The sequence below is a fragment of the Acidimicrobiales bacterium genome (assembly GCA_040219085.1).
Classification (GTDB): domain Bacteria; phylum Actinomycetota; class Acidimicrobiia; order Acidimicrobiales; family JAVJTC01; genus JAVJTC01.
Map to the genome: position 1 here is coordinate 1 of JAVJTC010000040.1, position 115,343 is coordinate 115,343.

Genomic DNA, 115,343 nt, shown 5'->3' on the forward strand with positions numbered 1-115,343 from the left:
GAGGCGGATCATCGCGTCGGGGTGGCCGGTGTCGATGTAGACGCCGCGTTTGCGGTCCTGTTCCGCGGCGCGGTCTTCGGGGTCTTCGCCGTGGCGGCACCAGTTGCGCACCAGCTGCCGCAGCCGGGCGACGGGGACCCGTCGCGCCCACGCGACCAGATGATCCTCGTCGCGGCGCGCCCGCACGGGGTCGGCCTCGCATGCGAACCACAGCGCCGCGATGTGGCCGGTGGTGATCGCCCCCGCGTCGAGCGCCGCAATCGCCGCGGGCAGGATCTGCGCGACCCGCGCCGCGCGGCGCTGCCGGTTCGCTTCATCGCGATCCGAGCCGGCCGCGTCGCCGGCGCCGCCCGCAGGCGGCGCAGGAGGCACCGAACCGCCGTCATCCTCGCTGTCGTCACCGCCGCCGGCGCCGGGGCCGGGTGGCGCAGTGTGCGACGCGATCGCAGCCGCCGTGCGCGCAGACGCCGCCGCCACCACACGACGGTGGCTCTCGAGGTCCTTCGACAGCACCGTCAACTCGTCGAGGCCAAGGCACGCCACATCCAAGCTGCGCAGCCGCACAGCCGCCGCGTCGAGCGCCCCACGGACCTCCCCGAGGCCAGTGTCACGGTCCCTCTCGGAACCGGCTGCGAACATGTGTTCGACCATGAACACACACTAACCAACCCGTGTGACAGTCGACTCTCAGTCTTCGCGTTGGCCTGACGCGGTCGGCAGTTCGGGCGGGGGAAGTGGTCGGTTCGACACCTGGTACACGGCAAGCCGCTCGGCGTCGCACTCGACACACAGGTGCACGAGTCGCACGCTCTGCATCGACAACTGGGTCCCTCGGGACTTCTCCACGATCGCCTCGAATGCAGGCCGCACGTCGGTCGACCGGCACGTCGCACACGAAGGACTGGTGTCGCGGTCCCAGACGGTTGCGCACGCCCCGCAGGTGATGGTGATGACGTCACCCTCGCGGTCGCCGCGGAGGTCGTCGTCCTCCCCGCACCGTGGACATGCGATCCCTGTCACCGGATCAACGATACCGAGCGGGTAGCTTCGGGTCCGTGGGAGGACAGATCCGACCCGTCGCGATCGATCACGTGGTTCTCGTGGTCGAGGACGCGCAGGCATCGCTCGACTGGTACGTCGACGTCATCGGCTGTGCCCCCGAGCGTGTGGACGAATGGCGCGCGGGCGAAACCCCGTTCCCGTCCGTGCGGATCAGCGACACCGCCGTCATCGACCTCGTCGAAGGCGAACGGACCGGCCAGAACGTGGACCACCTCGCGATCGTCGTCGATCCCACAGTGGACCTCGACGAAGCAGCCGGCCGGATCGAGGGGGCATCGGGTCCGAGAGACCTCTGGGGCGCCCGCGGCTACGGCCGGGCCTGGTACGTGCGGGACCCTGACGGGAACGGTGTCGAGTTGAAGCAGTACCCATCGTGATCGTCGGGGGTGTGGCGGCAACGGCGAGCGCCGTGCGGGAAGGTCGGACGACGGCCCGCGAAGTCGTGGCCGGCACCCTCGAGCGGATCGCCGAGCTCGATGAGCCGATCGGGGCCTTCGTGATGGTCGACCCGGCGCAGGCCCTCGCAGACGCCGAGGCCGTGGATCTTCGCCATGACCGGTTCGCACTGCGACTCGCCGGCGTACCTATCGCCGTCAAGGACCTCCACGACGTCGCTGGCTACCCGACGACCTACGGCTCCACCCTGTTCGCCGACGCCGAGCCCACACCCTTCGACTCGCCGATCGTCGCACGGCTGCGCGCGTGCGGTGCGGTCGTCGTCGGCAAGACGAACACGCCCGCGTTCGGCTGGCAGCCCGACACCGACGGCCTGTTGCACGGTCGTACCGCCAACCCCTGGGATCTCTCGCGGTCGGCCGGGGGTTCGTCCGGGGGGTCCGCTGCTGCGGTGGCGGGTTCGATGGTTTCTCTCGCGACGGGTTCCGACGCCGGTGGCTCCATCAGGATCCCCGCATCGTTGTGCGGCGTCGCCGGCTTCGTCCCGACGGCGGGGCGCAGCGATGTCACCCTCGGCCCCGGTGACGGCTCGATGGTGCGAGACGGACCGATCGGTGCGCTCGTGGCCGATGTGGCGCTCGCCACGGCGGCGATCGTCGACCCGGGCCTGCGGGGCGGGATGTCGCCCCCGAAGGCGATCGGGTGGTCGGCCAGTCCCGACGGTGGGCCGGTCGATCCCCAGATCGCGGAGGTGGCCGAGAAGGCCGCCCGGATCTGCGCGGAGCGCATGGGCGCCGACTTCGTCGACCTGGGAACCGAGTGGGAGGACCCGATCGACCTGTGGTTGCCCCTGGCCATCGTGCCGATGATCGAGATCCGGCCTCCCGGCGAGGTGGAGGGTGTCGAGGTCGAACCGGGCCTCGCCGGTCTCCTCGACCGGTTCGAGTCCATGACCGGGGCCGAGTACGCGCACGTCGAGCGGGCTGCCCGGGCCTTCGGCGACCGTCTGCGGCGCATTTTTCGCCGGGTGGACCTGGTCGTGACGCCGGTGACCGCCGGGCGGGCGCCCGGCGTGGACGGATTGGGGAGGATCGGTGACGACAGGACCCGGTCGTGGGTCCGTTTCACGTACCCGTGGAACCTCACCGGCTGCCCGGTGGGGACGGTTCCCGCCGGTGTCGACGACGAGGGGATGCCGATCGGGCTTCAGATAGCGGGGCCCCGCTTCGGCGACGAGGTGGTGCTCACAGCGATGGCGAAGGCCGAAGCCGGTGTCGGGCGGATCTTGCCGCCGAGGCCTCTCGCTGCGAACGACGGTGTCTGAGCCCGAACGGGTCCGGTCCGACGCGGCCGGGGCTGGTCGGCGTCGGCCGATCCTGTCTGTGCTCGACCTCTCGCCGGTCGGTGCCGGATCGACGGCCGGCGACGCACTGGCCGCGTCGACAGAACTCGCCCGGCTGGTCGAGCGCCTCGGCTACCACCGCCTCTGGGTGGCCGAGCATCACAACATGCCCGGGATCGCATCGTCGTCGCCGCCGGTGCTCGTCGCCCACCTCGCTGCGTCCACCGAGACGATCAGGGTTGGTGCCGGGGGAGTGATGTTGCCCAACCATCCCGCGCTCGTCGTCGCCGAGCAGTTCGGCATGCTCGAGGCGCTGCATCCGGGGCGGATCGATCTCGGCATCGGCCGTGCCCCCGGGACAGACGCTCACACCGCCGCGGCGCTGCGACGCACCGAGGAAGGGCTCGGCGCCGAGGAGTTCCCTCAGCAACTCGCGGACCTGTTCGCGTACTTCGAGGGGCGCCACGGCCACATCACCGCCGTGCCGGCACCGGGATTCGGGCCGGCGATCTGGCTGCTCGGGTCCAGCGACTACTCGGCGCAGGTGGCGGGCAGGCTCGGGCTGCCGTTCTCGTTCGCCCACCACTTCGCGTCGCAGAACACCGACGCCGCGCTCGCCGTGTACCGGCGTGCTTTCGAGCCCTCGCCGGAGCGGGATGCGCCATACTCGTCGATCGGCGTGGGAGTGGTGTGTGCCGACGACGCCGAGCGGGCCCGGTGGCTCGCCGGTCCGTCCGCGCTCGCCTTCCTGAAGTTGCGGATGGGCCGGCCGTCGGTGCTGCCGACTCCCGAGGAGGCCGCCGCCTACGGGTACTCCGACGCCGAGAGGGCCTTCGTCGAGGACCGGATCTCGACCATGGTCGTCGGTGATCCCGACCAGGTGCGCGCCGGCCTCGAGGAGTTGGCTGCCCGCACCGGTGTGGACGAACTCATGGTGACGACGATGGTCCACGGGGCCGAGGACCGGCTGCGTTCCTACGAGTTGCTGGCGGAGGTCTGGGAGAGGGCGCCTGTCGCCGAATCCCCGCTAGCCTGACCCGTCCCGGGCGATTAGCTCAGATGGCTAGAGCGCTGCCTTCACACGGCAGAGGTCGAGGGTTCGAGTCCCCCATCGCCCACGGCGTTGCGCTTGCTACAGCGTTTCCCCTGGTGGTGGTGCTGTTCGGGTTCCGGAGCGCGACGATCAGGATCGCGCCCCGCGAGGAGTGGCCGGCGAGCCATCGAACGAGGCTGTCGGACCCCACTGGTAACGTGTCGGTCATGTCCGATCGTCCCGTACTCAGTGCCGCCGAGATGGAAGCCCTCAGCCCAGACGAGCGCGCACGGCTGGTGCGGGAAGGGGAGCTCGCCGACCTGGACGACCTCGATCCCGACTTTCGCGCTCGGGTCACTGCAAATGCCCGGCATCTCCTCGAGGGCCGAGGCTTGCTCGACACCGAATCGCGTTGAGTCGACGCCGCGAGGTTCGAGTCACCCACGCGTTCTTCGAGCAACTCGATGCGCAACTCGGCCCGGAACGTGGTCCGCAGGGGATGCCATCGCGGACCGATTCCTTGTCCTGGAGCTTCCAACGATCGTCGAACGTTTCGCCCTCGACTTCGAAGCGCTCTCCGAGATGATCGAGGGTGTTCCTGCAAGTCGGATGCTCGTGGTTGCTGGCGTTCTGGTCCGAGCCGCGGTCGTCTACGGGATCGAGTTGGCCGACGGCACTGTCGAACTCATCGGGATCGACCTGGACTTGTGAGGGGGCTCGGGGGTGGGATTCGGGTCGCAAGTTGCAGGACCGTCCTCGACGAGTATCCGCAGGTCACGAAGGACATCGAGCAGATGAACGACCTCGTGCAGATCCGAACCAGGGTGTGAAAGCCGTCCCTCACGGCCCACGGCGTTGCGCTTGATACAACGGTTCCCCTGGTAGAGGCGCCAGTCGGGTTTCCGCTCGCTTGTCCGTTCGTGGGCCGCTTCCCTCAGGTGTCGAAGTGCCCGTCTCGCCCTTGGCGCAGAGCAGCGCTCATTGCACGTCGGCTGGGTAGTCAGGCGAAGCCAATCGGCTCGTCGGAGAACTCGAGGGTGAACTGGCGGAAGTGTGTCTCGTCGTCGGGGTAGTACCAGTACTGGAGAGCGCGCGGAAGACCTCTGCAATCACACTGGAATCAAACTAGCGAAGTAGCCGGAGGTCCCTGGCGAACTACGGCCCGTACCGCACGAGGCTGCGCCGAACGGTCTCGGGACGAACGCCGAAGTGCTCGCCGAGTCTGGCGTACGACCAGCCTCGGGCTCGCAGTCGGCGAGCTTCGTCGAGGCGTCGGGCGAGCTTGCCGGTCCTGGGCTCGACGCCTGCTCGAGCGAGGTGGCCCATGACCGTCGTGCGGTGGATGCCGTACCGGCTGGCGAGCTCTTTGATCGTGCTGCCGGTCCTGCGTTCCTCGACGAGCCGAGCTACTTCAGCCTTGCTGATCCGCTTCTGACGCTGCCGTGTCGGCCGCTCGCCGCGCGTCGCCTGGTCCGACGGATCGGGTCCTGACCTCAGGCGATCGAGCTTCGATGCTTCGTCTCGTCTTTCACCCGGTTCTGTGGCGGAAGATCAGCGATGACAGGCGAGGGCCGACGCCGAGGAGGGGACACGGCAACTCGGCTGGGCGGGTGCGGGTAGGGACTTCCTCGGCCACTGAAGAGGCACCGGCCCGAAACGCGGGATTGGCTAGGCTGAGGTCATGAGGCGTGACGCGGACGATGCAGGTGTCGACGCCGCCGCTACGAGCCGGGTCCGTGAGATCCTCTCGCAGCTCGAGGAATCGGACTTCGAACGGCTCGACCCGCCGCCCGAGCTCTGGGAGCGGATCGACGCGGCGGTACGTGCGGACGCAGCAAGGGCACGCAGAGAACCGCCGTCGCGAGACTCTTCCGCGAGCGAAGTCGTCGAGTACTGGATAGACGCGAACGACGTCGTGGTCGATGTCGGACACAGTTGGGCCGAGTCGACCCGCGACAACGACGCCCCCGAGCTGGCGATCCCGGCGTCAGACCGCACCCTGTGGACCTACTTCGACAACAGTGAGGTCCGAGAACTGTGGCGGCTTCTCGTCGAGCGCGTTCGGCGGTTCGAGAAGCGAGCTGAGGTTCCGCTGCGATGCGATGCTCCTGATGCCCGGCGATGGTTCGACATGACTGTCACGCCGGAGTCCGACGGCAGGGTGCACTTCCGGTGCGCTCTGACCTTCGAGGAAGCACGCCCGCCTGTTTCGTTGCTCGACCTGAAGTCGGAACGAGACGACGGTCTCGAGCCCGTTCCGCTGTGCGGTTGGTGTGGGCGAGCCCAGCATGATTCCCGCTGGCTGGACATCGAGGAGGCCGTTCAAGCCGGCCGCCTGCTGGAGCGAGCGTCGATGCCGCCGCTCTCCCACGGGATCTGCGCGTCCTGTCGCGATGAGATGTCAGCGGAGCTGCTCGTGCCCGGCGGGGTCGCCGAATCCACGACCTGACCCGGGTGACCAACAGGGTCGTGGTGGCCGTGGGGGGCTTGAATCCCCGACCTCTTCTTCGAGCGTGTCACCTGCAGCCCACCTTGGCTGTGACGGCAATCGCCACAGCGTTGGCGCTGTCAGCCGGCAGAGGGGCGTCGTCGGTGTGGGTCGCGCTGGCCATCGGCTCGGGACAGCTGACTGTGGGCTGGAGCAACGACTATCTCGATCGCAATCGAGACCGCCGAGCCGGCAGGATCGACAAGCCGATCGTGGCGGGCGAGATCACGGCGGGCGTCGTCCTCCGGGCGGCGACGATCGCCATGGTGTTGTGCGTTCCCCTGTCGTTTGCTTCGGGAGCTTCAGCGGGGGGAGTTCATCTCAGTGCGGTGGTGGCCGCGTTGGCGTACAACGCGGGCTTGAAGTCCACGGTGCTGAGCGCTGTTCCCTACGCCTATGCCTTCGGGGCGCTTCCGGCGTTCGTATCCCTCGGGCTCGCAGGCTCACCTGCTCCGCCTGTGTGGGTGGTGTCGGCGGGTGCGTCGATGGGGGTGGGTGCGCACTTCGTGAACACGCTTCCCGATCGCGTCGGTGACGAGCAGACCGGGGTTCGGGGGCTGCCGCAGCGGCTTCCGGCGACGTTCTCGCTCGTCGTCGGGGTCGCGTTCCTGACAGCGGCTGCGCTGTTGGTGGCGGTGGCTCCCGCGGGGACACCCGGCGCGACCAGCGTGGGTTTCGCCACCGCTGCACTCGGTAGCTCGGCTGGCGTGGTCGGAGCGGTTCTCGCCGGGAGGCATCGTCTGGCGTGGACGCTCACGATCGCAGTGGCAGCGCTCACGGTGAGCGGGTTCATCGCCTCCGGCAGCACACTGTGATCCTGCAACGAACGCGCCATCGACTCGGGGCGGTCCAGATCGGGCCGGCACCCGCGGGCGTGGCGGCTTCGACGGCTTCTTCCTCGGGCGTGGGCCGAGCCAGGTCGTGCCGTGAGCATCCCGGACGACTGCGGATCGGCCACACTGTCGCGGACCACGAGGAGAACCGACATGACGACCCCTGACCAGCCCGGGACGCTCCGCCACCACCTCGAGCATCTCGCTGCCGACGCCGACGACGTGGTAGCGATGCTCACCCGCCGACACGCGGAGGGAGGCGACATCCACCCCGAGCCTCTCGCAAAGGCCGAGCGACTTCAGACGAGCCTTCGAGAGGTGATCGACGCCCTCACTCACCACGAGCACCTCGCCATGGGTGCCGACGACGTGTGGGCGATGCTCACCCGCAAGCACAGCGAAACCGAGATCTTCCCGGACGACTCCACCGACGCCGGGTGACACGAACGGGTGCCTCTGGGCCCGGCTGTCGCTCTTGATGCAGGTTCGGTCGTGTCGTACGGGGCGCTCGCGAGAGAGGTGCGGCGGCAGCGGTGACTATCCCGATGTCTCCTGAAGAGAGGCCGGTGCGGGCTCGGACCGGCTAGCGGGCGGGTTCGGTGCTCCCCGGTAGTTCGGTGCTCCCCGGTAGTACAGCCACAGCGTCGGCACCGCGAAGGCGACGTAAGCGACGACGCGGACCCGTTCGGGGTGTGCGCTCCAGCCGAAGAGACCTTCCATGAAGTCGTGCACCCAGCCACCGGCGACCGGACCGTTCGTGATGTTCCACACGGTGTTGCTGTACCAGGCGCCTTCGAACTCGAAGTACTCACGGAACTCATGGACGCCCTTGGCGAAGAGTCCGGCTGCGAACACGATCAGCAGGAGACCCGTCCAGTTGAAGAATCTCCGGAGGTCGACGCGATCGCTACCGATGTAGAAGAGGTAGCCGAGGGCCGCTGCGATCCCGAGACCGATGATGCCGCCGACGACCACAGCGGTGCCCGACGCACTGGAGGTCTGCGCTCCGAGGAGGAACAGCACCGTCTCGAAGCCCTCGCGGGCGACCGCAACGAACGCGACGAACGCCAGCGCGAACCCGGATTTGTCGATGGCGGCGTCGATTCTGGCGTGAAGTTCGGAGCTGATGCCGCGGGCGTGTCCACGCATCCAGAAGATCATCCAGGTGAGCACTGCGGCCGCGGTGAACGCGAGAGCGCCCTCGATGAACTGTTCCCACTTTCCCTCGAACTCTCCGATGACGCGATCGAAAAGGACCCCGGTTGCGACACAGAGCACCGCGGCCGTGGCGCTTCCGGCCCAGACCGGACCGAGCCGGTTGCCGCGGCCGGTCTTGCACAGGTAGGCGACGACGATGGCCAGGACCAGGGCGATCTCGAGGCCCTCGCGGAGGGTGATCAGCAGACTCGAACCCATGGGCGGATGTTAGTCATGCCTAACACGTCTGGTCAACCAGCCCGACCACGCGCCCCGCCGAGTTCCGCCCGGACCACCGACGCCGACATCCGTCCACGGTGCATCCAGAAGCAACATCGCAGCGCTTCAGGGGGAATGCCCGGAACCGCTAAGGTTCGGGCGATATCGACGACTGTCGGCCACGGCTCCTGACATCGGCGCCGTGTTGAATCAGCATCGCTTCACGCGGGCTGCACAGGGGGCTACACGGTGACAACAGCGGAACGGGAACGTACCGGGCCAGACGGACCAGCACGGTGGGGTCTCGGCCGATGAAGGTCTACGAGGCGATCTGCAACGCCCTGCGGGAGACCGGCGCCGGCCACATGTTCGGCCTGATGGGAGACGGCAACCTCCGCTTCATCAACTACTGGGTGAACGGTCTCGAGATGCCGTACTACGGCTCGCGGCACGAGTCCGCCGGCATCGCCATGGCCGACGGCTACACGCGGATCTCCGACTCGTTCGCGGTCGCGACGACCACGCAGGGCCCGGGAATGACCAACGCGCTCACGGCGCTCGTCGCTGCACGGAAGTCCCAGACACCCATCGTGTTCGCCGTGGGGGACGTGTCCTCACACCAGCAGGGATGGCCACAGGACGTCGACCACCGGGCGTTCTTCGAGGCCGCCGGCGTTCCGCTCGTCGAGTTCTCCGACGTCAGCCGGGTCTTCTCGGAGACGGTGAACGCGGTGCGGACGGCGATCAGCGAACGCACCCCGATCGGCATCAACATGCCGGTCGACTACCAGGAACTGGAATGGGATCCGTGGAACGACGACACGGACGCCACCATCGAGGGGCGGTCACTGGACTTCACGGGTGACCTGGAAGCGGCCGCCGAAGCGTTGGCCCGGGCGAAGCGACCGATCATCATCGCCGGACGCGGCGCCGTGGAGGCCGGCTGCGAGGCCGACCTGGTGGAGTTGGGGGACCGCATCGGGTCGCTGTACGCCACCACGCTCAAGGGCAAGGGACTCTTCCAGAACCACCCGTTCGCGCTCGGGATCTGCGGGGGCCTGGGTACGAACATGGCGATGTCGGTGACCGGCCTGGCAGACGCCGTTCTCATCGTCGGCGCCGGCATGAACGACTTCACGACCGTGCGTCAGACGTTGCTGCGGTCCGATGCGGATGTCGTGAGGTGCGACATCAGCGGCGCGGTCTCGACCGCCAACATCGGCAAGGAGTACCTGCTGACAGGGAATGCGGCGGGGAGCGTCGCCGCGCTGCTCGAGCAGATCAAGGCCATGGACGTGTCATCGACCGGCTTCCGCACGCCCGAGCGCGCCGAGGAACTCGCCACCTTCCGACCCGAGAGCGAGATCGTGTTCGTCCACGAGGACGGCCTCATCGATCCTCGCGAACTCGTGATCATGCTGAACGACCTGCTCCCGGCTCAGCGCAACGTCGTCACCGACGCCGGAAGGTTCTTCGGTGACCCGGTCGGCTACATGGAGATCCCCGACGCCAACGCATTCGTGGACGGCATCTCGTTCGGCTCGATCGGCCTCGGACTCGGCCTTTCGATGGGCGTGTCCGCGGCTCGTCCCGAGCGCCCGACTGTGCTGTTCATCGGTGACGGGGGCCTGTTCATGAGCCTCGGTGAGATCGAGTCGGCCCTCCGCCTCGACGCCCCCTTGTTGATCGTCGTGATGAACGACTCCGCCTACGGCTCGGAATTGCAGATCTCACGGGTGTGGGAACTGCCCGACGACCTGTCTGTGTTCCCCGAGCGTGACTTCGCAGCCATCGCCGAGGGCATCGGCGTCCGATCCGCCAGCGCACGCAGCCTCGACGAGGTTCGTGCCGCGCTGGAAGGTGTGGACCTCATGGATGGGCCGTTCCTGCTCGACTGCACGATCAACCCGAACGTCACGGCGCGCTGGCTCGACGACGCCTTCGAACGCGGCTGACCCGGCGAGGGGGGCGTATCCGGGTCAGCTCCGGGGCTCGACGCTGAACCGCTTGGCGTGCGCGACCTGGACGGACTCGATGTCTTCGGCGAGCAGGTCAGCGGACATCGACGCGCCTTTCGCGATGAGCCGAGCCTGCTCGACCAGCGGGCCGCAGCGGTCACTGAGCCCCGCCGAGTGCAAGGCTTCGCTGATGAGGTGGAGTGCTTCGAGAAGGTAGATGCACACCGTGGGTTGGGCGACGGCTGCGCGCCGGGTCTCGTCGAACGCCAGGCGGACGAGGTCGTCGTGGGTGGGCTGCTGAGCGACGACGATCCGGGCGCCGTCGACGCCATCGCGCACGAAGGGCGGCGGGTCGCGGTGGAGGAGCTCGGTGAGCACGGCGGCGATGTGGAAGATGGCGTCCTGCGCGGTGGTCGGGTCGTGGATGCCCGGTGAGAGCGCCTTGAGAGCGACGTCTGCGAGCTGGCGAAGCCCGTAGGAGACGTCGTGTTGCATCGTCCTCGTCGGGCCCAACACGAGGGCCTCGCGAACCGCCCGCTCGACTTCGTCGGGTTCGGACGGCCGGGGCCACATGCTCGCGAGTGCCGTCCCTTCGATGGCATAGCGGCCCGGGTAGGTCTCGAGCCGCAGATCCGTGTCGTTCGGCAGAGCGCGTAACACGGCGTCCAAGTCGATGTCCTGCACCCAGCCACTGCTGTGGAAGTTGATCTCGAGACCTGCTCCGGCGGGAGCCTCCTCGAGCTGCGGTCGTGGGTGTCCGGGTTCGGCGGGCGACCACTCCCGGCGGATCTGGTCGACAGCGTCTCGCCGCACGCGTTCGAGGATTTCGCTCACGTCCATCGTGTGGGCGCTGTGGTTGATGAACGCGACGATGGCGAGGATCGTGGCGATGCCGAGGACCACCGCCACCGCCACCGACAGGTTGGGGATGACGGGCTCGCCGCTTTCTTCGAATGGTGAGCGGACCGATCGCAACACGATCACGCAGTAGGTGAAGGTTCCCAGGACGAGGCCCATGACCCGCCGGTTGAACGGGTCGCGGAACAAGGTGTGCATGACGCGGGGCGAGTACTGACTCGAGGCCTGTTGGATGATGAGAAGTGACACCGAGAACGCGATGCCTGCGAACGCGATGGTCGCTCCTGCGATCGTGCTGAGCACCGCTCGCGCGCTGTCGACGGTCGAGGTCATCCCGAGCGGCAGATCTCTGGAGGGATCGAGCCGCCGGTCGACGGCGAGCCCGGTCAACCCGGCGACAATGGCGACGACGATTCCGAGCATCGGAACGAAGAAGAGGCTCGAGCGGAGCCGCTCCGTCCACTCACTCAGGCGAAGGCGCACGAGTTCATTTCCGCTCCTGGGTCCTGAGCTGAGGCAGTGGGGTGAAGATCTCGTCGTTGGAGCCACGACGTGTGGGCACGACGGACTTGGAGATCATGACCGCGACCAGCTGAAATTCTCACCGTAATCGACCCCGGCCTCGAGAGCCTGGTTCGGTCCGGGTTCCTGGCAGCCACCGTCCGACCTCCGCTCAGCGGGCGGGGATCCAGCGGCTGATGCGGGCCTGGTCGTGTTTGAATCCGTGTTCGACTCCCCAGAGCACGGCGTCGACTCTGTTGGTGGCGCCGATCTTGCGGTAGCCGGAGCGGATGTAGGTCTTGATCGAGTTGGGCGACAGGTACAGGAGCTCGGCGATCTGCGCGTTGGACTTGCCCTGGGTGATGAGTGCGAGGATCTCGGCTTCACGTTCGGAGAGGCCCTCGGTGCGTCCGGGCCAGTTGAGTCCGACTGAGAGCCGGTTGCGTCAGGGCGGGGGACTGGTGACCGTCTCGCCACGATGTACGGCTTCGAGTGCGGCTACGAGTTCACTGGCCGGGAGGGTCTTGGAGAGGTACCCGTTGACGCCGCTCGCGAACGCCGAGGCGACGAGGGCGGGATGGAAGTTCCAGGTGTAGATGACGACGCGCCGGGCGCGTGGGTTGGCCACGAGCGCGTCGATGTCGCCGTGATCGGGGTGTGGTTGGGCGAACGAGTCGTACAGGACGATGTCGACGACGTCGTCGTAGTAGTCGGTCAGAGCAAGGGAGATCGGACCTGTTCTCTCGCATCATCGCAGTAGTCACCTTACGGTGCCCGGCGATCGAACTATTCACCCCTAAGGGTGTATTCAGTGGGTACCTGTGGATGGTCTGATCACTGGGATCCCGGAACCTCCCGGATCTGCAGTGAACAGAAGGCTCCGATGGCAACTCCCTCTGGATTCTCGCCGTGATCCTCGTCGTCTCCGGGGTGGTCGCGATCTTCCACAAGCAGCTCGCCTACGGGGCCGTGCTGATCATCGTCGGGCTACTCGTCGGTCCCGGCGGCGTGGCCGGGGCACCCGTGGCCAGGTGATGCGGCTCGCGACGAAGACGGGGATCTCGCGGTCGGTCTTCGCCTGGTAGTCCGCGTAGTCCGGGTACGCCGCAACGGACCGTTCCCACCAGAGCGACCGTTCGTCGCCAGTGACGCGCCGGACCTCGTAAGGGAGTGGCTCCGGGCCGTCCTGAATGGTCACCCGGCCGTCCGCCACGAGGTTGTGGTACCAGCCCGGATTCTCCGGGGTGCCGCCCTTCGACGCCACGATTGCGTACTCGCCGCCGTGCTCGACGCGCATGACCGGGACCTTGCGGACCTTGCCGCTCCTGTGGCCGATCATCGTCATGACGACGATCGGCAGGCCGGTGTCGCGCAACGTGTTCGCCCGTGTTCCCCCGGACGCCTCGTACTCCGCGACCTGCTCGCGTACCCAGTCCCACGTGCTCGGTTCGTACTCGTTGCTCTCAGACACGTCGGCGACACTACCGAACCCGACCCAGCGCCGTCGGAGGTGGGGTGTGGCCCTCCGATGGAGGATCCGCCAGGCCGATGTAGCGTCGGCAACGACACGCCGGCGAAGGGGAGGCCCGATGGACATCCGGGAACTGGGGTACATCGGAGTCGCCGTCGCCGATCTCGACGCGTGGCGGACCTACGCCTACCTGTTGGGGACCATGATCGTCGAGGCGGACGAGGCCGGCTTCGACATCAGGATCGACGAGCGACCGCTGCGGGTCGCGGTGAGGACGGCGCACGATGCAGAGGGCCTGGCCTTTGCGGCTTGGCGGGTGCCCGATGCCGCCGCGCTCGAACAGGCCGGGGCCGAACTCGCTGACGCAGGCCATCCGGTGCGGGAGTCGACCATCGAGGAACGCGCTGCGCGCAGGGTTCGAGGGATGATCCACACGACAGACCCCGGCGGGTTCCGGGTGGAGCTGTTCTGGGGGCCGATCATCGACCATCGACCGTTCACCTCTGCGGCCGCGGTCAGTGGGTTCGTGACAGGTGACCTGGGTCTGGGTCACATCGTGTTGGGCACGACGAATCTCGACGATTCCGTCGACTTCTACACCGGGGTCCTCGGCTTCAGGGTCAGCGACTACTGGCGGCCCGGTGCCGACGACGTGGTGTTCGCCCGGTGCAACCCGCGGCACCACAGCATCGCCCTGGTGGGTGCCCCGGAGTCGGCGCTCTACCACTTCATGATCGAAGCCCGAACGCTCGATGACGTCGGGTCCACCCTCGAACGGCACGTCTCCGCCGGAGTCCCGGTCTCCATGGGGCTCGGCAGACACACGAACGACCGCATGGTGTCCTTCTACAGCCGGTCCCCGTCGGGGTTCGACGTCGAGTTCGGCTGCGGCGGGGTCCGGGTCGACGAGGCCTCATGGACCGTGACCGAGGTCACGAAACCGAGCATCTGGGGTCATCGACGCCCTGGAAACGGGTAACGGCGCGTCAGGCGACGGCGATCGCGGCGACCGCCGACGCCGTCAGGCCCTTCGTGGACGGTGACCGGGCCACACTCGGCGCGGCGACATGGGGGGTGAGCGCCGTGAACCCGTGATCGGGGGCGTCGCTCTGCGACCATGAGCCTGTGGATGCGGACCGACGCGACATCACGGAGCGACTGGCGGCTCTGACGGCTGCGGCCGTTCCCCGCCCGGACATCGACGCCGAGGTGTACGTCCGCCGCCGTCTCGACGAGGACGCGATCGGCGCCGATCTCATCGCAGCGTGCCGTCCCCCGGGTGACGCTGCGGATCTCGTGGCGGCGTGGGCGGCGGCGGAACCCGGGACCGACGAAGCGGCCCGGTTCGTCGCCGTGCGTGCTCTCGGTTGGGAGATCCTGCTCGCCGATCCGGCACTCGGCGGTGACCACCGACGGCGGGGCTGGGAGATGATCGGTCACGCCGGTCGACCCAAGAACAGTCCCCGGTCGTGATCGTCGACGACCACACACAGGTCTGCGTCGTCGGGCTGGGAGCGGCCGGAGGGGTTATCGCCTCGGGCCTGGCGGAGCTCGGTGTCGGCGTGGTCGGGATCGAGTCCGGTCCCGACGTCACGCGTGGTCCTGGCGGGGTGCGCCACGGGAACCGCCGCTTCGACGACGACGAGGTGGCTCACATCGTCGACCGGCGCCTCCTTCACACCGAGCCCGAGCGCCTCGTCCTCGACGGCCGGGACCTCGGACCCGCGCCGTGGCTCGCCCGCAACCGGGGCGTGGGCGGACCATTCGCATGGACCGGCTTCGCCTACCGGTTCCGCCCATCCGACTTCCGTGTCGCGTCCACCGACGGCGTGCCCGCGGACTCGAGCGTTGCCGACTGGCCGGTCGGCTACGCAGAGCTCGAACCCTGGTACTCGGCTGCCGAGAGGCTCATGGGTGTCGCCGGACACGCGGGCGAGAACCCGTTCGAGGCACCGCGGTCCGGCCCGTATCCGGCTCCTGCCAATCCGGTGGGCGAGGGGTCGCGGCGTCTCGCGGACGCGGCGCGTCGCCTCGGCCACCACCCGTATCGACCACCGGCGGCCATCGTCACCTCACCGCGTGGCGGCCGGGGGTCCTGCGACCGCTGCGGCGCCTGCACCTTCTACGGCTGTCATCGCGATGCGAAGTTCGCGTCCCTGCTCGCCGGCCTCGGCGAGGCCCGCGCCGACGGTCGCGTGCTCGTGCGAGCCGGGTGCGTCGCGACCGAGATCGTCTGTGATCGCAACGGGCGACCGTCCGCGGTGCGCTACGTGGACGCCGCCGGGAGGGGGCGCGAACAGCCGGCCGACGTCATCGTGCTCGCCAACAACGCGCCCTATGTCGCCCACCTGCTGCTCGCGAGTCGATCCCCGACCCATCCCTGCGGGATCGGCAACGACAGCGATCAGCTCGGTCGCCATGTGACGTTCCACACGGGGGCTTTCGCGTACGGCATCTACGACGACCCGATCGACGCCCACCTGGGTCCCGCCCAGCACGTCGGCGTCGACGACCTCAACGAGAACCGCCCATGGCTGGCCGGAGCGGGCTTCCGACGCGGTGGGGTCCTCCACGGCGGCATGCCGGCGGCCTTCACCGGGGGAGCTCTCGCCTTCGCCCGCGGGCTCGACGTCACCATCCCGCTTCCTGAGGGGGTCCCGCGCCACGGTCGGGGACTCGTGGACTTCGCCGCACGCGCATACCGCCGTCATCAGGCGGTGTACGTCCTGGGTGAGGACCTGCCACGGTCGCAGAACCGGGTGGGTCTCGACCCCACGTTGACCGACTCGTTCGGCCGCCCGGCCCTGCGGATCGACTACACGCCCCATCCCGAGGACCGGGCGCAACACGACTCGCTTCTCGACGCAGCGGTGCGCCTGCTCACGGAGTCGGGTGCCCGCACCGTCGTCCGGGCCCCGTCAACGGTGCCGGGCGGCATCTTCGCCGGCCACGCGCACGGAACCACCCGGATGGGGGACGACCCCGCCACCTCGGTCGCCGACTCGACGGGCCTGGTCCACGGCACAGAGAACCTGTTCGTCGCCGGCGCCGGGACGTTCGTGACCTCGGCCGGCGTCAATCCCGCGCTGACGATCGTCGCTCTGGCGCTGCGGGCCGTTCCCGTGATCGCCGGCCGCGCCGGCGCCGCGTGAGTGTGCGCTCGGCGTCAGTTCTCGTCGACGACGAGCGGGTTGGCGGGGTCCGCCGCCCACTCCTGCATCGAGGCCGTGTAGACGGCGACGTCGTCGAAGCCGAGACGTGTCAGCACGAACGCACTGGCCGCTGCGGCGATACCGCCGCCGCAGTAGGTGATCGTCCGTGCGGACCTGTCGGAAGGGTGCAGGGCCTCGAGCTCGTCGAGGGGACGGAACCGACCGGACTCGTCGAGTAGGTCTCGCACCGGGGTGTTGAGCGCGCCCGGCACGTGTCCGGTGCGCTCGTACATCGTCTGCTCGCCCCGGAAGTGCGCGGCGGGCATGGCATCGAGGATGCACACCTGATCGTCAGCGATGGCGGCGAGCACGTCGTCGCGGGTTGCGACGAGCTCGGGCCGGGGAGAGGCGGTCAGTTTCCGGGGACTCGACGGGGCGGGCTCTGTCGAAAGCGGCCGCCCTTGTGCCGTCCAGGCCCGCAGGCCGCCGTCGAGGATCGCCGCCCGGTCGAAGCCGACCCAGCGCAGCATCCACCACACGCGCGCCGCCCATGCCGCGATCGAACCGTCGTAGACCACGACGCGCGAATCGTCTCCGACGCCAAGGACTCCCATCGCATCGCAGAAGCGTTCCGGCGACGGAAGCGCGTAGTTGAGTGGGCTCGTCGGGTCCGACAGATCCGAGGTGAGGTCGGCGAAGCCGGCCGTGGGGATGTGGCCGGCGTCGTAGTCGGCGCGGCCACTCGCGAATCGGAGACCCTCGGGCCCGCTCGGCAGTTGGACCACGCTGCAGTCCAGGACGACGAGGTCGGGGTCGCCGAGGTGGTCCTCGAGCCATTGCGTGGTGACGAGTGGTTCCATCGCCCAGACCGTATACGTGGGGGGCGTGGCCCGAACGCGGCGGTGTGCCTTCGGACCCGGCGCCCCGGTCCGGCCCGACACACGGTGGGTGGGTGGTTGCTAGGTTGTTTGACGGAGCCGTGTGGTGGGTACCAGAACCTGTACGCAATGAAGGGAACCCGATGAAACGCCTACTCGCTCTGCTCACCGTGGTCGCCATGCTCGCGGTGTTCGTCGTCGCCAGCTCCAACGCCGGCGCCACCGACAGGTCCGTCTTCCTCACCCGACTGAGCGGCATGCAGGAGGTACCCGTCGTCGACACCGACGCCGGAGGCTTCGCCCTCTTCAGCGTGAACGACGAGGCCGAGACCATCCGGTACACGATCTGGGGAGACGACATCTTCGGTGTGACCGAGGCCCATCTCCACGTTGGCGACTTCGGCATGAACGGTGGCGTCGCCGCCTTCCTGTTCAACTTCAATGGTGACGGGGTCGACCCGGGCAACGGGATCGGCACCGTGAGCGGAGAGTTCTACGCATCCGGCACCGTGACCTATGGCGACGTGGCCAAGTTCGGCGCCTTCGCCGACGTCGGGGAGTTGATCGACGCCGTCCGGTCCGGCGACATCTACGTCAACGTCCACACGGTGGACAACCCGGGTGGCGAGATCCGCGGTCAGATCTTCTGACCGTCCGGAGAACCCAGGTGACCGCCTGACCGAACGCACGAGGGCCCGGCTCCATCGAGCCGGGCCCTCGGCGCGTCGTGGGGTGGAACCGCTCAGGTGATGTCGAAGCGGTCGAGGTTCATGACCTTGTCCCATGCGGCCACGAAGTCGTGCACGAACATCTTCTCCGCATCGGAGCTCCCGTAGACCTCGGCGATCGCCCGCAGTTCGGAATTGGAGCCGAACACCAGGTCGACCCGGGTGCCCGTCCAGCGGACATCGCCCGACTCGCGGCTGCGCCCCTCGAACACGTCCTCGGTCTCCGACGTCGGCGACCACTGCGTCGCCATGTCGAGCAGGTTCACGAAGAAGTCGTTGCTGAGGGTGCCGGGACGGTCGGTGAACACCCCGTGCGCGGAATCTCCGACGTTGGCGTCGAGGACCCGCATTCCGCCGACGAGCGCCGTCATCTCCGGTGCGGACAGGGTCAACATGGCTGCCTTGTCCAACAGCAGGTGCTCTGCGGCCAGGTCGTGGCCCTTGCGGAGCTGGTTGCGGAACCCGTCCGCGGTCGGTTCCAGGACGGCGAAGGAGTCGACGTCGGTCTGATCCTGGGAGGCGTCGGCGCGCCCGGGGGTGAAGGGAACCGTGACGTCATGACCGGCCCTCTCCGCTGCCGCCTCGATGCCGGCGCACCCACCCAGCACGATGAGGTCGGCGAGCGAGACCGCCTTCGAGCCGCTCTGGGCCTCGTTGAAGTCCCGTTGGATCCCTTCGAGGGTGTCGAGCACGCTCGCGACGCCGGAGGTCACGTTCACCTCCCATTCGGCCTGAGGTGACAGGCGGATGCGTGCTCCGTTGGCGCCACCGCGCTTGTCCGTGTCGCGGTAGGTCGAGGCGGATGCCCAGGCCGTCGAGACCAGCTGTGAGGTGGTGAGGCCGGAGTCGAGGATCGTCGCCTTCAGCGCGGCGACGTCGGCGTCGTCGACCAGATCATGGGTCACCGCCGGGATCGGGTCCTGCCAGAGCAGTTCCTCGTCGGGTACCCACGGGCCGAGGTAGCGGGCGACCGGCCCCATGTCACGGTGCAGGAGCTTGTACCAGGCCCGGGCGAAGGCATCCGCAAGTTCGTCGGGGTTCTCGTAGAAGCGCTTCGAGATCTCCTTGTAGACGGGGTCGGTGATCAGCGCGATGTCCGTCGTGGCCATCATCGGCGCGTGGCGCCTGGACGGATCGTGGGCGTCGGGCACCGTGCCCTGTGCCTCGGGGTTCTTCGGCGTCCACTGATTGGCACCCGCGGGGCTCTTCGTCAGTTCCCACTCGTAGCCGAAGAGGTTCTCGAAGTAGCCGTTGTCCCAGGTGACCGGGTCGCTGGTCCACGCGCCCTCGAGCCCGCTCGTGTAGGTGTCGACCCCCTTGCCGGATCCGTAGCTGTTCTTCCAGCCGAGTCCCTGCTCGGCGAGGGGCGCTCCCTCCGGTTCGGGCCCGATGTGTTCCTCGCCCACGGCCCCGTGGGTCTTGCCGAACGTGTGGCCGCCCGCGATGAGGGCGACGGTTTCCTCGTCGTTCATCGCCATTCGTGCGAACGTCTCACGGATGTCGCGCGCCGAGGCCATCGGATCGGGGTTCCCGTTGGGCCCCTCCGGGTTGACGTAGATGAGGCCCATCTGCACGGCGCCCAGCGGCTCCGCCAGTTCCCGGTCGCCGCTGTAGCGCTCGTCGCCGAGCCAGGTGCGCTCCGGCCCCCAGTAGACGTCCTCTTCGGGGGCCCAGATGTCTTCGCGGCCACCGCCGAAGCCGAAGGTCTTCAGGCCCATCGTCTCCAGGGCCCGGTTCCCGACGAAGATGATCAGGTCCGCCCAGGAGATCTTGCGGCCGTACTTCGCCTTGATCGGCCACAGCAGGCGCCGTGCCTTGTCGAGGCTCGCGTTGTCTGGCCAGCTGTTGAGGGGAGCGAAGCGCTGTGCGCCGGTTCCGCCCCCGCCGCGTCCGTCCGCTATCCGGTACGTGCCGGCCGCGTGCCAGGTCAGGCGGATGAAGAACGGGCCGTAGTGGCCGTAGTCCGCGGGCCACCAGTCCTGAGAGTCGGTCATCAGCGCGTCGACATCTGCGGCGAGTGCTTCGAAGTCGAGGCTCGCGAACTCTGCCGCATAGTCGAAGGATTCACCCATCGGGTCCGCCGACGGTGGGTTCTGGCGCAGGATCCTCAGGTTCAGCTGTTCGGGCCACCAGTGCTGGTTGGCCGTGCCCCCCACGGCCATCTGGGGGGCTTGCATCACGGGGCACTTGCCTGGTGCGCTGTTCTCCGACACGGCGGTCCTCTTCTCGTCTGCTGTCCGATGGGCGTCTTGTGGACGCCCAATACTACCCGTCAAAACTTAGACAATGTCGATAACTGTGTTCGATATATCGTCCGGATCGGCGGAGCCGGATGCACGTGGTCACCCGGAGATCGCTTCGCGGCGGCGCCGGGTGGCGCGTACCGCAACCACCGGCGCCGCGACCAGGAAGGTCGCCGGTAGGCGGGCGAGCACTCTCCATACGGCGTCGCGCCCGACGTGGCGCCTCTCGGTGCCCGTGCCCGCGCCCGGCTCCATCAGCGTGACCGGCCCGTCTGTGGCCGGAACGATCTCGAAACGGGCGAACCAGTCCAGGGACCGGATCAGGCGCCGCGTCAGCGGACCCGGCGGGACCATCAGCGTTCGGGTCCGGGACCGGGGCGTGACCCAGATGGACAGCGCGGCGATGGCCGCCCAGGAGAAGACCTGCACGTCCGCGCCGAACTGGATCGCGAGGTGGAACCAGATTGCGACCCAGATCGTGACGATCCGCGTCCGTGTGTTCAACAGGCCGAGCCCGATGAACAACTCGGTGAGGACGACGACCTTCGACGCCCACCACTGGAACCCGCCGTCGGAGAGCACGTCGAGCAGCCATCCCGGGGCACCACCGTCGAGGGCGAGTTGGCGGTTGTCGATCGCCCGCAGTTGCAGGACCCGGCCGCTCCACCAGTCGCCGTCGATGGTCTTGGAGACCGCCGAGGCGACATAGACGCAGACGACCTCGAAGCGCAGTAGCCACAGGGGCCACAGTGGCGCCGGGCCCGCTTCGGTGTGCCCCCGCCTACGTGCGATCAGCGCGTCCACCGACAGGTGGGAGCCAGGTCGGAGCAGACCCACGCCGACCAGCAGGATCAACAGGAACGCCCTGTTGTGGGCGAAGAACGTGGTGGAGAGGAAGAGGTTGTATCCGACGATCCCGGCCACCACCGCCGTGCTCAGCCGTGACATGAACCCGATCGACATCGTGACGCACCCGACGACGGCGGTGATGAGGAGCACCCGGTACAGGGTCGGACCGGCCTCGGGGTACCACGAGGCGTAGGCGTCGTAGAAGCGGTCCGAGTAGACGAACCCGTCGCGGAGGTCTTCGAGGAAGGTCCGCAGGTGCAGCACGGTGATGGGGCCGAGGGCGATACGCAGTACGGCGATCGCCCGCACGCTCCCCACGGCGTCGATCGCGCGGTCGGCTCTGCGCGAGAGCTCGAGAAGGGGGGTCATTGTCACGGGAGCGGTCTCTCCTGGGACCTCAGCACCCTCGTGAACGGGCCGCGGCCGTTGTCGCGGTAGGTGACGTCTGCCTGGATGACGCGCGTCGTGGTGTCGTCGGGCGTGTTCTGTGCGACCCAGTCGAGCGCCGCCTGGAGGTACGCGAGTTGGCTCCTGAGCCCGGAGTTCGCATGTCGCCAGCGATCAGGGTTGCCGATGCCCTTGGCGGCGACGAGGTCCGCCCAGCGGTACTCCCAATCCTCGTCGACGGGCACCACCGTGCCGTCGGCCTCGACGCGGGTGATCTCCGCCGTCCAACGGCTCGACTCCGGGAACATCTGCCACCCGAACTGGCGGTGGTCGTTGCCGTAGGCCGCCACGATCGCCACCAACTGCGCGAGGACGACGGCGACGATGATGGCGCGCCGGGCGACGCGTCGCCCGGCGGCCGGATGGTCTCCCGGGTTCACGCGTCCGTCATGGCGGCGGCGATGTCCATCGGGATCCCGGTCTCGCGTTCGGAGACCTCCCACAGAGTGGCGATGGCGGCGTCGTTGCCGCGTCGCATGATCGGCCGGCGAACCGGTACGCCGCGGGTGACGAAGCGAGGCGCGTACATCTCGCCGCCGCGAGCATGCGGGTCGGTGGCCGCTCGCAACTGTGGCAGGGCACCCTGGGCGGGGGACATGCCGGCGGTGGCGGCGAGCCACTTCCAGAAGCGGGCGGAGCGTCCCGCGCCGCCCTCCTCGACGGTCTTCACCTGCAGGTTCGTATGGGACAGGCCCGGGTGGGCGATGAGGCTCGAGGCCGGAGCGCCGTGGACCTCGAACTCCCGCTGCAGTCCGAGGCCGAAGTGGTAGTTGGCGAGCTTCGCCCTGCTGTACGCGGCCCAGGGGTCATAGGTGCCCTCCATGTTCACGTTGTCGGGGTCGACCGGGCGGCCGTTGTGGTGCGCCACGCTGGTCACGGTCACGACGCGGCCCGCGCGGGCCGCGAGCAGGGATGGGAGGAGCCCGGCGGTGAACACCCAGTGGCCGAGGTGGTTGACCCCGAACTGCATCTCGTGGCCGTCGGCTGTGCGGCGTTCAGGCATCGCCATGAGGCCGGCGTTGTTGACCAGGATGTCGACGGTCGGGTGGGCGGCGGTGATCGTCGAAGCGGCGGACCCGGTGCTCTCGAAGGATCCGAGGTCGAGCTCGACGATCTCCAGGGACGCCTCGGGATGGGTGGCGGCGATCTCGTCGCGCGCCGACCGGGCCTTGGACTGATCGCGCGCGGCCAGGACCACGTGCGCTCCGGCTCCGGCGAGCGCCCGTGCGGTCTCGAGCCCGAGGCCGCCGTTCGCGCCCGTGACAACGGCGGTGCGGTCGGTCAGGTCGGTGATGTCGTCGGTGGTCCAGGGCACGGGGCCTCCTCGGGGCGGGTCAATTCTCGTCTCTCCGGTCGTCGACCCAGTTTGCGTCACCCCGGCGAATTCCGTGGCCCGACCTACGAGATCACCACGCTCGCGTGCTTCAATGGTGGACACGCGCACGAGAGCGCACGTCAGCCAGAATCCAGGGGGACACCGTGACAGGCGACGAGCACGAGACCGACAAGAGCTTCGCACACCTGTTGGACACCTCAGGTGTGCTCGACGACCTGATCTTCGTCAGCGTCGATGACCACATCATCGAGCCGCCCGACATGTTCGACGGTCGCCTTCCGGCGAAGTACCAGGACCTCGCGCCGAAGGTCATCACCCGCGACGACGGCGCCCAGGCCTGGGTCTACGACGGAACCGAGATCTACTCGATGGGCCTCAACGCGGTGGTCGGTCGTCCACCCGAGGAGTGGGGCCTCGAGCCCGACCGCCTCGAGGACATGCGCAAGGGCTGCTGGGACGTCCACGCCCGGGTCGACGACATGAACGTCGCCGGTGTGCTCGGATCGATCGGCTTCCCGAGCTACGCGCAGTTCTGCGGTCAGCGTTTCTACCGCACCAAGGACAAGGACCTCGGCCTCGCCGTCCTGCAGGCCTACAACGACTGGCACATCGAGGACTGGTGTGGGCAGTACCCGGACCGGTTCATCCCCCTCGGCATCCTGCCCCTGTGGGATGCGGAGCTCATGGCCGCCGAGGTGCGCAGGCTCGACGCGAAGGGCTGTCACGCCGTCACGTTCTCCGAGGATCCCTACAAGCTCGGACTGCCGCCTCTGCACGACAAGAGCTGGTACCCGTTCTGGCGCCAGTGCGAGGAACTCGACACCGTCGTGTGCCTGCACCTCGGGTCGTCCTCGAGCCTTCCGGCCACCACCCCCGGTTCGGTAATCGAGACCTCCCAGACCCTTGCTCCGCTGAGCCTGCTCAGCACCGCCACCGAGATCGTGTGGAGCCCGTTTCTGCGGGACTTCCCGAACCTCAAGATCGCGCTCTCCGAGGGCGGCATCGGCTGGATCCCGTACTTCCTCGAGCGGGTGGACTACGTGTACCGCCACCACCATCACTGGACGGGAACGGACTTCGGCGACAAGTTGCCGAGCGACGTCTTCAAGGAGCACGTGATCTCGTGCTTCATCGAGGATCGCCCCGGTCTGCGTCTCAAGGACGAGATCGGCGTCGACATGATCTGCTGGGAGATGGACTACCCCCACTCCGACAGCTCATGGCCCGCGGCGCCCGAGAGCTTCGCTCCCTCGCTGCAGTACCTGACGCCTGAGGAGATCGACAAGATCACCTACCAGAACGCGCTGAAGCACTTCCGTTGGGACCCGTTCAAGCACCGCCGTAAGGAGGACTGCACGGTCAAGGCCCTGCGGGCCGAGACCAGCGAGGTCGACCTCCTGTACAAGTCCGCCGAGCGGCTGCGGAACAAGGGTGTCATGCACCCGACGGCCGAGGACCTCACCTCGCAGTTCGTCTCGAAGTAGTAGCGGCTCGCCTCCCGCCCGCTCAGCGGCCCGCCCCGGTCGGGGTCTGGTCGCCGGGCGGGGGTGGAGTCGCCTCGGCCGCTTCGTGCCGGGCCGCCTCGGCGTCGAGGTCGGCGAAGGCGACGTCGTCGATCGCCGACCCGTCGGATTCGCCGGGTGGTGACCAGTCCCCGCGCAGGATGAACCATCCGGCGGCCATGGCGAGAGCGAGAGCTGCCCCGAGGCCGAGCGTCAGGCGGGACCTGTCGTAGTCGGCGCCGGGGGCGTCGCCGAGCGCGAGCAGGACCGGTGGCGCCCAGACGTCGGGGCGCTCAGAGCTTACGACGAGTCGACAGTCGGTGCGTCGTCCGCAGGCGACGCGATCCCGGCCCACCTCGTCCACGTCGAGCGTGAACCCTGCGGCAGCCGATCCGTCGCCGCCGATGGTCAACGGGACCACCGGACCCGGAGCGCCGCAACGCACTCCGCTGGTCGAAGGGGCGGCACACACGGTCACCGACAGCGTGGCCCCGGGAGGAAACCGACTGGCCGTCACCGTCACCTCGTCTCCCGGCCGCAGGCCGTCCGCGGGCGTGACCTCGATCCGGCCCGGCGGCGGCGCCTCCTCGAAGAAGACGGCGTCGATGACGGTTGTCGTCGACGCCGCTTCGATCTCGATCGTGCAGCGCACAGACGGGCTGCCACACGTCCGGTCACCGCTGGGGGTCGACCCCGCATCGAATCGCACCAGATACTGAAACTCGGCTGCGCCTTCACCGTCGAAGCGCACCGGTAGTTCGTCGTGGCAGGAACGGGTGCCGTCCTCGACGCACAGCTGGATGACCCCTGTCGTGTCGGGCTCGAACGCCGTCGCCGTGAGGGTCAGGACCGTCCTGGCCGCGAGCCCGTCGACCACCAGCGGCTCGCTGCGTTGGTCATCGGGTACGAAGGCGACGTCGAGTCGCACGGTCGCCGGGTCGTCGTCGCGGTTGTCGAGAGCGCGTGCCGAGGCGCCCGTGCCGGCGATCACGGTGAGGAGGACGACAGCGAAGGCGGCGGGTCTCATCGTGGACGGGTCAGGCGCCGGGGGTGTCGGCGTCGTCGAGGCGGCGGTTCAGGGTGAAGATCCGGCCCATGATCGGCAGCGTGAGGACGTTGAGTCCGTGGAGAAGACCGACGATCAACAAGATGCCGGCCACCCGGATGCTCGTGACCTGGAGTTGGTTGGCGTTGACGGTGTTCTCCCAGTCCGATCCGGGTTCGAACCGCACCGTGAAGAGGATGTACGCGAAGAAGATGAGGTAGTACGCGACGTCCATGAGCACGATGAAGCTCTTGCCCGTCCGCGGATTCGCGCGGAAGACGTCCGCCGCGTAGGCCTTGCCGAACCGCCGGATGAATGGCCCCAGCCACAGCGCGAGGCCCACCATGGCCACGAACCAGATGAGTTCCAGAATCCACCAGTCCATGATGAGATCTCCTTCTTGTCGGTCGATGGTTGCGGCGACGACCGCCGCTGTCGCAGTCAGGCCCGAGAGGGCGATGGCCAGGGCGCGTCGGCGCCGCTCCCGTAGGCGCCGGTCGTCGTCGATGCTCAACAGCACCCGCTCGAAGAGATCACCGCTGTCGGCGACCGCCCGGGTCCCTGCGAAGATCGCGTCATGGACCCGGTCACCGAGGCTCATGGCGTCACTCCGACATCCGACGGAGCAAGGGCCCGTTCGAGCGCCCTCATCGCCCGGGTGAGGTGCGTCTTCACGGAGTTGCGCGAGATACCGAACGTCTCGGCGATCTCGTCGATGCCGAACTCGTCGTAGTAGCGCAGGATCATGCAGTCGCGTTGACGCGCCGGTAGTGCGCGCAGGGCCTCGACCACGTATGCGTGCTCCTCGGAGAGCACGACCTCGTCTTCGACGGACGCGGTCCGGTCGTCGAGCGGGAGGCGGTGCCGAAGAGATACGAGTCCGCGCCGGTTGTGGTCGCGTGCGAGGTTCAGCACGATCGACCGCAGATAGGCACCCGCCTTTCGGTGATCGTCGATGCGGTGAGCCGAGCGTGCGAGCCGTATGAAGGCCTCCTGGACGAGATCTTCGGCCGCATTGCGATCGTCCACGAACAACCGGACCATGCGGACCAGTCCCGAGCCGTGTTCTCGGTACATCGCCTCGACGAAGGCGTCGACGTCCAGCGAGGCCCGGACCGGGGTGGCTCCGGCCGCTGTCGTGATGCGCGCGACCTCGGCAGCGGCCAGGAGCCCTCTCAGGGCGGCCACTTCCGAGCTCATCGCGGTCATCTCACCCGGTTGTTCTCATGTGCGGAGTCTTCCACGGCGACGCCCGGTCGGGTCGGGAGAGGTCGGTCCGGCTCCGTGAGCCGGGCACACCGCTCCTCTCTACGACAGACGTCTCGTCGGTGTCCGCGGGTGACACGAATCGGAAGAACGTGGTCCGGGACGTCGGCGTGAGTGGGCGCTTGGGGTCGCTGTCACCCGGCGCACGCAGGTGATCGTCAGTGAGGGTGACGGACGAGGAGGGTGTGGTGCACAACGTGATCGAGATCGAGGACCTCGCAAAGTCGTATCGACGTCGTCGAGGCGGTTCGACGGTGGCGGTGGACCGGCTCGATCTCGTGGTTCCAGCCGGTGGTGTCTTCGGCTTCCTCGGCCCGAACGGCTCTGGAAAGACCACGACGATCCGCTGCCTGCTCGGACTCGTGCGACCGACCGGTGGGACGATGCGACTGCTGGGTCGTCCGGTACCGGGCGGATTGAGGGACGCGATCGGGCGAACAGGTGCGATCGTCGAAACCCCGGCGCTGTTCCCGACGGTCAGCGCCCGCGAGAACCTCCGTCATCTCGGGTCCATCGACGGCATCGGGCGACGCCGCGTCGAGGAGGTGCTCGAGACGGTCGGGCTCACCGCACGCGCCGACGACCTCGTGAGGAAGTACTCGCTCGGCATGCGTCAACGACTTGCGCTCGCCGCGGCGATCCTGAAGGAGCCGGAGCTGTTGATCCTCGACGAACCCGCCAACGGGCTGGATCCGGCCGGGATGCGAGAGGTCCGTGACATCCTCCGGAGGTTCGCCGCTGAGGGCCGCACGGTGTTCGTCTCGAGCCACATCCTGGCGGAGATCGAGCAGACCTGTGACCGGGTGGCGATCGTCGCCCGCGGCCGGTGCGTGGCCCAGGGAACGGTCGCCGAGGTGATGGCCTCGGCGGGGAGGGGCTCGGCGATGTTGGTCCGGGTCGACGACTGTGAGGCGGGCGTGGGCGTCGTCCGGCGGGCAGGTTTCACCGCAGAGCGGGTCGACGGCATGGTCCGTGTCGCTATCGACCCGTCCCGTGCGGCGGAACTGACGAGGTTGCTCGCACACCATGGCCAGTGGGTCTGCGAGTTGCGGCCCGACATCGGCGGCCTCGAGGATGTCTTCCTCACTCTCACCGGTGAACCCGACGAGCCTGCGCGAACGCGGTCGTCCGCTACACAGGTGCCGGCGGCATGACGCTCCTTGCGATGCACATTCGACGTGCGGCGGGGCGCAGAGCGGTTCGGGCCCTCGTCGCCCTGGCCCTGTGCGGATGTGCCCTTGCGGGCGTCGTCGCGTGGGTCTCCTCGAGCGGGAAGTCCGTCCTGGAGCTTCGACTCGCCGAGGAGGGATCTCCGGCGGTGATGACGGACTGGTGGATCGCGGAGTCCCACGAGGGGTACCTCGCGTTGGCGATGTTCTTCCTCCTGCTCGGTGCCCTCGTCGCCGGGGCGACCGTGGCGGGGGCCGAGTGGCGCCACAACACCGTCACGACGCTTCTCACCTGGGAGCCCCGGCGCCTCCGGCTCCACGGATCACTCAGCGCCGCTGCTGCCATTCTCGGCTTCGTCATCTCGCTCGTGTTGCAGGTGGTCTTCCTGGCGGCCTTCCTCCCTGCGGTGATCGCGCATGGAACGAGCGAGGGCACCGATGGCTCCTTCTGGGCCGGGCTGGTCGTGGCCATGACCCGTACGTCCGCCGTCACGGCTGCGGCGGCGGTTCTCGCCGTCGCGCTCGCGACCCTCGCGCGCAACACCGCCTTCGCCGTGATCGCCGTGTTCGCGTGGATGGCTGTGATCGAGAACGTCGTCCGGAGTGTCGAGCCCCCGCTCGGCAGGTGGCTATGGGGAGAAAACCTCGTGACGGTGCTGACGTGGAGTCGAATCGACGACAACGACGCCGGGACACCCCCCCTCTTGGCCCTCGCCGTCCTCTCCACCTACTGCGCTGCGATCGTCGTTGCCGGTGCCGTCACGTTCAGCCGCCGAGACGTCGCCGGCAGTTGAATGTCGAACTCCCCTGAAGTCCCCATCCCCTCGCCCCGGGCGCAGCACTCCGCTTCGTGAGGTCGAGCGGATCGATGGTTCGCTCAGCGGGCGGCGCGCACCGGAAGCGTCGGGGTGAAACGTGACGGCCCTCTCACCTTCAGGGGCGGGAGGGCTCCGACGTTCTCGAGTGATCCGAACCGTCCGATGAGCGCCCGGCTGGCGGTCTTGGCCTCGAGCCGGGCGAGGGCGTAGCCGAGGCAGAAGTGGGCCCCGGCGCCGAAGGCGAGGTGGCCGGCGCCGTCGTCGTAGGACGCGGTGCGGTGTTCGAGTCCCCGGTGCAGGTCGGCGCGGAAGATGTCGAATCGGTCGGGGTCGTCGAAGACGGTCTCGTCGTGGTTGGCGGACCCGACCGCCAGGCGTAGTTCCCGGCCGGCGGGGATCGTCACGCCGTGCCATTCGGTGTCGGCGTTCGCCTCCCGGGCGAGGTAGACGAGCGACGGCGAGTGACGCATCGTCTCGTCGAAGGCCCGGTCGAGCAGATCCGGTTCGTCGCAGACGGCATCACGCTGCGCGGGATGATCGAGGAGGTTCCGCCACAGGTTGCCGAGCGCCTTGTCGGTGGTCTCGCCGCCGGCGGTCAACAGGAGCGACACGAACGACGCCAGGTCCTCGACCTCGGCGGCGATCAGCCGGGACAAGATGTCGTCGGAGGGGTTGCGGCGCCGTTCGGCGATGACCGGGTCGACGTGGTCGTGGAGTTCGCGGTGCGCCTCACGGCCCTTTCGGCGCAGTTCCGGGTCGTTCCAGAGACCGAGCATCATCGTCTCGTACCACTCGTGGAACTTCGCGTCGTCAGAGGGTGGCAGGCCCATCATGGCCACGATGAGGCGGCCGGGCAGCACGGCGCTCAGGTCGGCGACGAGATCGAACCCGTCAGGGTCGAGAGCCGAGACGATCCCGTCCACCACGTCGTCGAGCAGTTCCTGGTACCGCTCGAGGCGGGTGGGGGCGAACACGGGCCCGACGACCTTGCGCAGCGCGATGTGGGGCGCGCCGTCCATCTGCAGGAGGTTCGGGCCGAACACCGCGCCGAGTGTCTTGCGGTAGAGACGGTTGGAGAATCGCTCCGTGTTCGAGAACGCCTCGACGACGTCGGCGTGACGTGAGATCACCCAGACGCGGTCGATGGTGTCGGCGAACACCGGGGCGTCGCGGCGCAACTCGGACCAGACGCTGAAGGGGTCGAGCGAGAAGGCGTCGTCGTGGAGGCGGGTCGGGTCGATCACGCCCCGATCCTCTCGTCTCTCGCTGCGCCTGTCGACCCGATGGCGGTGGCCAGTGTGGGAAGGACGTCCCGGCGCATGAGGTGATAGTGGGCCGTTGATGTGTAGCTGTAGTGTCGCCCCCGGTGGCCATGAGCGAAGATCCCAGGCGGCGGTGACACGATGAGTGATCACCGGACCTCGGGTCGGGCGGTACTCACAGTCGGGGCACTCGGCGTCGTCTACGGCGACATCGGGACGAGCCCCCTCTACGCGATGCGTGAGTCCTTCGACGGCGCGGGCCACGAGGTCGCCGTGATCGAGTCGAACGTTCTCGGGATCCTGTCGCTGATCTTCTGGTCGCTCATCATCGTGATCACGATCAAGTACCTGCTCTTCGTCATGCGCGCCGACAACCATGGCGAAGGTGGCATCCTCGCGTTGACGGCGTTGCTGCCGGGGCGTGGCGACCGCTCGAATCACAAGACGGTCGTTCTCGTCCTGATCGGACTCTTCGGCACGGCCCTTCTCTACGGCGACGGGATGATCACCCCGGCCATCTCGGTTCTCAGTGCCGTCGAGGGGACCGAGGTCGCGACCGACAGTTTCTCGCGCTGGGTCGAACCGCTCGCAGTGGTGATTCTCATCGGGATCTTCGCCGTCCAGCGGTTCGGAACCGGTGCGGTGGGACGCGTCTTCGGTCCGGTCATGGCGCTCTGGTTCGCCACGCTCGGGACGCTCGGCGCCGTCGAGATCGGCCGGCATCCGACCGTGGTGCGGGCACTGAACCCGATCTACGCCGTCGACTTCTTCGGCGACGAGGGCCTGACGGGTCTGTTGGTGCTGGGATCGGTGTTCCTGGTCGTCACCGGGGGAGAGGCCCTCTATGCCGACATGGGGCACTTCGGGCGTTCGCCGATCGCGATCGGCTGGTTCGCCATCGTGTTGCCGGGACTGCTGCTCAACTACTTCGGCCAGGGCGCCCTGTTGCTCGACCAGCCCGGAGCCATCAGCAACCCGTTCTACGAACTCGCCCCGGAGTGGGGGGTCGTGCCGCTCGTCGTCCTCGCGACGTTCGCGACGGTCATCGCGTCCCAGGCGCTCATCTCGGGTGCTTTCTCGTTGACGATGCAGGCGGTGCAGCTCGGCTACTTCCCGAGGGTGAAGATCATCCACACCTCCGCCCGGGAGTACGGCCAGGTCTACGTCCCCGCTGTCAACTGGGCCCTGATGGTGGCCTGCGTCGGTCTCGTGGTCGGTTTCCGCTCGTCGACCGGTCTCGCCGCGGCCTACGGGGTCGCCGTCACGATCACGATGATCATCACCACCGTGCTCTTCTATGTGGTCGCCCGGCGCAGGCTCGGGTGGTCACTGGCGCGTGTGGCGTTGCCGTGCGCCGTGTTCATCGTCGTCGACGCCGTCTTCTTCGCCGCCAACGTCCCGAAGATCCCCCACGGCGGTTGGTTCCCCCTCGCGGTGGCTGCCGTGCTCATCGCGGTGTTCACCACCTGGAACACCGGTCGGCGCATCATCCGGGAGCGGGTCGGGCGTCCCGAACTGGACCTGGTCCACCTCGTCGAGAGCCTCCAGGCCGATCCGCCCCGTCGGGTCGACGGGGCGGCTGTGTACCTCTACAGGGAGGTGGGCGGGACGCCCCCGGCGCTGCTGGCGGACCTGCGCCATCACGGGGTTCTGCACGAGCGTGTGCTCGTGGTCGCCGTCGTCACCGATGACATCCCGCGCGTGCATCCGGTGCGTCGGGTCAGCCACGCTGATCTCGGCCTCGGATTCGAGACCGTCGAGTTGCACTTCGGCTTCATGGAGACGCCCGACGTGCCGCGCGCGCTCGCTGAACGGCTCGGTCTCGATGCGCAGTCGGCGACCTACCTCCTCGGCCGTGAGACGGTGCTGGTCACCGACAGGCCGGGCATGGCCCCGTGGCGGGAGCATCTCTTCGCGTTCATGCACCGCAACGCCACCAACGCGGCTGAGCACTTCGCGTTACCCCTCGGTCGCTCGGTCGAGGTCGGTAGCCGCGTCGAGTTGTAGGCGATCGCGGTAGCTGGTCGCTTCGGATCGGCCCCGCTGGTTCAGGGGCGGTGCACGATGACGCCGGCCAGGATCGGCTCGAAGTTACTCGGCCAGAGGGTGGTTCGTGAGGCGTGGGCGCCCCTCAGCACCGCACTGGCCAGGTTCCGGGCGCCCCGTAGATCCGCTCCGCTGAGGTCTGCGCCCTTGAGGTCCGTCTCGACGAGCGATGCGCCGTCGAGATCCGCCCCGGAGAGGTCGGCGCGCCGCAGGCTCGCCCAGCTGAGGTCCGCTCCCGCGAGCTGTGCGTCGATGAGGATCGCCCGGTCGAGGTCGGCGCCTGTCATCAGCGCGCCCGTCAGGTCACGGCCGACCAGGCGTCGGCCACTGAGCCGCGCCCGTCGCAGGTCGGCGCACACGAAGTCGAACTCCGACAGGTCCGCGCGGCGCAGGTCCCTTCCGGACAGGTCGAGCCAGGATCCCGACACACCGTCGGCCGCTGCGGCGACACGGTCTGCGGGGTGCATGGCGTCGATACCCGTCGGGTCGGATCTCTCGTCACTGGTCGGGTCCCACGGTTCATCCCCGCCCGGAGTCGGTGGATCCTGGGGGTGGTCCTCGTGGACGTCGCTGTCGGACACCCGACGGCGGCGGCTGTGGATCGTCTTCGCCCCGGCGATGGTCATCACTGCTGCGCCCGCGATGCGGGCAGCGGCGAACAAGGGGATCATGGTGAGTTCCTTTCAGCTCGACGTGCGCGGCGGCCCCGGCGGGGCGCCGTTGTCGTCCGGGAGACCCGGTACGTCAGCGGAGAGGAGGAGAACGGTCCCGGGCGCGGGACCGACGGACGCGTTCGGGCGCAGGCGCCGGCGCGTTCACGACGGTTCCACCGGGTGTCGCCACCGCGGCGATGAGCGTGGCGAGGAGCAGAACGGCGACCAGCGTCGGCGCGTCGTCGGTGCCCGGGTCGACGACGGCGTCGTCGACGGAAGGCCTGGCATCCGCGTCGACCGCAGCGAAAACGCCGAAAGCGGCGACGGCGATGAGTCCGGCGACGACGAGGCCGGATGGGAGGCGCAACCTCACATTCCCCACGCTACAGGCCGCTCACCGGGCGAGAGCTGCGCGGCTCACAGCGTTCGGCGTTCTCATGACAGCGGCCGGTGCCCGCGCTGGTGTTGACTGGAACCGGGATGGCCGGCGATCCGATCACAGCACTGAGCTCCGCCTTCGATGGCAACGTGGGGAGGGCGGGCGCGTTCGTGCGCCGTCACCGGGCGCTGTTCGCCGCGATCGTCCTGCCGGGATGTGTCGCGCTGATCGGTTTCGCGTTCATCCCGGTGCGCTCGTCCATCGGGAGCCAGAACGTGGCGCTGGTGCTCGCCGCCGCCACGATCGCCGTCGCCCTGGGGGCCGGTGCTGTGCCGGCGATCCTCTCCGGGCTGGCGGCGGCCGCCGTGTTCGCCGTATTCCACACCGAGCCCTACGGCGAACTCGACATCACCGCTCGTCATGACGAGATCACCACGATCCTGCTCGTCGGTTTCGCGTCGGCGCTCGCCCTCGTCCGGCGCAGGCTTCTGCAGCTGAACGAACACGGCCGTCGTCAGGAGGTGGATCTGCGCCTACTCAGCGTCGGCGCACGTGACCTGCTCTCGGCTCACGGTTCGGGACGGTCGTTGGCCGGTCTCGACTCGTCGCTTCAGGCCATGGCCGATGTCCTGCACGCACGCACGTGCGAGATCGGTCCCGTGCCCGGCGGCGAGGTACCCCGGTTGGGGACGAACACACTGATCGCCGGGGGTGCCGGGCCGTCCGAGGGGGAGTTGCCGGTCCTGGCCGTCGACCTCTCGGCGACGGAGTCGCTGATCCTGCGTGAAGTCGACCTCGAGCGGATCGACGTGTCGGACCGCCTCGCCGCGCTCGGACTCGCCGCCCTCATCGCCGCCCGCTGACGACCCGACGACGCAGGCCGGCGATCGCGGTGGTGACGTCGGCGGGCGCGCCCGCCGACGTATCGTGGCCCCGATGCGTGAAACGGTGGTGTCCGCCGACCCCGTGAGCGGGCCGGAACCGCACGAGGCCCTGGCCGAACTTCGCAAGGTGCTCTCGCGTCGACGTCTCGGCGGGATGTCCGCTGGCGATCTGCTCTACAAGGCTTACGTCACCGTCCTGCTGTCACTGTTCGGCTTCTACCTCGCCCTCGGTCTCGTCGATGACGCGGCGATCGGCGCCAGCGAGATCGCGTGGGTCCGCTCGCACGGCGCCGCCTGGGTGGGCCTGCTCGTGGCGATGGCCATCGCCGCCGGGATGCGTTCGGGGGTCAACGGCGGCCCGCTCGCTGTGGACGAGACCGACTTCCACCACCTCCTGCTGTCGCCGGTCGACCGGCACGTCACCCTCGCCGCTCCGGTACGCCGCCTCACGGTGGCGGCTGCGATCCTCGGGATCGTGGCGGGTGCCGCAACGGGGGAGCTGGCCTCGCGTCGACTGCCGGGGTCCGCGACCGCCTGGGTCGGTAGCGGGATCCTCGCGGGGGCGACCGTCACCCTCGGCACGATCGGCGCCGCTCTTCTCGTCGGGTCGTTCGCTGTGTTGCGGAACCGTCCCTACCTGATCTCCGGTGCTTCCATCGGCCTCGTGGCGTGGTCGGTCGTCGACATCGTCTGGGACGTGCAGAGCGCGCCGATGACAGCCGTCGGTCGGATCGGGATCTGGCCGATGTCATTCACCCCCTGGGCACTGGTCGCCCCGGTGGTCGCCGTGGCGGCCCTCGTCGCCGGGTTCCGTCGCGTGGGTGCCCTGTCGCTCGACCGCATGGCGCGTCGGGCCCGCCTGGTGCGACAGGTCCGGTTCGCCCTGGCCGACCAGGACATCCGCTCGCTCATCCTGTTGAGGCGCAATCTCGGTTTCGAGAGGCCGCGTCGCCGTCCGATGGTGACGCTGCGCCCCGGGCGCATCGCGGACCGTTTCCCGGTCTGGCACAGGGATCTCGCGAGCTATCTCCGTTGGCCGCTGTCGCGCCTGGTGCGGGTCGGCGCTCTCGCTGTGGTCGCCGGGTTGTCTCTCGCCGGGGTGTGGCGGGGCACGACGGCACTGGGGATCGTGGTCGCCGTCGTGATGTATCTGGTGGCACTCGAGGCCGTCGAGCCCTTCGCCCAGGAGATCGACCATCCCGGCATTCTGGGCACGGCCCCGGTCGTCGAAGCGGAGATACTCGTGCGGCACCTCGTCGGGGCGAGTGTGGTCATCGCCGTGATGTGGATGCTCGCCGGCGTGGTCGCAGCCCTCGCCGGTGCCGCTCCGATCCTGGCCGCCGTTAGCGCGATCGCCGCCCTGCCCGCGGCCGTGGTGGGCGCCGCCGGCGGCGCGTTGAGTATCCGACGGATCGGCACGACGCCCGGCGATGCCCTGATGATGCCCGCGGAGGTCGCGGGCCCCCGCGCCGTTTACCGCCTGGTGTGGCCGGTGGTGTTGGCAGGGGCCGGTGTCGTGCCGGTGGTTCTCGTGCGGAACGCGATCGACCGCGGCGACCCCGGCTTCCCGGTCGCCGCCAACGGAGCCGTCATTCTCTCGCTGCTGGGCGCGGTTCTCGTCGGGTGGGTCCGGTATCGGGACTCGGTTGCGGCCGCGGCCGCCGGTGGTACGTCGATGGGAGGCGCGTGATGGCCCGGCCACTGCTGCGCGTCAGGAAGCTGGTGAAGGACTACGGCGACGTCCGGGCCCTCGGCCCGGTCTCGCTGAGCCTCGAAGGGGGCGAGCTCGTCGCCCTGGTGGGGCACAACGGTTCGGGCAAGTCGACCCTCTTGCGGGTGGTCGCCGGTCTCGTGGACCCGACCGATGGCACCGTCGAGGTGGCGGGCCAACCCGCCGGATCGGCTCGTGCGCGTGCCGCGGTGTCGTATCTGCCCGACGCGCCCGTCCTCTACGACGACCTCAGCCTGACCGAGCATCTCGACTATCTGGCCCGGCTGCACGGAACCACGCCGGAGGATCAGGGCGTCGGCGAGATGGTGGCGGCCTTCGGGCTGGCCGGGCGCGTCGACGACCTGCCCGCCGATTTCAGTCGGGGCCTGCGACAGAAGGCGGCCGTCACCATCGGCATCACCCGGCCGTTCGCGTTGTTGCTCGTCGACGAGCCCTTCTCGGGTCTCGACCGGGCGGGGCGGGCCGCGGTCATCGACCGCCTGCGGACAATCCGCGACGAGGGCGGTGCCGCGCTCGTCGCCACACACGACGCCCCCGCCCTCGAGGTGTTCGACCGGATCGTGATTCTCGATGCCGGCACGGTCGTCTTCGACGGCCCTCCGGCGGAAGCCCCGGACTGAGACGGTGTCGCCGTCGCCCCCGGGACTTCGGGCCGGGCGAGCGGGCTGTGTACCCTCAGCGGTCATGGCCAACGTGACGATCTACCACAACCCCAACTGAACGTCGTCCAAGAACGCCTTGGCGGTCGCCGAGGAGATGAAGGTCGACGTCGACGTGGTGCGATACCTCAAGGAGCCCCCGGACCGGGCCACGCTCACTGCGATCGTCAAGGGCCTCGAGGATCCCGTCGAGGATCTCGTCCGCAAGGACTCGCAGTTCAAGAAGCTGGGACTCGACGCCGACGACTTCGTGGGTGACGCGGAGGCCGTGGTCGACATCCTCGTCGAGCACCCCAGGTTGATGCAGCGTCCCGTGCTCGTGAAGGGGTCGAAGGCCATCATCGGCCGTCCCAAGGATCGCATCGCCCCGTTCATCTCCTGAGACATCGATGCCGACCGGTTCGTGTCGGCCTGCGAGAAGTGTCGGATCAAGACAGATAATCTGAGGGTGTGACCACGCGCCAACTCCCCGAGGCCTCCGATACGGCGTCGCCCCCGCCGGCCGTGGACGTGAACTCCGACACCGTGAGCCGCCGGGCGATGGGCATCATCGCGATGGGCGCGACCGCGTTCGGACTCGGCGCCGTCGCGGTCAACTCGGTCGGCTATCTGGCTCCGGCGATCCAGGACGACCTCGACATCGGCCGCGGGATGGTCGGGGCCATCTCGAGCGTCTTCTTCGCCACGTCGGGGCTCTCGTCGCTGGTGCTGCCTCCCGTCGCCGTCAGGCTGGGAACCCGGATCACGGTGGCGGTGAGCCTGGCTGCGATCACCCTCGGAGCCACCTTCGCCGCTGTTTCGGGGACGCTGATCTCGCTCTTCACCTTCACCGCGCTCGGCGGTTGTGCCCACGCACTGATCACGATGGCCACGAACAGCGCGGTTGCGGCGGCAGTGCCGCTTCGTCGACGTGCCCTCGGGCTCACCACCAAGACGGCGGGCGGTCCGCTGCTCTCGGCCGTCTATGCCCTGGTCGCAGGGATCCTCGTCACGAGCCTCGGCTGGCGTGGGGTCGTCGCCACCTCGGCCGGTCTCGCCCTCATGGGGGCGATCGCGGCGGTCCGCGTGTTCGAGCCCGTTCCGGTTCAGGTCGCTCGCGCGCACGCGACGCCGCAGACACCGCTACCGCGTGTCGTGCTGCTCCTCGCAGCGTCGGGCTTCCTGATCGGCGCGGGTGCGCAGCCCCTTTTCACCTGGCTGCTGCCCTTCCTGCGCGACGAGGTCGACCTCTCGTCGTCGGCGGCCGGAGTGGTCACCGCGGTGGCCACGGCGAGCGGGGTCATCGGAATGATCACCGTGGCGGTGATGTCGGACCGCCTCGGCACACACCTTCGCCTCGTGGTGTTGTCGGCGACCATCGCAATGGGGGCGATGGCCACCGCCACGATGATCTTCGCAACGCCCGGTCGGGTCGCGATGGTGTTCGTCGCCGCGATCGTCGGGATCATCTCCTACACGGGAGCGATCGGTGTGCTGCACACCGCAACCGTCGATGTCGCGCCCCACGCCGTCGAACGCGCCTCCGGAGCCGTGATGGCCGGCTTCTACATCGGCGGGTGGCTCGCCCCGTTCGGATTCGGGCTGCTCGCTGACGCCGGCGGCTACGACCTCGCCTGGGCCTGCGCCTCGGGGTCACTCGTCATCTCGACGGTCCTGGCCGCGGCGGCCATAGCCGGCGCGCGCCGGGAGTTGGCCGACCAGTCCGGGTTCCGTGCGCGGGCGACCTGAACAGCCAACGACCGATCAGTCGTGGGGCCGGTTCCGGAACCAGTCCGGGCCGCGGGGATCGTCGCACTCGAGTGCGGTTCGGTCCCAGCCGGCGAGATCGGCGGCCGCAGCATGGGTGCTCTCCAGGAACGCCATGAGGTGGGCGTCGGGGTCCGCGGCCCCGGCGACCGCCGGATACGAGAGCGCGAACTCCCCGAGGTCGGCGAGCCAGAAGGCCTCGTCGGGGGCGACGGTCGCATCGGCGAAGCCGTCGGGGGTGGGGTAGGCGTACGCGTAGAAGATCGGGGTCGGGGCGGTCCTGTTGCCGGGCCACAGGCCCACGCTGGTCACCTCGTGCGAATACGCTTCCCGGGCGACGTCGTCGGGGAAGTTCGGGACGCCACCGCCGTGGGGCGGCGCCGCTCGCCCGGAGAAGCGCGTCACTGCGAGGTCGAAGCTCCCCCAGAAGAAGTGAACGGGGCTGGCCTTGCCCAGATAGCCGGCGCGGAAACGGGTGAACACCCGGTTGGAGCGCAACAGGGCCCGCCAGAGCGCGCGGACCTGGTCACCGTCGTAGGAACGCCGGGCCGTGTCCCGGCCGAACGGGATGACGTCGGGGAGTTCGTTGGGAACCGGGTGGATCTCGACAGGCATGGCAACCGACCCCATGGCCGCCATGACCTCGTCGAAGAAGTCCGCCACGGACCGTGGTCCGAGTTCGACGACGCGCGTCTCGCCGGTGGTGGTCGACAGGGTGAGGCGGTCCGCGAGGAAGTCGAAGCTCCACTCGAAGCCCTCGGCGTCGTGTGGAACGAGCGAGGTCCGCAGACCAGTCGGTGACACGTACAGCGGAACGCTCCAGGAGTGGTTGATCCACGGGGTCGCGACCATCCGGATCTTGCCGATGATCTGGGTCCACAGATGGAGCGTCTCGAGCGTGTCGTGCCAGTCGTCGCTCGGCAGTTCGGGCCAGGGGTTCCGGGTCGTGGGCATCAGGGGCCTTTCCGGTCGGGGAGTGCGACATCTTGTGCACGTCGGTCGCCTCGGGGTCGAATCGAACTCCATCCTCCATGCCACCGGGCCGCAACGGCCCCCGGTCGGCCAGACTCGCCCCATGGACATCGTGCTCGCTCTCGCCGTGGCTGCCACATGGTCGATGGTCGGACTGATCTGGTTCGTCCAGATCGTGCACTACCCGCTGTTGGGTTCGGTTCCGTTCTCCTCCCAGGTGGCGATCGCCAACCGGCACCAGCACCTCACGGGCTTCGTCGTCGGTCCGCTGATGGCGGTCGAGGCGATCACGGCGGTGGTGCTGGTCATCGACCGGCCCGATGGCGTTGGTGTCGCATGGCCGTGGGTAGGGCTGGCGGCCCTCGGTGTCGCGCTGGCGTCGACGGCGTTCGTTCAGGTGCCCATCCACCAACGTCTAGCCCGGCGCCCCGATGTGGGTGACTCCGCCCGGCTCGTGCGGACGAACTGGGTCCGGACGGTCGCATGGTCGCTCCACGGTGTCGCTGTCGCCGCCATGGTGACACAGGCCATCTGAGGCCCCGCACCCCGGCGCGGCCCTGGCGCGGCCGTTTGTATCCAGCCGGCACCTAACCTCGGCGACGTGGTCGCCACCCTGCGTTCGTTGCCGCTGCGGACCTGGCCGCGCGCCGTGCCGATCGCTCTCATCGCGTACGTCCTCATCGCGGTCCCGTCCGACCTGATCGACACCCCGTGGTTCGGACGGCCGGTGCCCATCCGGGCCATCGACTACGTCATCGCATCGATCGCGGCCGCGCTCATCGGCCTGACTCTGGCCATCCGCCCGGAGTCCTCCGTGGTCGATGGTGTCGCCGGCTCCGGCGGCGACACGGCACGCGCGGATGCGGTCGGCGCGCTCGAGGGGGAGGACACCCGCACCGTGTGGGGCGGATTCGCCAGTTTCCTCGCGGTCGGTTGTCCAGTGTGTAACCAGGCGGTCGTCGCGCTGATCGGAACCGGCGGCGCCCTCAGCTGGTGGGCGCCCGTTCAGCCCGTGGTCGGCCTGATTGCCATCGGCCTGCTCGTCCACACCCTGCGACGCCGCCTGGCCACCTACGACCTGGTGGCGTGTCCGCTGCCCGGCGCGCGGCCGGTGGCCTGAGCGAGCGTCGAGGTTCGCCCTCGTCGGGGTCGCTGAAGCGGTGTCGGTTCAGGCGTCGGAGGACCAGGAGATGAGTGTGCGCATGTAGTTCGCCCGCTCGAACGCCGACGGGTCCGGTGAGGCCTCCTGGCTGAGGCTGCCCCTGGCCTGGTCGAGGGACTCGTAGCCGTTGTCGGCGAACCAGGCGGCCATCTCCGTGGCGATGACGCCGATGTGCCCGGCGCCGTGTTCGAGTAGCGCCGAGGTGGTCATGACGACGTCGGCACCGGCGAGGATCAGCTTGGCCGCGTCGAGGCCGTCGTGGACCCCTGTGGTCGCGGCGAGCGACGCATCGACCCTGCCCCGCAGAATCGCCATCCATCGCAGGACGAGCCGCATCTCGCTCGACTGCGACAGGACGAGGTCGGGTACCACCGACAGGGAGTCGAGGTCGATGTCGGGCTGATAGAAGCGGTTGAACAACACGAGCGCGTCGGCGCCGGCGTCCACCAGAGACCGGGCCATGTGGCCGGGCGACGAGAAGAAGGGCCCGACCTTCACGCACAACGGGATCTGCACCGCCTCGCGGACGTGCTCGACGAGGCGGACGTAGCCGTCTTCCACCTCCGCGCCGGTTGCGTACACGTCTGCAGCCACGGCGTAGATGTTCAACTCGAGGGCATCGGCACCCGCGTCGGCCAGCTCGCGCGCGTAGTACGTCCAGCCGCCGGGCGTCGTGCCGTTCAGACTCGCGATGACCGGGATCGACAGCTCCCGCCGGGCCGCCACGAGTAGTTCGAGGTAGTCGTCGGGTCCGGTGTTGTAGTCGTCGAGGTCGGGGAGGTATCCGTCGGCCGCCTCCGCGAACTGTCCGGCGCCCGTCTCGAGGCCGTGGTGCAGCGCCATCATCTCGTGTTCGATCTGCTCCTCGAACAGCGAGGGCAGGACGACGGCGGCCGCTCCGGCGGCTTCGAGTCGCAACAGCGAGTCGATCTCGCCCGTCAGGGGCGAGGCGGACGCCACCAATGGGCTGCGCAGGGTGAGGCCAGCATAGGTGGTGGTCAGATCGGGTGCGTCGTTCATCGGCCCTCTCCGTCGTCAGCGGCGTGGGGGTCGTCGTCGACGATGCCGTACGTGGCGGTGTGTTCGATCTCGACCATCTGCTCGTAGAGATGCCAACGGTCGTCGATGTCGGCCTGCGCCGCCGCCATGAGTTCCTCCGCCCGGGCGGGGTTCGCGCGGGCCAACATCGCGAACCGGCCTTCGCGTGCGGCGAACTCGGCGAAGGGTCGGGTCGGAGCGCGGCCGTCGAGACGGAGCGCGTGCTCGCCCTGACGCTCCCTGCGCGGGTCGTAGCGGTACAGCGGCCAGTAGCCGGTCTCCGCGGCGAGCTTCTGGTGTTCGATCATCTCTCCCATGTCGATGCCGTGGGCGATGCAGGGGCTGTAGGCGATGATGATCGACGGACCGGGGTGGGCCTCGGCCTCGGCGAAGGCCTTGACGACCTGGGTCATGTTGGCGCCCATCGCCACGTGGGCGACGTACACGTCGGGGTGGGCCATCGCGATCACGCCGAGGTCCTTCTTGGCCGTGTTCTTGCCGCCGGCCGAGAACTTGGCGATGGCGGCGCGTGGAGTGGCCTTCGACGTCTGGCCGCCGGTGTTGGAGTACACCTCGGTGTCGAGGACCAGCACGTTGACGTCGCGACCGGCGGCGAGCACGTGGTCCAGTCCACCGAAGCCGATGTCATAGGCCCAACCGTCGCCGCCGACGATCCACACCGAGGACCGCACGAGGTGCTCGGCGATCGCGAGAAGGCGACGCGCCGGTGGCAGGGTCAGGTTTGCGAGGCGTGATCTCAGCACCGCCACGCGACGCCGTTGTTCGGCCAGGCCCGCCTCGTCGGACTGGTCGGCCGTGAGGATCTCCGCGCCGAGGGGGCCGACCTCGTCGACGATCTCCCCCAGCAGCGACCGGGCCTCGGCCGTGAGATGGTCGCGGGCGATGCGGATTCCCAGGCCGAATTCGGCGTTGTCCTCGAACAGCGAGTTGATCCACGCGGCGCCGTTGCCCTCGTCGTTCGCGGCCCAGGGGGTGGTCGGCAGGTTCGCCCCGTAGATGGACGAGCATCCCGTCGCGTTCGCGACGACGAGCCGGTCACCGAAGAGTTGGGTCAACAGCTTCAGGTAGGGCGTCTCGCCGCAACCCGAGCACGCCCCCGAGAACTCGAACAGGGGTTGGGTGAGCTGGGAGCCCTTCACCGTGTCGAGCGCGAGGGAGGTCCGGTCGGGGACCGGCAACTGCTCGAAGAACGCGAAGTTGAGCCGCTCCCTCTCGAGGTGAGGTCCGCGTGGCTCCATGTCGATGGCCCTGTGGCGTACCTCCTCACGGCTCTTGGCCGGACACACCGACACGCATACGCCACAGCCCGTGCAGTCGTCGGGGGCCACCTGCACCATCAGGCGCGTCGCGTCATCCGCTCGGGCGAGCGGCTTCGAGACGAATCCCTCGGGCGCGCCGACGAGGTCGTCGGGCTGCGAGATCGTCATGCGGATGGCGGCGTGCGGGCACACGAGGGCACACCGGCCGCAGTCGATACAGATGTCGGGATCCCAGATAGGGATCTCCGCGGCCAGGCCACGCTTCTCCCAGCGGGTGGTTCCCGGAGGGAACCGTCCGTCCACGGGCAGCGCGCTCACCGGGAGCAGGTCCCCGCGGTCCGCGAGCATGGCCGCCGTCACCCGTTGGACGAAGTCCGGGGCGGCCTCGGGAACGGCGGGTCGACGGTGTAGCGATGATGTCGCCGTCGCCGGGATGGTCACCTGCTCGAGTCCATCCAGCGCGGCGTCGACCGCGGCGTTGTTGCGGGCCACGACGACGCGGCCGCGTCGTGAGTACGTCTTGGCGATCGTGTCCTTGATCGCGCCTACCGCCGCCTCCGTCTCGACGAGATCGGTGAGGGCGAAGAAACACGTCTGGAGGACGGTGTTGATGCGGCCACCGAGTCCGGCGTCGTGCGCGACGCGGTCGGCGTCGACCACCCACAGGTCGAGGTCGAGCTCGATGATCCGCTCCTGGACCTCCGCGGGAAGGTGCGCCCAGACCTCGGTCGCGGACCAGGGGCTGTTCAGCAGGAACGTGGCACCCCGTCGGGCGCGGGTGAGGACGTCACTGCGTTCGAGGAATCCGAAGTCGTGACAGGCCACGAAGTGGGCGTCGTCGATGAGGTAGGCGGAGTCGATCGGGCGGGGCGAGAAGCGCAGGTGCGAGGTGGTCATCGACCCCGACTTGCGGGAGTCGTAGACGAAGTAGCCCTGAGCGTGCAGGTCGGTGTGTTCGCCGACGATCTTGACCGAGTTCTTGTTCGCGCCGACCGTCCCGTCGCTGCCGAGGCCGTGGAACACGGCGCGCATGACGTCGTCGGGCTCGGACCACGCGGTGTCGTCGAGCGGCAGGCTCAACCCCGTGACGTCGTCGACGATGCCGACGGTGAAGGGATGGCGGGGCTCTCCGCCGGCGAGCATGTCGAACACGGCGATGGCCATCGCCGGCGTGTACTCCTTGGAGGAGAGGCCGTACCGCCCTCCGACGACGTCGGGAGTGGTGTGGGGCCGGCTTCGAGCGAGCGCCGCGACCACGTCGAGGTACAGCGGTTCGCCGACCGAGCCCGGTTCCTTGGTGCGGTCCAGCACGGCGACCCGTTCGGTGGTCGCGGGAAGGGCTGCGTCGAAGGCGTCGACGTCGAAGGGTCGGTAGAGCCGGACCGTGACGACGCCGACACGGCGATCTTCGGCCAGGAGGTGGCGGACCGCCTGGGTCGTCGTCCCCGCGCCCGAGCCCATGATCACGACGACGTCGGTCGCGTCGGGGGCACCCGAGTAGTCGAACAGCCCGTACCGGCGTCCCGTGCGCTGCGCCAGAGCGTCCATCGTCGCCTGGACGTGGCGGCTGACATCGGCGTGATACGGGTTCGCCGCCTCACGCGCCTGGAAGAACACGTCGGGGTTCTGTGCCGTACCCCTCACGTCGGGCCGACTCGGGTCCAGGCTGCGGCGGCGGTGTTCGTCCACGCCGGCATCGTCGACGAGGGCGCGCACGTCGCTGTCGTCGAGCGCGGTGATGGTCGCGACCTCGTGACTCGTGCGGAATCCGTCGAAGAAGTGGACGAAGGGGACGCGCGTCACGAGGGTGGCAGCGTGGGCGACGAGAGCGAGGTCCTGCGCCTCCTGTACCGATCCCGACGAGAGCATCGCCACCCCGGTCGGCCGTATCGCCATCACGTCGCTGTGGTCGCCGAAGATGCTCAGCGCATGGGTGGCGACCGACCGGGCGGCGACGTGGATCACTGCAGGGGTGAGTTCGCCGGCGATCTTGTAGAGGTTCGGGATCATCAACAGGAGTCCCTGCGACGCCGTGAACGTGGTGGTGAGTGCGCCCGCCTGCGCGCTGCCGTGCACGGCGCCCGCCGCACCGGCCTCGCTCTGCATCTCGATCACGGTCGGCACCGATCCCCACATGTTGGTGCGGCCGGCCTCGGCCCAGGCGTCGATCGCCTCGCCCATCGGTGAGGCGGGCGTGATCGGATAGATGGCGACGACCTCGCTCAGCGCGTGGGCGATCCGGGCGACCGCCTCGTTGCCGTCCACCGTGATACGGCTGGGACTCATGGCACTCCTCGGGCTGGGGTCCCTGTGCATACGGTCGGGTCGATCGACTTTCCGAGACGACGCACAGGAGTGCCGCCATGGAGGAACAGACCGGATACGAGGTCCTCGACGAGGCGGAGTGCCACGCCCTGCTCGACGCGACACCGATCGGACGCGTCGCCTTCGTCGCCGACGACCGACCGGTCGCTCTGCCCGTCAACTACCGCTGGCATGACGGAACCGTCGTCTTCCGGAGCCGTGAGGGCCAGAAGCTTCATGCGGCCGCGTCGGGTCAGCACGTCTGCTTCGAGATCGACGGCTGGGACACCCGTCAGCGCACGGGTTGGTCGGTCCTCGTCGGGGGAGTCGCGAACGAGGTGACGTCGTGGGCGGAAACGGAGGAACTCGAACAGCTCGACCTGGTGCCGTGGTCGAAGGGGGAATGGAGCGAGCGCTGGGTGCGGATCACCGTCGAGGAGCTCTCGGGGCGGCGATTCGGCTGAGTCGGTCCCCGAGAGGACCGGGATCGGAGCCGTTGCGGGGGTGTTCACGGCCGAAGGCTAAGGCGCTCTCCAGTCGGCCGGAAGGGGCCATGGTCACCACGCCGGATCATGCCTGGTCCACACCGGGGCCCGCAGCTGTGTTCAGGAGACGGCGACGACCTCGACGTCGAAGGTGAGTGCCTTGCCGGCGAGGGGATGGTTGGCGTCGAGGACGACCTCCGAGTCGGTCACCTCGACCACGACGGCCTGTTGCTGGCCGACCATCACGGCGTCGCCGGTGGTCAGTCCGTCCGGTGCCTTTGCAGCGTCGACCCGTCCGATGAGCTCGTCGCGTCGCTCGCCGTAGGCATCGGCGGGCTCGATACGAACGGTGCGGCTCTCGCCGACCCCGAGTCCGCGCACAGCCTCGTCGAAGCCCGCGATGACCTGGCCACCACCGACCTCGAACGTCAGTGGATCACGTCCGGCGGAGGAGTCGAAGACCTCCCCGTCATCGAGGCGGCCGGTGTAGTGCACGTCGACGGTGTCACCATTGGTGATCGAATCCTGCGGCATGGGGGTCCTCCGGGTCAGGGGTGGGCGCAGCGCCCGATGACACCGGTTCCACATCGCGGTCGGTCCGAATGCTTCTCGACCGGTGCCGACATCGACCTTAACGGCGCGCTCCGCTCAGGCCCACTCACGGGCGGCGCGCGTCGCCCAGTACCCGTCGGGGGTCTCGGCCGGGTCGGCGTCCACGAGCACCGTCGGAATCGCGACGGAGACCGCCCGTGCGCCGGCGTGGACCTGTCGGGTCGTGACGGCGCCAGAGAGCACGACGTCGACCCACGGTCGGGTGAGTGCCACGGCGAGCGCCACGGTCGCGGTGTCGAGGCCGGTGCGGCGGGCGTGGTCCCGCACCGACGGCGCCGCAGACGGGTCCCCGTCGTCGCTGAGCCGCCCGTTCGCGAGTACCTCCTTGACGATCACGCCCACACCGTCGTCGTGTGCCGCCGCCAGGGCCGCCTCGGCGGAGCGTTCGAGGACGTTCCACGTCGCCTGCACCGAACCGAACAGGCGCAGTCCATCGACTTCGATACTCAGGGCCTTCTCGATCAGTTCGGCCTGGCGCGGCCCGCTGACCGTCACCCCCGGGATCACCCCTCTCTCGCGCAAGCACGCGAGTTCCCGGTGCAGCGCCGTGTCCCCGAGGACGCCGGTGTCGAACGTGGCCGAATGCACCTGATACACGGCGACGGCGTCACCGAGTGTCGCCGAGGTCTGCGCCCACTGGGCCACGAAGGCCTCCAGGGAGTGGTCCTTCGTCTCGTGGACCGGGGCCTCCATCCGCCAGGCGCCCACGTAGCGGTATCCCCACTTCGATCCGACCGTGACGTCGCCGACGTCCCGACTCGAGAGCCAGTCGGCGAGGAACTCCTCGGCGCGCCCGTAGCTCCGTGCGGTGTCGACGTAGCGCACGCCGGCGGCGTAGGCCGCGTCGAGGGCGGCGAAGGAACGTTGCGCCATGGCGCCGACGGAGCGGTCCCCGCCGAGGTCGGCCGCCCGGGCAGTCGTGATGTAGGCGGGACGACCGAGCGCCGCGAGGCCGAGCCCGAGTCGCGTGACGGGGGGTCCACCGGCGCCCAGGCGCGATGGCCGGGGTGACGCGGGCGGATCGGTCGTCATCGCTACGACGGTAGCGGGGGAGCCCTCCACGCCGGACTTGACCGACCGGTCAACTTGACCGATCATGGCAGCGCCGGGGGCAAGGGGGGACAGGTGGCCGAGACAACGACGAAGCCGGCGACGGTTCTCGCGGTCGTCGCCCTCGGCCTGTTCGTCGTCAACCTCGACACCACCGTCTTGTTCGTCGCCTTCGACGACCTGCGGGCGGACTTCCCCGATGTCACCGGCGCACAGTTGTCCTGGGTCATCAACGCGTACTCGATCGTCTTCGCCGCGCTCCTCGTGCCCGCCGGGCGGATCGCGGACCGGCCGGGCCGCGCCGTGGTGCTCGAGTTCTCCCTCGTCGTGTTCACGGTGGCGTCTGCGCTGGCGAGCGTCGCTCCGACCGTGCCGATCCTGATTGCCGCCCGTGTCCTGCAGGCGGTCGGCTCGGCCGGCCTGGTCCCGTCCTCGCTCGGTCTCGTCATGAACGCCTATCCCCCCGAGCGGCGGGCGACCGCGGTCACGCTCTGGGGTGCGATCGGTGCGGCCGCCGCGGCTCTGGGCCCCTCGTTGGGGGCGGTCCTGATCGACGCCGCCGGATGGCGGGCCGCGTTCATGATCAACATCCCCGTGGGCATCGTCGGCTTCGTGCTCGGCCGCAGGGTCCTGGAAGAAGCCCGTCCCGATGGCGACGAGCCGATTCCCTCACCGGTCGGTGTCGTCCTCGTCGCCGCAGCCGTTGGCCTGGTCGCCCTTGGGTTCGTCGAGTCCGACGCCTGGGGTTGGGGCGACACCCGCACGGTCCTGGCGATCGTGGGCGGTCTCGCACTGTTGGGCCTGTTCGTCGTCCAGACACGCCGGGCGGTCGCTCCCGCTGTCGACCTGTCGTTGTTCGCCGTGCCCGGCTTCCGCTGGGCGAACGTCGGGATCCTGGTCTACATGACCGCATTCGGGAACATGTTCTTCGGGTGGATCCTGTTCACGCAGCAGGTCTGGGACTACTCGGTGGTGGAGGCCGGTCTGGCTGTCACGCCGACCCCGTTCATCGCGTCGGCATCGGCGCCCTGGATCGGTCGGGCGCTGCAGCGGTTCGGCTGGCGGGTGACGCTGGTCCCGGCCTGTGTCCTCTATGCCGTCGGTGGTCTGTGGCTGCTCGCGTTCGCCGATGGGGATCCGGCCTATCTCACGGTGATGTTGCCGGCGGTGGTCATCACCGGCGTCAGCGCGGCGTTCGTCATCCCGGGTCTCAACAGTGCCGCTGTGCAGGCGCTGCCGGGCCACCGGTTCGCGGTCGGCGCCGCGGTGAGCCAGGCCAACCGGAACCTCGGAATGGCCCTCGGCGTGGCGCTGGTGGTCTCGTTCGTTGGCGACGGGAACGCCGACCTCGGCCGATTCGACCACGTCTGGCTGATCCAGATGGTGGGTGGTCTCGTGGTGGCGGTACTCGCGACCCGGCTTCCCATTCCGGACCGTCGCCCCCCGGATGCATCGCCGGTCGCGCCGGGGAGCCCCGTCCGGGCCCGTTGACAGGGGGTCCGTTTGCAGTCAGGTATCGATCATGTACGGTCGAATCGTTACCTGAAGCAACCCGACCAGGTGGTGTGTCACAGTTCAGACGGTCCCGACGAGCGTCGACTCGTCCTCCGTACAGTTCCGGCCCCCGACCGTCTCCGACGGTTCGGTCATGTGGCAGATGGCTCGTGGAGCCGTCGACGAGAACAGCCCGTACAGCTATCTGATGCTGTGCGAGTACTTCGCCGACACGTGTGCCCTCGCAACGCTCGACGGTGACCCGGTGGGTTTCGTCACCGGCTTCCGACCACCGGCGGAGCCATCGACGTACTTCTGCTGGCAGATAGTCGTGGACCCGCAGGCGCGGGGACTCGGCGTCGCCACGGGCCTGCTCGACGAGGTGACCCGCCGCGACGCTCCCGTCGCGGTGCGTCACCTCGAAGCCACCGTGACACCCGACAACGTCGCGTCGACACGCCTCTTCGTCGGTTTCGCCGACCGGTGGGGGGTGGACTGTGTCACCGAGACCCTCTTCGAGGCCGAGCACTTCGGCGACACCGGCCACGAGCCGGAGATCCGTTTCCGGATCGGGCCTCGTAACCCCTGATCGCGTGGCGCCTGAAGGCGCCGCGTTCGTTCCTTTCCCTTCCTTCCCGAAAACCGGAGATCCCCAGATGAGCACGTCCATGAACACCTTCGAACAGCACGAGTCCGAGGTCCGTTCCTACATCCGATCGTGGCCGACGGTCTTCGACTCGGCCCACGGCTCCACCCTCGTCGATGCCGACGGCAGGAGCTATGTCGACTTCTTTGCCGGCGCGGGGGCGTTGAACTACGGCCACAACCCCGAGCCGCTGCGTGATGCGCTCATCGACCACCTGAGCGGCAACGGGATCGTGCACGGCCTCGACATGGCCACCACCGCCAAGGGTCGCTTCATCGAGACGTTCGTCGAGCGGATCCTCGAGCCCCGTGATCTGGACTACCGGCTCATGTTCCCCGGTCCCACGGGAACCAACGCCGTCGAGTCCGCTCTCAAGTTGGCCCGCAAGGTCACCGGGCGCGACAGCGTGATGAGCTTCACCAACGCCTTCCACGGCATGACACTGGGGTCGCTGTCGGTGACGGGAAACTCCATGAAGCGTGGCGGCGCGGGGATCCCGCTGTCGCACTCCTCGCCCATGCCCTACGCCGGGTTCCTCTCCGACGACGGCACCGACTCCATCGCCCTGATCGAGCAGTTCCTCGACGACGGTGGCAGCGGGATGGACAAGCCCGCGGCGGCGATCGTCGAGACCATCCAGGCCGAGGGTGGGATCAACGTGGGTTCCGCGATGTGGCTCCGGCGGCTCCAGGAACTGTGCCGCCGGCACGGGATGCTGCTGATCATCGACGACATCCAGGTCGGGTGTGGTCGGACCGGGCCGTTCTTCTCGTGGGAGGACTACGGCCTCGATCCCGACATCGTCTGCCTGTCGAAGTCCATCAGCGGTTTCGGTCTGCCGATGGCCGTCGTCCTGATCCGGCCCGAGCACGACGAGTGGCTGCCGGGCGAACACAACGGCACCTTCCGCGGCAACAACGCGGCCTTCGTCACTGCGTCGAAGGCACTCGACATCTGGTGGTCCGACGACACGCTCAGCCGCCAGGTGGCCGCGCGTGAACAGCAGTTGGCCGGGCGCCTCGAATCGCTGCGCGTCGGTCACGACGCCGTGTTCGCCGAGCGACGGGGCAGGGGTCTCATCCAGGGCCTCCGCTGCCACGACGCCGATGTCGCCGGTGAGATCATCGCGACGTCCTTCGAGATGGGACTCGTCGCCGAGACGGCCGGCGTGGAGGGCGAGGTCGTCAAGGTGCTACCGGCGCTGACGATCACCGGCGAGGAGCTGTCGACGGGACTGGACATCCTCGGCGACGCCGTCGCCAAGGTCACCGCGGGTAGGGGTCTGGCGTGATCATCCGTTCACTCGCCGACCTCGTAGGGACCGAACGTGACGTCGACGGTGGCACCTGGCGCTCACGGCGCCTGCTGCTCGCCGACGACGACATGGGTTTCTCGGTCCACGACACGGTTCTGGCCGCCGGGACGACGACCGAGATGCACTACCGGCACCACCTCGAGGCCGTCTACTGCATCGAGGGTCGTGCGGAACTGACCGATCACGCCACCGGTGAGACGCGTCTCATCGAGCCGGGAATGCTCTACGCCCTCGACGCGAACGACCACCACACGGTGAAGGCCATCGAGGACTTCCGGGTCGTGTGTGTGTTCAACCCACCGGTCACGGGCCACGAGGTCCACGACGACCGGGGCGGCTACCTGCCCGCTGAGGAGCAGTTGCGGCTCGACCGTCACCAGAAGAATCGACACGAACAGGAAGGGATGGTCACCCGGTGAGCTCGGCGCGGACCACCACGACACCGGTCCGGGACCGCTACCCGTCGCGGGTCGGCGGCGATGCCGGCCTCGGTGATCGCCTCGACCCTGTCGTCTGGGGCGACGGGGACGGCCCGCTGAGTCCCGAAGACGTCGAGAGCTTCGACCGTGACGGCTTTCTCGTGGTTCCGGAACTCGTTCCCGCCGATGTCGTGGAACGCTGTACCGACGACTTCGCCCGCCTCGCAGGTGAGGCGACATCGCGGGACCCGCTCGCGATCTACGAGCCCGATTCCGACGATCTGCGGTCGTTGTTCGACGTGCACCGCACCAGCGACGTCTACGCGGCGCTCGTACGGCGTCCCGAGCTGCTCGGTGTCGCCCGCCAGCTTCTCGCCGACGACGTCTACATCCACCAGAGCAGGATCAACGTCAAGCGTGCCTACACGGGCCGTTCGTTCCCCTGGCACTCGGACTTCGAGACGTGGCACGTCGAGGACGGCATGCCCGCCATGCGCGCGGTCAGCTGCTCCATCGCGTTGACCGAGAACCATCCCTGGAACGGGCAGCTCCTTCTCATCGCCGGCTCGCACCGGACCTACCTGTCGTTCCCGGGGTCGACGCCCGAGGACAACCATCTGACCTCGCTGCGCAAGCAGTCATACGGGGTTCCGACCCCGGCCCAACTCGATGCGCTGGCCGAGCAGGGCACCGTCGAGCAGTTCACGGGTCCTCCCGGGTCGGTGTGCTTCTTCGACTGCAACACGATGCACGGGTCGCCGGACAACATCTCTCCGGTGGCGCGCACCAACCTCTTCTTCGTCTACAACGCGCTGGCCAACGCGCTCGTCGAGCCGTTCGGGACCGATGTTCCGCGACCGAATCACATCGCGGACCGCTCGTTCGAACCGCTCGACTGAACCGACCGGCCCTGACGGCCGCCCGCCCCGCGCACACGGTCGCCCCCGTGGACCGCACCGCTGACCTACGGTCGCGGTGTGCGCCGCGACGGCGCACAGGAACCGGGGGAGGCCCGATGATCGAGGAGTTCAAAGAGTTCATCAACCGAGGCAACGTCGTCGACCTGGCGGTCGCGGTCGTCATCGGCGCCGCCTTCGGTGCGGTCATCACCTCGTTCGTCGACGACGTCCTCATGCAGATCATCGCAGCGATCATCGGCCAGCCCGACTTCTCTGCGCTGTCGATCCACTGGGGCGACGCGATCGGTCCGGACCCCGAGTCCGGTCTCACGCTCTACGAGCACCAGATCTACTACGGCCGCTTCCTGAACGCCGTGATCGCCTTCTTGAGCGTGGCGTTCGCGGTGTTCATGGTCGTCAAGGCCTACAACTCGCTGCGTCGCGAGGACGAGCCCGAGCCGGAGCCCGAGCCGGGCCCCTCGGAGGTCGACCTCCTCACCGAGATCCGCGACGCGCTGCGCTCGACCAACTGATCCGATGCTCGTGACGTCGGGCACTTGCGGCCCGGCGTCACGACGAAGAAGGTGAACCCCATGGAGACCCCACGTCCTGTCGCGGCCGAGGCCGTTCTCGAACACATCCGTCCCAACCAGGACATCATCGTCCCGCTGGCCAACGGCGAACCGCGCGAGCTCCTCGACGTGATCGAGGCGAACGCCGACCAGCTGGAGGGGGTCCGGATCCACCAGATGCACCCCCTGCACGACCGGCCCTACCTGCGCGGGGAGTTCGGCGACCGACTCCGTCACGTCTCGTACTTCCTGTCTCCCATCACGAGGCGCCACCTCGCGAACGGCACCGTCGACTTCGTCCCGGCGAACTTCTCGGAGGTGCCCGTCATCATGAGGTCCCTGCCGGATCCGCTGGTCCTGACGGCGGGGTCGCTGCCTGATCACCACGGGCACGTGAGTTTCGGCACCAACGCCGACTACGTCGGGTCGATGGTCGGCCGGGCCCGCCTGTTCGTCGAGGTGAACGAGCGGATGCCGCGGACGTTCGGGCGCAACCAGGTCCACCTCACCCAGCTCCTCGGTTGGAGCCGCGACGACCACCCCCTCGTCGAGGTTCCCGCCGCCGAGCCGGGCGAATTGGACCGGCGGATCGGCGAGTTCGTCGCCGAGCGGATCCCGAACGGCGCGACCATCCAGACCGGCATCGGCGCGATCCCGAACGCGGTCATGGAGAACCTGACCGATCACCGGAACCTCGGGGTCCACACGGAGTTGATCTCCGATGGGGTCATGACGCTCATGCACGAGGGCGTGGTGAACGGGGTGGACAAGTTCCTCAACCGGATGAAGGTCGTCGGTACCTTCGCCCTCGGCTCGGCGGAGCTCTACGACTATCTCCACGACAACGCATCGGTCGAGATGTGGCCGGTCCGCTACGTCAACAACCCGCGCATCATCGGCCAGGAGCCGAACTTCGTGTCGATCAACTCCACCCTGGAGGTCGACTTCATGGGGCAGTGCGCGTCGGAGTCCATCGGCTCGCGGATGTACTCGGGGTCGGGCGGGCAGGCGGACTTCGCCCGCGGGGCCATGTTCAGCCAGGGAGGACAGGGCTTCATCGTCCTGCACTCGACGACGAGCGACGGGACGATGAGCCGGATCAAGCCCCAGCTCACGCCCGGTGCGGCCGTCACGACCATCAAGAACACCGTGGACAAGGTCGTGACCGAGTTCGGCGTGGCCGAGCTCTGGGGGAAGTCGCTGCGCCAGCGCGCCAAGGCTCTCATCGCCGTCGCCGCCCCGCAGTTCCGTGAGGAACTGACCGTTCAGGCCCGGGCTCTCGGCTTCATCTGAGCGCCGGCCGCTTCACCCTTCGCGCAGGCCCGCGGAGACCATCAGCGGGAGCAGAACCTCGGCGAAGTGGTCCAGGCCGTCGTCGTAGTCGACCCAGCTGATCGAGATCCCGTCGAGGCCGGCGTCGGCAAACGCGACCATCCCCTCGACGACCTGCTCGGGCGTCCCCACCAGCGGGATGCCCGCGTAGCCCGTGATCAGGTTCGCGGCCATCGCCTCCCACTGGTCACCGAGTGCGCTCTGCGAGTTGGGGATCAGGACGTCGAGCAGGTTGCGTACACCGTCCCAGTCGCCCTTGTCGTTCACGTAGTGGTCGAGGAACCGTTTCGCCTCGGCCTCGCTGTCGGCGCACACGATGTGGCCGTGCCCGAAGACCTGGATCTCGCGGTCGTAGGTCTCGTGTGCGAGCTCCTTGACCGACGCCGCGAGGGTTCCCGCCGTGGCGATGTCGGGTGCGACGACGTAGTTCAGGTCCGCGTGTCGGGCGGCGAAGTGCTGCCCCCGCTCGCTGTTGCCTGCCGACATGATCACCGGTGACGGGCGCTGGAGCGGCTTCGGTTCGGAGTAGGCGTTCGGTGAGGTGAAGTACGGACCGTCCCAGTCGAAGGAGCCGTCTGTGGTCCACAGCGCCCGACACAGGTCGATCCAGTCGTCGGCCACCTCGTAACGCTCGTCGTGGGGTCGCTGGCCCGCCCCGAACATCGTGATCTCGGTCTCGTTCCACCCGGCGACGATGTTCAGACAGAACCGTCCACCCGAGATGTGATCGACGGTCGCGACCTCCTTGGCGACCCGCACCGGATGCGCAGTCGGCACGTGGATCGTCGCGAACACGGCGATGTTCTCGGTGACCCCGGCGAGGCCCGCCGCCCAGGTGAGCGGTTCGAAACTGCGGTGGTTGAAGTTCACCTCGCCACCCATGCCCCGCCACCTGGCCACCGGCACGAGTGCCTCGATCCCGGCGGCATCGGCCTTGTGTGCGATCCGGACCGACTCGTCCCACTCGACCGCGACGGTGCCCGGTACCGACGTCATCGAGCAGCCACCGCTCACGTTCAGCCCGAAGACCGCGAGCTTCAACCGGTTGGGGCTCGCCGCCACCGGATTCATCGCCCGGTCGGTGGTGTCAGCCATCGTTCCCCCTGGTCGTCGTCAACAGAGCCGGGACGTTGGCCCGACGCGAGCGGGTCGGTTGTCGTGCCTGTGCGCGCCGGTTCACGGGCGAGGACCGCGAATCCCACGGTGACGACGGCGAGCATCGCCGCGTTCACCATCAGGGCGGTGTCGATCGAGGTCTGGTCGGCGACGAACCCGAGGAGCGGCGGTGCCGCGAGGAGTCCGATGTCGCCCGCGGACCGGTAGGCGCCGATCGCCCGGCCCCGATCCCGCTCGGGAACGGCATCCGCGAGGAACGAGTACTGCGCCGGGCCGGTGGCCGATGTCCCGACCGCCAGTACGAGCAGCGCGACCACGAGCTGCCAGGCGTTCGCGGCCCATGTGACCGCGAGCACGCCACCGATCGTGATCACCGCCATCGGGACGATCGTGGCGATGCGGCCGACCTTGTCCGCTGCGATCCCGGCCGGTCCGATGAGGATGAGCCCCATCACGCCGCTCACGCCGAAGGCGAGCCCCAGCGTGCCCTCGGACATCGCGAGCTCGTCGACCGCGAGGAGCGGGACGAGGGTGGCCCGCGTGCCCGCGCGGGTGGCGAACATGGCGACCGACATCGCGGCGACGACGACGAACCCCCGACTCGTGAGGAAACCCCACGATCCGCTCGGTCCGGGGGGAGGCGGGTCTGTGGCCGAGCGGGTGCCGACCGACGGCTCAGTGGTCGCGGTGCGTTCCGGCTCGGCCAGACGGGCGAAGGAGTACAGCGCCGCGGCCAGGCCGAGTCCCCCGACGACGAAGAACGGCATGCGCAACCCGCCGAGTTCGGCGAGTCCGCCGCCGATCGCCGGGCCGATCGCGAAGCCGGCGAGAAGGGCGCCGGAGTTGATCGAGAGATTGCGGCCGCGGCGCTCCGGAGCCGAGGCCGCGAGTACGTAGAGCTGCCCGGCCGTCATGTACATCGCCGAGCCGGCACCGGCCACGAAACGCCACGCCATCAGGTCTCCGATACCCACCGCGAGGCCCGACCCGATCATTCCGAGCGCGTTCACCACGGGTCCGGCCACGAGCAGCATCCGGATCCCGCGGCGGTCCGCCAGGTTCCCCGCCGGGATGTTCACGAGGAGTCGCGCGACGGCGAACACCGTGAAGGTCAGCCCGACGACCGAGGTGGACACGTCGAATGAGCGGGCGTAGAGGGGCAGCAGCGGTGCGGTGATCCCCTGGCCGGTCGTCATCAGCCCCGTCGAGATACCCACCGCGATGATCCGCTCGTTCTCGTGGAGCCAACGCCGGGAACCGGATCTGTCGCCTCGGGAGAACACGGGGCCAGTATCGGAGAAGGGTCAGCCGTCTCCACTAGCGTCGGAGAGTACCGACGAGTTCGGGGAGGATCGAGCGGTGGGGCTCCGCCCTGATCAGAATCCACTCGCAGGGGCGTTCTCGGCGCAGGGGTCGCGCCTGACCCGCGACGATCGCAGCGGCCACGGTTGGGCCACCGTGTCGATCCTCGCGGGCCTGCTGTGGCTCTTCGGACTCGGAGCGATCATCGCGCTCGCCACCGGCCTGCTCGCCCGCACCGACGCGCGCCGTAGCGGCGCGTCGCTGGTGCCGTCCACCATCGGTCTCGTGCTCGGTGCGCTGGGCGTGCTGGGCGGGTTCGCGTTCTTCGGATGGCTCGTGTTCGACGCGAGCACAGCGGAGGCCACGGTGGGGGCCACGGGAGTCGGCACGTAGCCTTCTCGTCGTGACCGCGAACGGACCGACCGCCACGCTGCGGCTCTCGTGTGCCGATCAACCCGGCGTCGTCGCGGCCGTGTCCGCGTTCATTGCACGCAACAACGGCAACATCATCCACGCCGAGCAGCACACCGACGCCGCCGCGGGGATCTTCTTCCAGCGGGTCGAGTTCCAACTCGAGGGCTTCGCGATGGCCCGCGACGAGATCGATGCCGCCTTCACGCCCATCGCGACCGATCTGGACCTGACGTGGTCTCTGCGCTTCTCCGACGAGGTCCGGCGCGTCGCCATCCTGTGTTCACGTCAGGGCCACTGCCTCTATGACCTCCTCGGGCGTTGGGACCTGGGCGAGATGCCCGGCGAGCTCGCGATGGTGGTCTCCAACCACGACGACCACCGCGATGCCACCGAGCGGATGGGCGTGCCGTTCCACCATCTGCCCGTGGCGAAGGAGACGAAGCTCGAGGCCGAGGTCGAGATGTTGCGCCTCCTCGAGGGTGCCGGTGTCGACGTGGTCGTGATGGCCCGCTACATGCAGATCCTCTCCGAGGGGTTCGTGGCCCGGTTCCCGAACCGGATCATCAACATCCACCACTCGTTCCTGCCCGCCTTCCCCGGGGGGCGGCCCTACCACCAGGCGCACGCCCGCGGCGTCAAGCTGATCGGTGTGACCGCCCACTACGCCACGTCGGACCTCGACGAGGGACCGATCATCGAGCAGGACGTCGTGCGGGTGAGCCACCGTGACCCCGTCACCGAACTCGTGCGCAAGGGTCGGGACCTCGAGATGGTCGTGCTCGCCCGGGCGGTACGGGCCCATCTCTGCGACAAGATCCTCGTGTACGGCAACAAGACCGTGGTCTTCGGCTGATGGCGCCGGCCCGCCCGCCCACCCCGGGATCGGAGCGCTAGCGGTGGAGCGCGACCTCTCTGCCGTCGAGGTCCGTGTGCTCGCGAGCCTCGTCGAGAAGGCAGCCACCACGCCGGACAACTACCCGCTGTCGTCGAACGCGCTCGTCGCTGCCTGCAACCAGAAGACGAGTCGCGACCCGGTCGTCGACTTCGACGAGCGAACCGTCGACGCGGCGATGATCACCCTGCGCGAGCGCGGTCTCGCCCGCACGGTCCGCGGTGGAACATCCCGGGTCGTGAAGCACCGCCACGTCCTCGACGAGGCCCTCGGGCTCGACGCCGCCGAACTGGCCGTCATGTCGGTACTCGCGCTGCGGGGACCCCAGACCCCCGGCGAGCTGCGCACCCGCGGCGAGCGACAGCACGCGTTCGCCGACCTCGTCGAGGTCGAGGAGACCCTCGCGGGGCTCGCGGCACACGAGCCGTCTCTCGTACGTGACGTCGGACGTCAACCCGGTCAGAAGGAGACCCGCTTCGCCCACCTGCTCAGCGAGGACGCCGACCCCGACGACGCGGCCCCCTCACCCGACCCGGTTCCCCCACGGTCGTCGGACGGTCCAGATGCTGTGGCCGGGAGCGAGCCGTCACCACGGGATCGAGCCACCGCCTCGGCAGAACTGGCCGATCTGCGGGCTCAGGTGGTGCAGTTGCGAGCCGAGATGGATGCGCTGCGTGCGACCGTGGACGAGCTCCGGCGCGAGCTCGGGCTCGAGCCAGGCTGACCGTGTCGGGTCGGGCGATCGTCGTCGCGGGCGGCCTTTCTCCTGGTCCGGGCCTGGTCGACGACGCCGGGGCCTTCGTCGTCGCAGCGGATTCGGGGCTGGATCGGGCCCTGGAGATGGGCCTGCGCGTCGACCTCGTCGTCGGAGACCTCGACTCGGTCACCGACGAGGCGCTCGCTTCGGCAAAGGCGGCCGGCGTCCCGGTGGAGGTGCACCCCGTGGACAAGGACGCCACCGATCTCGAGCTCGCGCTCGAGGTGTGCCTGGCGCGTCACGCCACGCAGGTGCAGGTCGTGGCCCTCGACGGGGGCCGTCCGGACCACTGGCTCGCCAACGTGTCGTTGCTGTGCTCGCCTCGCTGGGCGGACATGGAAATGCACGCGCTGAGCGCGACGAGCGAGATGAGGGTGGTCAGGGCGGCTACGGAACTGGACTATCGCGTCGGCTCGATCGTGACCCTGCTCGCGTGGGGCGGGCCCGTTCACGGCGTCGAGGTCTCCGGTCTGCGTTGGACGCCGCCGTCCACGCTGGTGCCGGGTGACACCATCGGCGTGTCGAACGAGATCACTGCGTCACCTGTGCAGATCGCAATCAGCGAAGGGGTCCTGCTCGTCGTGGTTCCCGTCGGCGACGGGGACTGACGCGGCCGCCTTCAGCGACGCGTCGGGTGTGCCCGACCCCACAGGCGGCCGTCGCGCCGTTGCACCTCGATGGGCATGTCGAAGCACGCCTCGAGCCGGTCGGCGACGATGACCTCGTCGATGCTGCCGGCGGCGACCACCTTCCCCTGCCGCACGAGCAGCGCATGGGTGAACGAGGGCGGGATCTCCTCGAGGTGGTGGGTGACCAGCACCGTCGGTGGGGTCGAAGGGTCCGCCGCGAGGTCGTCGAGTGTCGCGACCAGTTCCTCCCGGCCGCCGAGATCGAGCGCAGCGGTCGGTTCGTCGAGCAGTACGAGTCCGGGGTCGGTCATGAGGGTGCGCGCCACCAGGACGCGCTGGCGTTCCCCGCTCGAGCAGGTGATGAGGGCGCGCTCGGCGACGTGACCACATCCGACCGACTCGAGCAGCTCACGGGCACGTCGGCGGTCGGCGTCGCTGTAGGTGTGCCACCAGGGTTCCAGGGCGCCGTTCAGCGCCGTCATCACGACGTCGGCAGCCACCAGGTCGGGCCTGAAGGCGTCACCGAGCGCGGCGGACGCATAGCCGATCCTGTTACGCAGACGGCGGACGTCGACGCGGCCGAGGCGGTGGCCGAGCACGTCCACCGTCCCGTGGCTCGGGTGCAGGTAAAGCGACGCGATCCGCACGATCGACGACTTGCCCGAGCCGTTCGGGCCGAGCACCACCCAGCGCTCGCCGGGCCCGACGGTCCAGTCGATGCCGTCGAGGATCGTGGTGCCGTCGCGGTCGAGGCCGACATCGGCCAGTACGAGCGCGGGGCCGTCGGTCTGGGTCGCCTCGGTGGTCACGGCCGTCCAGTCTGGCGGGCCCCGGCCTGAACCGGTCCCCGTCATGGTGGCTGGACAGCGGGCCGGCCCCGGGGCCGGTCGTCACTGAACTGCAATGTTGGGTGACGCGCAGTACCCTTTGCGAAGTCATGTCTCGTCGCGCGCTGATGGTGATGTTGCTGGTGTTGGTCGTGGGCTTCGTGCGACCTGCCGGCGCCCAATCGGAACTCGAACGCGCCCGCGAAGACGTCCGCGAGGCCCAGGACGAGGTGGACGCCGCCCTCGACACGATCGCCGAGACGCAGTTCCGTGCCGACCAGGCGACGTCCGCGTTCTGGGAGGCCCAGAGTGCGCTGTACGCGCTCGAGGAGGAGATCGCCGCGCTCGACGAGGAGATCGCGGCGGCCACTGCACAACTCGACGTCCTGCGTGACGAGCTACGTGACACCGCCGTCGACGCCTACATCAAGACCGGTCAGGCCCCGTCGATCTTCGAGACCGAGGACATCAACCAGCACGCCGTGACCGAGGCACTCGCACGATTCGCGACCGACACCAGGCGAGATGTCGTCGACGAGTTCCGGATCGTGCGCGACGACCTCGCCGACGCCCAGGAGCGCCTCGCCGCGCGCACCTCGAGTCAGACGGCCCAGATCGCCGCAGCTGAGGAGGCCCGGGCCCGGATCGACGAGGAGCTCGCGTCCCTCGATGTCGAGCTGACGACGCTCGAGGATGCCGTGGCGGTTCGTGAGTCGATCCTGGCGGACTTCGAGGAGGAGGAACGGCTCCGGATCGAAGAGGAACTCCGCCGCCAGGCCGAGGAGGCCGCCCGTCGCCGCGCCGAGGAGGAGGCGGCGCGAGCCGCCGCGGCCGCCGAGGAGGCGGCGCGCGTCGCCGCTCAACAGGCCGAGGAGGCCGCCCGTCAGGCTCGTCTCGCCGCGGAGAGCGGAGACGGGGACGGCGGCGGAGGCGGCCAGGTCGCTGGTGCCCCGGTATCCGGAGAGGTCCCGGCTGCGCCCGTCACACCCGTGGTGACCGGTGCCACGGGCTGGGTCTGCCCCGTCGCCGGACCCTTCTCACACATCGACGACTTCTGGGCGCCACGCCAGTACGGCGGGGTCCACCGCGCCAACGACCTGATCGCCGACACCGGAGTTCCGGTGGTCGCCACCGTCTCGGGCGAGGTCGAGTTCCGTGGCGGAAACATCAGTGGACTCGCGGTGCGCCTGTCCGCGGACAACGGCGACTGGTTCTTCTACGGGCACCTGTCGGCCTACGAGAACGCCGACGCCACCTGGGTCGAAGCCGGAACCGTGATCGGTTACGTCGGGATGACGGGTAACGCCCCGATTCCCCACCTGCACTTCGAGTGGCACCAGGGCGGTTACGGAAACTACGCGAACCCGTACCCGGTCGTCGCAGCTAGTTGTTGAGCGGGCTCCGGGCGTTGCGACGTCCCGGCCACACCCGCAAGGGGACCGCCTAGGCCCCGATGGCGTGGTATCCGCCGTCGACGTGGAGCATCTCGCCGGTGGTGGCGGGGAACCAGTCCGACAACAGCGCCACGGTCGAGCGGGCGACAGCGGAGGAGTCCCTCACGTCCCAGCCGAGGGGAGCGCGCTCGTCCCAGGCATCCTCGAACGCGGAGAATCCCGGGATGGATTTGGCGGCGATCGTGCGGATCGGCCCGGCGGCGACCAGGTTGACCCGGATTCCGGCAGGCCCGAGCTCCCGGGCCAGATAGCGGGTTGTCGACTCGAGGGCCGCCTTCGCGACTCCCATCCAGTCGTAGGCGGGCCACGCGACCGTCGCGTCGAAGTCGAGACCGACGATCGAGCCACCGTCGGTCATGAGCGGGGCGACCACCTCGGCCAGTGCCTTCAACGAGTACGCCGAGACGTGCATCGCCACCGCCACGTCCTCCCACGGTGCGTCCATGAAGCCGCCGCCCAGACAGGACTCCGGAGCGAAGCCGATGGCGTGCAGCGCGCCGTCGACCCGTCCCCACCGCTCGCCCAGCGCCTCACGCACGGCGCTGATCTGGGCCGGGTCGGTCACGTCGAGTTCCAGGACGTCGACCGCCTCGTCGAGCTTGCGCGCCGTGCGCTCGGTGAGACGGAGCCCCCTGCCCGCGCCGGTGAGGACGATTTCGGCGCCCTCGGCCTGCGCGAGACGTGCGATGCCGAAGGCCAGGGAGGCGTCGGTCAGAACGCCGGTAACGAGAATACGTTTTCCGTCGAGAATGCCCATAAGGCCAGCACGCTAGCCTGGCCGGGTGACCATAGGAGTTCTCGGAGGAACAGGCCCGGCCGGTAGTGCGATCGCAACGCGACTCGCCTCCGTCGGTTACGAAACGATCATCGGCTCACGCTCGAAGTACCGGGCGATGGAGACGTGCGACACGATCCTGGAGCGGTGGAGCGAGGCGAACCTCCCCATCGAGCCCGGCGACAACGAGGCAGCTGCGTCCGCCGACGTGGTGATCGTCGCCACGCCGTGGGACGCGGCCGCGGCCACGGTGGGGGCGGTGCGCGACCAGCTCCACGGCAAGGTCGTGGTGTCGATGTGCAACGCCCTGGCCAAGGTCGGACACGAGTTCCAGCCACTCGTGCCGCCACGGGGCTCGGTGGCGGCGAGCGTGCAGGCGGCGGTCCCCGACGCGCTCGTCGCGGCGGCCCTGCACCACGTGCCGGCCAAGGAGCTCGGCCACATCGCCGAACCCGTCGACAGCGATGTGCTGATCTGTTCGGACCACCCGGAGGCCACACGCGTGACCACCGAGATGGTGGCGAAAATCGCCGGTCTGCGGCCCCTCGACGCAGGCGAGCTGTCCAACGCAGCGCCCATCGAAGCCTTCGCCGCGGTGCTGTTGCAGCTGAACGTCCGCTACAAGACGCGGGTCGCACTGCGGTTCACGGGTCTCAAGGGCGGCTGATGGCGGTCGCGGGCCCGGTGAGGCTCTACGACACCGCACGGCGCACCGTCGTGCCCTTCGAACCCGGTCCCGTCGTGACCATGTACACGTGCGGGATCACCCCCTACGACGCCACCCACCTCGGTCACGCGGCCACCTACGTCGCCTACGACGTCCTGCAGCGGCGCCTGCGGGACCTCGGCCACGAGACGCGCTGTGTGCGCAACGTCACCGACGTCGACGACGACATCCTGCGCAAGGCGCGCGAGCTCGGCGTGCACTACCTGGACCTCGCCGCCGCCGAGACGGCGCGCTTCGACGCCGACATGCGTGCGCTCGAGATGCTCGAGAGCTGGAGCGAACCCCGCGCCACCTCGGCGATCGCAGACATCCGCGGTTTCATCGGGATGGTTCTCGACAACGGCCACGCCTACCGCTCCGGAGGCGCCGTCTACTTCGACGTGGCCACCTTCGGCAGCTTCGGGCAGCTGAGCGGGCTGTCGAGGTCCGAGATGCTCGAGCTCGCCGCGGAACGCGGCGGCAACCCCGACGACCCCAACAAGAGGAACCCGCTCGACTTCGTGCTGTGGCAGCCGTCCGAGCCCGACGAGCCCGCCTGGGAATCCCTGTGGGGTCCGGGCCGACCGGGTTGGCACATCGAATGTTCAGCGCTCGCCATGCGCGAGCTCGACACGACCATCGACCTGCACGGTGGGGGAGCGGACCTGATCTTCCCCCACCACGAGTGCGAGCTCGCCCAGTCCGAGGCGGCCACCGGGCACGCCTTCGTGCGGCACTGGATGCACCAGGCGATGGTGCGTATGGACGGCGAGAAGATGTCGAAATCGCTCGGGAATCTCGTCTTCATCTCCGACCTCCTCAAGGAGTACGACCCCCGGGCCATCAGGCTCGCGATCGTGGGCCACCACTACCGCGATTCGTGGGAGTGGAACGACCCGCTGATGCCCGACGCCGCCGCCCGGCTCGGGCGTTGGTCCGACGCCGCCGCAACCGGCGCCACCGACGGTGCGGGGGCCGTCGCGGACGAGGTGCGAACCGCCCTCGACGACGACCTCGCCACGCCGCGTGCGCTGACCGCGATCGATGCTGCGGCCGCAGCGGGCACCGATGTCAGCGAGGCGGCGGCGCTTCTCGGCGTGCGTCTGCGCGAGCCCGATCGGGGCTGAGGTGTCGTCGTCCGCTGTGGCTCCGGTGCGTCCGGGCTTGGCGGGCGACGTCGCCCGCTGTGTCGCCCGGCCGGTCTTCGGGCTCCTGTGGCGGGTGCGGGTCAGCGGTGTCGGCAACATCCCCGCGGGTGGTGCGATCATCGCCGCCAACCACCAGTCGGTGATCGACTCCTTCTTCCTGGGCGTGCACCTTCCCCGGCCCGTCGTGTTCATCGGCAAGGCCGAGTACCTCGACTCCTGGAAGACCCGCTACCTGTTCCCCGCGCTCGGCATGATCCCGATCGACCGTTCCGGGGGGACCAGTTCGGCGCCCGCTCTCGACTTCGGGGCGGATCTGCTCGAAGAGGGCCGTCTCCTCGGCGTCTATCCGGAGGGCACGCGGTCGCGCACCGGTCGACTCCACAAGGGGCGCACCGGGATCGCGCGGCTGGCCTTTCGCACGGGCGTGCCCGTCGTGCCGGTCGGCATCGTGGGCACGCGTGCCATCCAGCCGCCCGACGTGGCATGCCCGCGCCCCTTCATGCGCGCCGAGTTGAGGATCGGCCGGCCCGTGAGCCCCGGGGGTTACGTCGACCGGGTCCCCCGGTCTCTCGGGCTGCGCGCGATGACCGACGACGTGATGTTCGCCATCCGCGAGCTCTCGGGGCTGGAATACGACCCGACCTACGCGGACCGGCAGTGGCCCGGGGCCGACGGATCCGCCCGGGGTCTGGGCGGAATCTCCGCCGGTGTGATGGGCGACGACCGGCCGACGGCACGCGAGGCTCTGGGCGCCGAAACCACCGTGACCGGGCGGACCGCGGCGGTAGCGTGACGCCCATGTCAGAGATCAGCGTCACCCTCCCCGACGGCTCCCAGCGTCCGCTCTCCGACGGAGCGACCGGGCGTGATCTCGCCGAATCGATCGGACCGGGGCTTGCGAAGGCGGCGCTCGTGGTCGCCGTCGACGGCGATCTGCGTGACCTGGACGCGTCGCTGCACGACGGTGCCGAGGTGTCGATCGTGACGGCCGACAGCGCGGAGGGCGTCGAGACGATCCGGCACTCCACGGCCCACGTGCTGGCACAGGCGGTCCTGGACCTGTGGCCCGGGGCGACGTTCGCGATCGGTCCCGCCATCGACAACGGCTTCTACTACGACTTCGACCTTCCCGACGGCGAGACGTTCGGCGACGACGACCTCGAGCGCATCGAGGCCCGCATGCGCGAGATCATCGGGGAGGACCAGCCCTTCGTGCGCTCCGAGGTCGGCGCGGACGAGGCGCTGCGCCTCATGGCCGACCACCCCTACAAGCGCGAGATCATCGAGCGGGTGACGGGCGGCGGCGTCGACGGTGAGCTCGCCTCCGAGGTCGCCGGTGACGGCTCGGTCAGCTTCTACCGCAACAGCGATTCGTTCGTCGACATGTGCCGTGGCCCCCACGTCCCTTCGACGGGACGTCTCGGCCACTTCGCGCTCCAGAAGGTCGCCGGGGCCTACTGGCGCGGTGACGAACGGCGTCCGATGCTCCAGCGCATCTACGGGACCGCGTGGGCCTCGAAGAAGGACCTCAAGGCCCACCTCCACCGGCTGGAGGAGGCCGCCAAGCGCGATCACCGCCGCCTGGCGCGCGAACTCGACCTCGTCTCGTGGCCCGAGGAGCTGGGACCCGGCCTCGCGGTGTGGCACCCGAAGGGTGCGACGGTGCGCACGCTCATGGAGGACTACTCCCGGGACCGTCACCGCAGCGACTACGAGTTCGTCTTCAGCCCCCACATTGCCAAGGCCGGCCTGTGGGAGACCAGCGGCCACCTCGACTTCTACGCCGAGTCGATGTACCCGCCGATGGAGCTCGACGGCGCGTCGTACTACCCGAAGCCGATGAACTGCCCGTTCCACGTGATGATCTACCGGTCCGACCAGCGTTCGTACCGGGACCTGCCGCTGCGCCTCTTCGAGCTCGGCGCGGTGTACCGCTACGAGTTGTCGGGAGCGGTGCACGGCCTGTTGCGCAGCCGCGGGTTCACCCAGGACGACAGCCACATCTTCTGCACCCGCGAACAGCTCGCGGAGGAACTGGCCTCGCTGTTGTCGTTCGTCCTGTCGGTCCTGCGGGCCTTCGGGTTCGAGGACTTCGAGTTCAAGCTCTCCACCCGTCCCAGCGAGAAGTCCGTCGGCGAGGACGAACTGTGGGACCTCGCCACCGAGGGTCTGCGCTACGCCCTCGAGAGCGCGGACCTGACCTACACGGTCGACGAGGGTGCCGGCGCCTTCTACGGCCCGAAGATCGACGTCGACGTCATGGATGCGATCGGCCGGTCGTGGCAGTTGTCGACGATCCAGGCGGACTTCACGCTGCCGGAGCGGTTCGACCTCACCTACATCGGTCCCGACGGGGACCGCCATCAGCCGGTGATGATCCACCGGGCCCTGTTCGGGTCGGTCGAGCGGTTCTTCGGTGTCCTGCTCGAGCACTACGCCGGGGCGTTCCCGGTGTGGCTGAGCCCCATCCAGGTCCGTGTGCTGCCGGTCGCGGACGAACACGACGACTACGCCCGCTCGGTGCGGGACCGCCTGCGAGGCGAGGGTCGGCGGGTGGACGTCGTGGCCGCCGACGAGCCCCTGGGGCGCAGGATCCGCAACGCGAAGATGGAGAAGATCCCCTATGTCCTCATAATAAACAACAACGACGTCGCCGCTGCGACCGTCGGGGTCAATGCCCGTGGTGGGGACCAGCCCGATCGCGATGTCGCTCTCGACGACTTCGCGGCCCGTCTCGGCGCCGACGTCGACGCGCTCCGCTGAAGTGGCCGAGGGCGAGGCCGTCGAGGGTGCCGGCCCCCGTGGAGGGCTCGCGCGGCTTTGGGCGGGGTGGCGCCACGCCTACGTCGCCGACATCGACGCCGTCGCCGGCACGACCACAGAGGGAACCGTCTTCGAGCGGATCCTGGCCGCAGGCCTCGACGACTCGGTGTGTCACATCCTGTGGCGTGGGAGGGCGGTGTTCGCCATCCTCAACGCGTACCCCTACGCCACCGGTCACCTCATGGTGCTGCCCTTCCGACCGGTGGCGCAACTGGGAGATCTGACCACTGACGAGTCGCTGGAGCTGTGGGAGGCCGTCGGCCACGGCGTGGCGGCCGTCGAGGAGGCCTACTCGCCCGAGGGGATGAACGTCGGAATGAACCTCGGTGCCGCCGGCGGGGCCGGGGTGCCCGACCACATCCACGTCCACGTCGTCCCGCGCTGGGGCGGCGACACCAACTTCATGACCTCGGTGGCCGAGGCCCGCGTTCTGCCCGAACCGCTCGACGAGACATGGCGGCGCCTGCGCGCCGCCTGGCCGGTGCCCGACGCCGACGGCGCGCCGATACCGTCGAAACCGTGAACGAGGACACGAGCCACGCCGCCGTCCCCGGCGACGGCGACGAGCCCGACCCCGGACCCGAGGGCGATGTCGACCCCGGTGATATCCGTGACGAACTTCCTGCGGATCTCAACGCCTCGGAGTTCGTCGGGCCCTACATGTTCCCGAACAACAGCCGGCGCCGTATCCCCGGGGTCCTCTACCTCTTCGCCGCGGTCCTGCTCGTGGCTGTGTGGGGCTTCACCAACGGTGACGACTCCGCGGCCATCAACGGCGGTGTACTCGCAGCGGGGATCGGCCTCGCCCTGTTCGGCACATTCCACCTCATCACAGGGTGGGACCTGGCGGTGGACGAGAACGATGCCCTGGTCGTGGCAACGCGCGCCGCCGGGTTCCCCATCGGTCACGCCTCGGCCCAGATGGGCTGGCGCGGCTTCCTGAGCCGACCCACATGGCGCCTGCTCGTGTACTCGAACGAGCCGCAACCGGCCAAGCGCGGACTCGTGCTGGTGGACGGCGTCGACGGCGAGGTCCTCGACGTCTTCGTCGAGGACAACCCCGAGGACTGGAGCGACCTCGAGGGCGTCTGACCGTGTGCCCACCCGGCCCGGCTCCATGGTCGGCCCCATCTACACGGCACGGTAGTCTCGGTTCAGTCCTCTGAACGCCTGGGAGAACCATGTTCGACGGTCACTGGCGCACCGCGGTCGACAAGGCCGTCGACCCCCTGGGCGTACAACTTCGCCGCACCGGCATCACCGCCGACGTGCTCACCGTGCTCGGCCTCGTGATAGCAGGTGTGGCCGCCGTGGTGATCGCCAACGGCTACCTGCGGATCGGATTCGTCGTGTTCGTCGCCGCGGGGATCCCCGACCTGCTCGACGGCGCCGTCGCGAAGGCCTCGGGGACCTCGGGAAAGCGCGGCGCGTTCTTCGACTCGACAGCGGACCGGATCACCGATGCGCTGCTCTTCGGTGGTATCGCCTGGTACCTGGCGTCGAACGAACCGGGCCGGATCTCGATCCTGCCGGTGGCGGTGATGGCCGCGGCGCAGATCATCTCCTACCAGCGGGCCAAGGCGGAGTCGCTCGGCTTCGACGCCAAGGGCGGAATCATGGAGCGCGCCGAACGCTTCATCGCGATGAGTTTCGGACTCATCTTCCCCGAGATCCTCATCGGCGTGCTGTGGGCGATGCTCGTGCTCACGCTGGTGACCGCGGTTCAGCGGTTCGTCAAGGTCTGGCGTCAGGCCAGCCGGGTCCAGCCCGAGGCCGCGACGGGCGCACGTGACCGTCGCCGCGCACGTCGCAGCGAACGGCGCGGCGACCGCCGTGCGCGCCGGGCGCCGGGCGCCTGAGAACTCGTGCCCGACCGGGCATCGGGCCGCTACCGCTATGGCGCCGCGCTCGCGCGGGCCCTGCCGAAACGGGTCGCGGATCTGGCGGCGGCCGGCGTGGGCATCGGCGCAGGGAGCCTGGCCGGGGAGCGGCGCATCATCGTCGAACGCCACCTCGCCCGGGCCTATGGGGAACTCTCCGGACCCGCGCTGCGTCACGCCACTCGTCAGGTGTTCCTTGCGAAGGCCCGCTACCTCGTGGACGGGGCCCGTCTGCCCACGCAGTCGGCATCGCAGATCGACGCGCACTTCGTCTACGACGGCTACGAGCACATCGACGACGCCCTCGCCAGCGGGGTCGGCCCGATCCTCGCCCTGCCCCACGTCGGGAGTTGGGAGTTCGCCGGTGCGTGGCTCGCGAAGGTCGTCGGTCACCGCGTCACGGCGGTCGTCGAGGCGCTCGACGACCGCGAGACGTTCTCGTGGATGGCCGGACAGCGCGCGGCCATGGGCATCGACGTCGTCCCGCTCGGTCCGGGTGCGGCGGCGCCGCTCATCCGGGCGCTCAAGGAGAGGTCGATCGTCTGCCTGCTCTGTGACCGCGACATCGTGGGTGACGGCGTGGAGGTCACCTTCTTCGGCGAGAAGACGACGCTGCCGGCCGGACCGGCCACCCTGGCCCTGCGAACGGGCGCGGCGTTGTTGCCGACGGCGGTCTACCAGCGCGGCTCCATGAACCACGGGGTCGTGCGGCCGCCGATCCCGGTGCAGCGCGAAGGCCGGCTGCGTGCGGACGTCACGAGGATCACGCAACTGCTCGCCGACGAACTGGAGATCATGATCCGCGCCGCGCCCGAGCAGTGGCACATCATGGTGCCGAACTGGCCATCCGACCTCGCCGCCCTGGCTGCCGCCCGGGCGGGTGGCTGAGGCGGTCCCGCCCATGCGCGTGGGGATGGTCTGTCCGTATTCACTGACGTTGCCCGGCGGCGTCCAGGAACAGGCGCTCGGTCTCTCGCGGTCGCTGCGGTCCAAGGGCCTTTTCGTCAGACTGCTGGCGCCCTGTGACGGAGCGCCCCCTGATGTCGACGTGACGCCGCTGGGCAACAGCGTCCCGCTCGCCGCCAACGGCTCGGTCGCGCCCGTGGCCCCCGACGTCGCCGCGCAGTTGCGGACCATGCGCGCGCTGTGGGACGAGCAGTTCGACGTCGTCCACCTCCACGAACCCTTCGCCCCCGGGGTGACGCTGACCACGGTCCTGCTCAAACACGGACCGCTCGTGGGCACGTTCCACGCCGCGGGGACGAGCGCCCCCTACCGCTGGCTCGGCTCCATCGCCCGTCGCCTCGCGGACCGCCTCGAGATCCGCTGCGCCGTGTCGCCCGACGCCGAGGCCCTCGCGGCCGCCGCGATCGGCGGGACCTACGAGCCGGTCTTCAACGGGGTGGACGTCGCGCGCCTTTCCACCGGGCCCGTTTCCGGGACGCAGGGCCCGACGATCTTCTTCATCGGCCGCCACGAGCCGCGCAAGGGCCTCGAGGTGCTCATCGAGGCGATGGGTGCGCTGCCGCCGGAGGTGCGCCTGTGGGTCGGTGGGGACGGCCCGCAGACGGCGGAACTGCGCGACCGGGTGGCCGGCGACGCCCGGATCTCGTGGTTGGGGCGGATAAGCGACGCCGAGAAGCTCGCCCGCCTGCGCGGGGCCGATGTCTTCTGCGCGCCGTCGCTGCGGGGGGAGTCCTTCGGAGTGGTGCTCCTGGAGGCCATGGCCGCCGGGACTCCGATCGTCGCCAGTGACCTCGTCGCGTACAGCCGCGTGGCGCGCGCGGGCCGTGATGCCGTGCTGGTACCCAGCGGCGATGCCAGCGCGCTCGCAGCGGGACTGCGCGACGTGTTGTTCGGTACGCGCGCACCCTCTCTGATCGCGAGCGGGACCGCACGGGCGGCGGAGTACTCCCTCGACCGACTCGCCGACCTGTACATCGAGAAGTACGAGCGCGTCGTCCGGCACGGCCAGCTGGAAGCCGGCGGAGGCGCGGCCGCGGCGCCGGGGGGTGCGCGCCCAGCGGCCCGCACGCTCTCTATGCTGGCTCGTCGGCCCGGTGACCCGAGCCCCCGGGAAGTGGTGGAGACGTGATCGAAGCAAGCGAACAGCCCGAGAACCGCTGGTTGTGGCCCCCTGCCGTGATGGCGGCTGCCATCGCGGTCGTCGTCTTCGTCGTCGCCGTGCTCGTCGGTATGGCCTGGTGGCTCGCGTTGATCGTCGCCGTCGTGGTGGCGCCCGTGGTCCCCGCTGTGCTGGTCATGCGCGTCGACACCATGATCTCGAGCGCGGTGGCGGGTGGGCCGGCCGACGAGCACGCACACGCGCGGCTGCTCAATCAGCTCGAGGGGATCTGTCTGACCCACGGGATCAACCCACCCGAGGTCCTGGTGGTCACGGATCCCCACCCGAGCGCGATGGTGTTCGGTCGTTCACGCTCGCACGCCACCATCGTGGCCACGACCGGACTGCTGGACCGCCTCTCGGTGATCGAGACCGAGGCGGTCGCAGCACACCTGCTCGGCCGCATCCGTACCGGTGATGCGCAGGTGGACACCATCGGCGCACTGTTCTGCGCACGTCTTCTCGGCCCGTTCGGCGACCTCGGGACCTCGACGCTCGCCGCACTGCGGGGCAATCAGCGAGACGTCGTCGCCGATCTCGAGGGTGTCCGTCTGACCCGATACCCGCCCGGTCTGATCCAGGCGTACTCTTCGATCGTCGTCGCCGAAGGTCGGGTCGACACACCCGAATGGATCCGCCACCTGTGGATCGACGAGGCCGTCCCGGGCGCCAAGGCCGACTGGCCACGGGTGCTCGACGACCGCATCACCGTCCTCAGAGAGATCTGACCCCTCCTCCCCGGAGCGTCCCCCCGTGAATCCACGCGCAATGAAAACCATCGTCGCGATCCTCGCGTTCATCGTCGCTCTCGGTCTGTTCGCAGGCGCGTGCGGTGGCGGTGGCGGCGAGACCGCCTCTCCCGCCACGCCGACGGCCGACCCCACGCCAACCGCCACCACCGGTGGCGGCGGGACGCCGGTGGGCGGAGACGACGCCGCCACCGACCCGGACGACCCCTCGGCAACACCCGGCCCGGACCCGGCGCCGGAGTTCGTGTCGGTTCTCACCGGACTCGGCGTCGACGAGGCGGTCCTGTCGCGCCCGGCTGTGGTCGTGAAGGTCGACAACTCCGAGGACGCCCGGCCCCAGATCGGTTTCAACCAGGCGGACGTGGTCGTGGAGATCATCGTCGAGGGCATCACCCGCCTGGCCGGGGTCTTCCAGTCCTCCGACATCGACATCGTCGGACCGGCTCGCTCCGCCAGGGCGTCGGATCCCGACATCGTCGCCAACTTCGGGCGTCCGCTGATGGCCTTCAGCGGAGCGAACGACGGGGTGTTGGGGATCATCCGCCAGGCCGCAGCGGAAGGGAAACTCGTCGACGCCCGTTGGGATGCCGTCCCGGGGGCCTACTTCCGCCAAGGGCCCAACGTCGCCCCCCACAACCTCTACGTCAACATCGACAGTCTGCGCACGGAACTCGGCGCCGGCGCCGGGACCCCGCCTGCGATGTTCAGCTTCCGTGCACCGGGCGAATCCGGTTCGGGCACGCCCTCGGCCGGTGTCAGCATCGTCTACACGGGCGGGCTGGACGTCTCCTACGCGTGGGACGACGCGCTCGGAGGCTGGGCGCGTTTCCAGCGGGGCACGGCCCATACGGACGCCGACGGTGTCCAGGCGGCACCGAGCAACGTCGTCATCTTGTTCACCGAGTACCTGTTCGGCGGCGGCTCACCCCAGGCCATCTCCACCGGTGAAGGTGAGGCGTGGGTCCTCACCGACGGCGGGATCGTGCGGGGACGGTGGAGCCGACCGGATCCGGCGGCTCCCTGGCAGATCGTCGACGACGCCGGAGCCCCCATAGGCCTCACCCCTGGTACGACCTGGCTTGCGCTGCCACGGCCCGGTGAGGCCGTCGAGATGACGCCGGCCGAGGCCGACGCCCTGCTCGCCACCCGGTGACAGCGCCGTCCATGTCGTCGGGGAGCCCGGGCGATCGGAACCCCCGGCAAACGACAGGGAGCCGGTCACCTGACGGCTCTACACTCGACTCCATGGCATCGACCGACCCAACCGCCACCCCGTCCGCCGACACCGGAACGTCCCGCGTGAAGCGGGGCCTCGCCGAGATGCTCGAGGGCGGCGTGATCATGGATGTGGTCGATGCGGACCAGGCGCGCATCGCCGAGGACGCAGGTGCATGTGCAGTCATGGCCCTCGAGCGCGTGCCGGCCGACATCCGTCGCGACGGTGGCGTCGCCCGCATGAGCGCCCCGGAGATGATCGAGGAGATCCAGCAGACCGTCACCATTCCCGTGATGGCGAAGGTCCGCATCGGGCACTTCGTCGAGGCCCAGATCCTCGAGGCGATGGCCGTTGACTTCATCGACGAGTCCGAGGTCCTGACGCCCGCTGATGAGGCCCACCACATCGACAAGTGGCGCTTCACCATCCCGTTCGTCTGTGGGGCGACCAACCTCGGTGAGGCGCTGCGGCGTATCTCCGAAGGTGCCGCGCTCATCCGCTCGAAGGGCGAGGCGGGTACCGGAAACATCGTCGAGGCCACCCGCCACCTGCGCTCCATCCTCGGTGACATCCGCAAGATCACCCAGGCGGACTCCGCCGAGTTGTTCGACTGGGCGAAGCATCTCCAGGCGCCGCTCCCACTGGTGCAGGAACTCGCCGAGACCGGCGAGTTGCCCGTTCCGCTCTTCTGTGCGGGTGGGATCGCAACGCCGGCCGATGCCGCATTCGTCATGCAGCTGGGTGCACAGGCGGTGTTCGTCGGTTCGGGCATCTTCAAGTCCGACAACCCGGCGGCCCGCGCGAAGGCGGTCGTGGAGGCCACCACCAACTTCGCCGATCCGCACATCCTCTTGAAGGTCAGCCGCGGTCTCGGCGACGCGATGGCCGGTCTCGAGATGTCCACACTCGAGACCAAGCTCGCCGAGCGGGGCTGGTAGCGGTCGGTGCCGTCGCCGCTGGCTGCGCCCGTGGATCCGGAGCCCCCGGGTGACCAAGATCGGCGTACTCGCGCTCCAGGGCGGTAGCCGGGCACACCTGCGCTCTTTCGCCGCGCTCGGCTTCGGTGCGGTCGCCGTGAAGTCTGCGGACTCACTCTCTGACGTCGACCGTCTGGTGATTCCGGGCGGGGAGTCCACGACCATCTCGATGATGCTCGAGCGCAACGACCTGTTCGACCCACTCGCCGAGCGCATCGCCGCGGGGATGCCCGTGTTCGGGACGTGTGCCGGGATGATCCTGCTCGCCTCGCAGATCAGCGACGGTCGCGACGATCAACGCTGCTTCGCCGCGATCGATCTCGTCGTGCGCCGCAACGACTACGGCACCCAGCGCGAGTCCTTCGAGACCTCCGTCGACGTGCCGGTGCTCGGCGAAGAACCGTTCCCCGCTGTGTTCATCCGGGCCCCGGGTGTGGTGTCGGTCGGCCCCGATGTCGAGGTCCTCGCCACACACCTCGGATCCCCGGTGGTGTGCCGCCAGGGTCCGGCTCTCGTATCTTCGTTCCACCCGGAGCTCTCCACGGACCTCCGGCTCCATCGTCTCTTCTGTGAGGGGGGCTGAAGCAGTGTCAGGCCATTCGAAATGGGCGACGATCAAGCACAAGAAGGGCGCGGCCGACGCCAAGCGCGGCAAGCTCTTCGCGAAGATCATCAAGCAGGTCGAGGTCGCGGCCCGCGAGGGTGGTGGCGACCCCGATGCGAACCCCACCCTGCGGACGATGTTCCAGAAGGCCCGGGACAACTCCGTGCCGCTCGACACCATCGAAAAGGCGATCAAGCGGGGGACCGGTGAACTCGAGGGCGTCTCCTACGAGGCCATCAACTACGAGGGCTACGGCCCCAACGGCGTCGCGTTGATGATCGAGACCCTGACCGACAACCGGAACCGCTCGGGTTCGGAGATCCGGTCGCTGCTCGCGAAGAACGGCGGGTCGCTGGCAGAACCGGGTGCGGTGTCGTGGCAGTTCGAGCGCAAGGGCGTGGTGATTCTGCCCAGGGTCATCGAGGAGGACGACATCATGCTCGTCGGCCTCGACCACGGCGCCGACGACCTCGTCGACGAGGGCGACACGTGGCGCCTCACGTGCGATCCGACCGACCTGCCGGCCCTGCGTGAGGCGCTCGAGGAGGCCGCGCTCACCATCGACTCGGCCGAGGTCACGATGGTGGCGACTCAGACGGTTCCGCTCGGCGAGGCGTCACAGGCCCGGTCGATCCTCAAGATCGTCGATCTCCTCGACGACCACGACGACGTCCAGGCGGTACACGCCAACTTCGACATCCCCGACGACGTGCTCCAGGCGGCCGCGTCGGGCTGAACCCGCGGGAGGGGGAGGTCCACGATGGCCTCACCGCCGCCTGATACCCGATCCGGGCGGGCATGGGTGGGTCGCATGTCCACGATGTGGATCGAACGCGGTGCGCAGCGCCGCAAAGGGCAACGTCATAGCGAAAGCGCTGTTGGCAGGGTGAGCGCCCACCCGCCATGGCCGGGGGTTCGGCTTCTCGGGAGGGGCGTGGTCTGCCGGGCGGGGCGTGGTCTGCCGGGCGGGCCTGGCAGATTCGCTATTACACCGCTCCGACGCGACTCCAGCCGCATCGTGTCGGCGGAGGAACCCGCCACACGGTTCAGTCCGCAGGATCAGGACTCGGCGACGCTCAGAAGTCGGGACCTGCGCACGCTGCGCACCGCCCGCCAGATCGACACGCCACCGACGAGCCAGGCGAGAGCGCCGATGAGCACGGTCGCGCCGGTCTCTCCGAACATGGCGCCCGTCGACTGCGAATAGGCCACGAGGATGGTCGGCAGGCTGACGAGCCCCGCTGCCTGGTGGGCGGCCGCGGTCGAACGCAGCCGTGCGGAGATCCTCACGACTACCGAGAGCGCGATCACGAGGAACGGCGGCACGACCCACAACATGAGCACGAGCCAGTCGAGCGTCGGGAAGAACCAGCCGCCCACCTCCGGGCCGACGATCAGGTTGACGATCAACGAGTAGATGCCGAAACCGACCAGGGTCGTGACGTAACCAGGGATGAAGCTGGCGATCAGCTTGCCGAGGTAGATGTCGGTCGTGCCGGCGGGGGAGTGGGCCAGGAACTCGCCGGTCCCCTTCTCCCGCTCGCCGACGATGGACGCGGCGCCGACCGACGAGGAGATCATGAGCGGCACGATGATCGCCAGGGGCGCGAACAGGTAGACGGATAGCGCGTAGGCCGTCCGTCCCGAAGGCGTGTCGCCGCGCAGGTTCTCGACGGCGCGGTCGGGGAGCGCGTCGAGTGCCTCCGACACCTGCTGGATCGGACCCACCTCGCCGATGCTCGTGATGGTGAAGAGCAGCGTGGCGGGGATCGCGACGAAGAACAGCGTCCCGAGGATCGCCATCGGGATGATGAAGTCCTTCGCCTTCGCCAGTTGGAGCAGGTCGGTCCGGGCGATCGTCTTGACGTGGTGGATGTTCACGACGGTGCCCCAACAGGTGTCGGATGCGAGTCGCCGGCCGGTGCCGTCGAACCGCTTCGCTCCCGACGGCGTAGCTCGAAGTAGAGGTCCTCGAGACTCGACCGCACCGGCTCCACCCGGGTGAGTCGTGCACCGAGGCCGACGAGATGATCCACCAGGTCGGGGACCCTGCCCAGGTCGTCGACCGTGACGTTCGCCGTCCCGTTGCGGCTGTAGGCGAGCACGCCGGGTCTCCCGGCCACCGTGTCGAGCAGGTCCGCCCGGTCCGCGTCGAAGACGACCCGGGGTGCCGGCCACAGGTTCCGGCTGAGTTCGTCCGGCGTCCCGGCGGCGAGGGCATGACCGCGGTCGAGGACCACGACGCGGTCCGCGAGTCCCTCCGCCTCCACCAGGTGATGGGTGGCCATGACCACCGAACGGCCGGATCCCGTGAGTTCGCGGATCAGCTTGAGGACCGCCTGGGCGGACTCGGGGTCGAGCCCCGACGTCGGTTCGTCGAGAAGGAGCAGTTCGGGATCGTGCAGGATCGCCCGGGCGAGGGCGAGGCGTGTCTTCATGCCCGTCGAGTAGCCGGCGACCTTCTTGTCGAGCGCATGGGCGATGTCGAATCGTTCGGCGGCCGCTGCGAGGTGGGTGAGCGCGTCGGACGCGCCGAAGAGACGGGCCGCGTAGCGGAGGTTCTCCCAGCCGTCGAGGCGCTCGTAGAGGGCGGGGTGCGCCGACACGACGCCGCAGCGTCGGCGTACCTCGGAGCCGTCGGCGACCGGGTCGCGCCCGAGCGTCTCGACACGACCGCTGTCGGCTGGCAGCGCTCCGGTGACGAGTCGCAGGATCGTCGATTTCCCGGCACCGTTGGGTCCGAGCAGAATCGTGATCGCTCCTGCGGGGGCGTGCAGATCGAGGTCGTCGACGGCGATGGTCTTCGCGAATACCTTGCGGACGCCGTCGAGTGCGACGACATCGTCGTGGAGGGGCGTCACGGCCTACTTATCGGCCGGCGACCGACTCCGGTGAAGGAGTATCCGCCCCGGCGCGGCGCAGGCTCGATAGTCTCGTACGTATGTTCGTCCTGGGAATCGACCCCGGGCTGTCGCGGTGTGGCTACGGGCTCGTCGAGCACCGCCGGGGCCGGTCACGGGCGGTCTCGGCCGGTGTGATCCGCACCGCGCCCACCGACCCGGTCCCCCAGCGCCTCGCCGAGCTCCAGCGCGAGATCCGTGAGCTGATCGCGGAGATGTCACCGGCGTGCGTCGCCCTCGAGCGGGTGCTCTTCCAGGTGAACGTGCAGACCGCGATGGGCGTCGGCCAGGCGAGTGGCATCGTGATGGCGGAGGCGGCTTCGGCTGGCTGTGACGTAGCGGAGTACTCGCCCAACCAGGTCAAACACGCCATCGCCGGGGACGGCGCCGCCGACAAGAAACAGATGGAGAGAGTGGTGCAGATCCTGCTCGGTATCGAGACACCCCTGCGACCGGTGGACGCGGCCGACGCGATCGCCATCGCCCTGTGCCACATCGCGCACGGCGGCCTCGCCGCGGAGGCGGCGCGGCGATGATCGGCTCGCTGAGGGGAACGCTGCTGGAGCGTGGTGACGGCGAGATCCTCGTCGAGGTCGCCGGGGTCGGATACAGGGTGACGGTGGCACCGGCCACCACCATCGCGGTCGGCGAGATCGGCGACGGCGTGTTCGTCCACGTCCACCACCACATCCGCGAGGACGCCCAGGTGCTCTACGGTTTCACCACCGCGGACGAGCGGCGGTGCTTCGAGATCCTGATCGGCACCCATGGCATCGGCCCGGCGCTCGCCCTGGCCATCTTGTCGGTCCACGACCCGGTGGCGCTCGCCCGCCTCGTGGCTGACGAGGACGTGGCGTCGTTGTGTCTGGTACCGGGGGTCGGCAAGAAGACGGCGCAGCGGTTGCTCGTGGAGTTGGCATCCCGCCTCGACGTTCCGGTCGGCTCGGGGGCGGTGCCGACCGGGGGTCGATCGGGTGCCGACTCGGTGCGCGGTGACGTCCGGGAGGCGCTCGTCGGTCTGGGCTACGGCGACGAGGAGATCGCCGCGGTACTCGGCGACCTGCCCGACGAGGGCGACACCTCGGAGCTGTTGAAGGTCGCGCTCAAGCGGCTGGCGACGGCCTAGGGTCGGCTCCGATGCGTGAGGAGGTCCTGGCTCCCCAGGCGACCGACGACGAGTTCGGCGACGAGATCTCGGACCGCCACGGCCTGCGTCCGTCATCGCTGGACGAGTTCATCGGGCAGCCCGAGCTGCGCCGTCACCTCCAGATCATCCTCGGCGCCGCGCGCCAGCGTGGCCAGGCCGCCGATCACCTGCTCTTCGCCGGACCACCGGGTCTCGGCAAGACCACCCTCGCGAGGATCGTCGCGCACGAGATGGGTGCGGCCATCCAGACCACGTCGGGCCCTGCCCTCGAGCGGGCCGGGGACCTGGCCGCGATCCTCACCAAGCTCGATGACGGCGACGTCCTCTTCATCGACGAGATCCACCGGCTCTCCCGAGCCGTCGAGGAGGTGCTCTATCCCGCGATGGAGGACTTCCGCGTCGACATCGTGCTCGGCAAGGGCCCGGCCGCCCGCTCCATTCCGCTGGAGCTGCCCGCCTTCACGCTCGTCGGGGCGACGACGCGTACGGGCCTGTTGACGGGACCGTTGCGGGACCGTTTCGGCCTCGTCGCCCGTCTGGACTACTACGACGCCCGGGACCTGCGTCACGTCGTGACCCGGGCCGCCGGGATCCTCGAGGTCACCATCGACGACGGTGGTGCCTACGAGATCGCACGGCGGGCGCGGGGGACACCCCGCATCGCCAACCGGCTGCTGCGCCTGGTGCGGGACTTCGCCGAGATGGAGGCCGACGGCGCTGTCGACGAGGCGGTCGCGTGTGACGCTCTCGCCACGTTCGGCGTCGACGAACTCGGTCTGGACAAGGTGGACCGGGCGATCCTCGACGCCCTGTGTCGCCGCCACGCCGGTCGGCCCGTGGGCCTGTCGACTCTCGCGATCTCGGTGAGCGAACCCACCGAGACGGTGGAGGACGTGTACGAGCCGTTCCTCATCACCCAGGGTCTTCTCGTGCGCACGCCCCGGGGGCGGATGGCGACACCGCAGGCGTTCGATCACATGGGACTGCCCGTTCCGGCCGATCTCGCCGCGGACAACCCGGGGCTGTTCGACTGACGCTGCGTCTGCGTCGAGCGGGCCGTGGACGACTGAACCGCGGCCCGTGGGTACCCTCCGGCCGGTGCGAACCGACGAGTTCGACTACGTGCTCCCGCCGGGGTCGATCGCCCAGAGGCCACTGGGACAGCGAGACGCGTCGCGCCTGCTGGTCGATCGCGCTTTCGGCGGCGGGGGTTCCAGGACAGTGGAGCACCGCCGAACCGCCGATCTCCCGGACCTCCTCGAGCCCGGTGACCTGGTGGTCGTCAACGACACGAGGGTTCTGCCGGCGCGACTCAACCTGTACAAGGCTTCGGGCGGATCGGTCGAGGTGCTGGTCCTTGAGCCCCGACCGGAGCTGCGGGCGTCCCACGCCGGCGCCGACGTGTGGACCGCGCTCGTGAAGCCGAGTCGGCGCGTCGCCGACGGAAGCGTGCTGCACGCGCAGGGACCGGATGGCGCGGTCGGGCGACCGGCCCTCGTCGTCGCCGGCCCGGGACCACAGGGTCAGCGGTTGGTTCACCCGGCGTCGCCGGTGGCGATGACCGACCTGCTGGATCGCCACGGATCGGTCCCCCTGCCGCCCTACATCACCGAACCGGTTGGTGACCCGGAGCGCTATCAGACCGTCTTCGCCCACGAGGCCACCTCCGTGGCGGCACCGACGGCGGGTCTGCACCTGACGCCGAGCATCTTCGAACGGCTCGCCGAGCGCGGGATCGAGGTCGCGCACGTCTCCCTCTCGGTCGGGGTCGCCACGTTCCGGCCGATCGAGACCGACGACGTCGAGGCCCACGTCATGCACACCGAGCGCTACTCGGTTACGCCCGGGACCTGGGAGTCGTGTCAGCGCGCCCGCCGGGTGGTCGCAGTCGGGACGACGACGGTGCGGACGCTCGAGTCCGTGGCCGCCACCGGCGATCTGGCGGGCGCGACAGACCTCTACATCCGCCCCGGACACCGTTTCCGCGTCGTGGACGCCCTGATGACGAACTTCCACATGCCACGGTCGTCCCTGCTGGTTCTGCTCGCAGCCTTCGTCGGCGAGCGGTGGCGGGACCTCTACACCATCGCGCTGGAGGAGGGCTACCGGTTCCTGTCCTTCGGTGATGCGATGTTGGTGGAGTCGGCCCGACCGCGCCTGCAGGTCCGTGACGCACCGTGACGGCGCGATCATGAGCTTCTCCTTCGAGGTCACCGCAACCGACGGCGCCGCCCGTACGGGGAGGATCACGACGCCGAGGGGGACCGTGCGCACCCCGTGCTTCATGCCCGTCGGAACCCGGGCGGTCGTGCAGACACTCGCCGCGTACGAGGTGGCCGACCTCGGTGCCGAGGTCGTTCTCGGCAACACGTACCACCTGATGTTGCGGCCCGGCTCCGACCTCATCCGCGAACGGGGCGGGATCCACCGGTTCATGGGCTGGGACGGCCACGTCCTGACGGACTCGGGTGGCTATCAGGTGTTCAGCCTGGAGCCGGAGCTCGACGAGAACGGGGCGACCTTCCGCTCGACGTACGACGGTTCGACCCATGTGTTGACTCCCGAGGGCGCGGTCGCCATCCAGACGGACCTGGGTGCGGACATCCAGATGGTTCTCGACGTGTGTCCGCCGCTTCCCTCACCCGACCGGGTCGTGCGCGACGCGGTCGCGCTGACCGGGCGTTGGGCGGAGCGGGCCCGGACCGCGTTCCTCGACAGGCCCGAACGTGGCGATGGGATGCGCGCGCAGTTCGGCATCGTGCAGGGGGGCCTCGACGTGGATCTGCGGCTCGAGTCCGCCGCGCACACCGTGGGTATCGGCTTCGAGGGCTACGCGGTGGGTGGACTCTCCGTGGGGGAGAAGCGCACCGAGATGCTCGTTCCCCTGACGGCGACATGTGCGGCACTGCCGGTGGGAGCCCCGCGCTACCTGATGGGCGTCGGCGACCCGGCGAGCCTCGTCGAGGGGATATCGGTCGGGGTGGACATGTTCGACTGTGTCCTGCCCACGCGTCTCGCGCGCCACGGCACCGCGCTGACGACCGAGGGCAGGTTCAACATCAAGGCCAGCCGCTTCGCACGCGACGACGGACCCCTGGACCCCGGCTTTCCGGAGAGCCCGGCAAACCGGTTCTCCCGCTCGTATCTCCGACACCTCGAGCAGGTGGGAGAACCGCTGGTCAAGCGGATACTGACCCTTCACAACCTCGCGTTCCTGTTGCGCATCGTGGACAGGGCGCGGGACGCGATCGTGGCCGGTACGACCGCGGATCTCGTGGAAGAGGTTCGCGAGGTGTGGGGGTGATCGCGTCGCGATACCTACCATCGCGCCTCACCCCGGTACGATCAGAAAGCCGCATTCGAAGACGGCGCACGCCGCGCAACCCTACGGGCCATCCCGACGGGTCGATGGACGCGACGGGCACGCCTCCGAGGACCGAGCGCCGAACACACCAGTCCCGATGCACACGCGAAGGCAGCAGTAATGGGCTCAATCATCATCCTCGTTCCGATGTTCCTGGCCATCTGGTTCTTCTTCCTGCGGCCACAGCAGCGGAAGGTCCGGGCTCAACAGGAACTGCTCGCCAACCTCGAGGTCGCCGACGAGGTACTCACCTCCGGCGGTATCTACGGCCGCATCACCGACTTCGACGAGGGAACGGTCTTCCTCGAGGTGGCCGACGGCGTGGAGATGAAGATCACCCGCGAGTCGATCGCCCACAAGATCGTCTACGCCGACTGGGACGACGCTGCCGACGACACCGATGACGACGATGTCGCCGACGCCGCAGACGAGGTCGCCGACGGCGAGACCTCCGACCGCGACGCCTGATCACCTCCGACCACGACCGTGGTGACTTCTCATGATGCGCACAGACCAGTGACGCGCCCCGACTCCGACACACGTCACGACGCAGAGGTGGGTGCCCGATGAAGGGCCGTGCGGCGACGCCGCTCATCGCGATCGTCGTGATCGTCGGTGCGCTCCTCGCCGGGTCGCTGATTGCGGGCCAGGAACCGCTGCTGGGACTCGATCTCCAGGGTGGCGTCGAGGTCGTCCTCGAGCCGGTGGACAATCCCGGTGACGAGGTCACCGGCGAGGAGTTGGACCAGGCGCTCGAGATCATCCGTGACCGGGTGGACGCACTCGGGGTGGCCGAACCGGACATCACCCGCCAGGGCGACAGGATCGTGATCCAGCTCCCCGGGGTCGACGACCAGGAACGCGCCATCGAGCTCGTCGGCCAGACCGCGGAGCTGCGGTTCCGCCCGGTGCTGGTGGGACCACTTCCTCTCTCGGGAGTCCCCGCCGTCCCCGACGAGACGCTGGACCCCGAGCCCTCACACACCGAGCCTGTGGTGTGCAGCGACCTCATCCTCGAGGGTGTGGACATGGTCAGCGACGGCTACAACGGTGGGCCGTCACTCGCCCAGCTCGAGACGGGTTTCGTCACGAGTCCGGCCAACGACCTCGCCGGCCGCACGGTGATCCTCGATGGCGAAGCGGGCCGCTACCTGCTGGGTCCGGCCTGTGTGACCGGTGCGGCGCTCGAAGGTGCGAGCGCGGAGCTGCAGGGTGTCCAGTGGGCGGTGCGGGTGACCGCCCGTTCGGGGCCCGACGGCATCGACCGCTTCAACGACGCGGCATCCACGTGCTTCGCCGCCATCGGGGGAATCTGCCCCGCGGTTCCCGGTGATCAGGTCGGTGCGCTGGCAATCGTGCTGGACGGTCAGGTGCAGTCCGCGCCGAGGATCCAGGCGGCTTCGTTCGATCGCGACAACATCAACATCACGGGGAGCTTCAGCCAGGCGGAGGCCCGTGACATCGCGCTCGTCCTCGACTTCGGTGCGTTGCCCGTCGAATTCACCGACCCGGCCACCACGGGGCTCGTGCGCACCGTCTCGGCGACGCTCGGTCGTGACGCCCTCGACGCCGGCCTTCTCGCCGGCGCGATCGGCGTGGCCATCGTGGCCGCCTACATGATCGCCTACTACCGCCTGCTCGGAGTCGGAGCGATCCTCAGCCTCATCGTCTCGAGTGCGATGCTGTGGGTGATCGTGTCGTTCCTCTCCGACACACGCGGGCTCGCCCTCACGCTGGCCGGGATCACCGGTCTCATCGTTTCGATCGGCGTGTCACTCGACTCCAACATCGTGTACTTCGAGCACCTCAAAGAGGACATATTGCGGGGGAGGTCTCTCACTTCTTCGATCGACCGGTCGTTCCCGGCGGCGTTCCGGACGATCTTCTGGGCCAACCTGGCCACGCTCATCGGCGCGGTCATCTTGTACTTCCTGACGATCGGCTCGGTGCGCGGCTTCGCCCTGATGCTCGGCATCGCGTCCATCCTCGACCTCGTGGCGACCTACTTCTTCCTCCGTCCGTTCGTACGGATACTCGTACTGTCGAAGCGGTTCTCAGGTTCCAACAGGGCATTCGGGATGCCACCCGACACCGAGGTGGAGGCCGTGACGGCATGAGTCTGATGGGTGATCTGTACCGGGGACGTCCGGCCGTGGACTTCCCGAAGGTGTGGAAGCGCATGGGCGCGATCTCGGCTCTGTTCCTGGTGGTGGCGGCTGTTGCCCTCTTCACCCGTGGCCTCAACCTCGGCATCGAGTTCGAAGGCGGCGTGTCGTGGGAGGTCGACGGCGGCGACGTCTCGACGGGCGAGGTGCGCGACGCGCTGGAGCCGCTCGGCTTCGGCGACGCGCGTATCCAGGAACTCGGCGGGAACCTCCTGCGGATCCGGGCCGAAGCCGAGGCGACCAACACCGAGGAGACCACCGCGGTTTCCGAGGCCCTCGCCGCGGTGGCCGGCGTGGAAGTGAGTGACGTCTCGTTCTCCGCGGTGGGACCGTCGTGGGGTGACGAGATCACCTCGAGTGCCGAACGGGCGCTCGTCGTGTTCTTCATCGTGATCGCCGTCTACATCTGGATCCGACTCCAGTGGCAGATGATGGCTGCCGCGCTCGTGGCGGTGGGTCACGACATCTTGATCACGGTGGGCGTGTACGCCCTCTTCCAGTTCGACGTCACCCCGGCGACGGTGATCGCCTTCCTGACGATCCTCGGCTACTCGCTCTACGACACCCTCATCGTCTTCGACAAGATCAAGGAGAACGAGGCGAAGGCGGCGGCCAACCAGAAGCTCAGCTACACCGAACTGGTGTCCCTATCGGCCAACCAGGTCCTGATGCGGTCGATCAACACGACGTTCACCTCGGTCCTGCCCGTGCTGACGCTGTTGATCGTCGGACGACTGCTCCTGGGAGCGGTCACCCTTCAGGAGTTCGCCCTGGCCCTGCTCATCGGGATCCTGGCGGGTACCTATTCGTCGGTGTTCGTCGCGACCCCGATGGTGGCGGTCCTCAAGGAACGCCAGCCCGAGTACCGCGAGTTGCGCGAGCGCCTCGGTGGTCAGGAAACCGAGGACCTCGAAGAGGCCCGGGCGGCGCTCGTGCGCAGCGAACGTGCGGGGGAGCGGCCCGCCAACACCGGCCTCGTCTCGCGCCGGGCCAAAGAACGTGCGGCGCGTTCGAAGATCCGGTCGGAGGACGAGAAGCGGCACCGGCCCGTCGGAGAGACGAACGTGTCCACCCAGCGCACCCACCCGCCACGGCCCCGCAAGAAGAAGCGCCGCTGAGGTCGTCATCACCGGTGCGCGGCATGGGTAGCGTGGGACCATGACGAGCGGCGAGTGGCTGAAGGATCTGATCCGGGACATCCCGGATTTCCCCGAGCCCGGGGTCATCTACAAGGACATCACCCCGCTGCTGGGTGACGTCGACGCCCTGCGCTTCGTGGTCGATGCGATCGTCGACCGCTTCTCGGGGACCGATGTCGCCAAGGTGCTCGGCATCGAGGCCCGGGGCTTCATTCTCGCCGCGCCGATCGCCTACCGGCTCGGCACCGGGTTCGTCCCGGTACGCAAGCCGGGCAAGTTGCCCCACGACGTGGTCGACACCACCTACGAGCTCGAATACGGCACCGATGGTCTCGCCATGCACGTCGATGCGGTCGAGGCGGGCTCCAACGTGCTCATCGTCGACGACGTGCTGGCCACCGGGGGCACCGCGGCGGCCACCTGTGAGCTGGTCGACCGTGTCGGGGCGAACGTGGTCGGGTGCGCGTTCCTCGCGGAACTGGATTTTTTGGGCGGGCGGTCACGACTCCCGGGCCGTGAGCTGATGTCGCTGGTCAGGTTCCCGTAGTGGGCCTGGGCGCACGCGTACTCCCGTGGCGCCGTCACGAGGCGCCCGCCGACCAGGAGCTCGCGCCGCTCCTCGAGACGTACCGCAGCCACGGTGGGCGTGACACGACCCTCGTCGAGCTCGCGTACCAGTGGGCCCGCGACTCCCATGTCGGCCAGATCCGCAAGTCCGGCGAGCCCTACATCGAGCATCCGCTGGCGGTCGCACGCATCGTCGCGTCACTGGGTCTCGACGACATCACGGTCGCGTCCGCGCTTCTCCACGACGTCGTCGAGGACTGCTCGTGCACGATGGAGGAGCTCGTCGAGAACTTCGGGTCCGAGGTCGCCATGATCGTGGACGGGGTCACCAAGCTCGACCGCGTCCAGTTCGACTCGAAGGAGGCCCAGCAGGCCGCTTCGATGCGCAAGATGCTGGTCGCCATCGCGAAGGACCTGCGCGTCATCATCATCAAGCTCGCCGACCGTCTCCACAACATGCGCACGATTGGTGCGCTCCCCCCCGAGAAACAGGAGCGGATCGCCCGCGAGACCATCGAGGTCTACGCCCCGCTCGCGCACCGCCTCGGCATGCAGGACATGAAGGGCCAACTCGAGGATCTGGCGTTCGCGGCCCTCCATCCCAAGTGGTATGCACAGATCGAGCACATGGTCGGGCGCCGCTCACCTGAACGGGAGCTGTACCTGCACCAGGTGGTGGACACCGTCCTGGGACGCCTCGTCGAGGTCGGTATCGACGCCGAGGTGACGGGACGCCCGAAGCACCTCTGGAGCATCTACGAGAAGATGGTCGTGCGCGGGCGCGAGTTCGACGACATCTACGACCTGGTGGGCATCCGGGTCATCGTCGAGAACGTCCGGGACTGCTACGCCGCGCTCGGCTCGCTGCACGCGTCGTGGAAGCCGGTGCAGGGCCGGTTCAAGGACTACATCGCAATGCCCAAGTTCAACCTCTACCAGTCGCTGCACACGACGGTCGTCGGTCCCGGCGGCAAGTCGCTCGAGGTGCAGATCCGAACCCGGGAGATGCACGCCCGCGCCGAGCACGGTGTGGCCGCCCACTGGGAGTACAAGGACCGCGACGCGAGCGGCGATCTCGCCTGGCTCGGCCGGATGGTGGACTGGACCGCCGAGACGAGCGATCCGGCCGAGTTCATGGCCACCCTCAAGGTGGACCTCGAACAGGACGAGGTCTTCGTGTTCACGCCCAAGGGTGAGGTCATCACGCTGCCGGCGGGTTCGACCCCCGTCGACTTCGCCTATGCCGTGCACACCGAGGTCGGTCATGCCTGCGTCGGCGCGCGCGTGGGCGGAAAGCTGGTGCCGTTGTCGACGGCGTTGAGCTCAGGCGACTCCGTGGAGATCTTCACGTCGCGCTCCGAGTCCGCCGGACCCTCCCGGGACTGGCTGCGGTTCGCGGTGACGCCCAAGGCCCGCAACAGCATCCGTCGCTGGTTCACGCGCGAGCTGCGCGAGGACGCACGCTCCGCGGGACGCGACGAGGTCGTCGCCGAGTTGCGTCGCGAAGGCGTCGCTCTCGCAGATCTGCGCCGCTCGACGATCCTCGAGGACGTCGCCGAGTCGATGAACTACACCGACGTCGCATCGCTGTACACGGCGGTCGGCGAGGGACACGTCTCGGCCCGGGTCGTCGCGACACGGGTGGCGAAGGCCTTCCTGCCCGATGAGCCCGAGCCCGAGCATCTCCCGTCGACGGTCCAACGTCCCCGGGCGTCCACCGGCGACGTGTCGAAGGGAGACCGTTCCGGGGTCGGCGTCCACGTCGAGGGACTCGACGACATGTGGGTCCGCCTCTCCAAGTGCTGCACGCCCGTGCCACCCGATTCGATCATGGGCTTCGTCACCCGCGGGCGCGGCGTGTCCGTGCACCGGGCGGACTGCGCAAATGCCGTGTCTCTGGCCGCCGGTCAGGCCGACCGCCTCATCGACGTCGAGTGGGACGACATCGGCCCCGGGTCCTTCGTCACGACGATCGAGGTGAAGGCGCTCGACCGTGCACGGCTCCTGCGGGACGTGGCGACGGCCATGTCGGACCAGGAGGTCAACATCTTGGCCGCGGACACCCGCACCGGGTCCGACAGGGTGTCGGTCATGCGCTTCGACTTCGAGGTGGGCGATGCCGCACAGGTCGCCGCCATCCTGAGCCATCTGCGCTCGATCGATTCCGTGTACTCGGCCCACCGGGTGTTGCCCGGCAGCGCCTGAGCCCGGAGGGGTGCCGGAGCCGATGCGGGTGTCCACCCCCGTCCTGGCGCTTCTCGTCGCCGTCGTGGCGCTGTCGGTGGCCGGGTGCCGCGACGCCCGTCGCCTCGACGACGTGCAGGTGGACGCGGTGCGCGTCGGGTCCGATGACGTCCTGAGCGAGGCCGAGAGTCGCTTCGTCGCCCGCACCGACGGCCGCAATGCCGATATCCGCGCGGCTCTCGTCGACTTCTTCGACGCCTTCGAAGCGGGCGACGTCCCATCGATGAGCCGCGCCACGGTGTCGGTCACCGTCGCCGTCGACGATTTCGTCACCGACCTCGAAGCCCAGAGCGACCCTGCCGTCGTCGCCACCTATGCGCCCTACGAACCGGTCTGGGGTCGTGTGATCGAGGCACTCGTCGGGATGCGTACCGGTGTCGAGTTCAGCGATCTCGCCGCGATCGAGGCATCGGCGCGGCTCTACGACCGCTCAATCGGTGAGATCACGGCCCTCGATGCCGTACAGGTCGAGCGGCTCCGGCCGGTGCTCGGTGACGAGCAGTTGCGGCGTCTGCTGGAGCAACAGGGCGTGGATCCCGCCATCTTCGGGTTGACCGGCCGGCCGGCCGCCTAGGCTGACCCGCCGTGGCCGAGCGCCCCAACTTCCGCGCCCCCCGGGGCACCCGTGACATCCTCCCGCCCGAGTCGGATCGTCGACGTGCGCTCGTCGACGCGTTCGCCGATGAGGCCGCCCGGGCCGGCTACGGCGAGATCGTGTCGCCGATCTTCGAGGAGATCGGCGTCTTCCTGCGGGTCGGCGAGCAGACCGAGATCGTCACCAAGGAGATGTACGACTTCCACGACCGTGACGACCGGCACATGGCGCTGCGCCCGGAGCTGACCGCGTCGGTGGTGCGTGCCTTCGTCCAGGAGCGGCCGACGCTGCCGTGGAAGGTCTGGTACGAGGGGCCACAGTTCCGTTACGAGAAGCCCCAGGCCGGCCGGTACCGCCAGTTCAGCCAGGTCGGGATCGAGATGCTCGGGACCGATGACCCAGCCGCCGACGTCGAGGTGATCGCGCTGGCGGACCGCTTCTGGAACCGCCTCGGCCTGCGTGGTGTGCGGCTCGGCGTCAACTCCCTCGGCGATGAGCAGTCCCGGCCGCGGTACCTGGCGGCCCTGTGTGCCCACTTCGAGTCCCACGCGGCGGATCTCAGCGAGCAGTCCCGTGAGACCCTGGTCAGGAACCCCCTGAGGGTCCTGGACTCCAAGCGGCCCGAAGACGCCGGGGTGATCGCCGCCGCCCCCGTGATGGTGGACCACCTCGACGGCGAGACGGCCGAGCACTTCGCCGCGGTGACGGCCGGGCTGGACGCGTTGGGGATCGACCACGAGATCTCGCCACGCCTGGTGCGGGGCCTGGACTACTACACGCGCACGACCTTCGAGTTCGCGGCCGATTCCCTCGACGCCGCCCAGAACGCGGTGGGCGGCGGCGGCCGCTATGACCGCCTGGCCGAGGAGATGGGCGGACCTGCCACCCCCGGCATCGGTTTCGCGCTCGGCGTGGACCGCATCCTGTTGGCATGCGACGCCGAGGGTGCCTTCGCCGCGCCGCCGCCGTCGGTGACGGTCTTCGTCGTCGACGCCACGGACGGCACCGCGGCCACTGCGCTGTGCGACGAGCTGCGCCGGGCGGGAATCGGTGCCGATCGCGCCTTCGACGGGCGTTCCATGAAGGCGCAGATGAAGGTCGCGGATCGCAGCGGGGCACGCTACGCGGCCATCATCGGCGATGACGAGCTCGCCGCCGGGACCGTGACATTGCGACCGCTGCGCGCCGACGAGGACCAGGTTGCCGTTCCCCGCGGCACGATGGTCGACGAGATCCGCAAGAGACTGCTGTGAACCCGAAGAGGAACCTGTGAGCGACACCGAGATCGACGAAGAGACCTACTACGCACAGCTGGCCGCGGCCCGTGGCATGCGGTCGGACTACTGCGGTGAGCTCGGCGCGGACGACGTCGACCGCCGGGTGGCCGTGTGCGGCTGGGTGGACCGTCGCCGCGAGCACGGCGAGAAGCTCGCCTTCATCGACCTGCGGGACCACACCGGTGTGGTGCAGTGCGTGGTCGACGAGCGCCTCGACCTGCGCGCCGAGTTCGTCGTGCGGATCGAGGGCACCGTCGTGGCCCGTCCCGAGGGCATGGAGAACCCCATGCTCACAACCGGCGACATCGAGCTGCACGACTGCGAGGTCGAGATCCTCAACGTCGCCGAGCCGCCACCGTTTCCGATGCACAGTCGTCGTGAGATCGACGAGGGCATCCGGCTGCGGCACCGCTACGTGGACCTGCGCCGCCCCAAGATGCAGGACAACCTGCGGACCAGGGCGATCGTGAACTCGGCGGTGCGCACGGCCATGGAGGACCAGGGGTTCGTCGAGATCGAGACCCCGATGCTCGTGGCGTCCACGCCCGAGGGCGCCCGGGACTTCGTCGTTCCGTCGAGGCTGCACCCGGGTCGCTTCTACGCGCTGCCCCAGAGCCCCCAGCTGTTCAAGCAGCTGTGCATGGTCGGCGGCATCGACCGGTACTTCCAGATCGCCCGTTGCCTGCGTGACGAGGACCTGCGCGCCGATCGCCAGTTCGAGTTCATGCAGCTCGACGCCGAGGCGGCGTTCGTGGGTCAGGAGGACGTCATCGAGGTCATCTCCTACGCGGTGGCGTCGGCGACCGAGGCGGTGACAGGGGAGTGGCCCGAGAACTTCTCCACGATGACCTGGCACGACGCAATGGAGACCTACGGCTCCGACAAACCCGACGTGCGTTTCGGCATGACGCTCGTGGAGCTCTCGGACCTGTTCGAGGGGACCGAGGCGCGCGTGTTCCAGGTGGACTGCGTGAAGGCGATCGTCGCGTCCGGAGGTGCAGAGCTCGGCCGCAACCGCATCGACGAGCTGACCGACATGTGCAAGCGCTGGGGGGCGAAGGGGCTCGCCTGGTTCCGGGTCGGCGAGGACCTCGAACTCGACGGGGCGCTCACCAAGTTCATGTCCGAGACCGAGCTCGCCGAACTTCCCCGGCGTCTCGAGGCCGAACCCGGAGACCTCCTTCTCCTCATCGCCGACAAGCGCCGGGTGGTCAACCACGTCCTGGGTCTTCTGCGCCTCGAGCTGGGCCGGCCCCCCGTCAACGAGGGCGGTCTCAACTTCCTGTGGGTCACCGAGTTCCCCCTCTTCGAGGCGCTCGACGAGGCGGGTGACCCGATCTCCGCGCACCATCCGTTCACGATGCCGCACCCCGACGACGTCGATCTGATCGTGCGTGGCGGTGGGGAGCAGCTGCTGCGGGTGCGTTCCCAGGCCTACGACCTCGTCCTGAACGGCTGGGAGCTCGGTTCGGGCAGCGTCCGTATCCACGACTCCGACATCCAGAAGCAGGTCTTCGCCGTCCTCGGGATCAGCGAGGAGGAGGCGGAGGCGAAGTTCGGCTTCCTGCTCGACGCCTTCCGGTTCGGCGCGCCGCCCCACGCCGGCTTCGCGTTCGGCCTGGACCGTCTCTGTGCGTTGCTGCTCGGCGAGGAGAACATCCGCGAGGTCATCGCGTTCCCCAAGACCCAGTCGGGCACGGATCCGCTCACGAACGCGCCGAGCGAGATAGATCCCCGTCACGTCGAGGAGCTCGGTCTGCGTGTGCTGCCGCCGAGCACCTGACCGGCGGATCTGACGGGCCGGCCGGGACATGGGCGACGACCTGTTCTCCGCCGCGGCTGCGATGGAGCTCGCCCGGACCCAGCCGCTCGCGGCGCGTCTGCGCCCGAAGACCCTCGACGAGATCGTCGGACAGCGCCACCTCCTCGCCAAGGGTCGGCCGCTGCGCAGCCTGATCGAGGCCGATCGCCTGTCGTCGGTGATCCTGTGGGGTCCCGCGGGGACGGGCAAGACGACGATCGCGCAGGTGGTCGCGTCCTCGACGGCCAAGACGTTCGTCCAGCTCAGCGCGGTCACCGCGACCGTGAAAGACGTGCGGGGCGAGATCGCAGCTGCCGAGCAGCGCCTCGGTGAACACGGACGGGGGACCATCCTGTTCCTCGACGAGGTCCACCGCTTCAACAAGGCCCAGCAGGACACGCTGCTACCGGCCGTGGAGTCGGGCCTGCTCGTGCTCATCGGCGCGACGACGGAGAACCCGTTCTTCGAGATCAACCCGCCGCTGTTGAGCCGTTCGACGTTGTTCCGCCTCGAGCCGCTCGACGACGACTCCGTCGCCGAGCTCGTGCGACGCGGGCTGTCGGTGGAAGGCGCGGCGGCGGCTGACGACGCCATCGCACAACTCGTGGCCAGGGTCGGCGGTGACGGCCGCCATGCCCTCGTCGCCACAGAGGTGGCGGTCGCCCTCGCTCGCTCGGAGGCGGACACCGACGACGGGGCCGGCGCCGGTACCGGTGAGCCGGTCGTCACCGTGGAACACATGACGGCGGCCCTGGACACGCGCGCCTTCCGCTACGGGCGCGACGACCACTACGACACGATCTCGGCGTTCATCAAGTCCATCCGGGGTTCGGATCCCGACGCGGGGCTCTACTGGATGGTGAGGATGCTCGAGGCGGGCGAAGATGCCCGCTTCATCGCCCGCCGCCTCATCGTTCTCGCCTCTGAGGACATCGGGATGGCCGACCCCCACGCGCTGCCGCTGGCCATCGCCGCGTCGGCCGCGGTCGAGCACGTCGGGCTGCCCGAGGCGAGGATCAACCTCGCCCATGTGGTCGTCTATCTGGCGACGGCACCGAAGTCGAACCGGTCCTACGTCGCGCTCGGTCGCGCGGAGGCCGACGTGCGTGAGCGGGGCGGTGAGGTGCCCGTGCACCTGCGTGACCGCCACTACCGCGGTGCCGAGGTCCTCGGCCACGGTGAGGGGTACGACTATCCTCACGACGACGCCCGGGGCTGGGTGCCCCAGCAGTACCGTCCCCCCGAGGTGGCGGACAACGCCTACTACGAGCCGTCGCCGCACGGAGCGGAGGGGTCGTTGCACCGGACCTGGTGGTCGGTGCACCGCGCCGAAGACGACCGACACGACGACTGAATCCCCGCCCGCCCGAGACACGAGGAGAACCCGATGTCAGCAGCAGACCTCGCCATCGTGATCTTGAGTGTCGTCAGCGTCCTCACGGTGGGAGCCCTGGTGGCTGTGCTGTTCGTCGTGACGCGTGCGGTCACCGATCTGCGCCGCTCGGTCGACGAGCTCCACGACGAGGTCGTCCCACTCGTGCGTGACCTCGAGGCCAGTTCCGAGAGGGTGGTGAACGGCCTCGAGCGCGCCGACGGACTTCTGGATCGGGCGGACGAGGTCTCGGCCCGCGCCGACACGCTGTCGAGGGTGACCTACCAGGCCATCGCAGACCCCGTCATCAAGACGACTGCCGTCCTCAAGGGCGCCGGTGCGATGGGACGTCGCCTACGCGGCCGCAGGGCGCAAGCGGCTCACGACGATGTGCAGCGACGGGAGGTCGGCTGATGTTCGGCAGGACGATGGCCTTCGGCGCGGGTATCAGCGTCGGCATGGCCGGTGGTTGGTACGTCAAGCGGCAGGTGCGACGCCAGATGGAGCGGGTGGCACCCGATCAACTCGTCGACGAGGTCGGCGTACGGATCCGGCGCGCCGGTGGCGAACTGCGTGCCGCGGTGAGTGAGGGTCGCGACGTGATGCGTCGCTACGCGTCAGAGGCCCAGGCCGAACTCGAGGTCCAGCGGCGGCGCGGTTCGCTGCGGGCTGTGTCCTGACCCACAGATAGGCTCGCCTGCGATGGAGGCCCGGAAGCTCCGCGCGTCGTTCACCGACTTCTTCTCGCAGAGAGGTCACACGGTCGCGCCCTCGGCGAGCCTCATACCCCACGACCCGACTCTGTTGTTCACGGTGGCGGGCATGGTGCCGTTCAAGCCGTACTTCCTCGGCACCGAGACGCCGCCCTACCGCCGCGCGACGACGGTGCAGAAGTGCGTGCGCGCCGGTGGCAAGCACAACGACCTCGATGAGATCGGGCGCACCCGTCGCCACCTGACTTTCTTCGAGATGCTCGGGAACTTCAGCTTCGGGGACTACTTCAAGGCCGATGCCATCCCGTGGGCGTGGGAGTTCTCCACCGAGGTGCTCGGCTTCGACGTGGACCGGCTGTGGGTGACGGTGCACCTCTCCGACGACGAGGCGGCCGAGATCTGGATCGACGAGGTCGGGCTTGCCCCGCAGAGACTCCAGCGCCTCGACGAGGACAACTACTGGCGGATGGCCGACACCGGACCCAACGGCCCCTCGTCGGAGATCTTCTACGACAAGGGCCCGGCGTTCGGTCACGACGGCGGCCCAGCCGAGGGTGGACACGAGCGTTTCCTCGAGTTCTGGAACCTGGTCTTCATGCAGTTCGACGCCCGCCCCGACGGGACCCAGGAGCCGCTGCCTGCGCCGTCGATCGACACCGGCGCGGGCCTCGAGCGCATCCTCACCCTGGTCCAGGGCGTGGACTCCGTCTTCGAGATCGACGAGATGGCCCGTCTGGTGGACAAGGCGGCCGAGCTGAGCGGTACGCCGCTCGGCCGTGCCGACGAGTCCGACGTCTCCCTGCGGATCCTGGCCGAGCACGCCCGCACGATGACGTTCCTCATCGCCGACGGTGTCGTGCCGTCCAACGAGGAGCGGGGCTACGTGCTGCGACGCATCATGCGCCGGGCGATCCGCCACGCATACCTGCTCGGCGTCGAGGACCCGGTCACGCCGGCCCTCGTCGACGAGGTGATCGACGTGATGGGGTCGGACTACCCCGACATCGCGGACCGCCACGAGCTCGTACGGGGGATCGTCGAGCGCGAGGAGGTCCGGTTCCGCGAGACGCTGCGGACCGGGTCCACGCTCCTCGACGAGTCTCTCGACGCCGTCGCCGAGGGAGGGACACTTCCCGGCCAGGTCGCCTTCACCCTCCACGACACGTACGGGTTCCCCCTGGAGGTCACCGAGGAGGTGGCCCGTGAGCGAGGCCTGTCGGTCGACCGGGACGCGTTCGACACGGCCATGTCCGAACAGCGGCGTCGGGCCCGGGCCGATCACGACGCCAAGACCGCTGCAGGGGGAGACGTCTCCGATTATCAGGCCATTCTCGCCGACAACGGTGAGACGGACTTCGTCGGGCGCGCCACCGACACCGTCGCCGACGCACGCGTCCTCGCCGTGACCGCGGACGGGATCGTCTTGGACCGCACGCCCTTCTACGCCGAGTCCGGTGGCCAGGTGGGCGACACGGGGACGATCACCGACGGCGATGTCACCGTGGCTGTCACGGACTGCACCTTCGTTGTGGCGGGTCTGCACCTGCATCACACCGACGGGCCCGCTGCGGGCGTCGCCGTAGGGGACACGGTCACAGCGTCCATCGACACGGGGCGGCGCGCCGCAATCCGGCGCAATCACACCGCCACCCACATCCTGCACTGGGCCCTGCGCGAGGTACTGGGTGACCACGTCAAGCAGCAGGGCTCGGAGGTCGGGCCCCGTCGCCTCCGCTTCGACTTCTCCCACTTCGAGGCGGTGACCCCCGCCGAGATCGCCCGCATCGAGGACCTGTCGAACGACGAGATCCTCACGAACGGCCGCGTCCGCCACTTCGAGACGACGATGGAGGAGGCGACGGCACTCGGGGCGATTGCCTTCTTCGGTGACAAGTACGGCGATGTGGTGAGGGTCCTCGAGGCCGGCGGCCACTCCGTGGAGCTGTGCGGTGGCACCCATGTCGGCGCGCTCGGTGACATCGGGCCCGTCAAGATTGTCTCCGAGGGTTCCATCGGGTCCAACATCCGACGGATAGAGGCGGTGACCGGCACGGCGCCAATCGATCTGTTGCGCGCGGACGAGGCACGCATCGCCGCCGCGGCCGACCATCTCGGTGTGCCCCCCGATGACCTCGTGGCCGGTGCCCAGAAACGGGCTGCTGAACTGAAGGCCCTGCGGGACGAACTCAAGGTCCTGCGCCGCCAGGCCGCCGTCGGGCGGGCCGGAGAGCTCGCCGACGCAGCCGTGGACGGTGTCGTGGTCGCGCGGGTGGACGACATCGACCGCGACGGCCTGCGTGACCTGGCGGTCGCCGTGCGGGATCGTGAGGGTGTGCGCGCGGTGGTACTCGGCGCCGCTCCCGACGGTGGTGGGGTGGCGCTCGTGGCGGCGGTCCTCGCAGACAGCGGCCTGCACGCCAGTGACCTGTTGAGCGACGCCGCGAAGGCGGTGAAGGGCGGTGGTGGCAAGAGCCCCGAGTTGGCTGTCGCCGGTGGCAAGGACCCCGAAGCGCTCGACGAGGCGCTCGACCTGGTCCGCCGCGCCGCCGGGGTGGCGTGAGGGTCCTCGGCCTGGACCTGGGCACCGTGCGGATCGGCGTCGCCGTGAGCGACCCGATCGGCATCATCGCCTCGCCCCACTCGGTGATCCGGCGTGGCGGGGACCACGGGGTCGACCACGATGCCATCGCGGCGCTCGTCTCCGAGCTCGAGGTCGGCCGGGTGGTGGTGGGCCTGCCACTGTCGATGGACGGGTCGCTCGGCCCGGCTGCCACGGCCGCGCTCGACGAGATCGACGAGCTGGGTGACCGTCTCGCGGTACCCGTCGAGCCCTACGATGAGCGTCTGACCACGGTGTCCGCCGAGCGTTCGCTGCGTGAGGGGGGTGTCCGTGGCCGATCACGGCGTGACGTGATCGACAAGGTCGCCGCAGCCGTGATCCTGCAGTCGTGGCTCGACGGCCGACCCTCCCCGGCTCCCGACGCCTGACCCCACCATGACCGACGACACCCGACCAGGATCCGACGACTCTCCCATCGACCCGATGCTGGGTGGTCAGGGCGCGGATTCCATCGACCCGATGCTGGGGGGCCAGGGCGCGGACGACGACATGGGCGAACCGGGGGATTTGCGGTCCGATCCCCACTGGGGCGACGCGGCTCACCCGGACTCGGAGGCCGACTGGGGCGATTCGGACCACGCTGAGCCGTGGGACCTCCATGACGCCGAAGGAGGCGAGCCGTGGGATCCGGCCGCGCCGATGCCCGAGGGGCCGCCGGCCGAACAAGCCCCCGAGCAGTTCGAGATCCCGGCCTATGACCCGATGGGGGATCCCCGCCTGGCGCAGGAGGACCAGATCCTGCGCCGCAACGAGGACTGGGTACGGCTGCCCCGGCCGTGGGGTCCCCTGCGACGACTCGGTCTCGTCCTGGCGGCCCTGGTGGTGCTGTTGGGCGGCACGGCGTGGTTCGTGAACGACTGGGTCCAACGCCAGCTCGACCCGCCCGGTGACCCCGGTGAGATCGTGACGATCGAGATCCCCGACGGCGCGTCCACCAACGACATCGCCCGGATCCTCTCCAACGAGGGGGTCGTGCCGAACGCCACCGTGGCGCGGTACTACTTCCGGTACAAGAACGCCGGTCCGTTTCTCGCGGGCGAGTACGCGGTGGCCCGCAACAGCGCCGTTTGGGACGTCCGGGAGGTCCTCGAGGCCGGCCCGATCCCCCGTACCTTCGAGACCATCACCATCCCCGAGGGGCTGTGGCTGACCCAGATCACGCCGCGCCTGCTCGACCAGTTGCCGGCCTTCGACGCGGTGGAACTCGATCAGGCGCTCGAGGGCGGCCTCGTGCGGTCGCGTTTCCAACCGGCCGGCATCACGACCCTCGAGGGTCTGCTGTTCCCCGACACCTACGCGATCGACGACGAGTCCGACGCGAACGAGATCGACCTCGTGCGCCGGATGGTGCAACAGATGGACACGGTCCTGACCGATGTCGGGTACGACTCGGCGGAGGCGGTCACCGGATACACCCCGTACGAGTTGATCATCATCGCCTCGCTGATCGAGGAGGAGGCGTTCGTCCCCGAGGATCGGGCGAAGATCAGCCGCGTCATCCACAACCGGCTCGAGGCCGGGATGACGTTGGGGATCGACGCGACCGTCCTCTACGCGATCGGTGAGCAGAAGGAGGAGTTGACCGTGACCGATCTCGCGATCGACTCGCCGTACAACACGCGTCTCTACCCCGGTCTGCCACCGACGCCGATCGCCGCGCCGGGCCGAGCGGCCCTCGAGGCGGCGCTCGCGCCCGAGCCCGGCCCCTGGCTGTACTACGTCCTCGCCGACGAGGACGGCAGTCACTTCTTCACCGACGACTTCGACGAGTTCAACCGCCAGGTGGCCGAGTCGCGCGCCGCCGGGATCTTCTGATCGGACCACGGTGACGTCGGCGCCGATATCGGGACACACCCAACTGGCCGCCGTGATCGGGCATCCGGTCCGTCACTCGTTGTCGCCGGCGATCCACAACGCCGGGTTCGCGTCATGCGGGCTCGACTGGGTGTACCTGGCCTTCGACGTCGCCCCCGGCGGCGCCCCCGGGGCGCTCGACGCGATGCGCAGCCTGGGGATCGTCGGTCTGTCGGTCACGATGCCCCACAAGGACGCCGTCGCGGCGGCCGTCGACGAGACAACACCGGCCGCAGCGAACCTCGGTGCCGTCAACTGTGTGATCAACCGCGACGGCCATCTGACCGGCGACAACACCGACGGCGACGGTTTCATCGCCGGGCTGGAAGCCGACCTCGCCCTCGACGTCGCAGGCATGTCGTGCGTGATCGTCGGTGCGGGCGGGGCCGCCCGGGCGGTCATCGACGCGCTGGTACGCAACGGAGCCGCCTCTGTGGGTGTCGTCAACCGAACGCCCGACAAGGCCGAGACCGCGGCGTCTCTCGCCGGTGGGCGCGGCCGTGTGGCCGGACCCGACGAGATCGGCACGGCCGACCTCGTCGTGAACGCGACGTCGGTCGGCATGGCCGGCACGGCCGGTGAGGGCGTCACGCCGTTCGACACGTCGCTTCTGAGGAGCGGACAGGTCGTCGTCGACCTCGTCTACGAGCCCTCCGTGACGCCGCTGATGGCCGCCGCGCAGCGAGCGGGATGCCGGGTGGGGGGCGGTCTTGCAATGCTCGTCGGTCAGGCGGCGGTCGCCTTCACGGCATGGACGGGTGTGGACGCTCCCGTGTCCGACATGACCGCAGCGGCAAAGAAGGTACTCGCCGCGCGTGGCGGTCACTAGGTTGGGGCGATGCGTCATGTCGCCCTCATCGGGATGATGGGCTCGGGGAAGTCCACCGTCGGTCGACGCGTCGCGGCGCTCACCGGACGGGAGTTCGTCGATCTCGACGACGCGATCGTGGCCCGCGAGGGCACCTCGATCCCCGACATCTTCGCAACCGACGGCGAGGCGGCCTTCCGCGGGGCCGAGTTCGAGGCGCTCGTCGCTGTGTTGGCCCGGACCGACCCCGTGGTCGTCGCCACCGGCGGCGGCGTCGTCATGACGGCCGCCTGTCGCGAGCTCCTCGACCGCGGCGCCGATGTCGTCTGGCTCCGCACGAGTCCGACCTGTCTGGCCGGGCGCGTCGGCGACGGCCGCGGCCGCCCACTCCTCTCCGGCGAGGACCCCGCGACCGTGCTGAGGCGTCTCGCCGATGACCGTGAGCCGTTCTACGCAGCGACTGCGGACGTGGTCGTCGACACCGACGGGCTGACCGTCGACGCGGTGGCGGAACTCGTCGTCAGCCGGCTCGCCTCGGAGGCCACCACATGATCGTCGTCCCCGTCCCGCTGGGTGAGCGGTCCTACGAGGTCCTCGTCGGCGACGGAGCGCGCCACGAGCTCGCCCGGGTCGTTCCGGCCGGCGTGCGGCGCGTGGCGGTCGTCACCCAGGCGGGGGTCGGCGTCGACGTCGACCCCGGGGTCGAGCACCGTGTGTTCACCATCGGCGACGGCGAGACCGCCAAGTCACTCACCACTGTCGAGGACCTGTGCGGCCGCTTCGCCCGATGGGGGCTGACCCGCGCCGACGCCGTCGTGGCTGTCGGCGGCGGGCTCGTCACCGACGTGGCGGGCTTCGCCGCCGCGGTCTACCACCGCGGCATACCCGTCGTCCATGTGTCGACCACCCTGCTCGGCCAGATCGACGCAGCCATCGGAGGGAAGACCGGCGTCAACCTGGCCGAGGGCAAGAACCTCGTCGGTGCGTTCTGGCAGCCGAGTGCGGTGATATGTGACACCGGGGTCCTGGCCACGCTGCCGCCGCGCGAGTACCGCAGCGGCCTCGGCGAGCTGGCCAAGTACCACTTCCTGGGCGGCGGCCGACTCGACGACCTCTCCATCGAGGAGCGGGTGGCCGCGTGCGTCCGGATCAAGGCCGACGTGGTCGCAGGAGACGAGACCGAGTCGGGGCGGCGGGCGATCCTGAACTACGGGCACACCCTCGCGCATGCGCTCGAGATCGCGGGGCGCTTCGACCTCCGCCACGGTGAAGCCGTCGCGATCGGGCTGATCTACGCCGCGGAACTCGCCCGCAACCTCGGCCGCATCGACGACGAGGCGGTCGCGGAACACCGACGCGTCGTCGCACGCTACGAACTTCCCGACCACCTACCGGCCGGTGTCGACGGCGACGAGATCGTCGAGTTGTTCGGTCGTGACAAGAAGGCGGTCGACGGGGTCACCTTCGTCCTCGACGGCCCTGACGGCGTCGAGCCGGTCACCGGCATCGACCGCGATCTGCTGCTCGCCACCCTGGAGACCATCCGATGAGCCGTCCGACCGTCCTGTTGCTGTCCGGGCCGAATCTGCAGATGCTCGGCACCCGCGAACCGGAGGTGTACGGCACGGCGACCCTCGACGACCACGTCGCGACGGCCCGCGCCGTTGCGGATACGCACGGGCTCGAGCTGGAGCATCTCCAGTCCAACCACGAGGGTGTGCTCGTCGACGCCGTGGCGGCGGCCCGCGGCCGTTGCGCGGCGATCGTCATCAATCCGGGTGCGTTCACCCACTACAGCTGGGCCATCCACGACGCCCTCGCCGCCTTCGAAGGCCCGGTGATCGAACTGCACCTCTCGAACCCGAACGCACGCGAGCCCTGGCGTCACACCTCCGTCGTCGCCCCTGTGGCCACGGGGACCATCGTCGGTTTCGGTGGCCACGGCTACCGGCTCGCCATCGGCGCCGTCGCGGAGATCCTCGCCGGCGACGGATCGTGACCACGGGCGATCTGCCCGCGCTCGACGTCTCGGGGCGTCTCGACCGCGTCCTGGCCGACCTGGGCGACGCCGGATGTGAGGTGCTCGTCGTCAGCGGCCGTTCCAACGTGCGTTGGCTGAGCGGATTCACCGGCTCGGCGGGTGTCGCCGTCGTGAGCGCCTCGGACGCGGTCCTCGTGACAGACGCGCGCTACGGCGCCCGCGCCGACGAGGAGCTGGCGGCGTCATCGAGTCCGTTCTCGGTGGTGGTCGCCGATGGTCCCCACAGTGAGCTTCAGCGCCTGCTCGGCTCCGGGGACCGGCTCGGTCTCGAGGCCGCCCACGTGTCGTGGGAGGACCGCCGGACCTACGGGGAGTGGTTCCCCGACGTGGACATCGTCGCTGTGAGCGGGCTCGTCGAGCGCCACAGGATGATCAAGGACACCGCCGAGCTGGCCCGGATGCGGCGCGCGGCACGGATCGCCGACGCTGCCCTGGGGGAGATGCTGCCGGCACTCGTCGACGGTCCGACCGAGCGCGAGCTGGCGACGGCCCTCGCCGACGCAATGGTGCGGCACGGGGCGCACGGTGTCGCTTTCCCGACGATCGTCGCAACGGGTCCCAATGCGGCGCGGCCCCACCACACCGCCGGCGACAGGGTGATCGGTTCCGGTGAGCTCGTGATCATCGACTCGGGCGCGATGGTGGACGGCTACCGCTCCGACATGACCCGTACCGTCTGCGTGGGCGAGCCCCGCCCCGGCGACGCCGAGCTCGTCGCACTGGTCACCGCGGCCCAACAGGCCGGCGTGGACGCGGTCACCGCGGGTGTGCCCACCCGGGACGTGGACGGGGCATGCCGGGACCTCATCGCCGCCGCCGGCCGTGCAGACGCGTTCGTGCACGGTGCCGGCCACGGGGTCGGTCTCGACATCCACGAGGCACCCCGCGTGTCGCGGCGGGCCGACGAGGTGCTCGCTGTCGGGATGGTCGTGACTGTGGAACCGGGCGTCTATCTGGACGGCCTCACCGGCGTGCGGGTCGAGGACACGGTCGTGGTCACCGACAGCGGGGCCGAGCGTCTGACTCTGGCGCCGAAGACCCTCGTCGTCTGAGCGGACCCCGCCGGGCTCGACGGCCACGTTGCCGACGGAGCGATCCGCGGCGAGACTGCTGCGGCCGGTGAGCCCGATGGAGGACCCATGGCGACGACCACGACGAACGACCTGAAGAACGGCATGACGCTGGATCTCGATGACGGCCTCTTCCAGGTCGTCGAGTTCCAACACGTCAAGCCGGGCAAGGGCGGTGCCTTCGTGCGGACGACGCTGCGCAACGTCCGGACCGGATCAACGGTCGACCGGACCTTCCGGGCCGGTGAGAAGGTCGAGCGGGCCATCGTCGACAAGCGTGAGATGCAGTACCTGTACCGTGACGGCGCCGACTACGTCTTCATGGACACCCAGACCTACGACCAGATGCCGATCTCCGAGTCCACCCTCGGCGACGCGACGAACTACCTGATCGAGAACAACAACGCCGTGCTGTTGATGTACGGCGACGAGATCATCGGGACCGATCTGCCCGCTGCGGTCGTGCTGGAGATCACCGAGACCGAGCCGGGAATCCAGGGAGACCGAGTGTCGGGCGCGACGAAGCCGGCCACGGTCGAAACCGGCCTCGTCGTCAGCGTCCCGCTGTTCGTCGGGCCGGGAGAGAAGATCAAGGTCGACACCCGCTCCGGCGCCTATCTCTCACGGGCGTGAACGACGCCGGGCGCGCCGGACCGGGACGCCGGGGCTCGCGGGAGCGTGTCCTCGGACTGCTCTACGAGGCCGACATGTCCGGCGTCGATCCCGTCGAGGTTCTCGACGCGCAGACCGTCGCTCCGGACCGCTACGCCCGGGAGGCGGTGCGCGGCTTCGCGCAGGCCGCCCCGGATGTCGACGCCATCATCGAAGACGCGTCCCACGGCTGGCACCTCGAGCGCATGCCGCGTGTGGACCGGGCGCTGCTCCGCCTCGCCACCTGGGAACTCGCCCATCGCCCCGACGTGCCGACAGGCGTCATCTTGTCCGAGGCCGTCGAGTTGGCCAAGGAGTACTCCACCGAGGACTCCGGCCGTTTCGTGAACGGTGTTCTGGCGGAGATCGCCCGGCGCACCCGCCCCGACGCCCCCGCAGAGGATCCGACGCCGGCGTGATCCCACTCCCGGACCCCCCGCTCGCCGACGGGCGGGTGCGGCTGCGTCCCTGGCGCGACGCCGATGCCGGGGCGCTCGTCGCAGCGTGGTCCGACCCCGAGGTCGTCCGGTGGACGGCGGTTCCACCCGACCCGTCACCCGCCGTCGCCCGACGCTGGATCGCCGGAGATCCCCAGCGCCGTCGGGAGCACCTGTCGCTCGACCTGGTCATCTGCGAGGACGGTGCCGCCCACCGTGACGACGACGACTCCGGCGCCGCGCCGCAGGTGTGCGGAGAAGTGGGACTGGCCGGCTTCCGACCCGGCTCGCGTGTCGCGATGATCGGCTACTGGGCGGCGCCGCACCGGCGGGGCACCGGGATGACCTCTGCGGCGGTCGAACTCGTGGCGACCTGGGCGCTCGCGACACTCGACCTCGACGCGCTCGTCGCCCTGTGTGACCCCCGCAACCCGGCAGCGGTGGCGGTCGCCGCCGGCCGTGGCTTCGTGGAGGCCCGCGTCGCGGACGACGGCCGCCGCATCCTGGTGAGACGGCGGGCGGCACGGTAGCGTCGTCGCTCGACCGTGAAGTGGGTCCCGTGAGGCCCGTACGGACGAGAGGACGACGTGGCCGAACGCGAACGGCGGCTCCTCGGAGCCGCGAGCACGCCATTCGTCACCGGTGATCCGGTGATGGACCGTGGAGACGTCGACCGATCCCTCTACCGCATGGCCCACGAGATCCTCGAGCGCGACGGTACCGACGGTCTCGCCCTCGTCGGGTTGCAGACCGGCGGCGTGGACCTGGCCGAGCGGCTGGCCGCGATCATCGGGGAGGCGACCGACTCCGAGGCGCCCCCCGTGGGTGTTCTCGACGTGGCGCTGCACCGCGACGACGTCGGGTTGCGGCCTGTCGTCGCGCCGGCGCCGACCCGGATCCCCTTCGACGTCAGCGGTAGGACCGTCGTGCTCGTCGACGACGTCCTGTTCACCGGCCGCACCGTGCGTGCGGCCCTCGATGCGCTCACCGACTTCGGACGCCCACGGGTCGTGCGCCTCGCGGTGATGATCGACCGGGGACACCGTGAGCTGCCGATACGGCCCGACTTCGTCGGTCGCAACCTTCCGACGAGCCGCTCCCAGTTGGTTTCCGTGGACGCCGACGGTGTCCGCATCGGCGGGACCGCGGGCGAGGCGACGTGATGGGAGCGACGTGATGAGTCACCCGCCGATCGGGCCGCACCTGCTGGGAATCGACGGGCTGAGTCGAGCCGACATCGTCACGGTGCTCGACACCGCCGACGAGTTCGCCGAGGTCTCCCGACGCGAGATCCCGAAGGTGCCCGCGCTGAGGGGCCGCACGGTTGCCAGCGTCTTCTTCGAGCCGTCGACGAGGACCCGCCTGTCGTTCGAGTCGGCGGCGAAGCGCCTCTCGGCGGACACGATGACGTTCGCCCCGGCCACGTCGTCGCTCGGAAAGGGCGAGTCGGTGCGTGACACCGTGCAGACCCTCGAGGCGATGGGAGCCGACTGTCTCATCGTGCGCCACCGCTCCGCCGGGGTGCCTCGCCAGGTCACCCGCTGGGTCGACGCCGTCGTGATCAACGCCGGGGACGGGACCCATGAACACCCGACCCAGGCACTACTGGACGCGATGACCATCCGCCGTCACCTCGACACCGTCGAGGGCATCCACGTGGCCATCGTCGGCGACATCGCCCACTCGCGTGTCGCCCGCTCGGAGGTCCTGGCGCTGCGCACACTCGGGGCGGAGGTGACCCTCGTCGGGCCCCGGACGCTGATGCCGCCCGACGTCGAGGGGTGGGGCGTAGCGGTGAGTGCGGACCTCGACGCGGTACTGGCGACGGTCGACGTCGTCTACCTGCTGCGGATGCAACTCGAACGCCAACACGAGGCGCTGGTCCCCTCCATGCGGGAGTACCACGAGCGGTTCGGCCTGACCGCTGCCCGGGCGGCGGCGCTGCGCTCCGAGACACTCGTGATGCACCCGGGCCCGATGAACCGCGGTATCGAGTTGGCCGGTGACGTCCCCGAACTGGAACGATCGGTCGTACTCGAGCAGGTGACCAACGGAGTGGCGCTGCGCATGGCCGTTCTCTACCTCCTGCTCGGTGGCCCGCGTGAACACGACAAGCCCGACACCGACGGCGAGAGCTCACAGGAGACGACGAAGCGATGACCGACACCGTGATCACCGGGGGCCTCGTGGTCGATGAGACCGGCGAGCGCCGTGCCGACGTGGTCTTCGGGGACGACGGCACGATTCTCGCTGTCGGGGACGACCTGAGCGCGTCGCGTCGCATCGATGCCGGCGGGTGCATCGTCGCGCCCGGACTCGTCGACCTCCACACCCACCTGCGTCAACCGGGAGGCGAGGAGGCCGAGACGGTCGAGACCGGGAGCCGCGCCGCGGTGCTCGGCGGTTTCACAGCGGTGGTCGCCATGCCGAACACCGACCCGCCGATCGACTCGGCGTCGGTGGTGCGCGAGGTTCTCGCGCTCGGCGAGGCCTCGCTCTGTGACGTCGCCGTCGCCGGCGCGATCACGATCGGTCGCAAGGGCGAGACGCTGGCGCCGATGGCCGAGATGGCGGCGCTGGGCTGCACGATCTTCACCGACGACGGTACGGGCGTCCAGGACGCCCGACTCATGCGGCGGGCCCTCGAGTACGCCGGCGACCTCGGGGTGCGACTCGCCCAGCACTGCGAGGTCGACGCACTGTCGGCGGGCGGGCACATGAACGAAGGGGAGTGGTCGAGCCGCCTCGGCATCCCTGGGATCCCCGCGGAGGCCGAGGAGTTGATGGTCATGCGCGACATCGCCCTCGCCCGCCTCACCGGAACCCACGTCCACTTCCAGCACCTGTCGACCGCCGGTTCGGTCGCCATGGTCGCCGCCGCTCGCCAGGCCGGACTGCCAGTGAGCGCCGAAGCAGCGACGCACCACTTCACGCTCACCGACGAGGCCTGCGCCGCGTTCGACCCCATCTTCAAGGTGAATCCGCCCCTGCGGACGCCGCGGGACCGCGATGCGGTGGCATCGGGGCTCGCAGACGGCACCATCGATGCCATAGCCACCGATCACGCTCCCCACCCGACGCACCGCAAGCAACAGCCCTTCGACGAGGCACCCCCCGGGATGCTCGGCCTCGAGACGGCATTGGCGCTCGCACTCACGGAACTGGACATGGAGATCCCCGCCGTTCTCGCAGCGATGTCGTGGCGGCCGGCCCGCATCGCCGGCCTCGCCCGCCACGGTCGCCCGGTCGCCCCCGGCGAGCCTGCCAACCTCTGCGTCATCGACCCCGAGGCCACCTGGACGGTCGACCCCGAGGCCAGCGCGAGCCGCAGCCGCAACAACCCGTATGCAGGTCGGGAACTGCGGGGCCGGGTGCGCCACACCGTCGTGTCCGGCGAAGCCGTCGTCCTCGACGGCGAGGCGCTCCGGTGAGCGGCGACATCACACCGGCTTCGCTGGTCCTCGTCGACGGGACCGTCTTCGAGGGTCAGGCGATCGGCGCTGAGCCCGAGGGCGGCGTCGCAGCCGGTGAGGTGGTCTTCAACACGGTCCTGACCGGCTACCAGGAGGTCCTCACCGACCCGTCGTACGCCGGGCAGATCATCACCTACACCTACCCCCACATCGGCAACTACGGCGTGACCGACGCTGACGCCGAGAGCCGCTCCGTCTTCGCCCGCGGGGTGGTCGTCCGTGACCTCGCCCGACGCCACAGCAACTGGCGCGCCACGGGAGACCTCGACGGGTACCTGCGCGAACGTGGCCTGCCCGGCATCGCCGGCATCGACACCCGACGGCTCACCCGCCACATCCGCGACGCCGGAGCCATGGTCGGCGCGTTCGGCACCGGCACGGTGGACGAACTGCTCGCCGCGGCGGCGGCCGAACCGGGCACCGACGGCGTGGACCTCGTCGCCACCGTGACCACCGCGGAGCCCTACACGGTCGAGACCACGCGCGGCGACGGGCGTACCCCGTGGAACATCGTCGCGATCGACTACGGCATCAAGACGACGATCCTGACGCACCTGGCGGGGATCGGCACCGTCACGGTCGTCCCGGCGTCGACAGCGGCGGCCGACATCATCGCCCGCGAACCCGACGGCGTATTCCTCTCCAACGGCCCCGGTGACCCGTCAGCGGTCGAGGGGGCAACGGGTGTGATCGACGGACTGCTCGGCGAGGTGCCCGTGTTCGGCATCTGCCTCGGCCACCAACTGCTGTCGGCCACCCTCGGAGCCGGCACCTACAAGCTCCCCTTCGGCCACCACGGCGGCAACCATCCCGTGCGTGACCTCTCGAACGGCCGTATCGAGATCACGAGCCAGAATCACAACTTCTGCGTGGCCGACGAGGCGATCGACGGCGCCGACATCACCCATCGCAACCTCAACGACGGCACGGTGGAGGGCATCGTGTGCCGTGACGTCCCCGCCTTCGGAATCCAGTACCACCCCGAGGCCGGACCCGGGCCCCACGACAGTCGCTACCTGTTCGCCCGATTCGATGAACTCATCGCCACAGTGAAGGGAGGCACGCGTGCCTCGTCGTGACGACATCGAGTCGATCCTGGTGATCGGGTCCGGTCCGATCGTGATCGGCCAGGCATGCGAGTTCGACTACTCCGGCACCCAGGCGTGCAGGGCCCTCATGGCAGAGGGCTACCGCGTGATCCTCGCCAACTCGAACCCGGCCACGATCATGACCGACCCGGACTTCGCGCACGCCACCTACGTGGAGCCGCTGACGGCCGGGGTCCTGAGGCGGATCATCGAACGGGAGCGGCCCGACGCCCTCCTGCCGACCCTCGGCGGCCAGACGGCGCTCAACCTCGCGATGGAACTGGTCGAGGGCGGCGTGATCGACGACGCCGGCATCGACGTGCTCGGTGCCAACCCGGAGGCGATCGCCACAGCCGAGGACCGTGAACGGTTCAAGCGGGCGATGGTCGGCATCGGCCTCGAGGTGCCACGTTCGGGCACCGCCCACACGATGGACGAGGCGGCGCTGGTCGTCGAGGAGATCGGCCTGCCGATCATCATCCGGCCGGCGTACATCCTCGGTGGGCGCGGTACCGGTATCGCCGAGACGCCCGAGCAGTTCCGCAAGCTCGCATCCGCGGGTCTGGCCGCCAGCCCCATCTCTGAGATCCTCATCGAGGAGTCCATCAAGGGTTGGAAGGAGTACGAGCTCGAGGTGATGCGTGACCGCGCGGACAACTGCGTGGTCATCTGCTCCATCGAGAACATCGACCCGATGGGCGTCCACACGGGCGACTCGATCACCGTCGCACCGGCCCAGACGCTGTCCGACGTCGAGTACCAGGCCATGCGCGACGAGGCCTTCGCGTGCATCCGCCGCGTCGGCGTCGAGACCGGTGGCTCCAACATCCAGTTCGCCGTCGACCCCGTCGACGGCCGCCGCGTCGTCATCGAGATGAACCCCCGGGTCAGCCGGTCCTCTGCGCTCGCGTCGAAGGCCACCGGCTTCCCGATAGCGAAGATCGCCGCGCTGCTAGCAGTCGGCTACACCCTCGACGAGATCCCCAACGACATCACGAAGAAGACCCCGGCGAGCTTCGAGCCGACCATCGACTACGTCGTGACGAAGATCCCGCGCTGGGCCTTCGAGAAGTTCCCGGGAACGACGGGCGTGCTCGGTACGTCGATGCAGTCCGTGGGCGAGGTGATGGCGATCGGCCGCACGTTCCCCGAGTCGTTGCAGAAGGGCCTGCGTTCGCTCGAGACCGGTCGCGCCGGTCTCAACGGCGACCCGGCCGAGGTGAACCTCGACGCTCTCGACGACGACGCGCTCATGGTGGCCTGCGCCACCCCGACCCCGGATCGCATCTTCCACCTGGAGGCCGCGCTGCGCCGGGGCGTGAGCGTCGACGACCTGGCCGCGCACACCGGAGTCGATCCCTGGTTCCTGGACCAGATGTCGATCATCACCACTGAACGGGCCTGGTTGGCCGAACACGGTCCCGATCTCGACGTGCGGGCCTGGAGGCGGGCGAAGCAGACCGGTTTCTCCGACGCCCAGCTCGCCTATCTGTGGGGTCTCGACGAGACCGACGTCCGCGAGCGGCGAATGGCCGCGGGCGTGATCGCCACGTTCAAGACGGTGGACACGTGCGCGGCCGAGTTCGAGGCCGAGACGCCCTACCACTACTCCACCTATGAGGACACCGACGAGGTGGCGGCGTCGGACCGCCCCAAGGTCGTGATCCTCGGCTCGGGACCCAACCGGATCGGCCAGGGGATCGAGTTCGACTACTGCTGCGTGCATGCGAGCTTCGCTCTGGCCGACGCCGGCTACGAGACGATCATGGTCAACTGCAACCCCGAGACGGTGTCCACCGACTACGACACGTCGGATCGCCTGTACTTCGAGCCGCTGACCGTCGAGGACGTCACCGCCATCCTCGACGTCGAGGCACGTTCGGCCGAGGCGGCCGGCGGCCCCGGCATCGCCGGGGTGATCGTCTCCCTCGGCGGCCAGACCCCGCTCAAGTTGGCCTCGAACCTTCCCGCCGAACTGATCGCCGGGACGAGTCCGGAGTCCATCGACCTGGCCGAGGACCGTGAGCGCTGGAATGCGCTGTGTGCCCGCCTGGAGATCCCCCAGCCGGCCGGAGGTATCGCCGCCTCGCTGGAGGAGGCCCGGACCGTCGTCGAGCGCGTCGGGTACCCCGTGCTGGTGCGGCCGAGCTACGTGCTCGGTGGACGCGCCATGACCATCGTCTATGACGACGCGGGGCTGGTGGACGCGATGGCGGAGCTCGCCCTGTCCGGGTCGCTCGGGCGCGAAGGTGGCCTCTCGGCCGAGCGTCCCGTTCTCGTGGACCGGTTCCTCGAGGATGCGATCGAGGTCGACGTCGACGCGGTACGCGACAGCACCGGTGAGGTGCTGATCGGCGGAATCATGGAGCACGTCGAAGAGGCCGGTGTCCACTCGGGTGACTCGGCCTGCATGCTGCCGCCGGTGAACCTGAGCGCGGACACGATCGGGGTCCTCGAGAGCCACACCGAACGGATCGCCGAGGCCCTCGACGTGGTGGGCCTGATCAACGTCCAGTTCGCGGTCAAGCGCCTGGGCTCTCAGGCTCCCGGCGACCGGGGTGGCCCGGCCCAGGTCTTCGTCATCGAGGCCAATCCCCGCGCATCGCGCACCGTCCCGTTCGTCGCCAAGGCGACGGGCGTGCCGCTGGCGAAGATCGCGGCGCGGGTGATGCTCGGCGCCACCATCGCCGAGCTGCGCGGCACGCTGTTCGTCCCGCCGGTGCCCTCGGGCCACATCGCGGTGAAAGAGGCCGTGCTGCCCTTCAACCGCTTCCCCGAGGCCGACGCGGTGCTCGGACCCGAGATGCGGTCCACGGGTGAGGTCATGGGCATCGACCTCGCCCCGGGACTGGCCTTCGCCAAGGCCCAGATGGCCGCCGGGGGTGCGCTCCCGTCGTCGGGAACGGTCTTCTTCTCGCTTGCGGACAGGGACAAGCCCGCGGGGGTCGCCGCCGCAGCCGAGTTCGCGGAGCTGGGGTTCGACCTCGTCGCCACTGCGGGCACCGCAGCAGCGATGCGCGCCGCCGGGGTTCCCGTCGCCGAGGTCGTAGCGAAGCTCGGCGAGGACGGCCGTCACGCTCTCGAGTTGATCGAGGGCGGTGAGATCGACCTGGTGATCAACACGCCCAAGGGGCATGGCCCCCGTGCCGACGGGATCGAAATCCGCAAGGCGGCCGCCGCGCACGGCGTGCCACTGTTGACCACGACCTCGGCGGCGCTCGCGGCGGCCGACGGGATCGCGGACACGGCCCGTCATCCCTTCCGGGTCCGCACGCTGCAGGAGTACCAGCGGGGAGTCTCGGCCAAGCAGCTCGATCAGCTCAGCCTGGAGCTCTAGGCGGTGGGGTCCCCAGCCGGCGGCGCAGGGGTCGACACGACCGTCTCCATCGGGTCTGTGACCCTCGCCAACCCGGTGATGACAGCGTCGGGCACCGCCGGCCACGGCACCGAACTGGCGGGCACCATCGACGTCGCCGCGCTCGGTGCGATCGTCGTCAAGTCCCTCTCGGCCGACCCGTGGGAGGGGAACCCGGCACCTCGTGTCGTCGGTACCGCCGCGGGGATGGTGAACAGCATCGGCCTGCAGGGACCCGGTGTGGCGGCCTGGTTGCGCGACGATCTCCCCGCGTTGGTGGCGACGGGAGCGACCGTCGTGGCGAGCATCTGGGGCCGCTCGGTGCAGGACTACCGCCGCGCGGCCGACGCGCTCGCTCCGGCGGCCGCCGACCTGGCCGCGGTCGAGGTCAACGTGTCGTGCCCCAACGTCGAGGACCGCGGCCGCATCTTCGCCAACTTCCCGGACCTGACGGCGGAGGTCGTCGCCGCCTGTGAGGGTGCGGGCGTGCCACGGTGGGTCAAGCTCGGCGTGACGGCGTCGGACCTCGTCGGCGTGGCGTCCGCGGCGGCGGCGGCCGGCGCCGAGGCGCTCACGCTGATCAACACCGTGCCGGGGATGGTCATCGACACAGAGACCCGCTCGCCCCACCTCGGCGGCGGTGGGGGAGGCCTGTCGGGACGGGCCATCCATCCGGTGGCGGTCCGTGCGGTCTACGACTGTCGGGCGGCCCTGCCCGACGTGGCGATCGTCGGCGTCGGTGGTGTGGACCGTGGTGTGGACGCCATCGAGTTGATGATGGCCGGAGCGCACGCGGTCCAGGTGGGCACGGCCAGCTTCGCCGGACCACGCGCTCCGCTGAGGATTCTCGCGGAGATGACCCGGTGGTGCGCGACCCGTGACGTGCACCGACTACGTTCGCTCACTTCGGCGGCCCATCATCGGAGCGGAACATGAGTGACGTCGTCCACCCGGCGACCCGGGAGCACCTCGCACTGGCTCTCGACGTCGACGATCTCGTGGTGGCGGACCGCCTGGCAACGGCCATGCGGCCGTGGTTCGGGGTCGCCAAGGTCGGCCTCGAACTGTGGGCGGCGGCGGGGCCGGAAGTGATCGGGGTGGTGGAGAACCTCGGATACCGGGTGTTCTGCGATCTGAAGCTCCACGACATCCCGAACACCGTGAACCGGGCCTGCCGGGTGATCGGCGCCCTCGGGGTGTCCTACGTCACCCTGCACGCGCAGGGCGGCGCCGACATGTTGCGTGCCGGGGTCGAAGGACTCCTCGAGGGTTCCGGTGACGCCGGTCTCGATCCCCCCCTGGCGGTCGCGGTCACGGTGCTCACCTCCGATGGACAGGCTCCGGACCACATCGTGCCCAGTCGTCTCCGGGCGGCCCTCGAGGGCGGGTGCGGTGGGGTCGTGTGTTCCGCCGCAGACCTGCGCGACGCCCGCACGCTCGCTCCGGCCCTCGCGCGGATCGTGCCCGGTATCCGCCCCACCGGGGTCGACCGTGGTGACCAGCGGCGGGTGGCCACGCCGGCGGACGCGATCGCCGATGGCGCGGATCTCCTGGTGATCGGGCGCGCCGTCATCGCCGCCGATGATCCGGCTGCTTCGGCCGCTGCGATCGCCGCCGAGGTGAGCGGGGCGCTCGACCGACGGGCCTAGGGTCCGTACGTTGCGGGGGCGGGATCAGTACGCTCGCTCTATGTCTCTTCCCCCCGCCCTCAGTGACGAGCAGCGCAAGGAGGCCCTGGCTAAGGCTGCGGCCGCCCGCCGCGCCCGCTCAGAGCTCAAGGAGCGCCTCAAGATGGGGTCACTCACCCTGGCCGAGGTTCTCGACCGCGTCGCCACCGACGACGTCGTAGGGAAGACGAAGGTCCTGGCGATCCTCGAGTCGTTGCCGGGTGTCGGCAAGGTCAAGGCGCGCCGCGCGATGGAGGAGATCGGAATCAGCGAGACCCGTCGCCTCAGGGGTCTCGGTGACCAGCAGCGCGAGAAGCTCCTTGCCGAGTTCGCCGACTGACCCCGATCGCCCGGTCATAGTCATCTCGGGTCCCGGCGGTGTCGGGAAGGGAGCGCTCGTCGAAAGGCTCCTCTCCGACGACCCCCGTCTGTGGCTGAGCAGGTCGTGGACGACGAGGCGTCGCCGGCCGGGCGAGGCGCCCGATGCATACGTCTTCGTGACCCGCGACGAGTTCCTCGCCGCCGTGGACGCAGGAGGGTTCCTCGAATGGGTCGAGTTCCTCGACTACCTGCAGGGCACGCCGGTTCCCGATGCTCCCGCGGACCGTGACGCCGTGTTCGAGATCGACGTCGCCGGCGCCCGCTCCGTGGCGGAGATCTACGACGATCCGCTACTCGTTTTCGTCGACGCCCCGAGCCGCGAGGCCCAGCGTGCCCGCCTGGAGGCCCGCGGCGATCCCCCCGACCGCATCGCCGCGCGGCTGGACCGAGCCGACCGGGAGTTGGCTGCCGCCCGCGAGCTCGGCGCCACCGTCGTCATCAACGACGACTTCGAGACGTGTGCGAAGGAACTCGCCACGCTGATCGCGGATCACCGCGCCCGGGTCGCCGCCGGCTCCGGAGACGGCGACGACTGACGGCCGCGCCTGCGCTCGCCGGGCGGCACGGACGTGGCGCGCTGGTAGCGTTGAGGGCCCCCGAGACCCGCGTCTGCACGCGGAGGAGAACATGGCCACCTCGCACGACAGCATGATCACGCCCCCGATCGAGAAGCTCCTCGCCACGACGGACTCCAAGTTCCGTCTGGTCACTCTCGCCTCGCAGCGGGCCCGTCAGATCAACGCGTACTACGGCCAGCTCGGCGAGGGCCTCGGAGCGATGATTCCACCGCAGGTGACCAGCGTCGCCGGCAAGCCCATCTCGATGGCTCTCGAAGAGATCGCCGAGGGCAAGATCATCGCAGTGGACAAGGTCGACGAGCCCGAGGCCGAAGAGGGCGCGGAAGAGGCGGCCGAGGCCGACGGCTCTGACGACGACGCCGGCTGAGTCGGTCGTGTCGGCGCTCGCGGGTCGCCGCATCGTTCTGGGCGTCAGCGGCGGGATCGCCGCGTACAAGGCGGTCGAGGTCATGCGGCGTCTCGTCGACGCGGGCGCCCACGTCACACCCGTCCTCACGAGGGGGGCGCTGCGCTTCGTCGGGGAGACGACCTTCTCGGCTCTCGGTTCCGAGCGCGCCCGTACCAGCCTCTTCGACGACGAGGACCCCATCCCGCACACCACCCTCGGTCAGCAGGCGGACCTGATCGTCGTGTGCCCCGCCACGGCCCGGGTCATCGGTGCCTATGCCGCAGGGATCTCCTCGGACCTGTTGACGGCCACGCTGATCGCCACGGTCGCGCCCGTCGTGGTGTGCCCGGCGATGCATACCGAGATGTGGGACCACCCCGCCGTGCAGGACAACCTGGGTCTTCTCGCCTCGCGCGGTGTGGAGATCGTCGAGCCCGACGAAGGTCGCCTCGCCGGTGGTGACGTCGGGCGGGGTCGCCTCGCCGCCCCTGAGCGCATCGTCGCCACCGTGACGGACGTGCTCACGCGCAGCCGTTCACTGGCCGGACGCCATGTCGTCGTCACCGCCGGCGGCACCCGCGAGGCCGTCGATCCCGTGCGGTTCATCGGCAACCGGTCCTCGGGAAAGCAGGGTTACGCCGTCGCGGCCGAGGCCGCCGACCGGGGGGCGCAGGTCACACTCGTGTCGACGGTGAAGCTCCCCGCGCCGCCCGGCGCGAATGTCATCGCGGTCGAGAGCGCCGAGGAGATGCGCGGCGCGGTGCTCGGTGCTGCGGCCACCGCCGATGTGGTGGTCATGGCGGCCGCGGTCGCCGATTTCCGCCCGAAGGTGGCCGCCGACACCAAGTTGAAGAAGGCCGACGGTGTCCCGCTGGTCGAACTCGAACCGACGCCGGACATCCTCGCCGAGCTCGGGGACAGGAAACCGGCGGGGCAGATCCTGGTGGGTTTCGCCGCTGAGACGGCGGACCTGCGCGCCAACGCCACGAAGAAGCTGAAGGCGAAGGGTGCCGACCTGATCGTCGCGAACGACGTTGGGGCGCCGGCGGTGGGCTTCGAGCACGACACGAACGAGGTGGTCATCCTCGGCGCCGACGGTTCGGCCACCGAGATCCCGTTGACCACGAAGGGTGAGGTCGCCCGGGCGATCCTCGACGTGGTGGAATCGATCATGGACGCACAAGGAGCGGTGGACCCCCGATGAGCAACTTCGTCTTCACGTCGGAGTCGGTGACCGAAGGTCATCCGGACAAGATGGCCGATCAGATCTCGGATTCGATCCTCGACGCGTTGCTCGCGGAGGACCCGGAGAGTCGCGTCGCGTGCGAGACCCTCGTCACCACGGGACTGTGCGTCGTGGCGGGTGAGATCTCCACGAAGGCCTGGGTGGACATCCCCTCCATCGTTCGCAGGACCATCACCGAGATCGGATACGACCGGGGAGACATCGGCTACGACGGCAACGCCTGTGGCGTGATGGTCGCCATCGACGAGCAGTCTCCCGACATCAAGGTCGGTGTGG

118 protein-coding genes, 1 tRNA gene and 1 pseudogene (1 of these 120 running past the window's edge) are annotated in these 115,343 nt (G+C 69.3%); 92 read left to right on the forward strand and 28 right to left on the reverse strand.

Annotated elements, in window-relative coordinates:
* Both RIE08_16280 and RIE08_16285 read right to left on the reverse strand, forming a co-directional pair.
* The coding region (locus tag RIE08_16280; protein MEQ8719169.1) for a hypothetical protein at positions 1–651 on the reverse strand (651 nt) is incomplete at its 3' end.
* A 36-nt stretch (positions 652–687) separates the two neighbouring features.
* Positions 688–1,020 (reverse strand): hypothetical protein, encoded by a 333-nt coding sequence (locus tag RIE08_16285; protein MEQ8719170.1) that lies wholly within the window; start codon positions 1,018–1,020, stop codon positions 688–690.
* 35 nt (positions 1,021–1,055) lie between these two features.
* On the opposite strand from RIE08_16285, the gene RIE08_16290 reads away from it, so the two are divergent.
* From RIE08_16290 to RIE08_16330, 9 genes are all read left to right on the forward strand, one after another.
* Positions 1,056–1,439 (forward strand): VOC family protein, encoded by a 384-nt coding sequence (locus RIE08_16290; GenBank protein MEQ8719171.1) that lies wholly within the window; start codon positions 1,056–1,058, stop codon positions 1,437–1,439.
* Positions 1,436–2,782, forward strand: coding sequence for an amidase (locus RIE08_16295; protein ID MEQ8719172.1), 1,347 nt, complete (start codon positions 1,436–1,438; stop codon positions 2,780–2,782). The genes RIE08_16290 and RIE08_16295 overlap by 4 nt, the downstream gene beginning before the upstream one ends.
* Positions 2,775–3,836, forward strand: coding sequence for an LLM class flavin-dependent oxidoreductase (locus RIE08_16300; GenBank protein ID MEQ8719173.1), 1,062 nt, complete (start codon positions 2,775–2,777; stop codon positions 3,834–3,836). Before RIE08_16295 ends, RIE08_16300 begins: the two co-directional genes overlap by 8 nt.
* Positions 3,837–3,844: 8 nt before the next feature.
* Positions 3,845–3,918, forward strand: a tRNA-Val gene (locus tag RIE08_16305).
* A gap of 31 nt (positions 3,919–3,949) precedes the next feature.
* Entirely contained in the window at positions 3,950–4,249 is a 300-nt protein-coding gene (locus RIE08_16310) for a hypothetical protein (GenBank protein MEQ8719174.1), read from the forward strand.
* 166 nt (positions 4,250–4,415) lie between these two features.
* Complete coding sequence (locus tag RIE08_16315; protein ID MEQ8719175.1) at positions 4,416–4,544, forward strand: hypothetical protein; 129 nt, start codon at positions 4,416–4,418, stop codon at positions 4,542–4,544.
* Positions 4,545–5,514: 970 nt separating this feature from the next.
* The gene (locus tag RIE08_16320; GenBank protein ID MEQ8719176.1) at positions 5,515–6,282 is read left to right on the forward strand and encodes a hypothetical protein; all 768 of its coding nucleotides are present in this window, start codon (positions 5,515–5,517) and stop codon (positions 6,280–6,282) included.
* A gap of 89 nt (positions 6,283–6,371) precedes the next feature.
* The gene (locus RIE08_16325; GenBank protein MEQ8719177.1) at positions 6,372–7,136 is read left to right on the forward strand and encodes a UbiA family prenyltransferase; all 765 of its coding nucleotides are present in this window, start codon (positions 6,372–6,374) and stop codon (positions 7,134–7,136) included.
* 171 nt (positions 7,137–7,307) lie between these two features.
* The gene (locus RIE08_16330) at positions 7,308–7,595 is read left to right on the forward strand and encodes a hypothetical protein (GenBank protein MEQ8719178.1); all 288 of its coding nucleotides are present in this window, start codon (positions 7,308–7,310) and stop codon (positions 7,593–7,595) included.
* A gap of 96 nt (positions 7,596–7,691) precedes the next feature.
* Here RIE08_16330 and RIE08_16335 read toward each other — a convergent pair whose 3' ends face one another.
* Positions 7,692–8,570 (reverse strand): FTR1 family protein, encoded by an 879-nt coding sequence (locus RIE08_16335; GenBank protein ID MEQ8719179.1) that lies wholly within the window; start codon positions 8,568–8,570, stop codon positions 7,692–7,694.
* Between the two features lie 311 nt (positions 8,571–8,881).
* Here RIE08_16335 and RIE08_16340 point away from each other — a divergent pair, with 311 nt between their 5' ends.
* Positions 8,882–10,525, forward strand: a complete 1,644-nt coding sequence (locus tag RIE08_16340; GenBank protein MEQ8719180.1) for a thiamine pyrophosphate-binding protein — start codon at positions 8,882–8,884, stop codon at positions 10,523–10,525.
* A 24-nt stretch (positions 10,526–10,549) separates the two neighbouring features.
* On the opposite strand, the gene RIE08_16345 is transcribed toward RIE08_16340, so the two are convergent.
* Together RIE08_16345 and RIE08_16350 are read right to left on the reverse strand one after the other, a co-directional pair.
* On the reverse strand, positions 10,550–11,869 hold the full coding sequence (locus RIE08_16345) for a DUF2254 domain-containing protein (GenBank protein MEQ8719181.1): 1,320 nt from the start codon (positions 11,867–11,869) through the stop codon (positions 10,550–10,552).
* 463 nt (positions 11,870–12,332) lie between these two features.
* Positions 12,333–12,515 (reverse strand): hypothetical protein, encoded by a 183-nt coding sequence (locus tag RIE08_16350; GenBank protein MEQ8719182.1) that lies wholly within the window; start codon positions 12,513–12,515, stop codon positions 12,333–12,335.
* Between the two features lie 281 nt (positions 12,516–12,796).
* Here RIE08_16350 and RIE08_16355 point away from each other — a divergent pair, with 281 nt between their 5' ends.
* Positions 12,797–12,922 carry a GPGG-motif small membrane protein gene (locus tag RIE08_16355; GenBank protein MEQ8719183.1) on the forward strand — a complete coding sequence of 42 codons (126 nt, stop codon included), beginning with the start codon at positions 12,797–12,799 and terminating at the stop codon, positions 12,920–12,922.
* On the opposite strand, the gene RIE08_16360 is transcribed toward RIE08_16355, so the two are convergent.
* Positions 12,864–13,358: a nitroreductase family deazaflavin-dependent oxidoreductase gene (locus RIE08_16360; GenBank protein MEQ8719184.1), complete on the reverse strand. Its 495-nt coding sequence runs from the start codon at positions 13,356–13,358 to the stop codon at positions 12,864–12,866. The genes RIE08_16355 and RIE08_16360 overlap by 59 nt on opposite strands.
* 118 nt (positions 13,359–13,476) lie before the next feature.
* Here RIE08_16360 and RIE08_16365 point away from each other — a divergent pair, with 118 nt between their 5' ends.
* The 3 genes from RIE08_16365 (at position 13,477) to RIE08_16375 (ending at position 16,510) form a co-directional block, all read left to right on the forward strand.
* Complete coding sequence (locus RIE08_16365; protein MEQ8719185.1) at positions 13,477–14,337, forward strand: VOC family protein; 861 nt, start codon at positions 13,477–13,479, stop codon at positions 14,335–14,337.
* Between the two features lie 146 nt (positions 14,338–14,483).
* The gene (locus tag RIE08_16370) at positions 14,484–14,831 is read left to right on the forward strand and encodes a hypothetical protein (protein ID MEQ8719186.1); all 348 of its coding nucleotides are present in this window, start codon (positions 14,484–14,486) and stop codon (positions 14,829–14,831) included.
* Entirely contained in the window at positions 14,828–16,510 is a 1,683-nt protein-coding gene (locus RIE08_16375) for a GMC family oxidoreductase (protein MEQ8719187.1), read from the forward strand. The genes RIE08_16370 and RIE08_16375 overlap by 4 nt, the downstream gene beginning before the upstream one ends.
* Before the next feature lie 14 nt (positions 16,511–16,524).
* On the opposite strand, the gene RIE08_16380 is transcribed toward RIE08_16375, so the two are convergent.
* On the reverse strand, positions 16,525–17,370 hold the full coding sequence (locus RIE08_16380) for a sulfurtransferase (protein ID MEQ8719188.1): 846 nt from the start codon (positions 17,368–17,370) through the stop codon (positions 16,525–16,527).
* A gap of 161 nt (positions 17,371–17,531) precedes the next feature.
* Here RIE08_16380 and RIE08_16385 point away from each other — a divergent pair, with 161 nt between their 5' ends.
* Positions 17,532–18,038, forward strand: a complete 507-nt coding sequence (locus RIE08_16385) for a CHRD domain-containing protein (GenBank protein ID MEQ8719189.1) — start codon at positions 17,532–17,534, stop codon at positions 18,036–18,038.
* Positions 18,039–18,130: 92 nt separating this feature from the next.
* Here RIE08_16385 and katG read toward each other — a convergent pair whose 3' ends face one another.
* The 4 genes from katG to RIE08_16405 all read right to left on the reverse strand — a co-directional run bounded on the left by katG (position 18,131) and on the right by RIE08_16405 (position 22,970).
* Entirely contained in the window at positions 18,131–20,329 is a 2,199-nt protein-coding gene (katG, locus tag RIE08_16390) for a catalase/peroxidase HPI (protein ID MEQ8719190.1), read from the reverse strand.
* Between the two features lie 129 nt (positions 20,330–20,458).
* On the reverse strand, positions 20,459–21,577 hold the full coding sequence (locus tag RIE08_16395; protein MEQ8719191.1) for an HTTM domain-containing protein: 1,119 nt from the start codon (positions 21,575–21,577) through the stop codon (positions 20,459–20,461).
* Between the two features lie 2 nt (positions 21,578–21,579).
* Positions 21,580–22,035, reverse strand: a complete 456-nt coding sequence (locus tag RIE08_16400) for a hypothetical protein (protein ID MEQ8719192.1) — start codon at positions 22,033–22,035, stop codon at positions 21,580–21,582.
* On the reverse strand, positions 22,032–22,970 hold the full coding sequence (locus RIE08_16405; GenBank protein MEQ8719193.1) for an oxidoreductase: 939 nt from the start codon (positions 22,968–22,970) through the stop codon (positions 22,032–22,034). Before RIE08_16405 ends, RIE08_16400 begins: the two co-directional genes overlap by 4 nt.
* Positions 22,971–23,134: 164 nt before the next feature.
* Here RIE08_16405 and RIE08_16410 point away from each other — a divergent pair, with 164 nt between their 5' ends.
* Entirely contained in the window at positions 23,135–24,475 is a 1,341-nt protein-coding gene (locus RIE08_16410) for an amidohydrolase family protein (GenBank protein MEQ8719194.1), read from the forward strand.
* A gap of 22 nt (positions 24,476–24,497) precedes the next feature.
* Here the strand turns inward: RIE08_16410 and RIE08_16415 are convergent, their stop codons facing one another.
* Genes RIE08_16415 through RIE08_16425 form a run of 3 tightly spaced genes read right to left on the reverse strand, consistent with a single transcriptional unit; the run spans position 24,498 to position 26,738 of the window.
* Positions 24,498–25,520, reverse strand: coding sequence for a neocarzinostatin apoprotein domain-containing protein (locus RIE08_16415; protein ID MEQ8719195.1), 1,023 nt, complete (start codon positions 25,518–25,520; stop codon positions 24,498–24,500).
* Between the two features lie 10 nt (positions 25,521–25,530).
* Positions 25,531–26,139 (reverse strand): hypothetical protein, encoded by a 609-nt coding sequence (locus RIE08_16420; GenBank protein MEQ8719196.1) that lies wholly within the window; start codon positions 26,137–26,139, stop codon positions 25,531–25,533.
* Positions 26,136–26,738, reverse strand: a complete 603-nt coding sequence (locus tag RIE08_16425) for a SigE family RNA polymerase sigma factor (protein MEQ8719197.1) — start codon at positions 26,736–26,738, stop codon at positions 26,136–26,138. The genes RIE08_16420 and RIE08_16425 overlap by 4 nt, the downstream gene beginning before the upstream one ends.
* Before the next feature lie 233 nt (positions 26,739–26,971).
* Here RIE08_16425 and RIE08_16430 point away from each other — a divergent pair, with 233 nt between their 5' ends.
* On the forward strand, positions 26,972–27,958 hold the full coding sequence (locus RIE08_16430) for an ABC transporter ATP-binding protein (GenBank protein ID MEQ8719198.1): 987 nt from the start codon (positions 26,972–26,974) through the stop codon (positions 27,956–27,958).
* Between the two features lie 11 nt (positions 27,959–27,969).
* A complete protein-coding gene (locus RIE08_16435) occupies positions 27,970–28,767 on the forward strand; it encodes a hypothetical protein (protein ID MEQ8719199.1) in 798 nt (265 codons plus the stop codon).
* Positions 28,768–28,850: 83 nt separating this feature from the next.
* Here RIE08_16435 and RIE08_16440 read toward each other — a convergent pair whose 3' ends face one another.
* Entirely contained in the window at positions 28,851–30,035 is a 1,185-nt protein-coding gene (locus RIE08_16440) for a cytochrome P450 (protein MEQ8719200.1), read from the reverse strand.
* Between the two features lie 159 nt (positions 30,036–30,194).
* Here RIE08_16440 and RIE08_16445 point away from each other — a divergent pair, with 159 nt between their 5' ends.
* The gene (locus tag RIE08_16445; protein MEQ8719201.1) at positions 30,195–32,060 is read left to right on the forward strand and encodes a potassium transporter Kup; all 1,866 of its coding nucleotides are present in this window, start codon (positions 30,195–30,197) and stop codon (positions 32,058–32,060) included.
* 41 nt (positions 32,061–32,101) lie between these two features.
* Here RIE08_16445 and RIE08_16450 read toward each other — a convergent pair whose 3' ends face one another.
* Both RIE08_16450 and RIE08_16455 read right to left on the reverse strand, forming a co-directional pair.
* Positions 32,102–32,770 (reverse strand): pentapeptide repeat-containing protein, encoded by a 669-nt coding sequence (locus RIE08_16450; GenBank protein MEQ8719202.1) that lies wholly within the window; start codon positions 32,768–32,770, stop codon positions 32,102–32,104.
* A gap of 73 nt (positions 32,771–32,843) precedes the next feature.
* Positions 32,844–33,125, reverse strand: coding sequence for a hypothetical protein (locus RIE08_16455; GenBank protein ID MEQ8719203.1), 282 nt, complete (start codon positions 33,123–33,125; stop codon positions 32,844–32,846).
* Positions 33,126–33,232: 107 nt separating this feature from the next.
* Here RIE08_16455 and RIE08_16460 point away from each other — a divergent pair, with 107 nt between their 5' ends.
* The 5 genes from RIE08_16460 (at position 33,233) to RIE08_16480 (ending at position 38,134) form a co-directional block, all read left to right on the forward strand.
* The gene (locus RIE08_16460) at positions 33,233–33,994 is read left to right on the forward strand and encodes a DUF4118 domain-containing protein (protein MEQ8719204.1); all 762 of its coding nucleotides are present in this window, start codon (positions 33,233–33,235) and stop codon (positions 33,992–33,994) included.
* A gap of 73 nt (positions 33,995–34,067) precedes the next feature.
* Positions 34,068–35,705: a hypothetical protein gene (locus RIE08_16465; protein ID MEQ8719205.1), complete on the forward strand. Its 1,638-nt coding sequence runs from the start codon at positions 34,068–34,070 to the stop codon at positions 35,703–35,705.
* Entirely contained in the window at positions 35,705–36,367 is a 663-nt protein-coding gene (locus RIE08_16470; protein ID MEQ8719206.1) for an ABC transporter ATP-binding protein, read from the forward strand. The genes RIE08_16465 and RIE08_16470 overlap by 1 nt, the downstream gene beginning before the upstream one ends.
* A gap of 136 nt (positions 36,368–36,503) precedes the next feature.
* Positions 36,504–36,788 carry an ArsC/Spx/MgsR family protein gene (locus tag RIE08_16475; GenBank protein ID MEQ8719207.1) on the forward strand — a complete coding sequence of 95 codons (285 nt, stop codon included), beginning with the start codon at positions 36,504–36,506 and terminating at the stop codon, positions 36,786–36,788.
* 68 nt (positions 36,789–36,856) lie between these two features.
* Positions 36,857–38,134: an MFS transporter gene (locus RIE08_16480; GenBank protein MEQ8719208.1), complete on the forward strand. Its 1,278-nt coding sequence runs from the start codon at positions 36,857–36,859 to the stop codon at positions 38,132–38,134.
* Between the two features lie 15 nt (positions 38,135–38,149).
* On the opposite strand, the gene RIE08_16485 is transcribed toward RIE08_16480, so the two are convergent.
* The gene (locus RIE08_16485) at positions 38,150–39,106 is read right to left on the reverse strand and encodes a DUF5996 family protein (GenBank protein MEQ8719209.1); all 957 of its coding nucleotides are present in this window, start codon (positions 39,104–39,106) and stop codon (positions 38,150–38,152) included.
* A gap of 121 nt (positions 39,107–39,227) precedes the next feature.
* Between RIE08_16485 and RIE08_16490 the strand changes: the two genes are divergently transcribed.
* Both RIE08_16490 and RIE08_16495 read left to right on the forward strand, forming a co-directional pair.
* Positions 39,228–39,659 (forward strand): hypothetical protein, encoded by a 432-nt coding sequence (locus RIE08_16490; protein MEQ8719210.1) that lies wholly within the window; start codon positions 39,228–39,230, stop codon positions 39,657–39,659.
* A gap of 66 nt (positions 39,660–39,725) precedes the next feature.
* Entirely contained in the window at positions 39,726–40,244 is a 519-nt protein-coding gene (locus tag RIE08_16495; protein ID MEQ8719211.1) for a hypothetical protein, read from the forward strand.
* A 48-nt stretch (positions 40,245–40,292) separates the two neighbouring features.
* Here RIE08_16495 and RIE08_16500 read toward each other — a convergent pair whose 3' ends face one another.
* Together RIE08_16500 and nifJ are read right to left on the reverse strand one after the other, a co-directional pair.
* Entirely contained in the window at positions 40,293–41,306 is a 1,014-nt protein-coding gene (locus RIE08_16500; protein ID MEQ8719212.1) for a dihydroorotate dehydrogenase-like protein, read from the reverse strand.
* Entirely contained in the window at positions 41,303–44,890 is a 3,588-nt protein-coding gene (gene nifJ / locus RIE08_16505) for a pyruvate:ferredoxin (flavodoxin) oxidoreductase (protein MEQ8719213.1), read from the reverse strand. Before nifJ ends, RIE08_16500 begins: the two co-directional genes overlap by 4 nt.
* 77 nt (positions 44,891–44,967) lie before the next feature.
* Here nifJ and RIE08_16510 point away from each other — a divergent pair, with 77 nt between their 5' ends.
* Positions 44,968–45,372, forward strand: coding sequence for a pyridoxamine 5'-phosphate oxidase family protein (locus RIE08_16510; GenBank protein MEQ8719214.1), 405 nt, complete (start codon positions 44,968–44,970; stop codon positions 45,370–45,372).
* Between the two features lie 141 nt (positions 45,373–45,513).
* On the opposite strand, the gene RIE08_16515 is transcribed toward RIE08_16510, so the two are convergent.
* Complete coding sequence (locus RIE08_16515; GenBank protein MEQ8719215.1) at positions 45,514–45,927, reverse strand: peptidylprolyl isomerase; 414 nt, start codon at positions 45,925–45,927, stop codon at positions 45,514–45,516.
* 114 nt (positions 45,928–46,041) lie between these two features.
* Positions 46,042–47,037: an aldo/keto reductase gene (locus tag RIE08_16520; protein MEQ8719216.1), complete on the reverse strand. Its 996-nt coding sequence runs from the start codon at positions 47,035–47,037 to the stop codon at positions 46,042–46,044.
* A 93-nt stretch (positions 47,038–47,130) separates the two neighbouring features.
* On the opposite strand from RIE08_16520, the gene RIE08_16525 reads away from it, so the two are divergent.
* From RIE08_16525 to RIE08_16555, 7 genes and pseudogenes are all read left to right on the forward strand, one after another.
* Entirely contained in the window at positions 47,131–48,546 is a 1,416-nt protein-coding gene (locus tag RIE08_16525) for an MFS transporter (GenBank protein ID MEQ8719217.1), read from the forward strand.
* 136 nt (positions 48,547–48,682) lie between these two features.
* Positions 48,683–49,138 (forward strand): annotated as a pseudogene (gene ectA / locus RIE08_16530) (diaminobutyrate acetyltransferase).
* Positions 49,139–49,217: 79 nt separating this feature from the next.
* Positions 49,218–50,486 (forward strand): diaminobutyrate--2-oxoglutarate transaminase, encoded by a 1,269-nt coding sequence (ectB, locus tag RIE08_16535; GenBank protein ID MEQ8719218.1) that lies wholly within the window; start codon positions 49,218–49,220, stop codon positions 50,484–50,486.
* On the forward strand, positions 50,483–50,929 hold the full coding sequence (locus RIE08_16540) for an ectoine synthase (GenBank protein ID MEQ8719219.1): 447 nt from the start codon (positions 50,483–50,485) through the stop codon (positions 50,927–50,929). Before ectB ends, RIE08_16540 begins: the two co-directional genes overlap by 4 nt.
* On the forward strand, positions 50,926–51,828 hold the full coding sequence (gene thpD, locus RIE08_16545; GenBank protein ID MEQ8719220.1) for an ectoine hydroxylase: 903 nt from the start codon (positions 50,926–50,928) through the stop codon (positions 51,826–51,828). The genes RIE08_16540 and thpD overlap by 4 nt, the downstream gene beginning before the upstream one ends.
* A gap of 116 nt (positions 51,829–51,944) precedes the next feature.
* Entirely contained in the window at positions 51,945–52,361 is a 417-nt protein-coding gene (gene mscL / locus RIE08_16550; GenBank protein ID MEQ8719221.1) for a large conductance mechanosensitive channel protein MscL, read from the forward strand.
* 60 nt (positions 52,362–52,421) lie between these two features.
* Complete coding sequence (locus tag RIE08_16555) at positions 52,422–53,693, forward strand: acetyl-CoA hydrolase/transferase C-terminal domain-containing protein (protein MEQ8719222.1); 1,272 nt, start codon at positions 52,422–52,424, stop codon at positions 53,691–53,693.
* A gap of 12 nt (positions 53,694–53,705) precedes the next feature.
* Here RIE08_16555 and RIE08_16560 read toward each other — a convergent pair whose 3' ends face one another.
* Both RIE08_16560 and RIE08_16565 read right to left on the reverse strand, forming a co-directional pair.
* Entirely contained in the window at positions 53,706–54,827 is a 1,122-nt protein-coding gene (locus RIE08_16560; protein ID MEQ8719223.1) for an LLM class flavin-dependent oxidoreductase, read from the reverse strand.
* Positions 54,800–56,131: an MFS transporter gene (locus RIE08_16565; protein MEQ8719224.1), complete on the reverse strand. Its 1,332-nt coding sequence runs from the start codon at positions 56,129–56,131 to the stop codon at positions 54,800–54,802. The genes RIE08_16560 and RIE08_16565 overlap by 28 nt, the downstream gene beginning before the upstream one ends.
* 76 nt (positions 56,132–56,207) lie before the next feature.
* Here RIE08_16565 and RIE08_16570 point away from each other — a divergent pair, with 76 nt between their 5' ends.
* The 4 genes from RIE08_16570 to RIE08_16585 are packed head-to-tail and all read left to right on the forward strand — an operon-like array spanning position 56,208 to position 58,821.
* A complete protein-coding gene (locus tag RIE08_16570) occupies positions 56,208–56,543 on the forward strand; it encodes a hypothetical protein (GenBank protein MEQ8719225.1) in 336 nt (111 codons plus the stop codon).
* Positions 56,544–56,553: 10 nt separating this feature from the next.
* Positions 56,554–57,417 (forward strand): formyltetrahydrofolate deformylase, encoded by an 864-nt coding sequence (purU, locus tag RIE08_16575; protein ID MEQ8719226.1) that lies wholly within the window; start codon positions 56,554–56,556, stop codon positions 57,415–57,417.
* Positions 57,418–57,460: 43 nt separating this feature from the next.
* Positions 57,461–58,180, forward strand: a complete 720-nt coding sequence (locus RIE08_16580) for a YceH family protein (GenBank protein ID MEQ8719227.1) — start codon at positions 57,461–57,463, stop codon at positions 58,178–58,180.
* A gap of 2 nt (positions 58,181–58,182) precedes the next feature.
* The gene (locus tag RIE08_16585) at positions 58,183–58,821 is read left to right on the forward strand and encodes a thiamine diphosphokinase (GenBank protein MEQ8719228.1); all 639 of its coding nucleotides are present in this window, start codon (positions 58,183–58,185) and stop codon (positions 58,819–58,821) included.
* Positions 58,822–58,832: 11 nt separating this feature from the next.
* On the opposite strand, the gene RIE08_16590 is transcribed toward RIE08_16585, so the two are convergent.
* Entirely contained in the window at positions 58,833–59,651 is an 819-nt protein-coding gene (locus tag RIE08_16590) for an ABC transporter ATP-binding protein (GenBank protein MEQ8719229.1), read from the reverse strand.
* Positions 59,652–59,779: 128 nt separating this feature from the next.
* Between RIE08_16590 and RIE08_16595 the strand changes: the two genes are divergently transcribed.
* Entirely contained in the window at positions 59,780–61,063 is a 1,284-nt protein-coding gene (locus RIE08_16595; protein ID MEQ8719230.1) for a peptidoglycan DD-metalloendopeptidase family protein, read from the forward strand.
* A 49-nt stretch (positions 61,064–61,112) separates the two neighbouring features.
* Here RIE08_16595 and fabI read toward each other — a convergent pair whose 3' ends face one another.
* Complete coding sequence (fabI, locus tag RIE08_16600) at positions 61,113–61,880, reverse strand: enoyl-ACP reductase FabI (protein MEQ8719231.1); 768 nt, start codon at positions 61,878–61,880, stop codon at positions 61,113–61,115.
* Between the two features lie 25 nt (positions 61,881–61,905).
* On the opposite strand from fabI, the gene npdG reads away from it, so the two are divergent.
* The 14 genes from npdG (at position 61,906) to RIE08_16670 (ending at position 74,862) form a co-directional block, all read left to right on the forward strand.
* A complete protein-coding gene (npdG, locus tag RIE08_16605; GenBank protein ID MEQ8719232.1) occupies positions 61,906–62,565 on the forward strand; it encodes an NADPH-dependent F420 reductase in 660 nt (219 codons plus the stop codon).
* Entirely contained in the window at positions 62,565–63,731 is a 1,167-nt protein-coding gene (cysS, locus tag RIE08_16610; protein ID MEQ8719233.1) for a cysteine--tRNA ligase, read from the forward strand. The genes npdG and cysS overlap by 1 nt, the downstream gene beginning before the upstream one ends.
* A 25-nt stretch (positions 63,732–63,756) precedes the next feature.
* Positions 63,757–64,545, forward strand: coding sequence for a lysophospholipid acyltransferase family protein (locus tag RIE08_16615; protein MEQ8719234.1), 789 nt, complete (start codon positions 63,757–63,759; stop codon positions 64,543–64,545).
* Between the two features lie 5 nt (positions 64,546–64,550).
* Entirely contained in the window at positions 64,551–66,515 is a 1,965-nt protein-coding gene (gene thrS / locus RIE08_16620; GenBank protein MEQ8719235.1) for a threonine--tRNA ligase, read from the forward strand.
* Position 66,516: 1 nt separating this feature from the next.
* Positions 66,517–67,098: an HIT domain-containing protein gene (locus tag RIE08_16625; GenBank protein ID MEQ8719236.1), complete on the forward strand. Its 582-nt coding sequence runs from the start codon at positions 66,517–66,519 to the stop codon at positions 67,096–67,098.
* Positions 67,095–67,667, forward strand: coding sequence for a hypothetical protein (locus RIE08_16630; protein MEQ8719237.1), 573 nt, complete (start codon positions 67,095–67,097; stop codon positions 67,665–67,667). Before RIE08_16625 ends, RIE08_16630 begins: the two co-directional genes overlap by 4 nt.
* Before the next feature lie 89 nt (positions 67,668–67,756).
* Positions 67,757–68,434, forward strand: coding sequence for a CDP-alcohol phosphatidyltransferase family protein (locus RIE08_16635; GenBank protein MEQ8719238.1), 678 nt, complete (start codon positions 67,757–67,759; stop codon positions 68,432–68,434).
* Between the two features lie 6 nt (positions 68,435–68,440).
* Positions 68,441–69,343, forward strand: a complete 903-nt coding sequence (locus RIE08_16640; GenBank protein MEQ8719239.1) for a phosphatidylinositol mannoside acyltransferase — start codon at positions 68,441–68,443, stop codon at positions 69,341–69,343.
* Positions 69,344–69,356: 13 nt separating this feature from the next.
* Positions 69,357–70,550: a glycosyltransferase family 4 protein gene (locus RIE08_16645; GenBank protein MEQ8719240.1), complete on the forward strand. Its 1,194-nt coding sequence runs from the start codon at positions 69,357–69,359 to the stop codon at positions 70,548–70,550.
* Complete coding sequence (locus RIE08_16650; GenBank protein ID MEQ8719241.1) at positions 70,547–71,308, forward strand: M48 family metalloprotease; 762 nt, start codon at positions 70,547–70,549, stop codon at positions 71,306–71,308. The genes RIE08_16645 and RIE08_16650 overlap by 4 nt, the downstream gene beginning before the upstream one ends.
* Positions 71,309–71,348: 40 nt before the next feature.
* Positions 71,349–72,482 (forward strand): DUF3048 domain-containing protein, encoded by a 1,134-nt coding sequence (locus tag RIE08_16655; GenBank protein ID MEQ8719242.1) that lies wholly within the window; start codon positions 71,349–71,351, stop codon positions 72,480–72,482.
* A 92-nt stretch (positions 72,483–72,574) separates the two neighbouring features.
* Entirely contained in the window at positions 72,575–73,483 is a 909-nt protein-coding gene (pdxS, locus tag RIE08_16660; GenBank protein ID MEQ8719243.1) for a pyridoxal 5'-phosphate synthase lyase subunit PdxS, read from the forward strand.
* Between the two features lie 49 nt (positions 73,484–73,532).
* The gene (gene pdxT, locus RIE08_16665; GenBank protein MEQ8719244.1) at positions 73,533–74,105 is read left to right on the forward strand and encodes a pyridoxal 5'-phosphate synthase glutaminase subunit PdxT; all 573 of its coding nucleotides are present in this window, start codon (positions 73,533–73,535) and stop codon (positions 74,103–74,105) included.
* 4 nt (positions 74,106–74,109) lie between these two features.
* Positions 74,110–74,862 (forward strand): YebC/PmpR family DNA-binding transcriptional regulator, encoded by a 753-nt coding sequence (locus RIE08_16670; protein MEQ8719245.1) that lies wholly within the window; start codon positions 74,110–74,112, stop codon positions 74,860–74,862.
* Positions 74,863–75,185: 323 nt separating this feature from the next.
* On the opposite strand, the gene RIE08_16675 is transcribed toward RIE08_16670, so the two are convergent.
* On the reverse strand, positions 75,186–76,007 hold the full coding sequence (locus tag RIE08_16675) for an ABC transporter permease subunit (GenBank protein MEQ8719246.1): 822 nt from the start codon (positions 76,005–76,007) through the stop codon (positions 75,186–75,188).
* The gene (locus RIE08_16680; protein MEQ8719247.1) at positions 76,004–76,987 is read right to left on the reverse strand and encodes an ABC transporter ATP-binding protein; all 984 of its coding nucleotides are present in this window, start codon (positions 76,985–76,987) and stop codon (positions 76,004–76,006) included. The genes RIE08_16675 and RIE08_16680 overlap by 4 nt, the downstream gene beginning before the upstream one ends.
* Positions 76,988–77,067: 80 nt before the next feature.
* Between RIE08_16680 and ruvC the strand changes: the two genes are divergently transcribed.
* From ruvC to metK, 39 genes are all read left to right on the forward strand, one after another.
* Positions 77,068–77,562: a crossover junction endodeoxyribonuclease RuvC gene (ruvC, locus tag RIE08_16685; protein MEQ8719248.1), complete on the forward strand. Its 495-nt coding sequence runs from the start codon at positions 77,068–77,070 to the stop codon at positions 77,560–77,562.
* On the forward strand, positions 77,559–78,152 hold the full coding sequence (ruvA, locus tag RIE08_16690) for a Holliday junction branch migration protein RuvA (protein MEQ8719249.1): 594 nt from the start codon (positions 77,559–77,561) through the stop codon (positions 78,150–78,152). The genes ruvC and ruvA overlap by 4 nt, the downstream gene beginning before the upstream one ends.
* Positions 78,153–78,163: 11 nt before the next feature.
* A complete protein-coding gene (ruvB, locus tag RIE08_16695; protein ID MEQ8719250.1) occupies positions 78,164–79,207 on the forward strand; it encodes a Holliday junction branch migration DNA helicase RuvB in 1,044 nt (347 codons plus the stop codon).
* Positions 79,208–79,271: 64 nt separating this feature from the next.
* Positions 79,272–80,354: a tRNA preQ1(34) S-adenosylmethionine ribosyltransferase-isomerase QueA gene (gene queA, locus RIE08_16700; protein ID MEQ8719251.1), complete on the forward strand. Its 1,083-nt coding sequence runs from the start codon at positions 79,272–79,274 to the stop codon at positions 80,352–80,354.
* Positions 80,341–81,477, forward strand: coding sequence for a tRNA guanosine(34) transglycosylase Tgt (gene tgt / locus RIE08_16705; protein ID MEQ8719252.1), 1,137 nt, complete (start codon positions 80,341–80,343; stop codon positions 81,475–81,477). The genes queA and tgt overlap by 14 nt, the downstream gene beginning before the upstream one ends.
* 180 nt (positions 81,478–81,657) lie before the next feature.
* On the forward strand, positions 81,658–82,005 hold the full coding sequence (gene yajC / locus RIE08_16710) for a preprotein translocase subunit YajC (GenBank protein MEQ8719253.1): 348 nt from the start codon (positions 81,658–81,660) through the stop codon (positions 82,003–82,005).
* A gap of 98 nt (positions 82,006–82,103) precedes the next feature.
* Entirely contained in the window at positions 82,104–83,654 is a 1,551-nt protein-coding gene (secD, locus tag RIE08_16715) for a protein translocase subunit SecD (protein ID MEQ8719254.1), read from the forward strand.
* Positions 83,651–84,820: a protein translocase subunit SecF gene (secF, locus tag RIE08_16720; protein ID MEQ8719255.1), complete on the forward strand. Its 1,170-nt coding sequence runs from the start codon at positions 83,651–83,653 to the stop codon at positions 84,818–84,820. Before secD ends, secF begins: the two co-directional genes overlap by 4 nt.
* A gap of 40 nt (positions 84,821–84,860) precedes the next feature.
* Positions 84,861–85,388: an adenine phosphoribosyltransferase gene (locus tag RIE08_16725; GenBank protein MEQ8719256.1), complete on the forward strand. Its 528-nt coding sequence runs from the start codon at positions 84,861–84,863 to the stop codon at positions 85,386–85,388.
* The gene (locus RIE08_16730; protein ID MEQ8719257.1) at positions 85,388–87,613 is read left to right on the forward strand and encodes a bifunctional (p)ppGpp synthetase/guanosine-3',5'-bis(diphosphate) 3'-pyrophosphohydrolase; all 2,226 of its coding nucleotides are present in this window, start codon (positions 85,388–85,390) and stop codon (positions 87,611–87,613) included. Before RIE08_16725 ends, RIE08_16730 begins: the two co-directional genes overlap by 1 nt.
* A gap of 28 nt (positions 87,614–87,641) precedes the next feature.
* Positions 87,642–88,226: a hypothetical protein gene (locus tag RIE08_16735; GenBank protein ID MEQ8719258.1), complete on the forward strand. Its 585-nt coding sequence runs from the start codon at positions 87,642–87,644 to the stop codon at positions 88,224–88,226.
* Positions 88,227–88,237: 11 nt separating this feature from the next.
* A complete protein-coding gene (hisS, locus tag RIE08_16740) occupies positions 88,238–89,500 on the forward strand; it encodes a histidine--tRNA ligase (protein MEQ8719259.1) in 1,263 nt (420 codons plus the stop codon).
* Positions 89,501–89,516: 16 nt separating this feature from the next.
* Positions 89,517–91,307: an aspartate--tRNA ligase gene (aspS, locus tag RIE08_16745; protein MEQ8719260.1), complete on the forward strand. Its 1,791-nt coding sequence runs from the start codon at positions 89,517–89,519 to the stop codon at positions 91,305–91,307.
* Between the two features lie 28 nt (positions 91,308–91,335).
* Positions 91,336–92,679: a replication-associated recombination protein A gene (locus RIE08_16750; GenBank protein ID MEQ8719261.1), complete on the forward strand. Its 1,344-nt coding sequence runs from the start codon at positions 91,336–91,338 to the stop codon at positions 92,677–92,679.
* A gap of 33 nt (positions 92,680–92,712) precedes the next feature.
* Positions 92,713–93,111 carry a hypothetical protein gene (locus tag RIE08_16755; GenBank protein MEQ8719262.1) on the forward strand — a complete coding sequence of 133 codons (399 nt, stop codon included), beginning with the start codon at positions 92,713–92,715 and terminating at the stop codon, positions 93,109–93,111.
* A complete protein-coding gene (locus RIE08_16760) occupies positions 93,111–93,377 on the forward strand; it encodes a hypothetical protein (GenBank protein ID MEQ8719263.1) in 267 nt (88 codons plus the stop codon). Before RIE08_16755 ends, RIE08_16760 begins: the two co-directional genes overlap by 1 nt.
* Positions 93,378–93,399: 22 nt before the next feature.
* Positions 93,400–95,970 (forward strand): alanine--tRNA ligase, encoded by a 2,571-nt coding sequence (gene alaS, locus RIE08_16765; protein MEQ8719264.1) that lies wholly within the window; start codon positions 93,400–93,402, stop codon positions 95,968–95,970.
* The gene (gene ruvX, locus RIE08_16770; GenBank protein MEQ8719265.1) at positions 95,967–96,398 is read left to right on the forward strand and encodes a Holliday junction resolvase RuvX; all 432 of its coding nucleotides are present in this window, start codon (positions 95,967–95,969) and stop codon (positions 96,396–96,398) included. Before alaS ends, ruvX begins: the two co-directional genes overlap by 4 nt.
* Positions 96,399–96,405: 7 nt before the next feature.
* The gene (mltG, locus tag RIE08_16775) at positions 96,406–97,845 is read left to right on the forward strand and encodes an endolytic transglycosylase MltG (GenBank protein MEQ8719266.1); all 1,440 of its coding nucleotides are present in this window, start codon (positions 96,406–96,408) and stop codon (positions 97,843–97,845) included.
* Positions 97,846–97,855: 10 nt separating this feature from the next.
* On the forward strand, positions 97,856–98,713 hold the full coding sequence (gene aroE / locus RIE08_16780; GenBank protein ID MEQ8719267.1) for a shikimate dehydrogenase: 858 nt from the start codon (positions 97,856–97,858) through the stop codon (positions 98,711–98,713).
* Positions 98,714–98,722: 9 nt separating this feature from the next.
* Positions 98,723–99,244 carry a shikimate kinase gene (locus RIE08_16785; GenBank protein MEQ8719268.1) on the forward strand — a complete coding sequence of 174 codons (522 nt, stop codon included), beginning with the start codon at positions 98,723–98,725 and terminating at the stop codon, positions 99,242–99,244.
* Positions 99,241–100,242, forward strand: a complete 1,002-nt coding sequence (locus tag RIE08_16790; protein ID MEQ8719269.1) for a 3-dehydroquinate synthase family protein — start codon at positions 99,241–99,243, stop codon at positions 100,240–100,242. The genes RIE08_16785 and RIE08_16790 overlap by 4 nt, the downstream gene beginning before the upstream one ends.
* A complete protein-coding gene (aroQ, locus tag RIE08_16795; GenBank protein ID MEQ8719270.1) occupies positions 100,239–100,691 on the forward strand; it encodes a type II 3-dehydroquinate dehydratase in 453 nt (150 codons plus the stop codon). The genes RIE08_16790 and aroQ overlap by 4 nt, the downstream gene beginning before the upstream one ends.
* Positions 100,688–101,785: a Xaa-Pro peptidase family protein gene (locus RIE08_16800; GenBank protein ID MEQ8719271.1), complete on the forward strand. Its 1,098-nt coding sequence runs from the start codon at positions 100,688–100,690 to the stop codon at positions 101,783–101,785. Before aroQ ends, RIE08_16800 begins: the two co-directional genes overlap by 4 nt.
* 87 nt (positions 101,786–101,872) lie before the next feature.
* The gene (gene efp, locus RIE08_16805) at positions 101,873–102,436 is read left to right on the forward strand and encodes an elongation factor P (GenBank protein MEQ8719272.1); all 564 of its coding nucleotides are present in this window, start codon (positions 101,873–101,875) and stop codon (positions 102,434–102,436) included.
* A complete protein-coding gene (gene nusB, locus RIE08_16810; protein ID MEQ8719273.1) occupies positions 102,433–102,873 on the forward strand; it encodes a transcription antitermination factor NusB in 441 nt (146 codons plus the stop codon). The genes efp and nusB overlap by 4 nt, the downstream gene beginning before the upstream one ends.
* Complete coding sequence (locus RIE08_16815) at positions 102,870–103,421, forward strand: GNAT family N-acetyltransferase (GenBank protein MEQ8719274.1); 552 nt, start codon at positions 102,870–102,872, stop codon at positions 103,419–103,421. Before nusB ends, RIE08_16815 begins: the two co-directional genes overlap by 4 nt.
* A 57-nt stretch (positions 103,422–103,478) precedes the next feature.
* Positions 103,479–104,054, forward strand: coding sequence for a bifunctional pyr operon transcriptional regulator/uracil phosphoribosyltransferase PyrR (gene pyrR / locus RIE08_16820; GenBank protein MEQ8719275.1), 576 nt, complete (start codon positions 103,479–103,481; stop codon positions 104,052–104,054).
* 13 nt (positions 104,055–104,067) lie between these two features.
* Positions 104,068–105,051, forward strand: a complete 984-nt coding sequence (locus RIE08_16825; GenBank protein ID MEQ8719276.1) for an aspartate carbamoyltransferase catalytic subunit — start codon at positions 104,068–104,070, stop codon at positions 105,049–105,051.
* Positions 105,048–106,322, forward strand: coding sequence for a dihydroorotase (locus RIE08_16830; GenBank protein MEQ8719277.1), 1,275 nt, complete (start codon positions 105,048–105,050; stop codon positions 106,320–106,322). Before RIE08_16825 ends, RIE08_16830 begins: the two co-directional genes overlap by 4 nt.
* A complete protein-coding gene (gene carA / locus RIE08_16835) occupies positions 106,319–107,443 on the forward strand; it encodes a glutamine-hydrolyzing carbamoyl-phosphate synthase small subunit (protein ID MEQ8719278.1) in 1,125 nt (374 codons plus the stop codon). The genes RIE08_16830 and carA overlap by 4 nt, the downstream gene beginning before the upstream one ends.
* On the forward strand, positions 107,430–110,789 hold the full coding sequence (carB, locus tag RIE08_16840) for a carbamoyl-phosphate synthase large subunit (protein ID MEQ8719279.1): 3,360 nt from the start codon (positions 107,430–107,432) through the stop codon (positions 110,787–110,789). The genes carA and carB overlap by 14 nt, the downstream gene beginning before the upstream one ends.
* Before the next feature lie 3 nt (positions 110,790–110,792).
* Positions 110,793–111,743 carry a dihydroorotate dehydrogenase gene (locus RIE08_16845; GenBank protein MEQ8719280.1) on the forward strand — a complete coding sequence of 317 codons (951 nt, stop codon included), beginning with the start codon at positions 110,793–110,795 and terminating at the stop codon, positions 111,741–111,743.
* Positions 111,740–112,456, forward strand: coding sequence for an orotidine-5'-phosphate decarboxylase (pyrF, locus tag RIE08_16850; GenBank protein ID MEQ8719281.1), 717 nt, complete (start codon positions 111,740–111,742; stop codon positions 112,454–112,456). The genes RIE08_16845 and pyrF overlap by 4 nt, the downstream gene beginning before the upstream one ends.
* Before the next feature lie 40 nt (positions 112,457–112,496).
* Positions 112,497–112,814, forward strand: a complete 318-nt coding sequence (gene mihF / locus RIE08_16855; GenBank protein MEQ8719282.1) for an integration host factor, actinobacterial type — start codon at positions 112,497–112,499, stop codon at positions 112,812–112,814.
* Entirely contained in the window at positions 112,795–113,391 is a 597-nt protein-coding gene (locus tag RIE08_16860; GenBank protein MEQ8719283.1) for a hypothetical protein, read from the forward strand. The genes mihF and RIE08_16860 overlap by 20 nt, the downstream gene beginning before the upstream one ends.
* Before the next feature lie 91 nt (positions 113,392–113,482).
* Positions 113,483–113,800 carry a DNA-directed RNA polymerase subunit omega gene (gene rpoZ / locus RIE08_16865; protein ID MEQ8719284.1) on the forward strand — a complete coding sequence of 106 codons (318 nt, stop codon included), beginning with the start codon at positions 113,483–113,485 and terminating at the stop codon, positions 113,798–113,800.
* Between the two features lie 7 nt (positions 113,801–113,807).
* A complete protein-coding gene (gene coaBC / locus RIE08_16870) occupies positions 113,808–115,025 on the forward strand; it encodes a bifunctional phosphopantothenoylcysteine decarboxylase/phosphopantothenate--cysteine ligase CoaBC (protein MEQ8719285.1) in 1,218 nt (405 codons plus the stop codon).
* A protein-coding gene (metK, locus tag RIE08_16875; GenBank protein MEQ8719286.1) for a methionine adenosyltransferase crosses the window boundary here: on the forward strand, positions 115,022–115,343 show its start. 875 nt of this gene lie beyond the right edge of the window; only the first 322 of its 1,197 coding nucleotides appear in the window; it begins with the start codon at positions 115,022–115,024; the stop codon falls past the right edge of the window. Before coaBC ends, metK begins: the two co-directional genes overlap by 4 nt.

Excerpts from the sequence above, each read along its gene's own strand:
- RIE08_16830 (MEQ8719277.1), top strand. The coding sequence starts at position 105,048 with ATGACCGACACCGTGATCACCGGGGGCCTCGTGGTCGATGAGACCGGC.
- RIE08_16340 (MEQ8719180.1), top strand. The coding sequence starts at position 8,882 with ATGAAGGTCTACGAGGCGATCTGCAACGCCCTGCGGGAGACCGGCGCC.
- RIE08_16460 (MEQ8719204.1), top strand. The coding sequence starts at position 33,233 with ATGGCCGGCGATCCGATCACAGCACTGAGCTCCGCCTTCGATGGCAAC.
- secF (MEQ8719255.1), top strand. The coding sequence starts at position 83,651 with ATGAGTCTGATGGGTGATCTGTACCGGGGACGTCCGGCCGTGGACTTC.
- pyrF (MEQ8719281.1), top strand. The coding sequence starts at position 111,740 with ATGAGTGACGTCGTCCACCCGGCGACCCGGGAGCACCTCGCACTGGCT.
- RIE08_16825 (MEQ8719276.1), top strand. The coding sequence starts at position 104,068 with ATGAGTCACCCGCCGATCGGGCCGCACCTGCTGGGAATCGACGGGCTG.
- RIE08_16785 (MEQ8719268.1), top strand. The coding sequence starts at position 98,723 with ATGCGTCATGTCGCCCTCATCGGGATGATGGGCTCGGGGAAGTCCACC.
- RIE08_16335 (MEQ8719179.1), bottom strand. The coding sequence starts at position 8,570 with ATGGGTTCGAGTCTGCTGATCACCCTCCGCGAGGGCCTCGAGATCGCC.
- nifJ (MEQ8719213.1), bottom strand. The coding sequence starts at position 44,890 with ATGAGTCCCAGCCGTATCACGGTGGACGGCAACGAGGCGGTCGCCCGG.
- RIE08_16385 (MEQ8719189.1), top strand. The coding sequence starts at position 17,532 with ATGAAACGCCTACTCGCTCTGCTCACCGTGGTCGCCATGCTCGCGGTG.
- RIE08_16380 (MEQ8719188.1), bottom strand. The coding sequence starts at position 17,370 with ATGGAACCACTCGTCACCACGCAATGGCTCGAGGACCACCTCGGCGAC.
- mscL (MEQ8719221.1), top strand. The coding sequence starts at position 51,945 with ATGATCGAGGAGTTCAAAGAGTTCATCAACCGAGGCAACGTCGTCGAC.
- RIE08_16760 (MEQ8719263.1), top strand. The coding sequence starts at position 93,111 with ATGTTCGGCAGGACGATGGCCTTCGGCGCGGGTATCAGCGTCGGCATG.
- RIE08_16515 (MEQ8719215.1), bottom strand. The coding sequence starts at position 45,927 with ATGCCGCAGGATTCGATCACCAATGGTGACACCGTCGACGTGCACTAC.
- RIE08_16320 (MEQ8719176.1), top strand. The coding sequence starts at position 5,515 with ATGAGGCGTGACGCGGACGATGCAGGTGTCGACGCCGCCGCTACGAGC.
- RIE08_16790 (MEQ8719269.1), top strand. The coding sequence starts at position 99,241 with ATGATCGTCGTCCCCGTCCCGCTGGGTGAGCGGTCCTACGAGGTCCTC.
- alaS (MEQ8719264.1), top strand. The coding sequence starts at position 93,400 with ATGGAGGCCCGGAAGCTCCGCGCGTCGTTCACCGACTTCTTCTCGCAG.
- aroQ (MEQ8719270.1), top strand. The coding sequence starts at position 100,239 with ATGAGCCGTCCGACCGTCCTGTTGCTGTCCGGGCCGAATCTGCAGATG.
- RIE08_16510 (MEQ8719214.1), top strand. The coding sequence starts at position 44,968 with ATGGAGGAACAGACCGGATACGAGGTCCTCGACGAGGCGGAGTGCCAC.
- ruvB (MEQ8719250.1), top strand. The coding sequence starts at position 78,164 with ATGCGTGAGGAGGTCCTGGCTCCCCAGGCGACCGACGACGAGTTCGGC.
- RIE08_16520 (MEQ8719216.1), bottom strand. The coding sequence starts at position 47,037 with ATGACGACCGATCCGCCCGCGTCACCCCGGCCATCGCGCCTGGGCGCC.
- RIE08_16470 (MEQ8719206.1), top strand. The coding sequence starts at position 35,705 with ATGGCCCGGCCACTGCTGCGCGTCAGGAAGCTGGTGAAGGACTACGGC.
- mihF (MEQ8719282.1), top strand. The coding sequence starts at position 112,497 with ATGTCTCTTCCCCCCGCCCTCAGTGACGAGCAGCGCAAGGAGGCCCTG.
- RIE08_16365 (MEQ8719185.1), top strand. The coding sequence starts at position 13,477 with ATGGACATCCGGGAACTGGGGTACATCGGAGTCGCCGTCGCCGATCTC.
- RIE08_16425 (MEQ8719197.1), bottom strand. The coding sequence starts at position 26,738 with ATGAGCTCGGAAGTGGCCGCCCTGAGAGGGCTCCTGGCCGCTGCCGAG.
- RIE08_16420 (MEQ8719196.1), bottom strand. The coding sequence starts at position 26,139 with ATGAGCCTCGGTGACCGGGTCCATGACGCGATCTTCGCAGGGACCCGG.
- RIE08_16655 (MEQ8719242.1), top strand. The coding sequence starts at position 71,349 with ATGAAAACCATCGTCGCGATCCTCGCGTTCATCGTCGCTCTCGGTCTG.
- RIE08_16500 (MEQ8719212.1), bottom strand. The coding sequence starts at position 41,306 with ATGAACGACGCACCCGATCTGACCACCACCTATGCTGGCCTCACCCTG.
- ectB (MEQ8719218.1), top strand. The coding sequence starts at position 49,218 with ATGAACACCTTCGAACAGCACGAGTCCGAGGTCCGTTCCTACATCCGA.
- RIE08_16465 (MEQ8719205.1), top strand. The coding sequence starts at position 34,068 with ATGCGTGAAACGGTGGTGTCCGCCGACCCCGTGAGCGGGCCGGAACCG.
- RIE08_16595 (MEQ8719230.1), top strand. The coding sequence starts at position 59,780 with ATGTCTCGTCGCGCGCTGATGGTGATGTTGCTGGTGTTGGTCGTGGGC.
- RIE08_16445 (MEQ8719201.1), top strand. The coding sequence starts at position 30,195 with ATGAGTGATCACCGGACCTCGGGTCGGGCGGTACTCACAGTCGGGGCA.
- mltG (MEQ8719266.1), top strand. The coding sequence starts at position 96,406 with ATGACCGACGACACCCGACCAGGATCCGACGACTCTCCCATCGACCCG.
- RIE08_16485 (MEQ8719209.1), bottom strand. The coding sequence starts at position 39,106 with ATGCCCACGACCCGGAACCCCTGGCCCGAACTGCCGAGCGACGACTGG.
- yajC (MEQ8719253.1), top strand. The coding sequence starts at position 81,658 with ATGGGCTCAATCATCATCCTCGTTCCGATGTTCCTGGCCATCTGGTTC.
- RIE08_16750 (MEQ8719261.1), top strand. The coding sequence starts at position 91,336 with ATGGGCGACGACCTGTTCTCCGCCGCGGCTGCGATGGAGCTCGCCCGG.
- cysS (MEQ8719233.1), top strand. The coding sequence starts at position 62,565 with ATGGCGGTCGCGGGCCCGGTGAGGCTCTACGACACCGCACGGCGCACC.
- RIE08_16475 (MEQ8719207.1), top strand. The coding sequence starts at position 36,504 with ATGAAGGTCGACGTCGACGTGGTGCGATACCTCAAGGAGCCCCCGGAC.
- RIE08_16645 (MEQ8719240.1), top strand. The coding sequence starts at position 69,357 with ATGCGCGTGGGGATGGTCTGTCCGTATTCACTGACGTTGCCCGGCGGC.
- RIE08_16415 (MEQ8719195.1), bottom strand. The coding sequence starts at position 25,520 with ATGAGACCCGCCGCCTTCGCTGTCGTCCTCCTCACCGTGATCGCCGGC.
- rpoZ (MEQ8719284.1), top strand. The coding sequence starts at position 113,483 with ATGGCCACCTCGCACGACAGCATGATCACGCCCCCGATCGAGAAGCTC.
- fabI (MEQ8719231.1), bottom strand. The coding sequence starts at position 61,880 with ATGGGCATTCTCGACGGAAAACGTATTCTCGTTACCGGCGTTCTGACC.
- RIE08_16555 (MEQ8719222.1), top strand. The coding sequence starts at position 52,422 with ATGGAGACCCCACGTCCTGTCGCGGCCGAGGCCGTTCTCGAACACATC.
- RIE08_16395 (MEQ8719191.1), bottom strand. The coding sequence starts at position 21,577 with ATGACCCCCCTTCTCGAGCTCTCGCGCAGAGCCGACCGCGCGATCGAC.
- pdxS (MEQ8719243.1), top strand. The coding sequence starts at position 72,575 with ATGGCATCGACCGACCCAACCGCCACCCCGTCCGCCGACACCGGAACG.
- RIE08_16635 (MEQ8719238.1), top strand. The coding sequence starts at position 67,757 with ATGTTCGACGGTCACTGGCGCACCGCGGTCGACAAGGCCGTCGACCCC.
- RIE08_16725 (MEQ8719256.1), top strand. The coding sequence starts at position 84,861 with ATGACGAGCGGCGAGTGGCTGAAGGATCTGATCCGGGACATCCCGGAT.
- thrS (MEQ8719235.1), top strand. The coding sequence starts at position 64,551 with ATGTCAGAGATCAGCGTCACCCTCCCCGACGGCTCCCAGCGTCCGCTC.
- RIE08_16450 (MEQ8719202.1), bottom strand. The coding sequence starts at position 32,770 with ATGATCCCCTTGTTCGCCGCTGCCCGCATCGCGGGCGCAGCAGTGATG.
- efp (MEQ8719272.1), top strand. The coding sequence starts at position 101,873 with ATGGCGACGACCACGACGAACGACCTGAAGAACGGCATGACGCTGGAT.
- RIE08_16330 (MEQ8719178.1), top strand. The coding sequence starts at position 7,308 with ATGACGACCCCTGACCAGCCCGGGACGCTCCGCCACCACCTCGAGCAT.
- RIE08_16315 (MEQ8719175.1), top strand. The coding sequence starts at position 4,416 with ATGATCGAGGGTGTTCCTGCAAGTCGGATGCTCGTGGTTGCTGGCGTT.
- ruvA (MEQ8719249.1), top strand. The coding sequence starts at position 77,559 with ATGATCGGCTCGCTGAGGGGAACGCTGCTGGAGCGTGGTGACGGCGAG.
- ruvC (MEQ8719248.1), top strand. The coding sequence starts at position 77,068 with ATGTTCGTCCTGGGAATCGACCCCGGGCTGTCGCGGTGTGGCTACGGG.
- RIE08_16435 (MEQ8719199.1), top strand. The coding sequence starts at position 27,970 with ATGCACATTCGACGTGCGGCGGGGCGCAGAGCGGTTCGGGCCCTCGTC.
- RIE08_16560 (MEQ8719223.1), bottom strand. The coding sequence starts at position 54,827 with ATGGCTGACACCACCGACCGGGCGATGAATCCGGTGGCGGCGAGCCCC.
- RIE08_16755 (MEQ8719262.1), top strand. The coding sequence starts at position 92,713 with ATGTCAGCAGCAGACCTCGCCATCGTGATCTTGAGTGTCGTCAGCGTC.
- secD (MEQ8719254.1), top strand. The coding sequence starts at position 82,104 with ATGAAGGGCCGTGCGGCGACGCCGCTCATCGCGATCGTCGTGATCGTC.
- RIE08_16490 (MEQ8719210.1), top strand. The coding sequence starts at position 39,228 with ATGGACATCGTGCTCGCTCTCGCCGTGGCTGCCACATGGTCGATGGTC.